110 protein-coding genes and 4 pseudogenes (1 of these 114 only partly in view) are annotated in these 112,645 nt (G+C 70.7%); 53 read left to right on the top strand and 61 right to left on the bottom strand.

Translation table 11 applies throughout. The features are described 5' to 3' along the window. From SSQG_RS37290 to SSQG_RS37230, 13 genes are all read left to right on the top strand, one after another. Positions 1-460 carry the 3' portion of a general stress protein gene (locus SSQG_RS37290; RefSeq protein ID WP_039934472.1) on the top strand. Its footprint begins 29 nt before the window's first position, so only the last 460 of its 489 coding nucleotides appear in the window; the start codon falls outside the window, past its left edge; the stop codon is at positions 458-460. A gap of 51 nt (positions 461-511) precedes the next feature. Beyond that, positions 512-2,422, top strand: coding sequence for a molecular chaperone DnaK (gene dnaK, locus SSQG_RS37285; protein WP_003995184.1), 1,911 nt, complete (start codon positions 512-514; stop codon positions 2,420-2,422). 9 nt (positions 2,423-2,431) lie between these two features. Next, a complete protein-coding gene (locus SSQG_RS37280) occupies positions 2,432-3,049 on the top strand; it encodes a nucleotide exchange factor GrpE (protein ID WP_003995183.1) in 618 nt (205 codons plus the stop codon). A gap of 6 nt (positions 3,050-3,055) precedes the next feature. After that, on the top strand, positions 3,056-4,009 hold the full coding sequence (locus SSQG_RS37275) for a DnaJ C-terminal domain-containing protein (RefSeq protein WP_003995182.1): 954 nt from the start codon (positions 3,056-3,058) through the stop codon (positions 4,007-4,009). Next, on the top strand, positions 4,009-4,416 hold the full coding sequence (locus tag SSQG_RS37270) for a chaperone modulator CbpM (protein WP_003995181.1): 408 nt from the start codon (positions 4,009-4,011) through the stop codon (positions 4,414-4,416). The genes SSQG_RS37275 and SSQG_RS37270 overlap by 1 nt, the downstream gene beginning before the upstream one ends. Continuing rightward, entirely contained in the window at positions 4,407-7,046 is a 2,640-nt protein-coding gene (gene clpB / locus SSQG_RS37265) for an ATP-dependent chaperone ClpB (protein ID WP_003995180.1), read from the top strand. The genes SSQG_RS37270 and clpB overlap by 10 nt, the downstream gene beginning before the upstream one ends. Further along, the gene (gene trxA, locus SSQG_RS37260) at positions 7,043-7,501 is read left to right on the top strand and encodes a thioredoxin (RefSeq protein WP_003995179.1); all 459 of its coding nucleotides are present in this window, start codon (positions 7,043-7,045) and stop codon (positions 7,499-7,501) included. Before clpB ends, trxA begins: the two co-directional genes overlap by 4 nt. Positions 7,502-7,507: 6 nt before the next feature. Beyond that, the gene (locus tag SSQG_RS37255) at positions 7,508-7,771 is read left to right on the top strand and encodes a UBP-type zinc finger domain-containing protein (RefSeq protein ID WP_003995178.1); all 264 of its coding nucleotides are present in this window, start codon (positions 7,508-7,510) and stop codon (positions 7,769-7,771) included. Then, positions 7,771-9,552, top strand: a complete 1,782-nt coding sequence (locus SSQG_RS37250; RefSeq protein ID WP_039934471.1) for an FAD-dependent oxidoreductase — start codon at positions 7,771-7,773, stop codon at positions 9,550-9,552. The genes SSQG_RS37255 and SSQG_RS37250 overlap by 1 nt, the downstream gene beginning before the upstream one ends. A 47-nt stretch (positions 9,553-9,599) precedes the next feature. Then, entirely contained in the window at positions 9,600-10,097 is a 498-nt protein-coding gene (locus tag SSQG_RS37245; protein WP_039934470.1) for an Hsp20/alpha crystallin family protein, read from the top strand. 474 nt (positions 10,098-10,571) lie between these two features. Then, a complete protein-coding gene (locus tag SSQG_RS37240) occupies positions 10,572-12,503 on the top strand; it encodes an MFS transporter (protein ID WP_003995175.1) in 1,932 nt (643 codons plus the stop codon). Positions 12,504-12,524: 21 nt separating this feature from the next. After that, positions 12,525-12,917, top strand: a complete 393-nt coding sequence (locus tag SSQG_RS37235; protein WP_003995174.1) for a DUF2267 domain-containing protein — start codon at positions 12,525-12,527, stop codon at positions 12,915-12,917. Between the two features lie 35 nt (positions 12,918-12,952). Then, positions 12,953-13,381 (top strand): DUF2267 domain-containing protein, encoded by a 429-nt coding sequence (locus SSQG_RS37230; protein ID WP_003995173.1) that lies wholly within the window; start codon positions 12,953-12,955, stop codon positions 13,379-13,381. A 17-nt stretch (positions 13,382-13,398) separates the two neighbouring features. Here the strand turns inward: SSQG_RS37230 and SSQG_RS37225 are convergent, their stop codons facing one another. Beyond that, entirely contained in the window at positions 13,399-14,592 is a 1,194-nt protein-coding gene (locus SSQG_RS37225; protein WP_003995172.1) for a PP2C family protein-serine/threonine phosphatase, read from the bottom strand. A gap of 50 nt (positions 14,593-14,642) precedes the next feature. After that, on the bottom strand, positions 14,643-15,092 hold the full coding sequence (locus SSQG_RS37220) for a DUF1931 family protein (RefSeq protein WP_003995171.1): 450 nt from the start codon (positions 15,090-15,092) through the stop codon (positions 14,643-14,645). 449 nt (positions 15,093-15,541) lie between these two features. Here SSQG_RS37220 and SSQG_RS37215 point away from each other — a divergent pair, with 449 nt between their 5' ends. From SSQG_RS37215 to SSQG_RS37190, 7 genes are all read left to right on the top strand, one after another. After that, the gene (locus SSQG_RS37215; RefSeq protein WP_208865699.1) at positions 15,542-16,663 is read left to right on the top strand and encodes a hypothetical protein; all 1,122 of its coding nucleotides are present in this window, start codon (positions 15,542-15,544) and stop codon (positions 16,661-16,663) included. Positions 16,664-16,978: 315 nt separating this feature from the next. Continuing rightward, complete coding sequence (locus SSQG_RS37210) at positions 16,979-18,154, top strand: glutathione-independent formaldehyde dehydrogenase (protein WP_003995168.1); 1,176 nt, start codon at positions 16,979-16,981, stop codon at positions 18,152-18,154. 334 nt (positions 18,155-18,488) lie between these two features. Then, positions 18,489-20,663: an FUSC family protein gene (locus SSQG_RS37205; RefSeq protein WP_003995167.1), complete on the top strand. Its 2,175-nt coding sequence runs from the start codon at positions 18,489-18,491 to the stop codon at positions 20,661-20,663. 271 nt (positions 20,664-20,934) lie between these two features. Next, a complete protein-coding gene (locus SSQG_RS37200; protein ID WP_244299410.1) occupies positions 20,935-21,987 on the top strand; it encodes an acetate/propionate family kinase in 1,053 nt (350 codons plus the stop codon). Positions 21,988-22,043: 56 nt separating this feature from the next. Continuing rightward, positions 22,044-22,343, top strand: a complete 300-nt coding sequence (locus SSQG_RS41605) for a hypothetical protein (RefSeq protein WP_158681173.1) — start codon at positions 22,044-22,046, stop codon at positions 22,341-22,343. A 430-nt stretch (positions 22,344-22,773) separates the two neighbouring features. After that, a complete protein-coding gene (locus tag SSQG_RS37195) occupies positions 22,774-24,162 on the top strand; it encodes a CoA transferase (RefSeq protein WP_003995164.1) in 1,389 nt (462 codons plus the stop codon). 176 nt (positions 24,163-24,338) lie between these two features. Next, positions 24,339-24,794 carry a hypothetical protein gene (locus tag SSQG_RS37190; protein WP_158681171.1) on the top strand — a complete coding sequence of 152 codons (456 nt, stop codon included), beginning with the start codon at positions 24,339-24,341 and terminating at the stop codon, positions 24,792-24,794. A 21-nt stretch (positions 24,795-24,815) separates the two neighbouring features. On the opposite strand, the gene SSQG_RS37185 is transcribed toward SSQG_RS37190, so the two are convergent. From SSQG_RS37185 to SSQG_RS44180, 3 genes are all read right to left on the bottom strand, one after another. Then, positions 24,816-25,880: an LLM class flavin-dependent oxidoreductase gene (locus tag SSQG_RS37185; protein ID WP_003995162.1), complete on the bottom strand. Its 1,065-nt coding sequence runs from the start codon at positions 25,878-25,880 to the stop codon at positions 24,816-24,818. Continuing rightward, the gene (locus SSQG_RS37180; protein ID WP_003995161.1) at positions 25,877-27,283 is read right to left on the bottom strand and encodes an MFS transporter; all 1,407 of its coding nucleotides are present in this window, start codon (positions 27,281-27,283) and stop codon (positions 25,877-25,879) included. The genes SSQG_RS37185 and SSQG_RS37180 overlap by 4 nt, the downstream gene beginning before the upstream one ends. Positions 27,284-27,523: 240 nt before the next feature. Continuing rightward, complete coding sequence (locus tag SSQG_RS44180; RefSeq protein WP_359890358.1) at positions 27,524-27,604, bottom strand: putative leader peptide; 81 nt, start codon at positions 27,602-27,604, stop codon at positions 27,524-27,526. A gap of 477 nt (positions 27,605-28,081) precedes the next feature. Between SSQG_RS44180 and SSQG_RS37175 the strand changes: the two genes are divergently transcribed. The 6 genes from SSQG_RS37175 to SSQG_RS38435 all read left to right on the top strand — a co-directional run bounded on the left by SSQG_RS37175 (position 28,082) and on the right by SSQG_RS38435 (position 33,917). Beyond that, complete coding sequence (locus SSQG_RS37175) at positions 28,082-28,858, top strand: ABC transporter permease (RefSeq protein WP_039935785.1); 777 nt, start codon at positions 28,082-28,084, stop codon at positions 28,856-28,858. Positions 28,859-28,899: 41 nt separating this feature from the next. Further along, positions 28,900-29,952, top strand: a complete 1,053-nt coding sequence (locus tag SSQG_RS37170; RefSeq protein WP_003995158.1) for an ABC transporter substrate-binding protein — start codon at positions 28,900-28,902, stop codon at positions 29,950-29,952. Further along, positions 29,939-30,757, top strand: coding sequence for an ABC transporter ATP-binding protein (locus tag SSQG_RS37165; RefSeq protein ID WP_003995157.1), 819 nt, complete (start codon positions 29,939-29,941; stop codon positions 30,755-30,757). Before SSQG_RS37170 ends, SSQG_RS37165 begins: the two co-directional genes overlap by 14 nt. Positions 30,758-30,784: 27 nt before the next feature. Further along, a complete protein-coding gene (locus SSQG_RS43590) occupies positions 30,785-31,315 on the top strand; it encodes a TauD/TfdA dioxygenase family protein (protein ID WP_276327114.1) in 531 nt (176 codons plus the stop codon). A 22-nt stretch (positions 31,316-31,337) separates the two neighbouring features. Next, the gene (locus SSQG_RS43585; protein ID WP_276327113.1) at positions 31,338-31,667 is read left to right on the top strand and encodes a TauD/TfdA dioxygenase family protein; all 330 of its coding nucleotides are present in this window, start codon (positions 31,338-31,340) and stop codon (positions 31,665-31,667) included. Positions 31,668-31,916: 249 nt separating this feature from the next. Then, positions 31,917-33,917, top strand: a complete 2,001-nt coding sequence (locus SSQG_RS38435; protein WP_052310403.1) for an eCIS core domain-containing protein — start codon at positions 31,917-31,919, stop codon at positions 33,915-33,917. Position 33,918: 1 nt separating this feature from the next. Here SSQG_RS38435 and SSQG_RS37145 read toward each other — a convergent pair whose 3' ends face one another. Then, a complete protein-coding gene (locus SSQG_RS37145; RefSeq protein WP_039934467.1) occupies positions 33,919-34,758 on the bottom strand; it encodes an endonuclease/exonuclease/phosphatase family protein in 840 nt (279 codons plus the stop codon). 448 nt (positions 34,759-35,206) lie between these two features. Here SSQG_RS37145 and SSQG_RS37140 point away from each other — a divergent pair, with 448 nt between their 5' ends. After that, positions 35,207-35,572, top strand: coding sequence for a hypothetical protein (locus tag SSQG_RS37140; protein WP_003995153.1), 366 nt, complete (start codon positions 35,207-35,209; stop codon positions 35,570-35,572). On the opposite strand, the gene SSQG_RS43305 is transcribed toward SSQG_RS37140, so the two are convergent. Both SSQG_RS43305 and SSQG_RS43580 read right to left on the bottom strand, forming a co-directional pair. Beyond that, positions 35,559-36,188, bottom strand: a complete 630-nt coding sequence (locus SSQG_RS43305; protein ID WP_244299404.1) for an aldehyde dehydrogenase family protein — start codon at positions 36,186-36,188, stop codon at positions 35,559-35,561. The two genes, SSQG_RS37140 and SSQG_RS43305, sit on opposite strands and share 14 nt — an antisense overlap. Then, positions 36,128-36,490, bottom strand: coding sequence for an aldehyde dehydrogenase family protein (locus tag SSQG_RS43580; RefSeq protein WP_276327112.1), 363 nt, complete (start codon positions 36,488-36,490; stop codon positions 36,128-36,130). Before SSQG_RS43580 ends, SSQG_RS43305 begins: the two co-directional genes overlap by 61 nt. A gap of 299 nt (positions 36,491-36,789) precedes the next feature. On the opposite strand from SSQG_RS43580, the gene SSQG_RS37130 reads away from it, so the two are divergent. From SSQG_RS37130 to SSQG_RS37120, 3 genes are all read left to right on the top strand, one after another. Beyond that, a complete protein-coding gene (locus SSQG_RS37130) occupies positions 36,790-37,992 on the top strand; it encodes an acyl-CoA dehydrogenase family protein (protein WP_003995151.1) in 1,203 nt (400 codons plus the stop codon). After that, positions 37,989-39,074: a phosphotransferase family protein gene (locus SSQG_RS37125; RefSeq protein ID WP_078506989.1), complete on the top strand. Its 1,086-nt coding sequence runs from the start codon at positions 37,989-37,991 to the stop codon at positions 39,072-39,074. The genes SSQG_RS37130 and SSQG_RS37125 overlap by 4 nt, the downstream gene beginning before the upstream one ends. Positions 39,075-39,137: 63 nt before the next feature. After that, complete coding sequence (locus SSQG_RS37120; protein WP_003995149.1) at positions 39,138-39,896, top strand: SDR family NAD(P)-dependent oxidoreductase; 759 nt, start codon at positions 39,138-39,140, stop codon at positions 39,894-39,896. Positions 39,897-39,950: 54 nt separating this feature from the next. On the opposite strand, the gene SSQG_RS37115 is transcribed toward SSQG_RS37120, so the two are convergent. The 16 genes from SSQG_RS37115 to SSQG_RS37040 form a co-directional block, all read right to left on the bottom strand. Further along, positions 39,951-40,991, bottom strand: a complete 1,041-nt coding sequence (locus tag SSQG_RS37115; protein WP_003995148.1) for an MBL fold metallo-hydrolase — start codon at positions 40,989-40,991, stop codon at positions 39,951-39,953. 79 nt (positions 40,992-41,070) lie between these two features. Then, a complete protein-coding gene (locus tag SSQG_RS37110; protein ID WP_003995147.1) occupies positions 41,071-42,582 on the bottom strand; it encodes a class I adenylate-forming enzyme family protein in 1,512 nt (503 codons plus the stop codon). A 28-nt stretch (positions 42,583-42,610) separates the two neighbouring features. Further along, entirely contained in the window at positions 42,611-42,931 is a 321-nt protein-coding gene (locus tag SSQG_RS37105) for an EthD family reductase (RefSeq protein WP_003995146.1), read from the bottom strand. A 31-nt stretch (positions 42,932-42,962) separates the two neighbouring features. Then, positions 42,963-43,340, bottom strand: a complete 378-nt coding sequence (locus tag SSQG_RS37100; protein WP_039934466.1) for a nuclear transport factor 2 family protein — start codon at positions 43,338-43,340, stop codon at positions 42,963-42,965. Next, complete coding sequence (locus SSQG_RS37095; protein WP_003995144.1) at positions 43,337-43,717, bottom strand: nuclear transport factor 2 family protein; 381 nt, start codon at positions 43,715-43,717, stop codon at positions 43,337-43,339. The genes SSQG_RS37100 and SSQG_RS37095 overlap by 4 nt, the downstream gene beginning before the upstream one ends. A gap of 157 nt (positions 43,718-43,874) precedes the next feature. Further along, positions 43,875-44,498, bottom strand: coding sequence for a TetR/AcrR family transcriptional regulator (locus SSQG_RS37090; protein ID WP_003995143.1), 624 nt, complete (start codon positions 44,496-44,498; stop codon positions 43,875-43,877). 85 nt (positions 44,499-44,583) lie between these two features. After that, the gene (locus SSQG_RS37085; RefSeq protein ID WP_003995142.1) at positions 44,584-45,732 is read right to left on the bottom strand and encodes an acetyl-CoA C-acetyltransferase; all 1,149 of its coding nucleotides are present in this window, start codon (positions 45,730-45,732) and stop codon (positions 44,584-44,586) included. Between the two features lie 26 nt (positions 45,733-45,758). Next, positions 45,759-46,568: an enoyl-CoA hydratase/isomerase family protein gene (locus SSQG_RS37080; RefSeq protein WP_003995141.1), complete on the bottom strand. Its 810-nt coding sequence runs from the start codon at positions 46,566-46,568 to the stop codon at positions 45,759-45,761. Continuing rightward, positions 46,565-47,338, bottom strand: a complete 774-nt coding sequence (locus SSQG_RS37075) for an SDR family NAD(P)-dependent oxidoreductase (protein WP_003995140.1) — start codon at positions 47,336-47,338, stop codon at positions 46,565-46,567. Before SSQG_RS37075 ends, SSQG_RS37080 begins: the two co-directional genes overlap by 4 nt. Further along, positions 47,335-48,111 carry an SDR family oxidoreductase gene (locus tag SSQG_RS37070; protein WP_003995139.1) on the bottom strand — a complete coding sequence of 259 codons (777 nt, stop codon included), beginning with the start codon at positions 48,109-48,111 and terminating at the stop codon, positions 47,335-47,337. Before SSQG_RS37070 ends, SSQG_RS37075 begins: the two co-directional genes overlap by 4 nt. Further along, complete coding sequence (locus SSQG_RS37065) at positions 48,108-49,400, bottom strand: acyl-CoA dehydrogenase family protein (protein WP_244299401.1); 1,293 nt, start codon at positions 49,398-49,400, stop codon at positions 48,108-48,110. The genes SSQG_RS37070 and SSQG_RS37065 overlap by 4 nt, the downstream gene beginning before the upstream one ends. A 37-nt stretch (positions 49,401-49,437) precedes the next feature. After that, on the bottom strand, positions 49,438-50,412 hold the full coding sequence (locus SSQG_RS37060) for a phosphotransferase family protein (RefSeq protein ID WP_039934464.1): 975 nt from the start codon (positions 50,410-50,412) through the stop codon (positions 49,438-49,440). After that, entirely contained in the window at positions 50,409-51,629 is a 1,221-nt protein-coding gene (locus SSQG_RS37055; RefSeq protein ID WP_003995136.1) for an acyl-CoA dehydrogenase family protein, read from the bottom strand. The genes SSQG_RS37060 and SSQG_RS37055 overlap by 4 nt, the downstream gene beginning before the upstream one ends. Positions 51,630-51,668: 39 nt before the next feature. Then, positions 51,669-52,814, bottom strand: a complete 1,146-nt coding sequence (locus SSQG_RS37050) for a thiolase family protein (RefSeq protein WP_003995135.1) — start codon at positions 52,812-52,814, stop codon at positions 51,669-51,671. After that, entirely contained in the window at positions 52,811-53,197 is a 387-nt protein-coding gene (locus SSQG_RS37045; protein WP_003995134.1) for a Zn-ribbon domain-containing OB-fold protein, read from the bottom strand. Before SSQG_RS37045 ends, SSQG_RS37050 begins: the two co-directional genes overlap by 4 nt. A gap of 5 nt (positions 53,198-53,202) precedes the next feature. Continuing rightward, positions 53,203-53,991: an enoyl-CoA hydratase/isomerase family protein gene (locus SSQG_RS37040; protein ID WP_003995133.1), complete on the bottom strand. Its 789-nt coding sequence runs from the start codon at positions 53,989-53,991 to the stop codon at positions 53,203-53,205. A 167-nt stretch (positions 53,992-54,158) separates the two neighbouring features. Here SSQG_RS37040 and SSQG_RS37035 point away from each other — a divergent pair, with 167 nt between their 5' ends. Then, positions 54,159-55,022, top strand: coding sequence for a 3-hydroxybutyryl-CoA dehydrogenase (locus SSQG_RS37035; protein WP_003995132.1), 864 nt, complete (start codon positions 54,159-54,161; stop codon positions 55,020-55,022). Positions 55,023-55,417: 395 nt separating this feature from the next. Here SSQG_RS37035 and SSQG_RS37030 read toward each other — a convergent pair whose 3' ends face one another. Next, positions 55,418-56,572 carry an acyl-CoA dehydrogenase family protein gene (locus SSQG_RS37030; RefSeq protein WP_039935778.1) on the bottom strand — a complete coding sequence of 385 codons (1,155 nt, stop codon included), beginning with the start codon at positions 56,570-56,572 and terminating at the stop codon, positions 55,418-55,420. Between the two features lie 109 nt (positions 56,573-56,681). Beyond that, positions 56,682-57,485 carry an SDR family NAD(P)-dependent oxidoreductase gene (locus SSQG_RS37025; RefSeq protein WP_003995130.1) on the bottom strand — a complete coding sequence of 268 codons (804 nt, stop codon included), beginning with the start codon at positions 57,483-57,485 and terminating at the stop codon, positions 56,682-56,684. 93 nt (positions 57,486-57,578) lie between these two features. Here SSQG_RS37025 and SSQG_RS37020 point away from each other — a divergent pair, with 93 nt between their 5' ends. Then, positions 57,579-58,619 (top strand): NAD(P)-dependent alcohol dehydrogenase, encoded by a 1,041-nt coding sequence (locus tag SSQG_RS37020; protein ID WP_003995129.1) that lies wholly within the window; start codon positions 57,579-57,581, stop codon positions 58,617-58,619. Positions 58,620-58,760: 141 nt separating this feature from the next. Then, positions 58,761-59,501 (top strand): SDR family oxidoreductase, encoded by a 741-nt coding sequence (locus SSQG_RS37015; protein ID WP_003995128.1) that lies wholly within the window; start codon positions 58,761-58,763, stop codon positions 59,499-59,501. Between the two features lie 259 nt (positions 59,502-59,760). Here SSQG_RS37015 and SSQG_RS37010 read toward each other — a convergent pair whose 3' ends face one another. The 6 genes from SSQG_RS37010 to SSQG_RS36990 all read right to left on the bottom strand — a co-directional run bounded on the left by SSQG_RS37010 (position 59,761) and on the right by SSQG_RS36990 (position 64,348). Next, complete coding sequence (locus tag SSQG_RS37010) at positions 59,761-61,077, bottom strand: MFS transporter (protein ID WP_003995127.1); 1,317 nt, start codon at positions 61,075-61,077, stop codon at positions 59,761-59,763. A gap of 297 nt (positions 61,078-61,374) precedes the next feature. Next, positions 61,375-62,010, bottom strand: coding sequence for a TetR/AcrR family transcriptional regulator (locus SSQG_RS37005; protein WP_003995126.1), 636 nt, complete (start codon positions 62,008-62,010; stop codon positions 61,375-61,377). 391 nt (positions 62,011-62,401) lie between these two features. After that, the gene (locus SSQG_RS43300; protein ID WP_338117316.1) at positions 62,402-62,563 is read right to left on the bottom strand and encodes an FCD domain-containing protein; all 162 of its coding nucleotides are present in this window, start codon (positions 62,561-62,563) and stop codon (positions 62,402-62,404) included. 19 nt (positions 62,564-62,582) lie between these two features. Beyond that, positions 62,583-62,807: a hypothetical protein gene (locus tag SSQG_RS43295; RefSeq protein WP_244299395.1), complete on the bottom strand. Its 225-nt coding sequence runs from the start codon at positions 62,805-62,807 to the stop codon at positions 62,583-62,585. 110 nt (positions 62,808-62,917) lie between these two features. Further along, entirely contained in the window at positions 62,918-63,409 is a 492-nt protein-coding gene (locus tag SSQG_RS36995) for a hemerythrin domain-containing protein (RefSeq protein ID WP_003995124.1), read from the bottom strand. Positions 63,410-63,502: 93 nt separating this feature from the next. Next, positions 63,503-64,348: an RNA polymerase sigma factor SigF gene (locus tag SSQG_RS36990; RefSeq protein ID WP_003995123.1), complete on the bottom strand. Its 846-nt coding sequence runs from the start codon at positions 64,346-64,348 to the stop codon at positions 63,503-63,505. A gap of 209 nt (positions 64,349-64,557) precedes the next feature. Here SSQG_RS36990 and SSQG_RS36985 point away from each other — a divergent pair, with 209 nt between their 5' ends. Beyond that, positions 64,558-65,271: a restriction endonuclease gene (locus SSQG_RS36985; RefSeq protein WP_003995122.1), complete on the top strand. Its 714-nt coding sequence runs from the start codon at positions 64,558-64,560 to the stop codon at positions 65,269-65,271. Between the two features lie 107 nt (positions 65,272-65,378). Next, positions 65,379-65,501, top strand: a pseudogene (locus SSQG_RS43290) (oxidoreductase); the annotation flags it as partial. Here SSQG_RS43290 and SSQG_RS36975 read toward each other — a convergent pair. From SSQG_RS36975 to SSQG_RS41185, 3 genes are all read right to left on the bottom strand, one after another. Further along, a complete protein-coding gene (locus tag SSQG_RS36975) occupies positions 65,498-65,968 on the bottom strand; it encodes a DUF3592 domain-containing protein (protein WP_003995120.1) in 471 nt (156 codons plus the stop codon). The pseudogene SSQG_RS43290 and the gene SSQG_RS36975 sit on opposite strands and share 4 nt — an antisense overlap. 135 nt (positions 65,969-66,103) lie before the next feature. Then, entirely contained in the window at positions 66,104-68,089 is a 1,986-nt protein-coding gene (locus SSQG_RS36970) for a glycosyltransferase family 2 protein (RefSeq protein ID WP_003995119.1), read from the bottom strand. Positions 68,090-68,345: 256 nt separating this feature from the next. Further along, positions 68,346-68,513 carry a hypothetical protein gene (locus SSQG_RS41185; RefSeq protein WP_003995118.1) on the bottom strand — a complete coding sequence of 56 codons (168 nt, stop codon included), beginning with the start codon at positions 68,511-68,513 and terminating at the stop codon, positions 68,346-68,348. 319 nt (positions 68,514-68,832) lie between these two features. Here SSQG_RS41185 and SSQG_RS36965 point away from each other — a divergent pair, with 319 nt between their 5' ends. After that, complete coding sequence (locus tag SSQG_RS36965; protein ID WP_003995117.1) at positions 68,833-69,660, top strand: DUF1684 domain-containing protein; 828 nt, start codon at positions 68,833-68,835, stop codon at positions 69,658-69,660. An 11-nt stretch (positions 69,661-69,671) separates the two neighbouring features. Then, positions 69,672-70,232 carry an AAA family ATPase gene (locus SSQG_RS36960; RefSeq protein ID WP_003995116.1) on the top strand — a complete coding sequence of 187 codons (561 nt, stop codon included), beginning with the start codon at positions 69,672-69,674 and terminating at the stop codon, positions 70,230-70,232. Here the strand turns inward: SSQG_RS36960 and SSQG_RS44175 are convergent. The 5 genes from SSQG_RS44175 to SSQG_RS36945 form a co-directional block, all read right to left on the bottom strand. Beyond that, positions 70,147-70,335 (bottom strand): hypothetical protein, encoded by a 189-nt coding sequence (locus SSQG_RS44175; protein ID WP_425315027.1) that lies wholly within the window; start codon positions 70,333-70,335, stop codon positions 70,147-70,149. The two genes, SSQG_RS36960 and SSQG_RS44175, sit on opposite strands and share 86 nt — an antisense overlap. An 81-nt stretch (positions 70,336-70,416) precedes the next feature. Further along, the gene (locus tag SSQG_RS36955) at positions 70,417-71,793 is read right to left on the bottom strand and encodes an NtaA/DmoA family FMN-dependent monooxygenase (RefSeq protein WP_003995115.1); all 1,377 of its coding nucleotides are present in this window, start codon (positions 71,791-71,793) and stop codon (positions 70,417-70,419) included. Between the two features lie 22 nt (positions 71,794-71,815). Beyond that, positions 71,816-73,018, bottom strand: a complete 1,203-nt coding sequence (locus SSQG_RS36950; protein WP_003995114.1) for an LLM class flavin-dependent oxidoreductase — start codon at positions 73,016-73,018, stop codon at positions 71,816-71,818. Between the two features lie 77 nt (positions 73,019-73,095). After that, on the bottom strand, positions 73,096-73,173 hold the full coding sequence (locus tag SSQG_RS43810; RefSeq protein WP_338117315.1) for a putative leader peptide: 78 nt from the start codon (positions 73,171-73,173) through the stop codon (positions 73,096-73,098). A 68-nt stretch (positions 73,174-73,241) separates the two neighbouring features. Then, positions 73,242-73,988, bottom strand: a complete 747-nt coding sequence (locus tag SSQG_RS36945) for a GNAT family N-acetyltransferase (RefSeq protein ID WP_003995112.1) — start codon at positions 73,986-73,988, stop codon at positions 73,242-73,244. 505 nt (positions 73,989-74,493) lie between these two features. Between SSQG_RS36945 and SSQG_RS36940 the strand changes: the two genes are divergently transcribed. After that, positions 74,494-75,723, top strand: coding sequence for an acyl-CoA dehydrogenase family protein (locus tag SSQG_RS36940; protein ID WP_003995111.1), 1,230 nt, complete (start codon positions 74,494-74,496; stop codon positions 75,721-75,723). Between the two features lie 62 nt (positions 75,724-75,785). Here the strand turns inward: SSQG_RS36940 and SSQG_RS36935 are convergent. The 4 genes and pseudogenes from SSQG_RS36935 to SSQG_RS36920 form a co-directional block, all read right to left on the bottom strand. Then, positions 75,786-76,714 (bottom strand): annotated as a pseudogene (locus tag SSQG_RS36935) (ABC transporter substrate-binding protein). Between the two features lie 10 nt (positions 76,715-76,724). Then, a complete protein-coding gene (locus tag SSQG_RS36930) occupies positions 76,725-77,387 on the bottom strand; it encodes an ABC transporter permease (protein WP_003995108.1) in 663 nt (220 codons plus the stop codon). Position 77,388: 1 nt separating this feature from the next. After that, entirely contained in the window at positions 77,389-78,030 is a 642-nt protein-coding gene (locus SSQG_RS36925) for an ABC transporter permease (RefSeq protein WP_003995107.1), read from the bottom strand. Next, positions 78,027-79,064 (bottom strand): ABC transporter ATP-binding protein, encoded by a 1,038-nt coding sequence (locus SSQG_RS36920; protein ID WP_039934460.1) that lies wholly within the window; start codon positions 79,062-79,064, stop codon positions 78,027-78,029. The genes SSQG_RS36925 and SSQG_RS36920 overlap by 4 nt, the downstream gene beginning before the upstream one ends. 141 nt (positions 79,065-79,205) lie before the next feature. Between SSQG_RS36920 and SSQG_RS36915 the strand changes: the two genes are divergently transcribed. Both SSQG_RS36915 and SSQG_RS36910 read left to right on the top strand, forming a co-directional pair. Beyond that, positions 79,206-80,720 (top strand): aromatic amino acid ammonia-lyase, encoded by a 1,515-nt coding sequence (locus SSQG_RS36915; protein ID WP_052310402.1) that lies wholly within the window; start codon positions 79,206-79,208, stop codon positions 80,718-80,720. 113 nt (positions 80,721-80,833) lie between these two features. Continuing rightward, positions 80,834-81,259 carry a DUF6003 family protein gene (locus SSQG_RS36910; RefSeq protein WP_003995104.1) on the top strand — a complete coding sequence of 142 codons (426 nt, stop codon included), beginning with the start codon at positions 80,834-80,836 and terminating at the stop codon, positions 81,257-81,259. 35 nt (positions 81,260-81,294) lie between these two features. On the opposite strand, the gene SSQG_RS36905 is transcribed toward SSQG_RS36910, so the two are convergent. Further along, a complete protein-coding gene (locus SSQG_RS36905) occupies positions 81,295-82,260 on the bottom strand; it encodes a YihY/virulence factor BrkB family protein (protein WP_003995103.1) in 966 nt (321 codons plus the stop codon). Positions 82,261-82,426: 166 nt separating this feature from the next. Between SSQG_RS36905 and SSQG_RS41600 the strand changes: the two genes are divergently transcribed. Continuing rightward, a complete protein-coding gene (locus tag SSQG_RS41600; RefSeq protein WP_158681169.1) occupies positions 82,427-82,579 on the top strand; it encodes a hypothetical protein in 153 nt (50 codons plus the stop codon). 28 nt (positions 82,580-82,607) lie between these two features. On the opposite strand, the gene SSQG_RS36900 is transcribed toward SSQG_RS41600, so the two are convergent. Beyond that, positions 82,608-83,279 (bottom strand): DUF4097 family beta strand repeat-containing protein, encoded by a 672-nt coding sequence (locus SSQG_RS36900; RefSeq protein WP_003995102.1) that lies wholly within the window; start codon positions 83,277-83,279, stop codon positions 82,608-82,610. A gap of 222 nt (positions 83,280-83,501) precedes the next feature. Here SSQG_RS36900 and SSQG_RS36895 point away from each other — a divergent pair, with 222 nt between their 5' ends. Together SSQG_RS36895 and SSQG_RS36890 are read left to right on the top strand one after the other, a co-directional pair. Then, positions 83,502-84,257: a helix-turn-helix domain-containing protein gene (locus SSQG_RS36895; protein ID WP_003995101.1), complete on the top strand. Its 756-nt coding sequence runs from the start codon at positions 83,502-83,504 to the stop codon at positions 84,255-84,257. A gap of 33 nt (positions 84,258-84,290) precedes the next feature. Beyond that, positions 84,291-84,993: pseudogene (locus tag SSQG_RS36890) on the top strand (GNAT family N-acetyltransferase). A gap of 57 nt (positions 84,994-85,050) precedes the next feature. Here SSQG_RS36890 and SSQG_RS38430 read toward each other — a convergent pair. From SSQG_RS38430 to SSQG_RS36870, 4 genes are all read right to left on the bottom strand, one after another. Continuing rightward, positions 85,051-87,396, bottom strand: coding sequence for a bifunctional serine/threonine-protein kinase/ABC transporter substrate-binding protein (locus SSQG_RS38430; protein ID WP_158681167.1), 2,346 nt, complete (start codon positions 87,394-87,396; stop codon positions 85,051-85,053). A gap of 100 nt (positions 87,397-87,496) precedes the next feature. Then, a complete protein-coding gene (gene tpg, locus SSQG_RS36880) occupies positions 87,497-88,051 on the bottom strand; it encodes a telomere-protecting terminal protein Tpg (RefSeq protein WP_003995098.1) in 555 nt (184 codons plus the stop codon). 19 nt (positions 88,052-88,070) lie between these two features. Further along, complete coding sequence (gene tap / locus SSQG_RS36875) at positions 88,071-90,305, bottom strand: telomere-associated protein Tap (RefSeq protein WP_003995097.1); 2,235 nt, start codon at positions 90,303-90,305, stop codon at positions 88,071-88,073. 75 nt (positions 90,306-90,380) lie between these two features. Continuing rightward, a complete protein-coding gene (locus SSQG_RS36870) occupies positions 90,381-90,980 on the bottom strand; it encodes a DUF998 domain-containing protein (protein WP_003995096.1) in 600 nt (199 codons plus the stop codon). A gap of 152 nt (positions 90,981-91,132) precedes the next feature. Here SSQG_RS36870 and SSQG_RS36865 point away from each other — a divergent pair, with 152 nt between their 5' ends. From SSQG_RS36865 to SSQG_RS36845, 5 genes are all read left to right on the top strand, one after another. Then, the gene (locus tag SSQG_RS36865; protein WP_003995095.1) at positions 91,133-92,131 is read left to right on the top strand and encodes an inorganic phosphate transporter; all 999 of its coding nucleotides are present in this window, start codon (positions 91,133-91,135) and stop codon (positions 92,129-92,131) included. A gap of 58 nt (positions 92,132-92,189) precedes the next feature. After that, positions 92,190-92,993, top strand: coding sequence for a DUF817 domain-containing protein (locus tag SSQG_RS36860; protein ID WP_003995094.1), 804 nt, complete (start codon positions 92,190-92,192; stop codon positions 92,991-92,993). A gap of 124 nt (positions 92,994-93,117) precedes the next feature. After that, positions 93,118-93,948: a PP2C family protein-serine/threonine phosphatase gene (locus SSQG_RS36855; protein ID WP_003995093.1), complete on the top strand. Its 831-nt coding sequence runs from the start codon at positions 93,118-93,120 to the stop codon at positions 93,946-93,948. Positions 93,949-94,008: 60 nt separating this feature from the next. After that, on the top strand, positions 94,009-95,010 hold the full coding sequence (locus tag SSQG_RS36850; protein WP_003995092.1) for an MASE1 domain-containing protein: 1,002 nt from the start codon (positions 94,009-94,011) through the stop codon (positions 95,008-95,010). 10 nt (positions 95,011-95,020) lie between these two features. Beyond that, positions 95,021-95,530 carry a hypothetical protein gene (locus SSQG_RS36845; protein WP_003995091.1) on the top strand — a complete coding sequence of 170 codons (510 nt, stop codon included), beginning with the start codon at positions 95,021-95,023 and terminating at the stop codon, positions 95,528-95,530. 24 nt (positions 95,531-95,554) lie between these two features. Here SSQG_RS36845 and SSQG_RS36840 read toward each other — a convergent pair whose 3' ends face one another. From SSQG_RS36840 to SSQG_RS36830, 3 genes are all read right to left on the bottom strand, one after another. Further along, the gene (locus SSQG_RS36840) at positions 95,555-96,217 is read right to left on the bottom strand and encodes a YceI family protein (RefSeq protein ID WP_003995090.1); all 663 of its coding nucleotides are present in this window, start codon (positions 96,215-96,217) and stop codon (positions 95,555-95,557) included. Positions 96,218-96,397: 180 nt separating this feature from the next. Next, on the bottom strand, positions 96,398-97,216 hold the full coding sequence (locus SSQG_RS36835; protein WP_003995089.1) for a hypothetical protein: 819 nt from the start codon (positions 97,214-97,216) through the stop codon (positions 96,398-96,400). Next, complete coding sequence (locus tag SSQG_RS36830; protein WP_003995088.1) at positions 97,213-98,481, bottom strand: glycosyltransferase family 4 protein; 1,269 nt, start codon at positions 98,479-98,481, stop codon at positions 97,213-97,215. The genes SSQG_RS36835 and SSQG_RS36830 overlap by 4 nt, the downstream gene beginning before the upstream one ends. 229 nt (positions 98,482-98,710) lie before the next feature. On the opposite strand from SSQG_RS36830, the gene SSQG_RS36825 reads away from it, so the two are divergent. Both SSQG_RS36825 and SSQG_RS36820 read left to right on the top strand, forming a co-directional pair. Beyond that, on the top strand, positions 98,711-100,432 hold the full coding sequence (locus SSQG_RS36825; RefSeq protein WP_039934457.1) for a VanW family protein: 1,722 nt from the start codon (positions 98,711-98,713) through the stop codon (positions 100,430-100,432). A gap of 76 nt (positions 100,433-100,508) precedes the next feature. Then, positions 100,509-100,697: pseudogene (locus SSQG_RS36820) on the top strand (Tat pathway signal sequence domain protein); the annotation flags it as partial. Between the two features lie 56 nt (positions 100,698-100,753). Here the strand turns inward: SSQG_RS36820 and SSQG_RS36815 are convergent. From SSQG_RS36815 to SSQG_RS36790, 6 genes are all read right to left on the bottom strand, one after another. After that, positions 100,754-101,536, bottom strand: a complete 783-nt coding sequence (locus tag SSQG_RS36815; protein WP_003995085.1) for a carbonic anhydrase — start codon at positions 101,534-101,536, stop codon at positions 100,754-100,756. A 164-nt stretch (positions 101,537-101,700) separates the two neighbouring features. Further along, positions 101,701-103,917, bottom strand: a complete 2,217-nt coding sequence (katG, locus tag SSQG_RS36810; protein ID WP_003995084.1) for a catalase/peroxidase HPI — start codon at positions 103,915-103,917, stop codon at positions 101,701-101,703. Between the two features lie 52 nt (positions 103,918-103,969). Continuing rightward, positions 103,970-104,407: a Fur family transcriptional regulator gene (locus SSQG_RS36805; protein ID WP_003995083.1), complete on the bottom strand. Its 438-nt coding sequence runs from the start codon at positions 104,405-104,407 to the stop codon at positions 103,970-103,972. Positions 104,408-104,579: 172 nt separating this feature from the next. Then, on the bottom strand, positions 104,580-105,497 hold the full coding sequence (locus SSQG_RS36800; RefSeq protein ID WP_003995082.1) for an HpcH/HpaI aldolase/citrate lyase family protein: 918 nt from the start codon (positions 105,495-105,497) through the stop codon (positions 104,580-104,582). After that, the gene (locus SSQG_RS36795) at positions 105,487-106,704 is read right to left on the bottom strand and encodes a CaiB/BaiF CoA transferase family protein (RefSeq protein ID WP_003995081.1); all 1,218 of its coding nucleotides are present in this window, start codon (positions 106,702-106,704) and stop codon (positions 105,487-105,489) included. Before SSQG_RS36795 ends, SSQG_RS36800 begins: the two co-directional genes overlap by 11 nt. Positions 106,705-106,815: 111 nt before the next feature. Beyond that, positions 106,816-107,739, bottom strand: coding sequence for a LysR family transcriptional regulator (locus tag SSQG_RS36790; protein ID WP_039934456.1), 924 nt, complete (start codon positions 107,737-107,739; stop codon positions 106,816-106,818). A 130-nt stretch (positions 107,740-107,869) separates the two neighbouring features. Here SSQG_RS36790 and SSQG_RS36785 point away from each other — a divergent pair, with 130 nt between their 5' ends. Further along, positions 107,870-109,207 carry a CitMHS family transporter gene (locus SSQG_RS36785; protein WP_003995079.1) on the top strand — a complete coding sequence of 446 codons (1,338 nt, stop codon included), beginning with the start codon at positions 107,870-107,872 and terminating at the stop codon, positions 109,205-109,207. Positions 109,208-109,237: 30 nt separating this feature from the next. On the opposite strand, the gene SSQG_RS43285 is transcribed toward SSQG_RS36785, so the two are convergent. Further along, positions 109,238-109,618 (bottom strand): hypothetical protein, encoded by a 381-nt coding sequence (locus SSQG_RS43285; protein WP_244299393.1) that lies wholly within the window; start codon positions 109,616-109,618, stop codon positions 109,238-109,240. 142 nt (positions 109,619-109,760) lie between these two features. Here SSQG_RS43285 and SSQG_RS43280 point away from each other — a divergent pair, with 142 nt between their 5' ends. Beyond that, positions 109,761-110,267 (top strand): hypothetical protein, encoded by a 507-nt coding sequence (locus SSQG_RS43280; protein WP_244299391.1) that lies wholly within the window; start codon positions 109,761-109,763, stop codon positions 110,265-110,267. A gap of 54 nt (positions 110,268-110,321) precedes the next feature. Further along, complete coding sequence (locus SSQG_RS36775; RefSeq protein WP_003995077.1) at positions 110,322-111,767, top strand: glyceraldehyde-3-phosphate dehydrogenase; 1,446 nt, start codon at positions 110,322-110,324, stop codon at positions 111,765-111,767. Between the two features lie 54 nt (positions 111,768-111,821). Here SSQG_RS36775 and SSQG_RS36770 read toward each other — a convergent pair. Beyond that, on the bottom strand, positions 111,822-112,645 hold an 824-nt coding region (locus tag SSQG_RS36770), incomplete at its 5' end, for a discoidin domain-containing protein (RefSeq protein WP_244299388.1).

Below are 112,645 nucleotides of genomic sequence, written 5' to 3'. Positions count from 1 at the left end.
CACGTACGAGACGTACCAGGAAGCCGAACGCGCCGTCGACCATCTCTCGGACCAGGGGTTTCCCGTGGAGAGGGTGGCCATCATCGGCCAGGACGTCCGCCTCGTCGAGCAGGTCGTCGGACGTATGGACTACGGCCGGGCCGCCCTGCACGGTGCGGCGAGCGGGGCCCTTCCCGGTGCGCTGATCGGCTGGCTCTTCGGCCTGCTCGACTGGGTGGACCCGATCGTCTCAGCCCTGCTCGTCGCCCTCTACGGCCTGATTTTCGGGGCGATCGTGGGCGCGCTGTTCGGTCTGCTGCTGTACGCCCTGCAGGGCGGCCGCCGGGACTTCGCCTCGGTCCGCTCGATGCAGCCCAGCCGGTACGACGTCGTCGTGGACGACGCGGTCGCCGACGAGGCCGTACGGCTGCTCGGCGGGCTGCAGACCGCCGGCGTCGGCGGACGTCCCGCCCATACCTGAACCATCGGACCGCAGTTGCGGCGCCTGCCGCCGCACCGGGAGGAGTTCCTCATGGCCAAAGCAGTGGGCATCGACCTGGGCACCACGAACTCGGTGATCGCCGTGTGGGAGGGCGGCGAGCCTTCCGTCGTGCCCAACACCGAGGGCAACCGTACGACACCGTCCGTGGTGGCCTTCACCGACACCGGGGAACGGCTGGTGGGCCAGCTGGCCCGGCGCCAGGCGATCCTCAATCCCAAGGGCACCATCTACTCAGCGAAGCGGTTCATCGGCCGGCACTTCGACGAGATCTCGGACGAGGCCAGGGCGGTGGCGTACGACGTCGTCGAGGGTGAAGGCGGCGTCGCCCGCTTCAAGGTGCGCGACAAGCTCTACGCGCCCGAGGAGATCAGCGCCCAGGTACTGCGCAAGCTCGCCGACGACGCCTCCAAGCAGCTCGGGGAGCGGGTCACGGAAGCGGTCATCACGGTGCCCGCCTACTTCAATGACGCCCAGCGCACCGCCACCAAGGACGCCGGGCGGATCGCGGGACTGGAGGTGCTGCGGATCATCAACGAGCCGACCGCGGCCGCCCTCGCGTACGGCATGGACAAGAAGCAGCACGAGACGGTGCTGGTCTTCGACCTCGGCGGCGGCACCTTCGATGTGAGCATCCTCGACGTCGGCGACGGCGTGGTGGAGGTGCGTTCCACGGCGGGCGACAGTCACCTGGGCGGTGACGACTTCGACCGGCGTCTGGTGGATTACCTCGCGGACGACTTCCAGAAGGAGAACGGCATCGACCTGCGCAAGGACCCGCAGGCCCTGCAGCGCCTGTTCGAGGCGGCGGAGAAGGCCAAGACCGAGCTGAGCTCGGTGACGCAGACGCAGGTCAGCCTGCCGTTCATCACGGCCGATGCCTCGGGGCCCAAGCATCTGACCGACTCGGTCATGCGGTCCACGTTCGAGCAGATCACCAGCGATCTGGTGGAGCGGTGCCTCGGGCCGGTCCAGCAGGCCATGACCGATGCCAAGGTCGGCGAGAGCGACATCGACGAGGTGATCCTGGTCGGGGGTTCCACCCGCATTCCCGCCGTACAGGCGCTGGTGCGCCGGCTGACCGGCGGCAAGGAACCCAACATGAGCGTCAACCCCGACGAGGTCGTGGCCCTGGGCGCCGCGATCCAGGCCGGGGTACTCAAGGGCGAGGTCAAGGATGTCCTGCTGCTCGACGTCACGCCCCTGTCGCTGGGTGTCGAGACACGGGGCGGCGTGATGACGAAGATCATCGAGCGGAACACCACCATCCCCGTGCGCCGCACCGAGACCTTCTCCACCGCCGAGGACAACCAGCCCGCCGTCGACATCGTCGTCCTCCAGGGCGAGCGCGAACGTGCCGCCGACAACCGGGTGCTCGGCCGCTTCCAGCTCACCGACATCCGCCCGGCGCCGCGCGGCGAACCGCAGATCGAGGTCACTTTCGACGTCGACGCCAACGGCATTCTCAACGTCAAGGCCCGAGACCAGGACACCGGCAAGGAACAGGGCATCACCATCACCGAGAGCTCCAACCTCGACCGCGGCGAAGTCGAACGCATGGTCCAGGAGGCCGAGCGCAACCAGGGCGAGGACCAGGCCCTGCGCGAGGCCGTCGACGCCCGCAACGAGCTCGACGCCGTCGCCTATCAGGTCGACAAGCGCCTCGCCGAGCTGGGCGACGCCGCACCCGCGCACGAGAAGGCACGCGCCGAGATGCTGGTGTCGGACGCCCGGGCGGCGGTCAAGGAGGAGGCAGGCGTGGAGCGGGTGCGGCCCCTGACCTCCGAACTCCAGCAGGTGCTGTCCGGGCTGTCGGCACATCAGGGCGGCGCCACCACGGGCGGTCCCGACCAGGACACCACCGGAGACGGTGCGACCGGCGGCGGCCCGGGCGGCGGTGGCGGTGACGACGACGTCATCGATGCCGAGTTCGACAAGGACTGAGGAACCGCCATGCCGATCCACCCCAGGGAATCCGACCCGGCTGTGCCGGACCCGGCCGACCCTGCTCCGGAGGGCGCCGTACGCCCTCCCCGAGGGGATCTTCCGCGCTCGGGCCCGTCGGCCGGGACGGGGCCTGACACGAATGAGGAACCCGGCCCCGACGCGGCCGGCGGCCCCGCCCCGTCCGAGGACGAGCACACGGCCGAGCTCAAGGAACTCGAAGACCGCTGGCGGCGCGCGCTCGCCGACCTCGACAACCTCCGCAAGCGCCACGCCAGGGAACTGGAGCGGGAGCGGACGACCGAGCGGTCCCGCACGGCCGCCGCCTTCCTGCCCATCCTGGACAACCTCGAACTCGCCCTGACCCATGCGGGATCCGACCCCGGCGCGATCGTGGAGGGCGTCCGGGCGGTCCGCGACCAGGCGGTGAACGTCCTCGAACTGCTCGGCTACCCGCGGCACGCGGAGACCGGCGTCGCCTTCGACCCGGCCCGGCACGAGGTGGTCGGCGTCGTCCAGGACCCCGACGCCCCACCGGGCACGGTCGTCGAGGTGCTGCGTCCGGGCTACGGCGACGGCGAACGGCAGCTCAGGCCCGCCGCGGTGACTGTCGCGAAGCGGGAGTGACCGGTCATGGCACAGGACTTCTACGAGGTGCTGGGCGTGTCACGGACCGCGAGCCAGGACGAGATCCAGCAGGCATACCGCAAACTCGCCCGCAAGTACCACCCCGACGTCAACAAGGACCCGGGGGCGGAGGAACGCTTCAAGGACCTCAACGAGGCGTACAGCGTCCTGTCCGACCCCAAGACCCGGGCCCGCTACGACCGCTTCGGCGAGGACTACCGGAAGGTCCCCGAGGACTGGGAGGAGCGGGTCGGAGCCGGCGCGGGACCCGGCGGCGGCTTCCGCGCTCGCAGGACCGCGGGCGCGGGCGGCCCCCGTGTCCGGTACACCGGCTTCGGCGACGACTTCGCAGCGGGGGGCGTCGACATCGAGGACCTGCTCGGCTCGCTCTTCGGAGCAGGCGCCGCCCCCGGCAGTGTGCCGGGGGCCGACCAGGAGGCCGAGCTGCCGCTCACCGTCGAGGAGGCGTACCGGGGCGGCCGCCGCACCGTCACGCTCGCCGGCCCCACCGGGCAGCCGCGACGGTACGAGGTCGACGTACCGCCCGGCGTCACCGATGGGCAGCGCATCCGCCTGGCGGGCGAGGGCGGACGGGGCAGTGGTGACGCCGCCGCGGGGGACCTGTATCTGCGGGTGCGTATCCAACCGCACCCTCGGTTCCGGCTGGACGGCCGGGACGTGTACGTGCAGCTTCCGGTCACCCCCTGGGAGGCCGCGCTGGGCGCGACGGTTCCGGTGCCCACCCCGGGCGGCGGCACGGCCAAGGTCACGGTGCCCGCGGGCTCCTCCAGCGGCCGGCGACTGCGACTGCGCGGCGAGGGCATGCCGAACCCGCGCGGTGCCGACGGCAACCTCTACGCCGAACTCCGCGTCATGGTGCCGCCCAAGCTCAGCGACCGGGAGCGCGAGCTGTTCGAGGAGCTCGCCGCCACCTCTTCGTACGACCCCAGGAGGACGTGATGAGCGACCGACCCTCATGGGCAGCCACCGGCGGCCGGACCGCCCGGTCCGACGCGGGCGGGGCTCCCGTACGGACGAGCGCCGGCTCCACGGCCGTGCGATACGCGCTCGTCCCCGTGCCCAGGCTTTCCCTGGACACCGTGGCCCGCCGCGCCGGCGTCCATCCCGACCTGGTCCGCCGGTTCGTCGCCCTGGGCCTGGTCGAAGCCGAGCGCGACGCCGCGGGGCGCCTGGTGTTCGACCCCGCGGCCCCGGCGGTTCTCGCCCGCGTTCAGCGGCTGCGCTCCGGACTCTGCCTCAACTACGCATCCATCGGTCTGGTGCTCGATCTGCTGGACCGCATCAGTCTGCTCGAAGCCGCACTGCGCCGCGCCGGTACGAGGAGTGACATACCGCCATGGACATGAACCGTCTCACCCAGAAGTCCCAGGAAGCCCTCCAGGAGGCGCAGACCGCCGCCGTCCGCATGGGCCAGACCGAGGTCGACGGTGAGCATCTGCTGCTCGCGCTCCTCGACCAGGAGGACGGCCTGATCCCGCGGCTGCTGCAAGGGGCGGGCAGGGAGCCCGAGGAACTCCGTGCGGCGGTGCGTGAGGAGCTCTCCCGCCGGCCCAAGGTGACCGGTCCGGGTGCGGCGCCGGGTCAAGTGTTCGTCACCCAGCGCCTGTCCCGGCTGCTGGACGCGGCCGAGCGGGAGGCCAAACGCCTCAAGGACGAGTACGTGTCCGTGGAGCACCTCCTGCTCGCCCTGGCCGAGGAGGGCTCGGCGACCGCCGCCGGACGCCTGCTCAAGGAGCACGGCATCACCCGGGACTCGTTCCTGAGCGCGCTGACCCAGATCCGCGGCAACCAGCGGGTCACCTCCGCCAACCCCGAAGTGGCCTATGAGGCTCTGGAGAAGTACGGCCGCGACCTGGTCGCCGAGGCCAGGGACGGCAAGCTGGACCCGGTCATCGGCCGGGACGCCGAGATCCGCCGCGTCACCCAGATCCTCAGCCGCAAGACCAAGAACAACCCCGTCCTCATCGGCGACCCCGGCGTCGGCAAGACCGCCATCGTCGAGGGTCTGGCCCAGCGCATCGTCCGCGGCGACGTCCCCGAAGGACTGCGCGACAAGACCGTGTTCGCGCTCGACATGGGCTCGCTGGTCGCCGGAGCCAAGTACCGCGGCGAGTTCGAGGAACGCCTCAAGGCCGTGCTGTCCGAGGTGAAGGCCGCCCAAGGGCGCATCCTGCTCTTCGTCGACGAACTCCACACCGTCGTAGGCGCGGGCGCCGCCGAAGGAGCCATGGACGCGGGGCAAATGCTCAAGCCGATGCTCGCCCGCGGCGAACTCCACATGATCGGTGCCACCACCCTCGACGAGTACCGCAAGCACATCGAGAAGGACGCCGCCCTCGAACGCCGCTTCCAGCAGGTCCTGGTCGACGAGCCGAGCGTGGAGGACACCATCTCCATCCTGCGCGGACTGCGCGAACGCCTGGAAATCTTCCACGGTGTGAAGATCCAGGACACCGCGCTGGTCTCCGCGGCCACCCTCAGCCACCGCTACATCACCGACCGGTTCCTGCCCGACAAGGCCATCGACCTCGTCGACGAGGCCTGCGCCCGGCTGCGTACCGAGATCGACTCGATGCCCGCCGAACTCGACGAGATCACCCGCCGCGTCACCCGCCTGGAGATCGAGGAGGCCGCCCTCTCCAAGGAGACCGACCCCGCGAGCAAAACCCGCCTCGAGGAACTGCGCAAGGAACTCGCCGACCTGCGCAGCGAGGCCGACGCCAAACACGCCCAGTGGGAGGCCGAACGGCAGGCGATCCGCCGCGTGCAGGAGCTGCGCCAGGAACTGGAGCAGGTCCGCCACGAGGCGGAGGAGGCTGAACGCGCCTACGACCTCAACCGCGCCGCCGAACTCCGCTACGGCCGCCTCCAGGACCTGGAACGCCGGCTCGCCGCGGAGGAGGAGCAACTGGCCGCGAAGCAAGGGGAGAACCGGCTGCTGCGCGAGGTCGTCACCGAGGAGGAGATCGCCGAGATCGTCGCCGCCTGGACCGGCGTTCCCGTCGCCCGTCTCCAGGAGGGCGAACGCGAGAAGCTGCTGCGCCTCGACGAGATCCTGCGCGAGCGCGTCATCGGCCAGGACGAGGCTGTCAAGCTCGTCGCCGACGCCATCATCCGCGCCCGTTCCGGCATCCGGGATCCGCGCCGCCCCATCGGCTCGTTCATCTTCCTCGGCCCGACCGGCGTCGGGAAGACCGAGCTGGCCAAGACCCTCGCCCGGGCTCTGTTCGACTCCGAGGACAACATGGTCCGCCTCGACATGAGTGAGTACCAGGAGCGGCACACCGTCAGCCGGCTGATGGGGGCCCCGCCCGGGTACGTCGGCTACGAGGAAGGCGGACAGCTCACAGAGGCCGTACGCCGCAAGCCGTACTCGGTCGTGCTGTTCGACGAGATCGAGAAGGCGCACACCGATGTCTTCAACACCCTGTTGCAGATCCTCGACGACGGCCGCATCACCGACGCCCAGGGCCGCACCGTCGACTTCCGCAACACCGTGATCATCATGACCTCCAACATCGGCTCCGAGCACCTCCTCGACGGCGTCACCGCCGAGGGTGAGATCAAGCCGGACGCCCGCGCCCTGGTGATGGGCGAGCTGCGCGGGCACTTCCGCCCGGAGTTCCTCAACCGCGTCGACGACATCGTGCTGTTCAAGCCGCTCGGTGAGCAGCAGATCGAGCGGATCGTGGAGCTGCAGTTCGACGAACTGCGCCGCCGCCTCGCCGAGCGCCGCATCACCGTTGAACTCACCGAGGAGGCCCGCGAGTTGATCGCCCACCAGGGCTACGACCCGGTCTACGGGGCACGGCCGCTGCGGCGTTACATCTCCCACGAGGTCGAGACGCTGGTCGGGCGCGCCCTGCTGCGCGGCGACGTACAGGACGGCGCCACGGTCCGTGTCGACGTCCAGGCCGGAGAGCTGGTGGTCACCTATGACCAGGCCGAGGACGTGAAGGGAGCGCAGGCGGCATGAGCACTGTTCAGGCCACGAACGTCACCTGCCCGCACTGCGGGCGCAAGAACCGGGTGCCCGTGTCCGCCGAGGGCCGCCCCAGGTGTGGCAACTGCAAGCAGCCTCTGCCGTGGATGGTGGACGCGGGCGACGACGACTTCGCCGAGGTCGTCGAGCGGGCCGACGTGCCCGTCGTGGTCGACCTGTGGGCCACATGGTGCGGCCCCTGCCGCATGGTGAGCCCCGCGCTGGAGAAGGTCGCCGGCGATCTCGCCGGCCGAATCAAACTCGTCAAGGTCGACATCGACAAGAACCCGCGGCTGGCGCAGCGGTTCGAGGTCCAGGCGGTACCGACACTGTTGGTCCTCGACAAAGGACAGACCATCGCCCGGCAGGCGGGTGCCGCGCCCGCCCCAGCCCTGCGGCGGTGGGTGGAGCAGTCGATCGCGGGCCGCGAACCGGCCGGGAAAGGGTGATCAGCCATGACCGTACGAACCGACCCCCACCTTGCGCTCGTCCGGCCGGTCCAGCCACTGACCCCCGAAGGGTGCCAAGAGTGTCTGCTGCTCGGCTCCCCGTGGGTCCACCTGCGGCTCTGCCTGACCTGCGGCCACGTCGGCTGCTGCGATTCCTCGCCGAACCGGCACGCGCGCCGTCACGCCGCCGCCGACGGCCATCCGATCGTGGCGTCGCTGGAGCCCGGCGAGGACTGGCGGTGGTGCTTCGTCCACGAGGCGTTCGTGTGATGCCCGGCGACGAGACGCGGCCAGGCGCAGCGCAGGTGCCGGACGAGACGGAGGAGAGCGTCCCCTTCGAGACCGCCGACATCTACGGCGCCTATCCCCGCCTGCCGGAGGACCAGATCGACCGCCTGGCGCAGCGTGGCCGGCGGCGCGCAGTCGACGCCGGCGACGTGCTGATCCAGGAGGGGGAGCGGTGCGAGACGTTCTACGTCGTCCTCAGCGGCTCGGTCGCCATCGTCGAGGGCTACGGAACACCCGACGAACGTCTGCTGCGTGTGCACGGCCCCGGCCGCTTCATCGGCGAACTCGGCCTCCTGAACGGGCAGGTGGCCTTCTACACCGCCGTGATCAGGGACCCCGGTGAGGTCCTCGCCGTGTCCATGGATCAGCTGCGTGACCTGGTGGCCCGGGACTCCGTCCTCGGCGATCTGGTGCTGCGCGCCTGCCTCGGCCGCCGTGCTTTGCTCGTCGGGCAGGGCGCCGGTTTCCGCATCGTCGGCTCGCGCTATTCGCCCGACACCCGGCGGCTGCGTGAGTTCGCCGCCCGCAACCGGCTGCCGTACCGCTGGATCGATCTGGAGACGGACGAGGAGGCCGAGGAGCTGCTGCGCCGCTTCGGCGTAGGCCCGGAAGAGACACCGATCGTCATCTGGCGGGACACCACTCTGTTGCGCAACCCCAGCAACGCGGAACTGGCCCGGCTCATAGGCCTGCCCTCGCTGCCTGCGGGAAACCATCACGGCGATCTCCTGATCGTCGGCTCCGGACCCGCCGGTCTCGCCGCCGCGGTGAACGCCGCCTCGGAGGGTCTCGGTACGACCCTGGTCGAGGCGATGGCCACCGGCGGTCAGGCCGGGACGTCGTCCCGCATCGAGAATCTGCTCGGCTTCCCCTCCGGCATCTCCGGCGCCGAACTCACCGACCGCGCCGTGCTCCAGGCCGACAAGTTCGGCGCCCGGATCAGCGTCCCGGCGGAGGCGGCCCGCCTCGAACCGCGGGACGGCCACTACGCCGTCGGGTTCGCCGACGGCAGCGAGATCACCGCCCGCAGCGTCGTCCTGGCCACCGGCGCCCGCTACCGCCGCCTCCATGTGCCCGGCATCGAACGCCTGGAGGGAACGAGCGTCCACTACTCGGCGACCGTCTACGAAGCCCAGCAGTGCCGCACCGACCCGGTGGCCGTCGTCGGCGGCGGCAACTCCGCGGGTCAGGCCGTACTCTTCCTGGCCGGGTACGCGCCGCAGGTGTATCTGCTCGTCCGTGGGCCGAGCCTCGAGGCACACATGTCCCGCTACCTGATCGATCAGGTCGAGCGCCACCCTCGGGTGCGCGTGCTGCTGCACACCGAGATGACCGAGGCACTCGGCGACAAGGTGCTGGAGGCGGTCACCGTGGTCGACCACCGGACGGGCGAGCATCGGCAGCTCGCGGTGCGGGCCCTGTTCGTCTTCACCGGCGCCGACCCCCACACCGGGTGGCTGTCCGGCGCCCTCGCCCTCGACGCGCGCGGCTTCGTGCTCACCGGCGCGGAGGCGCAGGCCTGCTCCGTTCCCGGACTGTGGCAGAGCCAGGGCCGCGACTGCCTGACGCTGGAAACCAGCCTGCCTGGCGTCTTCGCCGCCGGCGACGTCCGCAGCGGCTCCGTGAAACGCGTGGCCTCCGCGGTCGGCGAAGGCGCGATGAGCATCCACTTCGTGCACCGCTCCCTGAACCACTCGGCCGCGCCCGGCGGCAGTGACAGCGCCCCGCACACCCGACCGAAGGAGTCCGCTTGGCTCGCATGACACCCAGCGGGCGACGAGATCACGAGAAGGAGAAGGAGGCGATGGGAATGACCACGCCCGTCCGGCACCACCGAGGTGCCGCAATGCAGGCCAGGCCGGTCGGCTGGGCACGCAATCCGCTGACGGAGTTCGACCAGCTGCTCAGCGAGATGAGCGGGCTGATCGAATCCACGGTGGGAGGCCCGGCGACCGCAGTGGCGTGGACACCTCTGGCGGATGTCACGGAGTCCGACGACGCCTTCCACGTCGAGATCGAGCTCCCCGGCGTAAAAAGCAAGGACATCGACGTCGAAGCGAACGGCCAGGAGCTGGTGGTCACCGGAGAGATCAAGGAGAGGGAACGCAAAGGCGTCCTGCGCCGGAGCACCCGCCGCACCGGAGCCTTCGAGTACCGGCTGCGGCTGCCCGGAGAGGTCGACACCGAAAAGATCAGTGCGCAGATGTCGGACGGGGTGCTCACCATCACCGTCCCCAAGGCCGAGGTGGCGAAGCCCCGGCACGTCGAGATCAGCGAGACGAGTGAAAGCACCGGGAGCAGCGGCTGAGACGCGGACGCCGCGGTTCCGGACACCCGTCCGGCACCGCGGCCGGGCCGGCGAGGGTCGACATCCGGGGTGACTCATGAATGCGTCCCGTAGGACGAGCGCTCACCGCGGCGGAGACTCGGCATGTGGGTCGCCACCGGCTTCCCTTCGGCGCCGCAGGCGCCAGGCGCGCAGCAGCCGAAGCGGGAGCAGACCCAGCGGTGCTCGCCGGCCCATGTCCGCCTGGTCCTCGCGGTCGAATGCCCGTGCGTAACGCTCCGCGTCCTGGGCCGTGGGATATCGCTTGCTTCCCTCCGCTCCGCACCCACGCGCGCAGTGCCAAAGCATGGTGTCGCCCTCATGAAGAAAGCGAAAACGGTGTCCCAGTAGGTGGCAGCGCAGCACAGAAGACACCCTATGCGGACCGCCTCATTCCGGCCTGTTCTGTCGCCCCGGGCATGCAACAGCCCATGGCCCTGAACGAGGAGGCATGGCATGACCACCACCACCGAGCTCGGTGTCGTCACCACCAAGGTCCCCGCCCGGCTTGACCGGCTGCCGTGGTCCCGATTCCACTGGCGGATCGTCATCGGTCTGGGAACCGTCTGGATCCTGGACGGACTCGAGGTGACGATCGTCGGGGCGGTTGCCGCCCGTATGACCGAGCCGGGCAGTGGCATCAACCTGACCAGCGCCGACATAGGCACTGCCGCCGCCATCTACGTGGCAGGCGCATGCGCGGGCGCTCTCCTGTTCGGGAGGCTCACCGACCGCTACGGGCGCAAGAAGCTGTTCATGGTCACGCTCGGCATCTACATCCTCGCCACCGTCGCGACCGCGTTCGCCCACGACGCCTGGTACCTCTACCTCGCCCGATTCATCACCGGTATGGGCATCGGCGGAGAGTACGCCGCGATCAACTCGGCCATCGACGAGCTGATTCCCGCCCGCAACCGCGGGCAGGTGGATCTGGCCATCAACGGCAGCTACTGGGTCGGTGCGGCGCTCGGCAGCCTGGTCGCCGTGCTGCTTCTCAACGAGAGTCTGCTGGCAGCCGACCTCGGCTGGCGGCTGGCCTTCGGCCTGGGCGGCATCCTGGGCCTCGGCATCATGCTGGTACGCCGCCATGTGCCGGAGAGTCCGCGCTGGCTGTTCATTCACGGGCATGAAGACGAGGCTGAACGCATCGTCGACCGGATCGAGGCCGAGGTGAGCCGGGAGACCGGCCGGGAGCTGCCGGAACCGGGCGAGGCGGTCACCGTACGGCAGCGCGACGTCATCCCGTTCAGGGAGATCGCCGGCACGGCTCTGCGGCGGTACCCGCGTCGCGCCCTTCTCGGTCTGGCGCTCTTCGTCGGACAGGCGTTCCTGTACAACGCGATCGTCTTCGACCTGGGCACGATTCTGAACGGCTTCTTCGACATCGGCTCCGGTTCGATCCCCTACTTCCTGGCCCTCTTCGCCATCGCCAACTTCCTCGGACCGCTCCTTCTCGGCCGGCTGTTCGACACCGTAGGCAGAAAGCCGATGATCGCGGGCACCTACTTCGGCTCGGCAGCCGTGGCAGTCGTCCTCGCCGTCCTGCTGGCCAACGGCGCCCTGACGACGTGGGGGTTCTTCCTGCTGGTCTCTCTGACCTTCTTCGTGGCATCGGCGGGAGCGAGCTCGGCCTACCTGACGGTGAGTGAGGTCTTCCCCATGGAGACCCGAGCCCTGTCCATCTCGCTGTTCTTCGCGATCGGCACGGCCGTGGGCGGAATCACCGGCCCGCTGTTGTTCGGCCACTTGATTCACAGTGGCGATGCGGACCTGGTGGCCATCGGCTTCCTGGTCGGAGCGGCAGCCATGGCGCTGGGCGGGCTGGCCGAGGTCTTCTTCGGTGTCCGGGCCGAACAACAGTCCCTGGAGAACATCGCCCGGCCGCTCACCGCTGAGGAAGCCGAGGCGGCCTGGCGCAACGAGCCCGCGCCGCAGGACGCACGAGACCGCCTCCGTCCCGCACACGTCCGGCGGGCCGCGGACGAGCGGGAACAGCGGATCGCCGAGCGCACCGCCCGCCGCCGGGAGCGGGAGCGCACCGGAGCCCGCCGCTACCGCCCGGGCACCGGACCGGGCAGCAGGATGTACTCGCCGGGGATGGCCGGCACCGCGGGCACGGCAAGCCGTACGTCCGCCATGGCCGAACAACGCCTCGACGACGAGATCGAACAGATCACCCACGCGCTCCGAGAAACCGGCCCGACGAGCCTTGACCGACTCGAAGAGGCCGTGGACGGCCGTTCCTGGGGCCCCGGACGCTTCGGCCGTGCCCTGCGTGAGTCCGAGCGGGAGTCCAGGGCCAGGAGCCTTGCCAACGGCAGCTACGCGCCGCCGGACGGACGAGGCCGGCCCGGCAGCGCACCGGACGGCCCCCATGACCGGCGGTGACCGAGGCAGAAGGAGGCAGCGATGAAATACGACGGATTCCTCGCCCAAGTACGCGAGCGAGGCGAATACAAGGACCAGGCCGAAGCCGCGGACGTCACCAACGCCGTGCTGGAAGTGGTGGCCCAACGGATCAGCCCGGGAGAGGTCAAGGACCTCGCATCCCAGCTGCCCGGCCCGCTGGGACAGGTTCTGGACCATGCCACGCCGCAGCAGGCACAGAGCTTCGGGATCGAAGAGTTCTACCGCCGGGTCGCCGAGCGCACCCATGCCCGGCCGCGGACGGCGCAGTGGGACGCCAGCGCGGTCCTGACCACCGTTGCCGACGCTGTCACCGGTGGGGAACTGAATCAGATCATCAGTCAACTCCCCTCCAGTTACGCGGTCCTGTTCGGCAAGGCCGACCTCGCGGACTGAGCCCTTGAGACGCCCGGAACGAAAGGACCACGCACATGGTTGATACAGGTTTCTCCTCGTTCGACACCATGGTGGACAAGGCCAATCGGCTCCTCAAAGACGTCGAGGAGGCTTTCGGGTGGCCCAAGGAACGGCGTAAGCAGTCGTACGCGGCACTGCGGGCCGTGCTGCACCCGCTTCGGGATCGTCTCCCCGTCGAGACGGCCGTACAGTTCGGCGCCCAACTGCCGACCATCGTCAGAGGCGTCTACTACGACGGCTGGAAACCGGCCGAAACGCCCGTAAAGATGAGCAACGAGGAGTTCCTCGCACGGGTCCGGAGCGAATTCCCCTATGCGGTCGAGGGCGGCAGCGAGAAGCTGGTGCGCACCGTACTGAAAACTCTGGAGCGCCATGTGAGCGCCGGCGAATGGCAGCACCTCAAATCCCGGGTGCCGAACTCGTTCGCCGCGCTCCTGCCGTGACCCCGGTGGAGGAGGGGTCACGGATCAGAGGGCTGCCACTCGAACAGCAAGATCGTGGCGTCGTCGCTGAGTTCGTCGTGCTGATGCTCGAGGATGGCATGGATGAGCAGGCGCAACACTTCCGGGGCGCTCTGCCCTGCCGCGGTCGACCGGATGATGTAGTCGGTGAAGCGCTCCAGGCCGAACTCTTCGCCTGCCTCGTCGCGTGATTCCACGACGCCGTCCGAGTAAAGCAGTATTCGGTCACCGGGTTCGAGGCTGACGTCGTGCACCTGACGGGCGGTCCCGGTGAGACTGGCGGGCAGACCCAAAGGAGGCTCAGGCGGCCGCTCCAAGGCCTTGTGGAGCAGGCGGTGGCGACGGATGAGCAACGGAGGCGGGTGGCCGCAGTTGCACCAGCGCAGCACACCGGTGGGCATGTGCACCTGGGTGAAGACACCCGTGCAGAATTGATCCGGAAGCCACTTCGCCAACGCATCGTCCATGGTGCCCACGAGTTCGTTCAGGTCTGCCCCGCTGCGCCGAGCGTTACGGCAGCCTGCCATGGCGACAGAGGTGGCAAGTCCGGACGCCAGATCGTGCCCCATGCCGTCAAGGACTGCGGCGTGCAGAACGTCCTCGGTGAACGCATGGTCGAAAGCATCGCCACCCAGTTCGTACGCAGGCTCCAGAACTGCCGTCGACACGACCCGCCCGGTGCCGATCGACCGGGGAGGGAGAAAAGCTCTCACCATCTCCGTGGGCAGGCGCATCGGCCTGGTACGCATGCGCTGCGCGATGGTGTCGCTGGAGGTGCGCTTGGATGTGACGATCAGTGCGAGGAGTAGCGCCGCCGTTCGACAGCGCCGTAGCTTGAGCCCGTCCAGGGTGCTCATGTTCAGTTCGACGACGCCCAGCCGCTCCGCTCCGTCGGCCAGGGGCAGCCATAGGTTGAGCCCCCCGGAGGGGACTTCTTCCACTCGGAGAGAGCCGGTGCGGTAGGCCCATCCGGCAAGCGAAGTGTCGAGATCCAGTTCCGGCTCGTCCTCGACAAGCGGCACCAGCAGTCTTTGCTGGATGTCGACCAGATAGATGACGGCCCTGCCCAGGCCCACGGCCTCGGTATACCGGTTCAGGACCATGGGCAGTTCCGCAGGTGATGCCAGCTGGGCGGCCCTCACCATTTCATCCAGCAGCCGCTCCCCGGACCCGACGGACACGTTCCTGTCCATGCCTTCGAGGATCCCTTCGAGGACGAGCCGTCACAATCTGCGGTGGCCACTCACAGCAGGAGGTCGAAGACGGCTCGAGCCTCGTCCCAGTGCTGGGTCTGGGGGTTCTTCAGATCGGGGTGGAGGATCTTGAAGCTCTGGGCGAGGGCCAGGCTGAGTCCGCCGACGATGTCCGGATAGGCCGCCTCGGTCTCCTCATCGGGCGTGCGGTCCAGAGCGGGATGGGTGGCAAGCTGTTCCAGGATCGGCTTGAGCTCTACTTCCTGGTCGATCTTCCGGAAGCGGTGAATGCTCTCCTGCAGGCCTTTCGTGATCGGTAGGTCACAGGTCCGGATGATGTCGCGCCCGTTGGCCTTGGCAGTGGCCTGGGCGACGGTCAGCAGATCGTAGAGCTTGGCGTCGACGAAGTCGCTGTAGCGCTTGAGATCGTTCTTGTCGACGTTCAGTCCTGCGGCCGCGCGAAAGAACCTCTCGAATCTGGCGATGGACATCACGGTCATGACGGCAACCTCCGGCTACGGGAGCCGGCTGACTCCCGGCCCCTGGGCTTCCCAGTCAGCCTGGCCGACGGGGGCGCGCGAACGCATGCGTATGCCGGGTCCAATTAGCCTCCCGGTTTTGCCCTCCCAGGCCCATGCGTCCGACTGCCCGGGTCGTCGGACGGGCGTACGGACCGACAGCAGGCCAGAGAGCGCTCGGGAGAGGCCGGTGAGCAGCAGCCATGGCCGGTTGGCGCGGCGCTTTGCCGGACCCCGGCTCCCGGGCGGATACCGAAGCGGGGTGGTCGGTGGCGCGGCGTGCGGTGCGCGCCAGGGTGATGCCCGCGAGATCCGGCCGTACCTCCCGCACCTGCGGGCGGAGGGCGGCGTGTCACGCGGGGTGGACGTTACCTCGGCGGCGTCTGTGGGCACTTGGGATCGGCGGGGCAGCCGACGAGGAGGGGCCGGTCATGCAGGAGTCGTCTCAGGGCGTTACGGTCGTGGCTCTCCTGGCGGATCCGGACACGCCGACGGAGATCGCGCAGCGCATGGCCCGGACACTTCCTGATCGGCTCACCGACAAGTCGGGCCAGGGGCGACGGTTCGACGTCAAGGTGGTCAGTGAGCCCTTCACCTCGGGGACGGAGGACCCGCCCACCTTGATGCGCCGGATCCTGGACCGCGGGAGTGCGGAGAACTGGGACATCGTCGTGGCCCTCACCGACCTTCCGCTGCACTCACACGGGCGCAGGCTCGCTGTGGATCTGAATCACGAACACGGCTTGGCGCTGCTCTCTCTTCCTTCACTGGGAGGCCTGCGGCTGCAGACGAGGGCCCGGCGGGCCGTCGAAGAAGCCGTGCTTGGCATGGCGGGTCCGCACACCACCGGGGCTGAAGGACCTCCGCGAAGTCAGCCGCTTACGGGGCCCTCCGTCGATCGTCTCGCGCCTGTTCATCCGGGCCGAACCGGTGAGAAGGAGACCGACGATCTTCGGTACGTCGTCAGCGGGCCGCGCGGTTACCTGCGGGTGCTCGCCGGTATGGTCCGCGCCAACCGGCCGTGGCGGTTGGTGCCGGGCTTGCAGAAAGCCCTGGCTGCCGCGCTCGCCACGGGGGCAGTCGCCACCGTGAACTCCACCGTCTGGAACCTGGCCACGTCCCTCAGCACGCCACGCCTCGTGATCGCCACGGTCGGATCGGTCGCGATCATGATCGGCTGGCTGATCATAGACGCGGAGCTGTGGCATCGACCAGCAGAGAGTTCGCCGGAGGCGAGGCAGAGGGCGCGGCTGTACAACGCCTCGACGGTCGCGACCGTCGGTATCGGGGTGCTCGTCTGCTACGTGGGTTTGATGGTCATCAACTGGGTGTGGGCGCTGTTCATCCTCAACGACCAAGTGTTCGCTTCCATGACGCGAACCCCGCTGCACGCCGAGGAGTACTTGACGCTGGCCTGGTTCGTCGCCTCGGTCGCCACCGTGGGCGGCGCGCTGGGATCAGGCTTGGAGAGCGACGAGGCGATCCGGGCAGCCGCCTACTCCAAGCGCGAACAGGAACGTCGCCACAGGCTCCTGGACGACCACAATGACTAGCCGGGGCCCGAGTCGGAGATACGGCGGTGGTCGGTGGTCGTCCGGATGGGAAGATCTAGCCGATCGGTGCGCGCGTGCTCGTTTCGCGTCGAGGCCGACGGGGACCCGGACGGCACGCCGCCGGGGCGCCGGTGCTCCGCGAGCAAGCCGCCGGTGGCGCCGTTGCACCTGATCCGGGTGAACGCCCCGCAGAGGCATGCCGGAGCCACGGACCACGTCCCACCCCCCTCGTCGAACGCCCGGGAGTAAGGCCTTTCGCGCCGTCTCCATCACCACCGTGGTGCGGTCATGCCGCGACATCAAGGGATTGCCATCATGAAAGCAGCGGTATACGAAGGCCCGCGAACAGTCGCGGTGAAGGACGTACCGGACCCGAAGATCGAGCACCCCTGCGACATCATCGTCAAGATCACCACCACCAACATCTGCGGTTCGGACCTGCACATGTACGAGGGCCGCACCTCGTTCGAGTCCGGCCGCACGCTGGGGCACGAGAACATGGGCCAGGTCGTGGAGGTCGGCTCGGCCGTGCGCAAGGTCCAGGTCGGCGAGTATGTGGTTCTGCCCTTCAACATCGCCTGCGGCTTCTGCAAGCAGTGCGAGCGGGGGATGACCAACTACTGCCTGACCATGCAGCCGGAACCGGCCCTCGCGGGAGCCGCCTACGGATTCGCCGAGATGGGCCCCTACCAGGGCGGCCAGGCGGAACTGCTGCGCGTGCCCTACGGCGACTTCAACGCGCTGCGCCTGGGCGAGGACGCCGTCGAGCGGCAGACCGACTACGTGATGCTCGCCGACATCTTCCCCACCGGCTATCACGCCACGGAGATGGCCAACGTCAAACCGGGCGACCAGACGATCGTCTTCGGGGCCGGTCCCGTCGGGCTGATGGCGGCCTACTCCGCCCTGCTCAAGGGCGCCGGCCGCGTCTGGGTGGCCGACCACCAGCCCGACCGGCTGCGCAAGGCGGAGGAGATCGGGGCCATCCCGATCAACATCGCCGAGCAGGATCCGGCGGAGGTCGTCAAGGAAGCCACCCTCGGTCTGGGCGCCGACAACGGCTGTGAATGCGTCGGCTACCAGGCACACGACCACCAGGGACGCGAGGACGCCCGCCTCACGCTCGACGGACTCATCGACTCGGTCAGGTTCACGGGCCACATCGGCGTGGTGGGCGTGTTCCTGCCCGAGGATCCCGGCGGCGCAGAGGCACAGGGGGAGCTGGAGGCGCAGGGAAGGGTTCCGATCGACTTCGGCATGATGTGGTTCAAGGGCCAGCACATGGGCACGGGGCAGGCGCCGGTGAAGAGGTACAACCGGGCGCTGCGGGATCTGATCGCCGCCGGGAAGGCGAAGCCGAGCTTCGTCGTCTCGCACGAACTCAGCCTGGACGATGCCCCCACCGCCTATGAGCACTTCGATGCCCGCGACGAGGGCTGGACCAAGGTGGTCCTGCATCCCGACGGACACGGGAACGGCAGGAAGCGATAGGAACCCAGGGGCCACCGCCCGTCTGTCTCCCCGGACCAGCCCGGGTGACGGGTGGCAGTCACCCTGATTCCGACTGGGGCTGAACCAGCGGCGATCACCGGAGTTCGGCCCGGTAGGACGGACCGCGGCCCCCCGCATGCCGGCCAGCCCGGAGGAGAAGACCCGCCGGACACGCGGTGCGAGGCAAATCCTGGGACTGGTGAGGCCGCATGCTGATGTGTCGCATATTCACCGATGCTCAGTCCTTGGGCCCTGCGGGAGGCTTCCTCGCCCGGCGGCCGCACCTCGACCAGCCCGTCGCGACCCGGCAGGGCGTTTTGACCGGGCTCTCACCGTGAAGTGGCTGCGGACCTTCGGGGAGGTCGTGCGATCCGGGCTCACGATCGAGGAGGCGCGGCTGGAGCCCCTGCTCGCGCTGCGTACGGCTGCCGGGGTGGCGATCGTCATCGGGACGGCGCTGTGGTTGGTCTCCCCCGCGTTCGCCGCGTCCGCCGCCCTCGGTGCCTACTCCGCGGGTGCTGCCACCTTCCAGCGCACCTGGCGTCCGCGCAAGGTGATCGCGCTCGGCGCGGGCGCGGGTCTGGCGCTCAGCACCTTCGTGGGCTACCTGGCGGCGGGGCGACTCGTGACGTTCCTCCCCCTGCTGGCCGTATGGGCCTTTGCCGCGGGGATGGCGTGGTCCCTCGGATCGACCGCCGGGATCGTCGCAGCGACGACGGTCGGCAGCATGCTGGTGACCGTCACCCTGCCCACGAGCGTCGGGCGGGCCCTGGAACACGCCGGTGTCATCGCGCTCGGAGGCGTGGCGCAGGCCGTACTGATCTTGCTGTTCCCGGTCCGCCGATGGGGGGCGCATCGTGACGCGCTCGCGGACGCGCTGGCCGCCGTGGCGGACTACGCCCGCCGGCTGCGGCACGACCCGGTCGCCCCGTTCGATCCGGAGCCGTTGATGACGGCCCGGGACGCGGCCGCCGTGACGCCATCACAGGCCCGCACCCGTCCCCCCGTCCTCCACGGCCCCCGGGGCCTCGCCGAGCGCATTCTGCCGGTCGTCGCCGCGCTCGCAGACCCGGACGTCGGCGCCCCGGCGGAGGGCCCCGGGCGGGACCGAGCACGGGAGTTGCTCGGCGCGGCCGCCGACATCCTGGACGCGGCCGCCCGTTCGATCCGCCGCGGCACTCCGGCCGAGATACCGCCCCGGAGCGCGGACGTCCTGCGCGTCGACGAGGAGCGCGAGGTGCTGGAGGGGCCCGCCCGGCAAGCCGCCGAACGGCTCGTGGAACTGCTCGCCGAGGCGTTGGAAATCGCCGCGAGCGGCGGCGCGCGCGACAGGGCGCCTACGCCGCTCGGCCCCGCGAGCGCCCAGTTCTTGGTGCGCCCGACCATGTTCAGGCTGCTCCCGGTCGTCCGCCGGGCGGTCCGCCGTGAACTCCGCCGGGACTCGCCCGTGTTCCGGCACGCCGTCCGCTTGGCGGCGGTGGCCACGCTCGGTTATCTGATCGCTTCCCGGCTACCTGTGGAACACGGCTACTGGGCACCCATCGCCTCGGTGATGGTGATGCGGCCGGACTTCCACCGGACGTACGCGCGTGCGGTGGGCCGTCTCGCCGGGACCCTGGCGGGGGTCGCGCTCGCCACCGGGATGGTGCGGGCCCTGGGCCCGGACGCCCATGTGTTCGGCGCGCTGGCGGTGGTCTCGGCGGCCCTGGCGTACACGCTGCTCCGTACCGGCTACGCCTACTCCCAGTGCTTCACCGCCGCGTACGTCGTCTTCCTGCTGGGCGTGGGCGGCCAGGCATGGGAGCAGACGGTCCCGGAGCGGGTGGTGCTCACCCTGCTGGGCGGGGCCGTGGCCATGCTGGCGTATGTGGTGTTCCCCGCATGGGAGACCCCCCGGCTGCCGGGCCGGCTGGCGGACTGGCTCGCCGCCGACGGTCGCTACGCGGCCGCAGTGCTCCGCAGCTACGCCGAACCGACCCGGGAGCATCGCGCCGACATGCGCAGGGCCCTGCTGGCGAGCAGGGAGGCACGGGCCGCCTGGCAGGAGGCCTACGAACAGGCAAGGCGGGAACCGGTCCGTCCCAGAGGTCTGACCACGCGCGAGGCGGAGGAGGCGCAGGAGGCGCTCAAGGGACTCGACCGGGCGGCGATGCTCATGGAGAGCTACGTCCCGCGGGCCGACAGCGGTTTCGCCCCCGAGGCGGAGCGGTTCGCCGAGGCCCTGGAGGCGGACACCGCGCAGGCGGCAAACGACGTGCGCGAGCACAGGAATCCGGACTGGGGACGCGTGGAGGAGGCGCTCCACGCGGGGGTAGGCGCCACCGGGGACCGGAGCCCGGTGCTGCGGCGCGGTGTGGAACTGCAGAAGAGGGCCTTGGACGACCTCGCGACAGCCGTGAGCCGCACACCCCTGGAACGGGACGTGGGCTCTGCTCGCGAGGACCAACGGGTGCGGGCGGCTGTGGCTGCGGAAGGTGACGGATCAGCGCCCACTCACGGGGGTGGGTGATGGCTCCGACGACGGGGAGCGCGGCGTCTCCTGGGGCGGGACGTCGTCTCCCGGCGGCATCGGGCGCCGCCACACGTACACCGCTGTCGCCATCACGAGGATCAGCCCCGCCAGGACGGGCAGGTCGATCCCGTCGACGTTTCCACAGGTGCACTGGAGGTGTGTGATGAGTGCTGACCGCTCCCAGGAGAGCCGTGATGGGCACGTACTGGTCCTGGCTGCCGGCTCTTCGAGCCTTCACATCGCTCTGTTCGCGGCGGACGGTGAACGGGTGGCGGTTCGAGACGCCTCGGAGCCTCCGGGGCCTGCCGCGGCGGCGGAACTGCGGAACTTCCTCAGCGAGGTGCCCGCTCCTGCGGCGGTTGGTCACCGCATCGTCCACAGCGGTCCGCACCTGACGGAACATACGCTGATCGACGCACGCGTACGGGCTCTGCTGTCGGACGTCGCCGATCTCGCGCCGTTGCACGTGACTCCTGCCCTGCGTGTGGTCGATGCCGCACGAGAACTCCTGCCCGACGCTCCTCATGTCGCCTGCTTCGACACTGTCTTTCACAAGGATCTGCCGGCACAGGCGCGCACGTACGCCGTGCCGGAGCGATGGCGAGCCGAATACGGGCTGCGCCGTTACGGCTTCCACGGGCTTTCCTACTCGTGGGCACTGCAGAGGACGGCGCAGGCCCTGGGCCGGCCCGTCGACAACCTCCAGGTCGTGCTCGTGCACTTGGGCGGCGGCTGCTCGGCCTGCGCCGTCCGCAACGGTCGCAGCGTGGACACCACCATGGGCCTCACTCCGCTGGAAGGGCTGGTGATGAGCCGGCGCAGTGGCAGCCTCGACCCCGGCGCGCTGCTGTGGCTGCAGCGGCGGCACGGTCTGAGCACGGACGAATTGGATGACACACTCCACCGGCATTCCGGTCTGCTCGGCCTCTCCGGTACCTCGGGAGACACCCGGGACCTGGTGCGCGCCCGCGCGGAGGGCGATGCCGCGGCCGCGTTGGCGCTGGCGACGTTCACACTCAGCTGCCGCAGGGGCATCGCCTCGATGGCCGCCTCGCTGGACCGGCTGGACGCCCTGGTCTTCACCGGGGAGATCGGCGAGGACCAACCCGAGGTACGCGAGGAGATCTGCTCGGCCCTGACTGTTCTCGGTGTACGAGGCGGGCTGCTCGTCCCTGAGCTGGAAGACTTGATGCGGGAAGGCCACCGACGCATCGATCAGGCGGTGAGAGGGGTCCCGGTCCTCGTGGTCGCCACCGGCGAGACGCAGCAGATCGCCGCCGAGACCCGACGGGTGCTCGGCATTGCTGACGGGACGCGGTAGCTGTCACCAGTTGCTTGTTGTCACGTCCGGTGCGTGGCCCGTCGGGTTGTCACCAGATGACGGACGTCGCCTTCGACCACCTGGAGAGGCCCGGAGCCGGGGCTGAAGCGTGCTCGTGGTCCCGTCGGCGTCGGTTGCCGTTGAGGGAGGTTGAGGTGGTACCCCCCATGGACGCGACCTTCCTCGGACGCGGCGAGGCCGGTTTCGTGGAGGCCTCAGCCACCGCCGGCCCGACGCCGACACCGCGGTTCTTCGTCGGCGAGACGTCTCACGGAACGACATGGACGACGCCGACCGGCAGGTCCGTGACTGACTCGCCGGTATCAGCTGAGAAGGCCCGGTCCGGGAGGCGGTGACCGTCCAAGGCAACTATCGGCCGCCCCTTGGGGGGTTGAGGTTATACCCCCCATAAACACGACCTTCCCGCCTGGTTCGGCTACTCCGACGACGACGCCTTCGCTGCATCGACCCAAGCCCGACCTCCCGGCATGATCACCGCGGGGTGACGTGCACACCCTGCCGCGCCACCTTGCCAAAGCCGGGGTGACCGGCGCAGGCCGAGCCACCTACGGCTCTCAGCCCTGCAGGGCGAACGTCACCGTGTCCTTCAGACCTCGTTCGACGGAGTCGGCGGGGACCGAGCGTCTCCAGGCCACGTGGGTGGACCTGGTGCGACTGGTGACCCGACCGGACGGTCCCACGGTCGGCGTCGCGCACCTGTGAACCGAGGCGGTCGGGGCACAGTGACACTCTTGGCTATGTGGCACTCAGTGCCATAATGGGAGTATGGGTTCGCCGATCTCCGCAGGTACGGTCCAAGCTTGGGCGGCACTGGGTGCCGATTCTTCACTGCTCGACCGGGTGTCGTACGGCGGCCCGTCCGGAGGGCTTCCAGCGCGGCTGCCCGTCCTGGAGCTGGCGCGGGCCACCGTCGCCGTGTGCTCGCTCGCGGCCTCCGAGCTCGTTTCCGTACGCACGGGGCGGCCCGCGCCCCGGGTCCGCGTCGACGACGAGGCGGTCGCGACGGCGTTCCTCAGCGACCGGCTGGTGCGGGTCGACGGGCAAGCGTGGTCGACCTTCGCCCCGCTGTCCCGGTTCTGGCGGGCGTCCGACGGGTGGGTCCGTACGCACGCCAATTACCCGCACCATCGGGCCCGATTGCTCGCCGCTCTCGGGGTACCGGGGGACTGCGGCGATGCGGTGGTGGACGCGGTGGCCGGGGCGATCGCGGAGCGTACCGCGCTGGAGGTGGAGGAAACCGTGTACGCGGCGGGCGGTCTGGCCGTCGCGGCGCGCGGCCCCGAGGAGTGGGCCAGGAGTGAGCAGGGGGCCCTGGCCGCGGGACAGCCACTGCTGACGACGGCGCGCGTCGATGACGCCCCGGTCCGGGTGCTCGGTGACGCCGCGCTGCCGTGTGCGGGGCTGCGCGTCCTGGATCTGACCCGCGTGCTCGCCGGGCCGGTCGCCACCCGAACTCTGGCGTTGCTCGGCGCTGACGTACTACGGATCGATGCCCCACACCTGCCGGAGAGTCAGGAAGCCCACAACGACACGGGGATGGGGAAACGGTCGACCACCCTGGACCTGGGAGACGCCACCGGCCGCCGGGTCTTCGAGGAGCTGCTCGACGACGCGGACGTGGTGGTCACCGGTTACCGGCCGGGCGCGCTGGAGCGGTTCGGGCTGACGCCCGAGGCACTGGCCGGGCGACGTCCAGGTCTCGTGATCGCCCAGCTGTCCGCGTGGGGCCGCTACGGGCCATGGCACGAACGGCGCGGCTTCGACAGCCTGGTCCAAGTGGCCACCGGCATCGCCGAGCTGGAGGGTTCGCCGGACTCGCCCGGTGCACTGCCCGCCCAGGCACTGGACCACGGCACCGGTTATCTGCTGGCGGCCGGGGTGCTGCGCGCGCTCACCGAGCAGCACCGCACGGGCGGCACCCGGCTGGTCCGTCTGGCCCTGGCACAGACCGCGCACTGGCTGGTCCACGGCCTGGCCCCTGCTCCGGGCGATGACGACGGCTTCCACGCCGAGCGCAGGATGAGCGAGACCGACAGCCCCATGGGCCTGCTGCGGTACGCGCTGCCGCCGGTGTCGTACGAGGGAGGCCCGGCGGACTGGGCACGCCCACCGGGCCTGTGGGGCACGGACGCCCCGGTCTGGAGCGGCAGTTGACAAGGCTGTGCGCCCGAAAGAGCGCAGCCCCCGGCGGAAGGCGTGAGTTCCGGACCCGCCGACCGCCGGTGCAACCTCCGCCCTGCCCCGGACGTCATACGGTCATGCCCTCGTCGTCGAAAAACGTCACACCTGACGCGCCTGCCCGTGTGCCGCTCCCCTCCCCCGGCGTTGCCTTGGCCTGGCTCCTGTTCATCGCGTACCTCGCCACCGTCACCACGGTCGCCGTGCTGGGCGAGCCCATGCGGTGGATGGCGCCCGCTCTCGGTGTCCTGCCCCTCACAGTGGGCGTCCTATTGGTTGTGGGCATGATCCGCGAAGTGTGGAAGTGGGTGAGTCTGCGCCGTCACGGCGTCACCGTCACCGCTGTCTGGTCCGGCTACGAGTCGAAGAAGCGGCGGTTCGTGTTCGCCGACGCGGAAGGAACCCCGCACGAGTTCCTCAGCCGTCACCACTTGGCGGCGGAGATCCAGGTCACGTATGACCCCCGTGATCCCCGGCGCACGTACTCACCGATGCCTCTGTTGCCCCGCGTGATCGAGACCGTGGGCGGCCTGATCGTCACCGGGGTCTTCCTCGCTCTGGGGATCGCCCTGGTACCCGTCCAGTTGTTCCTCGTCCTGTTCGGCTGACGCGACTCAACTCCCTCGCCATCAACGCAGTCTGGGCAGGAGTTGGTCGCCGATGCGGATGGTCTCCTGTTTGTAGGGGGTGTCGGAGAGCACGAAATGGGTGATGCCGAGCTTGCGGTAGCTCTCCAGAGCCGTGGCGACGTCGGCGGGCGAGCCGACCAGCCAGGTGGTCCCCGCTCCCCCACCGCCGAACCTGCCGGGCGTCGTGTAGAGGCACGTGTCGAGCACCTCCCCGCGCGCGGTGAGGTCGAGGAGCCGCTGTTGTCCGACGGCGGTCCTGCGGTTGCCCGTCCACGTCAGCTCGCGCGCCCCGGCCTCCGCCATCGTCGCGGTCTTCTCCTCGGCCGCCCGCCAGGCCTCCTCGGTGGTGTCGCGTACGAGCGTGGTGATCCGCAGCCCGAACTCCAGGGGCTTGTGCCTGCGGTCCACCTGCTCGCTCAACGCCTTCAGCCGGTCGATGCGTTCGGCGACCCCGTCGAGGGGCTCGCCCCAGAAGAGCTGTACGTCCGCCTCCGCCGCAGACACCCGTTCGGCGGCTTCCGAGGCACCACCGAAGTACAGCGTCGGGTGTTCCCTCCCTTCAGTCGCGTACGGTCGTGGTGTCACCGTGGACCGCTCGACCTGGAAGTGCTCGCCGGTGAACGTCACGTCCTCCTCGGTCCACAGTCGTCGTACGAGATGCAGGAACTCCCGGGTGCGCGCGTACCGTTGCGCGGGATCGGTGCGGGTGTCGCCGTAGGCGGCCGGGTTGTCGAGGCCGCTGACGATGTTGATCAGGACCCGGCCACGGCTGAGTTGGTCGAGTGTCGCGGCGGCGGTGGCGAAGTGCGCGGGCTGCCAGTAGCCGGGCCGGATGGCTATCAGGGGTTTGAAGGTGGTGGTCCGGGCGGCCAGCGCGGTGGCGACGGTGAAGGTGTCCGGCCGGCCCCAGCCCGTTCCGATCAGCGCGCCGCCCCAGCCGTGTCGCTCCGCCGTGCGGGCGAGGTCGGTGGAGAAGTCGAGGGAGCCCCAGCCGGTCGTCGTGTCGTCGCCGCGGTGGCCCGGTTCGACGGTGTTGGGGATGTACCAGAGGAATTCGGGTCTCATGTGTGTCCGATCGTGTCGTGGGCCGCGTTCACGCCGGCCTCCGTCAGGTGGGTCCGCCCCGTCGGCACGTGCAGATCCCCGTCCCGCAGCCGGGCGGTCGCCCACGCACTGACCAGTCCGGTCAGCGCCAGGTAGCCACAGGCCCACCAGGGGCTGCCCGAACCGAGAGCCAGCAGAGCGGTCATGATCAGCGGGGTGATGCCGGACGCGAAGATGCCGGACACCTGGTAGACGAACGACATGCCCGTGTACCGGACCGGGGTGGCGAAGAGGGCGGCGAACAGGGTGCCCTGGGCGCCGTAGAACCAGGCGTGCACCACCCCCAGCGTCACGACCAGTGCGGCCGTGAAGGCCCAGGTCCCGCCGGTGCCGAAGAGCCAGAACGCCGGAAAGACCGAGACGGAGAACGCGGCCATGCCGATGATGTACACCCGGCGGGCACCGCGGCGGTCGACCACCGCCCCGGACACCGGTATCAGCACGCCCATCACCAGTGCCGCCGCGGTGACCGCGAGCAGCACCGGCGTACGGTCCAGCTCCAGCGTTCCGGTCGCGTAGGTGATGGCGAAGACGGCCCAGGTGTTGAAGGCCGCCCCCTCACCCCACCGGGCGAGCATCCCCAGCAGGACGTGCCGGCGTGCTTGCGGCGCACGTACCAGCTCGACCAGCGGCGCGGAGCGCGGCAGTTCCTGGAGGCGGCGTACGGCGCGGAAGGCCGGTGTCTCGTCGATCTTCAGCCGTACGGTCAGTCCGACCACCACGAGCACCAGGCTGACCAGGAAGGCGATCCGCCACCCGTAGGCGAGGAACGCCTCGTCGCTGAGCGCCTCACTGAGCAGCGCGAACACGCCTGTTCCCAGGGCCAGTCCGAGGGCCAGCCCCACCTGCGGGTAGCTGCCGAAGCGGCCCTTGCGGCCGGCGGGCCCGTACTCCACGGCCAGCAGCACGGCCCCGGCCCACTCCCCGCCCAGTGCCACGCCCTGCGCGACACGCAGGACCAGCAGCAGCGCGGGGGCGAGGACGCCGACCTGCTGATAGGTGGGCAACAGCCCGATCAGGGCGGTGGAGACGCCCATCAGCCCCATGGTGAAGGCCAGGGTGTGCTTGCGGCCGATCCGGTCTCCGATGTGCCCGAAGAGCAGACCGCCCACGGGGCGGGCGACGAAGCCCACGGCGAACGTCGCGAAGGACAGCATCGTGCCGATCGTGCCGTTGGACGTGGGGAAGAACAGCTTGTCGAAGACGAGCCCGGCGGCCGTGCTGTAGAGGAAGAAGTCGTACCACTCCACGGTGGTGCCGAGCAGGCTGGCGAGCACGACGGTCCTCAGCCGGTGCGGAGCAGGGTGATCCTGTTCCGGCGTGTGGGCCGGGGACGTCTGCGACGGTACGGGTGCGGTGCTCATCGCGAACCACCGCCAAGGGCATGGGTGGACATGTGACTCCGAGTGGGGTGCGGAGGACGGCGTGCGGGCATGCCGACGCGGTGAGGTACGTCGATGGACGCGTCGGGGCACGCGAGGGCGCGTGAAAGGGGGTCGGCGCAGCCTTGACCGGTGCGCGTGCTGCCGTGGGGGGATGCGGACGCGCGAAGGCTGACGACCCTGCGGCCTTACGCCGTCAGGGGGCTCATGGGCTGGTGGTCGTCAGCCGCGACAGGTGGCGCTGGACTGGCGGCACAGATCGACGTGCAGTCGTCCCACGAGGATGTCGGCGGCAGCGGTCATGCCAGGCATTGTGCGTGAGCCACCCCGTCGAGCTCAAGTGCGACTCCGCTCACGACGTGTGCGCAGAGACGTGTTCCAGAAAGTGGACGCCGGTTGGTGGCGAGCCGCGGCTGCTGTAGAAATATGCCTCATGAATTCCGAGTCCCTGGTGCGACGCCTGGTCATCGACCTGTGCCGGCGTCCGGGCTCGTGTTGTTGCTGACCCGTCTTCTCTGACGCGCCCTGCCTGCGGTGACACCACCCGCATCGGGGCGGTTCCCGCGCGCTGTCACAGCTCGCGGAGAGCGCGCTCTCTCCCCTCGTTCGGCATGACTCTCGCTCGGGGCCGGCCGCCCGTCCCCCGGGCGGCGGCTGCTCATGTCCCGGCGCGCCCCCTGGAGGACGCCCGTGTCCACAACTCCCACTCTTCACAAGCCTGTTGATCCGGCCGACGTACCGCCGGAGCCTCGTGCACCGACGCGGGGCGTGTGGGCGCGCCTGCGCCCTGCCGTGCTGCCGTTCGGCTCTCTCCTGCTCTTCCTCGTCCTGTGGCAGCTGCTGGCGGCGAGCGGGACGTGGAGCGAGACACTGGTTCCGCCGCCGGCCAAGGTGTGGGCGGCGTTCATCGACGTCTCCACCACGCACGGCGGGGTACGGGGCTACAACGGCACCATGCTCGTCGAGCACCTGGGCATCAGCCTGCGGCGCATCGCGATCGGGGCCGGTCTCGGCATCGCCGCCGGGGTGATCTTCGGACTGCTCATGGGCACCGTCGGCTGGGTGCGCTCGCTCTTCGAGCCCTGGATCACGTTCCTGCGGACCCTGCCGCCGCTGGCGTACTTCTCGCTGCTCATCATCTGGCTGGGCATCAACGAGGAGCCGAAGGTCACGCTGCTGGCCGTGGCCGCCTTCCCGCCCGTGGCGGTGTCCACCACCACGGCCGTCGCGGCCGTACCGAAGAGTCTGATCGAGGCCGCCCGGGCGCTCGGCGCGTCCCGCTGGGACGTCGTCAGGGACGTCCTCGTCCCGTCCGCGCTGCCGGAGACGCTCACCGGAGTCCGGCTCGCCGTGGGGGTGGCCTACTCGTCCCTGGTCGCCGCCGAGTTGGTCAACGGACTGCCCGGGATCGGCGGCATGGTCAAGGACGCCGCCAACTACAACAACACCCCTGTCGTGCTCGTCGGCATCATCGCCATCGGTGTCTCCGGCCTGATCATCGACGGCCTGCTGCTGCGGCTCGAACGCGCGGTGGTGCCGTGGCGCGGTCGCGTCTAGTCCCCTTCCTTTCCTTCCCTCCGCACAGAAACGGCTCCGCCATGTCCCCTGCCTCCCGAGGCCCGTCCCGCCGTCTCCTCCTCGGCGGCGCCCTGGCCGCCGCGTCCGCGGCCGTCACCGGCTGCTCCTCCGGCAGTGGGGCGTCGACGTCCGGCGGCTCCAAGCGGCTGCGCATCGGCTACTTCGCCTTCCCCAGCGGCGACCTGCTCGTGAAGAACAGAAAGCTGCTGGAGAAGGCGCTGCCGGACTACGAGATCAACTGGATCAAGTTCGACTCCGGGGCCAGCGTCAACCAGGCGTTCATCGGCAAGTCCCTCGACATCGCCGCGCTGGGTTCCAGCCCGTTCGCCCGTGGGGTGTCCGGCAGTTCACCCATCCCGTACAAGGTGGCGTGGATCCTCGACGTCGCGGGCGACAACGAGGCCCTGGTGGCGCGCAAGGCCACCGGCATCTCCGACGTCGCAGGGCTCAAGGGCAAGAAGATAGCCACTCCCTTCGCCTCCACCTCGCACTACAGCCTGCTCTCGGCGCTCAAGGGGGCCGGTCTGAAGCAGTCGGACGTCGAGCTCATCGACCTTCAGCCGCAGCCTCTCCTCGCCGCCTGGCAGCGGGGCGACATCGACGCCGCCTACGTCTGGCTGCCGACCCTGGACGAGCTGCGCAAGACCGGAACCCAGCTCACCAGCAGCAAGGAGATCGGCGCGGCGGGCAAGCCGACCCTCGACCTGGCCGTCGTGTCGGACGACCTGATCGCCAGGGACCCCAAGGCGATCGATGCCTGGCGCAAGGCGGAGGCCGAGGCGCTGCGCCTGATCAAGTCCGACCCGGACGGCACGGTCAAGGCGGTCGCGGCCGAGCTCGGCATCAGCGCGGCAGATGCCAAGGCGCAACTCTCGCAGGGGGTGTTCCTCACCCCGGAGCAGGTGGTCTCCGCCGACTGGCTGGGCACCGACGGCAGCCCGGGCAAGCTGCTCACGTACGTCACCGACACGGGTCGGTTCCTGGCCGACCAGAAGCAGATCGGCGCCGCGCCGTCCAAGGACGTCGTCCGCGAAGCGTTCTATCTCAAGGGGCTGCCCGATGTCCTCAAGTGAGACCACCGAGAGCACGGCAGGGGCGGACACCGCAGGTGCCGGGTCCGTCCGCCTCGACCACGTCACCCACCGGTACGGCCGGGGAAGCGAGACCTTCACCGCTGTAGGGCCGGTCGACCTGACCGTCCCGGCCGGGGAGTTCCTGGTCCTGGTGGGCGCCTCCGGCTGCGGCAAGAGCACACTGCTGCGACTCATCGCCGGCTTCGAGCGGCCCACCCAGGGATCGGTGCGGGTCTCGGGCGCCGAGCCGCGGCCCGGTGAGGCGGCCGGTGTGGTGTTCCAGACGCCGCGGCTGTTCCCGTGGCGGACCGTGCGGGGCAACGTCGATCTGGCGCTGCGGTACGCCGGTGTCGAGCGCGCCCGATGGCCGCAGCGGCGCGCGGAGTTGCTGGCCCGGGTCGGTCTCGAGGGCACCGGGAAGCGGCGCACCTGGGAGATCTCCGGCGGTCAGCAGCAACGCGTCGCCATCGCCCGGGCACTCGCCGCCGAGAACCCGCTCCTCCTGCTCGACGAGCCGTTCGCGGCGCTGGACGCGCTGACCCGGGAACGGCTCCAGGAGGACGTCCGCCGCGTGACCGACCGGACCGGGCGGACCGCGGTGTTCGTGACGCACTCGGCGGACGAGGCGGTGTTCCTCGGCTCGCGCATCGTGGTGCTGACCAAGAGCCCCGGGACCGTGGCTCTGGACCTGCCGATCACCCTGCCGCGCGGCGACGTCGACGCCGAGGAGCTGCGCGAGTCGACCGAGTTCGCCGAGCTGCGCGCGCAGGTCGCCCACGCCGTCAAAGCCGCCGCGGCGGCCTGATCCCCGTACCCAGGAAAGGACACACAGGTGAGCATTCTCAGCGAACGGCCCGCCGTGACCCGGCTGCCCGTCACCGAACTCGGCCCCCGCTTCGGCGCCGAGATCAACGGCATCGACCTCGGACGCCTCGACGACGGCCAGGTCCTGGCGGTGCGGGAAGCGCTCGTGGCGTACAAGGTGCTCTTCGTGCGTGGCCAGCACACCCTCGACGACGCCGCGCAGATCGAGTTCGGCAGACGCCTGGGCGAGGTCACCGTCGGGCACCCGGTCCACGATTCCGGAGACGTCGCCCAAGAGGTGTACGCGCTGGACAGCCAGGACAACGGATTCGCCGACGTGTGGCACACGGACGTGACGTTCGTACGGCGGCCGCCGGCGATCTCCGTCCTGCGGGCCGTGGTGCTGCCGCCCAGTGGCGGCGACACCAACTGGGCGGACAGCCAGCTCGCCTACGAGTCGCTGTCGCCGGGCCTGCGGGCCTACGTCGACACGCTGACCGCCGTCCCACGACGGCAGCCGCGAGTTCGGTTACTACCTCGCCCAGCACCGTCAGGGTGAGGGCAACCTGTGGGACGGCGAGGTGTTCACCGAACTGAAGCCGGTGGAGCACCCCGTGGTGCGGGTGCATCCGGAGAGCGGCCGCAAGGGCCTGTTCGTGAACCCCGGTTTCACCTCGCACATCGTGGGCGTCTCGGAACACGAGAGCCGGGGCATCCTCGACATCCTGTACGCCCATCTCACCAAGCCCGAGCACGTCGTACGGCATCGCTGGCAGCCGGGTGACGTCGCGCTGTGGGACAACCGCGGCACGGCCCACTACGCCAACCGCGACTACGGCGGCCAGCATCGCGTCATGCATCGCATCACGCTGCGCGGAGACACTCCGGTCGGTCCCACAGCCCCTTCCTGACCGAGCCGGGCGCCTCGCGGTCCCGTCACCCGGCAGGACTGCCCCCGGTTCTGCCCCTGCGGACCTCCCCGCCGCCGGCACCCGTCGGGTAAGAGGGAAGGGCCCGAGTCGAACGAAGGGGAACCGCGTATGCGTACCCACGCAGAAGACCGCTCGAACGCTGACCGCGTCGGCGGACGCCCCACGTCCCGGGCGACCTCCGCCCCGCCACCGCTCATGGCCCTCCAACAGGCCGCGGGAAACGCAGCGGTGACGCGCGCCGTCCAGCGGGCCCGGGACGAGCACCACCGCGAAGGGGAGCAGAGCGAGCCCGTGGGACGCGACGCGGACGGGGCCGTGCCGGTCCAGCGGGCGCCATCGGTTCGCGACGCCATCGGCTCCTCCCCCGGCAGTCCGCTGGAGCCGCGCATCCTCCAGCGGGCCGAGCGGGCCTACGGCATGAGCTTCGGCCATGTGCGTGTGCACAGCGACCCCGTCGCCCAGCGCTCGGCCGAGGGACTCGAGGCCCTGGCCTACACCACCGGCCCCCACATCGTGCTCGGCGAGGACCGCGTCAGCGACGAGGTGATGTACGAAGAGGTCGACCACGTACGCCAGCAGGCGCTGGGAACGGTGTCCGGCACCGCCAACAGCAGGGGCGAGAGGGTCTCACACCCCAAGGATCCTTTCGAGAGGAGCGCCGGTTCCAACGGCCGGAAGATGGCCCGGGGCGCGGCCCCCGACCTGTCGCTGCCCGGGGCCGCCGCACCCGGCGGGGCGGTGCAGCGCAGCGTGGACGGGGACGTGCCCGTCCAGCGGGCGGACCGGCCCGGTCCCGCCTCCACGACCGGGCCCGCCTCCACGACCGGGCCTGCGGGCACGACCGGGCCCGCAGGCACGACCGAGTCCCCGGCCACGGCCTCGCCCCCGGCCATGGTCCGTCTGGCGCGACTGCTCGTCGGCGGCGACCGCGAGATCAGGAACAAGGACGTACGGGCAGTCATCCACAAACGGGTGCGTAGTGGCCCGATGTTCACCGGCGCGGAGCTTCAGGCGATCAGGGCGGTGGAGTCCGAGGACCCCAAGTGGCTGAAGACCGTGGGCATCTGCACCCACGCCGAAGCCGAGGCTTACATCAAGGCCGGCAATTTCCGCAGTTTTCTCCAGCAGCCCGAGGGCATGCGCCTGCTCGTGACCACCCTGCGGTGGCAGCAGAACGTCGAGGATCGCGGCCAGGGGAAGCCACCGGCCAAGCCCACCCGGTCGGACTACCGGCTCGGCCACCACATGGCCATGCACGCCGAGGAGACCCCGGAGTCCGAGAAGGAGCAGCTCAAGGCGGAGCGGAACGAGCAGATCTTCCAGACCTTCATCAAGACGCTCCTGCCTCCCGGCATCAGCGACGACGTACCGGACGCCGACAAGCACAGGCAGCGCGTCGAGCGCGGCACCGAGTTGCTGACCAAGATCTTCCTGATCCTGAAGGAGGGGCTGAAGGTCTTCAACCCGGAGGCGGGCATGCACGAGGACTTCAAGGACGACGTCGCCCACGCCCTGGCCTACGGCGGTCGCGTCAACATCCGCATCCCGCAGCTGTCCGACGGCCAGCACGGCTACGAGCTGCCCCAGTGGCTCCACATCACCAAGGAGGACCGCAAGCCCTGGGAGCCCAGGTCCACGCCGGAGGCGCCGGTGTATCGGCGAAAGTTCGGCACACACCACATGGAGATCGACGACAACAAGCCGGACGGGACGCGGGGCGACTTCGTGGAGAAGGGCGAGATCGGGGCCACGGTTCAGAACTGGCTCGATCCCCACAGCCACCTCTACGGACTGCCCGCGGCCGTCGGCGGCATGGGGAACAACGACTACCACGGCGACACCATCCTGCCGGACGAGTCGTACGGGCACGTGTTCATGGGGTACAAACCGCCGACCCGCAAGCGTGACGGAGGGTTCCAGGTGGGCATCGAGACCGCCGGGCCGGGCGGCAGGACCCCCGACGGTTACGAACACGGCGTGACCAGCAGCGAGAAGAACAACAACCCCGTGAGCCACTTCGGCGGCCACAAGGACGACAAGCCCGCCGCCAAGGCCCCCCTCAGCGCCAACCAGCGCCTCGTCGACCTGCAGGAGTTCGGCGACTGGGTGCAGCGGCTCAAAGACCTGGAGAAGGCCTGGAAAGCGGAGTTCGCCCAGGCGAAGACCCATGAGGAACGCGCGGCCCTGTACCGGGACCTCATCGGCAAACGAAACAACGCCAGCTCCTGAGTCAGGTCGCGTCGACATCGGTGTGCAGCAGGTGGTGGTCCGAGTAGGGGCTCGGATGCACACGGTGCCGGAGCGGGACGATGCCCCGCAGGAAGACGTAGTCGAACTTGCTCTGCCAGTCGGTGGTCGGCTGGCAGGTGCCGGTGGGCGAGGGGTGGCACTGGGGGTCCGTGTCGGTGGCCAGTGCCCATATCGGCCTGAGCTCCGGGGCGTCCGGCACGGCGTTGAAGTCGCCGAGAACGATCGCGCGGTCGTGCCGGGCGACTTCCCCGGCGAGGACGCCCGCCTGGTCCGCCCGGACCGCCTCTTGACGTCGTTGGGCGAGATGCGTGTTGAAGACCCGGACGGGCCGGCCACCCACGGTGGTGGTGACGGCCATGTACCCACGGTCCTCGGATCCGCCGTCGGGGTACTCCACGTTGACGGGTTCGGTCATCGGCGCCGCCGAGAGGACCGCCTGGCCGAAGCCACCCGGGTTCCACGGAAGTCCGCCGCAGCGGCCCCAGTTCCTGAGCACCGTCCCGTACTCGACGTGGTAGACCAGCCCGTGCAGGTTGCGCAGATAGTCCCGGATCCTCTCGACGTCGCGGACGCACGCTTCCTGGAAGCCGATGACCTGGGGAGCGTACGTCGCGATCTCCGCTGCCCGGTCGACGTCGCTCACCGCGCAGGGGTTGCAGAGGTTCCACGTCATGACCCGGTTCGGTACGACATCCCTGGCGGCTCGGAGCGGCGGTGACCCGGCGAAGAGGGAACCGGCCGGTGCGCTGGGGCCGACGAGCACCATGCAGACCACGGCCATGGCGCCCGCGAGCAACCGCGTCCCCCTACCGAGCACCATTGCCTCCCCCTCACGGGCCCACGTGGCACCGGACGTCTCCAGGGACGAGGTTATTCCACCGTGCCGGCACCGTCGGAGGCTGTTTCTTGCGCTCGATGGATGGATTCGGTAGGTGGCTCAGGCTTCAGGGCGTGTCCGGACTCCAGGGGTTTCGCCGAGGCCCTGGACTCGATCCACCCGGAGGTCATGGCCACCCTTGAGCCCTGTTCGCGCCGGTGGAGAAGAACCTGGACTGACAGGTCGCCCGCTTCGGGGTGCCTGAAATATGCCGCGTGGGTGGAATTTTGGGTATGTGACTCGACAGGGGGCCATATTCTGGTTTCCCCGAATAGCGGGTGTAACACGGCGACGATTCCCAGGCGCTGTAGTGGACAGAAATGGCCAACCTCGGCCGAATCCAATACGTCGAGGGCAGGCCGGCGAATGAACACAGCAGATGGGATTCCTCGTGAGTAACACCGGCCCTGCTTCTGGATACCAGTCGTACGACCCGCCGCCGCCCCCGCCCCCGGGACCCGACCACTCCGCGCGCAACCATGCCGCTGGGCGGCGCGCGGCTCTGACCATCTGCACGATTGCCGACGTCGCGGCCGGTCTGCTGGGCCTGTGGATCGTGCTGTATCTGCTCGACGCCAACCAGTCGAACCCCTTCGTCGAGTTCGTGCACGGAATGGCGGACTGGCTGTCCGGGTGGGCTCAGGACATTTTCACGATGGACACAGAAGGTCTACGCGTCGTCCTCAATTATGGTCTTCCGGCGGTCATCTATTTGCTGGTCGGTCACGGTATCGCCGCACGGATCAACCGGGCCTGAATTCACGACGGCACTCCCCCGCACCCGGCGTCGACGGCGGGTGCGTATCGCCCTGCGGGACAGCGGTCCGGCAGGGCGATGGGGTGTGTGCTACTCCTCGCCCGGGGAGTCGGCCACCCAGTAGGTGCGGGTGTCGGTGGACTCGCGGATGCCGGCGGCGGCCAGCGTTGACGAACGCCGCGCCGCTGGTGATGCGGCGGGCGAGGCCGACTCCACGCGCCGTGTCGGGGGTCCACACGCTCAGGCCCGGTCCGTAGGCGGTGGCGTCGGCGAGCCGGACGGCGTCCTCGTCGTCGCGGGCGACGGTCAGGGCGGCCAGGGGGCCGAAGGTCTCCTCGTCGAAGGCGGCCATGCCCGGGCCGGTGTCGGCCAGTTCGGTCGGCCGGTGGAACCAGCCCTCGCCCGGCACCGGCTTGCCCCCGGTCAGCAGGGGCCCCTGCCGCCACCGACTCCTCGACCTGCCGCCGGATCGTCGCGCGCAGGTCGTCCCGGGCCAGCGGCCGACCTGCGTGCCCGGATCGCGCGGGTCGCCGAGGCGCAGGGCTTCCACGCCGTTCACGAACGCGGTGGTGAACGCGTCCGCGACGGCCAGTGGACGATGAACCGCTTGGCGCACACGCAGCTCCGGCCGGAGTTGGTGAACCGGGTTCTGACGGCGGCCTTCGCGGCCCGTTCGACATGGGAGTCGGCGAGGACGACGAAGGCGTCCGAGCCGCCCAGTCCCAGCACCGACTTCTTCGCCGCACGTCCGGCGGCGGCACCGCGCGGTTGCCGGCGACGATCTCCGGGGCGGCGGTCGCGCCGGCGGCGATGCGGGCGAGGTACCACGGCAGACGCAGCACTCCGTGCGAGGGGTGCCCCCACAGTTCGGCGGTCACCAACGTGTCCGCAGACGGGCGTGCCCGGGCGGCACCCCATGGGCTTCGGTGACGGCGGCGGCGAACTCCCCGAGGTCCGCCGCCGCGACGGTGCGCGGCATCAGAAGAGTCCTCACCTTCGGAGGCAGGGCTGATCACGGACCTGCGGGCGCTCAGCCCTGAGAGCCACGACGCCTGACCGGCCAGGCGCGGCAGGAGCTCTTCGACCACGCCTACGAGTGAGCAGACTGGCGCTCGATGCAGGCACATGGCTATTGGCTGTTAGCTGCGTGCCTCTTGACATTCATACCTACTGCCCTTGTGATGGCTAATACCCAGTAGCCGACGTCAGGGGTCAATGTGTCGATCGGGTTCGAGACCGACGAGAGGGTCGCCGACATCGCGCGGCGCACCACTGAGTTCGTCCGGGACGTCGTGCTGCCGCAGGAGCAGGCATGCGACGGGAACGTCCATGACGGGCCGGAGCCGCTGCGGCGTCGGTTGCAGGAGGCGGCCCGGGCCGCAGGGGTGTTCGCTCCTCACGTGGGGGTGGGGTGGGGCGGGCTCGGACTCGATCTCTGCGGCCAGGCAGTGGTGTTCGAGGCGGCCGGATACTCGTTGCTCGGCCCTCTCGCACTCAACTGCGCGGCGCCCGACGAGGGCAACACGCACCTGCTCGAAGTGGTCGCCACCGAGGAACAGAAGGAGCGGTATCTGCGCCCGCTGGCGGCCGGTGAGGTGCGCTCCTGTTTCGCGATGACCGAGCCGGCACCGGGCGCGGGGGCCGACCCTCGTGCGCTGGCCACCACGGCGACGAGGAGCGGCGGCGGCTGGCGGATCGACGGCCGCAAGTGGTTCATCAGCGGCGCCGACGGCGCCGGCTTCGCCATCTGCATGGCTCGCACCAGCGGCGTCCCGGGTGACGCGGGCGGCGCGACGATGTTCCTCGTCGACGCCGACAACCCGGGCATGAAGGTCGTCCGGAACATCGACACACTGGACCAGGGCCTGTTCGGCGGGCACAGCGAGGTCGTCCTCGACGGCTGCGAGGTCGGCGAGGGCGCCGTGCTGGGCGAGGTGGACCAGGGCTTCACGTACGCCCAGGTGCGTCTCGGGCCCGCGCGTATGACGCACTGCATGCGCTGGCTCGGGGTGGCGCGCCGGGCACAGGACATCGCCCTGGAGCGCGCGGCCGATCGCACGGCCTTCGGCAAACCGCTGGCCGAACTGGGCATGGTGCAGCAGTTGCTGGCCGACTCCGAGATCGACATCGAGACCAGTCGCGCGGTGCTGCTGCGGGCCTGCTGGGAACTGGACCAGGGTCGCCCGGCCGCCCAGCACACCTCGATCGCGAAGACGTACGTCTCGGAGGCGGTGAACCGCGTGGTCGACCGGGCCGTGCAGGTGTGCGGCGCGCTCGGCATCTCCGGGGACGCCCCGCTGTCCCGGTTGTACCGGGAGGTGCGTCCGTTCCGGATCTACGACGGCCCGTCCGAGACCCACCGCTGGGCCATCGCCAAGCGCGCGGTGCGGGCGGCGCGGGAGCGGAGGGCGGCGCGATGACCCCGTCGGACGGCTCACCGAAGGCCACGGTGACGGCACCCCGGCGAGGGACAGCGGCCGCGGCGGACACGGCCGTGGTCGGCATCGACGGTCCCGCCCTGCGGCGCTACTTCGAACAGCATGTGCCCGAGTGCTCGGGCCCGTTGCGGGTGGAGCTGCTGCACGGTGGGCGCTCCAACCTCACCTACGAGGTGACCGATGGGGCACACCGGTGGGTGCTGCGCCGGCCACCGCTGGGTGTGCTCACACCGACCGCGCACGACATGGACCGTGAGTACCGCGTCGTCGCCGCGCTCGGCGGCACCGGAGTACCGGTGGCCCGGGCTGTGCTGTCGTGCACGGACCCCACCGTGATCGGAGCGCCGTTCTGCGTCGTCGACTTCGTGGAGGGCGCCGTACTGCGCGACGGTGACGAGGTCGCCGCGCTGCCCCGGGCCGACGCACGGCGCAGCGCCGATGCGCTGGTCGACGCCCTGGTGGCACTGCACTCGGTCGACGTCTTCGCCGTCGGGCTCGGCGACTTCGGCCGTCCGGGCGGCTATCTGGAGCGCCAGGTGCGGCGGTGGCGCAGCCAGTGGGACAAGGTCGCCACCCGCGCTCTGCCCGACGTCGAAGCGCTGCACGGGCGGCTCGCCGGAGCCCTGCCCGAGAGCGGCGCGGCGACGATCGTGCACGGCGACTACCGCCTCGACAACACCATCCTGCAACCCGGTGACGTCGGGCGGATCGCCGCGATCGTCGACTGGGAGATGGCCACGCTCGGTGATCCTCTCGCCGACCTCGGAATGCTGCTCATGTACTGGGACCCGGTCTGCGAACCGGTGCTCGGGGCGCGCCACGTTCCCACGGCCAACCCAGGCTTCCCCGCGGGCCAGGAACTGGCCGAACGGTACGCCGCGCGCTCCGGCCGGGACATCAGCGCCCTGCCCTTCTACCAGGCGCTGGGCTGCTTCAAGCTCGCGGTCATCGCCGAGGGCATCCACGCCCGCTACCGCGCGGGGCAGACCGTCGGCACCGGCTTCGAGCAGGTCGGCTCCGCGGTCCCGGCGCTGCTGCGCTCCGGGTTGGAACTGCTGTCCTGACCAGGCCACTCACCCCACTCGGCCACCGACACCGACGCATTCGACGAAATCCGAGGAGGAACCGTGCGAGACCGGCTGTCCGCAATGATCGCCCTGGTGACCGGAGCGACCGGTGGCATAGGAGAGGCCGTCGTACGCCGGCTGGCCGCGGAGGGCGCCGCGGTGGCGGTGACCGACGTGGACGCCGGCAGGTGTGAGGCCCTCGCGAAGGAACTGGCCGACGACGGGGCGCGCGCGATCGGCCTGGCCCTCGACGTCGGTGACGAGGAGGCGTGGCGCCGCACGGTCGAGCGGGTGACCGCCGAGCTGGGTGGGCTGTCCGTGCTCGTCAACAACGCGGGCATCGCCGAGACGCGGACCGTGGAGACGGAGACCCGGGAATCCTGGGACAAGGTCATCGGCGTCACGCAGACCGGTGTCTGGCTCGGCATGAAGCACGGCGGGCCCGCGATCGAGCGCTCCGGTGGGGGCTCCATCGTCAACATCGCCTCGATCTTCGGTACGGTCGGCGGCTTCGGAAGCCAGTTCTCGTACCACGCGGCCAAGGGAGCGGTCCGGCTGATGACGAAGAACGCCGCGCTGCACTGGGCCACGCGCGGGGTACGCGTCAACTCGATCCACCCCGGCTTCATCGAAACGCCCCGCTCCCGCGAACTGTGGCGGGGCACGGCCCGGCACACGGCGATGGTCGAGGGCACCCCGTTGGGGCGGCTGGGCCGACCCGACGAGGTCGCGGGAGCGGTGGCGTTCCTCGCCTCCGAGGACGCGAGCTTCGTCACCGGCTCCGAGCTGTACGTGGACGGTGGTTGGACGGCACGCTGACCCGGGAGCCCGAGGAGGGGCGGCCGGCCCGGAGCCCCTCCTTCGCCGGCGAGGTCACCGCACCCGTGTGTACTGATGCACGCCGCCCACGAACGCCGCGCTCACCCGCCCCTGGAGCACGAGGACATCCAGGTGCGCCGCCGTCTCGTTGACCGCGAGCATCTGGTTGAAGGCGCTCAGCTCGCCGAACGCCACCGCCCGGCGCGTCCATCCGAGCTTGCGCGCCACCGCGTGGGCGTCGAGCGTGTCCTCGCCCAACGTCGTCAGGCTCCTGGCCAGCCGGTCGTCGTGGTGGGCGAGCAACTCGGCGACCCGGGTGTGCGTGCTGTCGGAGACCGGGCCGTGCGCGGGCAGCAGGCGGGCGTCGGCGTACCGGTTCATCAGCCGCAGCGAGTCCAGGTAGTCCGCGAGCGGCCGGCCGCCCGGCTCGGACAGTTCGAAGCCGATGGACGGAGTGATGTGCGGCAGGACGTGGTCCCCGGAGAACAGCAGGCCCCGCTGCTCGTCCAGGAAGACCACATGCCCCTTGGTGTGTCCCGGAGTCGGTACGACACGCAGCTCGCGGTCGCCGAAGCGGAGGGTCTCGGCGGCGAGCCACCGGTCAGGGGCCTCCCACACGCTCGGGTCGAAACCGCCGTGGTCCATCGCCCGGATACGGCCCGCCAGTTCGCCGGCCCCTGCCCTGGTCAGGGTCTCCAACGAGCTCACGGGTTCGTCGCTGCGCAGCCGGTCGAGCATCTCCAGACCGGGACGTTCCCCGGCGCCGAGGTAGACGCGCGAGCCCAGCAGGCGGCGCAGTTCCACCGCCTGCGTGTAGTGGTCGCGGTGGATGTGGGTGACCAGGATGTGACTGAGGTCGCCGAGGTCGCGGCCGATGGCGGACAGGGCTTCCTCGAGCGCCTTGCGCGCCTCGGGGATCGCCCAGCCGCCGTCGATCATGACGATCCCCCCGTCGTCGGCGAGGTCCTCCAGCAGGTAGACGTTGACCGCGTGCAGGCCGTCGTTGGGAAGGGGCAGGGGAACGCGGTGCACCCCGGGCTGCACGGTCTGCACTCCGGCTGCGGCCCACGGGCCCTGGTCGAACCGCGTTGTCATGATCCTCCTTGGTGGTCGCCGCCCCGGGATCATGCCCGTGAGCATGGGTGACGGCACGGTCGTGCGGATGGTCGCCTCGTCAGGCGTGGTCGTCGGTGGTCCGGGCATGCAGTCTGACGGCCAGGTCCCGGGCCCCGCTCCGGTCGAGTTTGCCGACCTTGGTCTGGGGCAACTCCTGGATCCCGTAGACGAATTCGGGCCATTTGGTCTTGGAGAGGCCGACGCTCTCCAGATGCCCGGTCACCTCGGCCAGGCCGATGCCGCCGCCGTCCTCGGTGACGACGAGCAGTGCCACGCGCTCACCGAGCACGTCGTCGGGAACCGCCGCGACACAGACCCTGGCCACGCGGGGGTAACTGGCGACCGCGCGTTCTATCTCGGTGATGTCGATGTTGCGGCCGCCGCGGATGATGATGTCCTTCTCGCGGCCCATGATGCTGATGGTGCCGTCCTCGTGGGTCATCAGCAGGTCGCCGGTCGGCAGGTAGCCGTCCTGAGTCAGTGCGGCCGGTGCCACCTCGCCGTCGCGGGCGTAGCCGAGGAAGAGGGAAGGTCCGCGCACCTGGGCCCGGCCGGTCACGCCTGGTCCGGCCCTCTCGCCGTCGGGGGTGAGCGCGCGTACGTCCGTGCCCGGGAAGGGGCGGCCGTCTCTGCCGAGGCGGATCTCCTCGGGGTCGTCGGGGCTGGGCGAGGTGTGGCCGAGGCACTCGGACATGCCGAAGACGCGGAGGATCTTCGTGCCCAGGGACTCCTCCGCCCGGGCCAGCGCTCCACGGTCCATCGGCCCACCGCCGACGGTGATCGACCGGACGCCCCGCAGGACACCGGATCCGGCCGCCTCGGCGCCCATCTGCAGCGCCATGGTCGGAACGCACATGGTCCAGCGGACATCGGCGTCCGCCATCCGCCGCAGGGCGACGGCCCTGTCCCACCTGCCCGTCATGACGAGCGGCCCGCGCAGCAGGAGGGAGAGGTAGACACCGAAGCAGTAGGCCGCCGTCGACGACAGCGGCACGATCGCGGCGACGGCGTCGCCGGGCGACAGGCCGTTGACGGTGATGGTGCTCGTGGCGGCATAGCGCAGGGCCGACTCGGACTGTACGACGCCTTTGGGCCGCCCGGTCGATCCGGAGGTGAGGCCGATCAGCGCGCCACCCGACCAGCGTGAAATGTCACGCCGGTCGGGCGCGGTCAGGCACGTCCAGCCGTCGAGCACCTTCCGCGGCCCGCCCGGCAACCGGTCGGCCACCGCCCATTCGTCCATCGCGGAGGGCTCGGCGACCACGGCGTCCGGGCGGATGTCCTCCCAGGCCGCGGTGAACTCGGCGTGTGTGGTGTGCCGGTTGACGACCGCGATGACACCACCGCTCAGTCCGACGGCGAGGGTGGCGGCGACCGTACGCCATGAGTTGTCGGCCTGGACCATGACGGTGCCGCCCGCTCCGTCGGCCCTTTTGGTGGACAGCGCTGCCGCCAGCACCGTGGCCTCGTCGAGCAGCTGCCGTGCCGTGTGGCTGCCCGCGTCGTCGATGACGGCGACGAAGTCCGTCTCGTGCGCCTTCTGCTGGAACTCCCGCACTACCTGTCGCATCTTGTCCCTCGCTGCGATGTCCCGAACGTCAGGCGGCGAACATCTCCGCCTCGTGCCCCATGACCGCGATGCGGCGTCCCTTCATGTCGCCGACCTGTGCGACGGCCTCGGCCCACTCGGGGCTCGCGAGGGCCTTGTGCAGGTCCTCCGGGGAGCCGAAGCTGAGCACGGAGATCCCGTCCCAGCCTTCGGAGCGCGGCTCCAGAGCGGCGTCGATCTCGGTGTGCCGCCAGGCACGCAGTCCTGGCAGGCGGCAGGTCAGCTCCGCATGGTCGCCGCGCCACCACGCGATGAACCGTTCGTGCGTCCACTCCGGGGGGCGCGCTGCCAGCAGGACGAGGTTGTACATGACGGTCCTCTTTACGTGGTCGGTCGTGGGCTCAGGTGAAGCGGATCTCCGACGAGCGGCCGATCAGCAGGCGCTGCAGCCGGCCCTCGTCGTTCACCCGCCCGGCGGCGACGAAGCTCGCCTCGGGGACACCCGCGCGTCGGACCTCGCCCAGGAAGAGCTCGTCCTGGCCGAGCGTGGTCGCCGACAGCCGGTGGTGGGTGCGGGTGCCCCTCTCGCGCTGTTCGAGGTAGCCCACGAGGGCGGCGCGGCCGCCGGCGAAGTCGGTGGCGTTGCCGCCGCCGGTGGAGAACAGGATGGACAGCGAGAAGTCGTCGCTGATCAGGTCGAGGATCCGGGACGGATCGTCCCCGTCGAGGATCTCGAACCACGCGGTGAGGAAGGGGGCCGCGGTCGAGGTGTCTGTCATGTCCGGCTCCTCTCGCTCGTGGCCTGCCCGGCCCAGTCGACGAGTTCGAAGGACGTGGTGAAGAAGGACTGGTAGCGCGCCAGGAGCCCACCGGGCGAGATCACCGCGGCCGAGAGGAAGGAGCCGGTGTACCTCCCGCCCTGCGTCACCACTCCGTAGACGGTCTCCAGGTCGCCGTCCTGGCCGTACCGCAGGATCTCGTGCGCCCGGTCCACGGCATCGCGGCCGGCGATGTACGCCGCGAAGTCCTCTTTGGACGTGCCGGTGACCTCCTTGCCCGGCAGGGCGATGAGGAAGCGGAAGTCGGGTTCGAGCAGTTCCAGCGTCCGCTCCGGATGCCGGCTGTCCATGCTGGCCATGTATGCGCGCAACGCCATGAGTGAGCCCCTTCGGTCGGCGACCGCTTCCCAACTGATCAACCTGAGCCAAGTTCAATTCAGTTAGGATGGTAATCCGCTGGAAACACGGCTGGCAATAGCACAAAGCCCCCGACGGAAATCCGCCGGGGGCCTCAAGACCGGGACGCTCAGGACGTCACGTGGCGACCATCCGCACGCAGGCGCCCTCGATCAGTTCGCTGATCTCCGACAGCGGCGTCGGTCCGGACGGCCGGTACCACCGCCAGACGCTGACGATCAGGCCCAGCACGCTCGCCCCCAGCAGTTGCGCGTCGCGCAGCGGGAACGCGCCCTGGGACATGCCCCGGACCAGCAGGTTCGTCCAGTCCCGTTCGACGACCTGGACCAGCTGGCGGGCCGCGACGCGCTCGGCCTCCTCACGCTTGGACTTGCGCGGGCCGGAGAGCAGGTCCATGTGGTTCTGCAGGATGCGCATCTGCAGAACCTCCTGGTCGGAGACGTCGTACGCCGCGCGAACAGCCGCCCGCAGCGCTTCCACCGGGTCCGTGACGTCCGCCGTCGCCTCCGTGAACTTGTCGTGGGAGCGCTGCAGCTCCAGCCGCATGATGGTGAGCAGGCAGTGGGTCTTGGACTCGAAGTAGTGGTACAGCGCGGTCTGCCCGATGCCGACCCGCTCCGCCACGGTGGACCACTTGGTGGCCTCGAAGCCCGCCTCGCCGAAATGATCGACGGCGGCCGCGAGAATGGCGGCGCGCTTGGACCTCGGCCCCGCTTCCGGTTCAACGATCTTTGTCGCCATGCCTGACCTGTCTCCTGGCTGCCGCCCGCCTCGTGCGTACCCGAGAGTAGCCCCAAGCTGAACTCAGTTGCCAATCGACTTCCGGTCAAAGGCGCTCCAGCACGATCGCATTGGCCATGCCGCCGCCCTCGCACATCGTCTGCAGACCAAAGCGCCCGCCGGTCCTGCGCAGTTGGTGCACGAGCGTGGTCATGAGCCGGGCCCCGGTGGCACCGAGCGGATGCCCGAGCGCGATGGCGCCGCCGAAGGCGTTGACCCGCTCCGGGGCGGCACCGATCTCCTTCTGCCAGGCGAGGACGACCGAGGCGAACGCCTCGTTGATCTCGACCAGGTCGATCTCCCCGATCGACAGACCGGCCTTCTTCAGGACCTTCTCGGTCGCCGGGATCGGGCCGGTCAGCATCTGGATCGGGTCGGAGCCGACCACGGCCATGGTGTGCACACGGGCCAGCGGGGTCAGACCGTGGCGGCGCACCGCCTCCGGGGAGGCGATCAGCAGGGCGGCGGCGCCGTCGGAGATCTGGCTGGCGACGGCCGCGGTGAGCCGGCCGCCCTCGGTGAGGGTCTTCAGACCGGCCATCTTCTCGAGGCCGGTGTCGGCGCGCGGCCCCTCGTCGGCGGCGAGCCCGAAGGCCGGGGTGATCTCGTCGTCGAAGGCACCGTCGGCCTGGGCGGCGAGGGCCCGCTGGTGGCTGGAGAGCGCGAACCGTTCCATGTCGGTGCGGGAGACACCCCAGTTCTCGGCGATCAGCTCGGCCCCGCGGAACTGCGAGACCTCCTGGTCCCCGAAGCGCTCGCGCCACCCGTCCCCCGCGTACGGGCTGCCCATGCCGGCCTGCTCACCGACGACCATCGGGCTGGCGATGGGCACCAGACTCATCACCTCCACCCCACCGGCGACCACCAGGTCGGCGGCGCCGGAGCCGACCGCCTGCGCGGCGAAGTGCACGGCCTGCTGGGAGGAACCGCACTGGCGGTCGATGGTGGTGCCGGGCACGTGCTGCGGCAGCCCCGCCGACAGCCAGGCGGTGCGTGCGATGTTCCCGGTCTGTGCGCCGAGCTGGCTGACGCACCCGAAGTACACGTCGTCGACGGCGCCCGGGTCGGCTCCGGTGCGTTCCAGCAGGGCACTCAGCACATGGGCGCCGAGATCGGCGGGGTGGACGCCGCTGAGCGCGCCCTTGCGGCGGCCGACGGGGGTGCGGACGGCTCCGACGATGAATGCTTCCGACACGGTGGCTCCAGGGTGGGATACGGGGGTCAGGGGCGGGGCGGGATGCGCGTGAAGTCGGGCGCCCGCTTGCCCAGGAACGCGGCGACGCCCTCACGGCCCGTGTCCGAGGCGGCCGCGGCCGCGAGCGCACGGGCCTCGCGGTCCAGATGCGGCCCGAGGTCCGTGGTCAGTCCGGCGGTGACGAGGCGACGGGTGGCCCCGAAGGCGGTGGTGGGTCCCCCGCGCAGGGCCTCGGCGGTGCGTTCGGCCTCGGCGGTCAACCGGTCGGGGGCCACGGCACGGCTCACCAGTCCGATGGCGGCGGCTTCCGCCGCGGGGACGCGGCGGTTGGTCAGCAGGAGGTCCAGGGCCCGCTTGGGGCCGACGAGGCGGGGCAGGAACCAGCTGACTCCGGCGTCCGGTGAGTATCCGATGCCGGTGTACGCGGCGGTGAACGAGGCGTCGTCGGCGGCGAGGGTCACATCGGCGGCCGCGGCCAGACCGATGCCGGCGCCCGCCACCGACCCCTGCACGGCGGCCACCACGGGCGCGTCGCTCGCGGCGAACGTGCGCAGGGCGTCGTGCAACGCGTCGGTCACCGCGGTCAGGTGCTTCTCCAGCGCCTCACCGGAGAGCCGTGAGAACTCCCTGAGGTCGCCGCCGACACAGAAGGACTTCCCCTCACCGGTGAGCAGCACGGCCCGTACGGCCTCGCGCGCGCAGGCCCGCGCCGCCTGAAGCAGTCCGCGCGCCAGGTCCAGGTCGATGGCGTTGCCCGCCTCGCCCCGGCGCAGGGTGACGCGGGCCAGGCCCGCGTCGTCGATCTCGAGACCGACCGTCGTCGTCCCGGCCGTCATCGCGCCGTCCATCCGCCGTCGACGGTCAGCACCTGTCCGGTGCAGTACGAGGAGGCGTCCGAGGCGAGGTACAGCAGCGCGCCGTCGAGTTCATGGCCGTCGCCGCCGCGCCGCAGCAGGGTGTTGCGCTCGACCCAGCGGCTGGAGCGCTCGTCGCCGAAGAGGCCCTCGGTCATCTCGGTGCGGAACCACCCCGGGGCGAGCGCGTTGACGCGGGTTCCGCTCGTCCCCCACTGTCCGGCCAGTTCACGCGTCAGTCCGATCAGTCCGGCCTTGGACGCCGAGTAACTCGCGCCGCCCAGGGGTGCGGCGGTCACCAGGCCGAGGATGGAGGAGACGTTGATGATGCTCCTGCCTCCCGTGTCCCCGGGTGCCTCGGCGGTGAGGCGGGCCAGGTGGTAGGGCGCGGTGAGGTTGACGCCGAGGACGTCGGCGAAGGCGTCCGGTGATTCGTCCTCGGCGCGCGTCTCGCCGGAACTGGCCGCGTTGTTGACCAGGATGTCGAGCCGGCCGGTGGCGGCCAGGGCGGTCTCGGTCAGCCGCGTACGGTCGTCGGCACGTGAGACGTCGCAGGCCACGGGGTGGATGCGGGTGTCGGAGTCCGCGAGTTCCTTCAGCCGGTCGATGCGGCGGGCCGCGGCGAAGACGGTGGCGCCGGCCTGGGCGAGGACCGCGGCGAAGCGTGCGCCGAGCCCGGCGGAGGCGCCGGTGACGACGGCTGTCCTGCCCTGGAGCGAGAACAGTTCGGCGGCGGATCGTGGCGTGCTCACTCGTCCACTCCGATCGGCAGGGCGGTCGCTCCGCCGTCGAGCACCAGGGTCTGGCCGGTCATCCAGGAGGAGGCGTCGCAGGCCAGGAACAGTGCCGCGTTCGCCACGTCCTCCACCGTGCCGAGGCGTCGCAGCGGCAGTTTGGCGGTGAGGACCGGCTCCCGCACCTCCCACACGGCCCGCGCCAGCTCCGTCTTGATCAGTCCGGGGGCGATGGCGTTCACCCGTGCCCGGGGCCCGAGTTCGTAGGCGAGCTGCCGGGTCATGTGCAGCATGGCGGCCTTGGTGGCGTTGTAGTAGCCGATGTGCGGGTCGACGATCAGCCCGCCGACGGAGGCGATGTTGACCACCGCTCCCCCGTGCTCGGCCATCCACGCCCGCCAGGCGTACCGGGTCCAGGCGATCATGCCGTACTGGTTGACGCGTACGGTCTTCTCCGCGCGCGGCAGGTCCAGGTCGAGCAGATCGCCGTGGTACGGGTTGGTCGCCGCGTTGTTGACGAGGATGTCGATCCGGCCGAAGCGGGCCATGGTCTCCTCGACGCAGGCTTCGGCCTGCTCGGGTTCGCCTGCGTTGGCCACGACCGTGTGCAGGTCGCCGTCGCCCTTGACGCGCAGCAACTCCTCGCGGGCCGCGGCGAGTCCGGCCGCCTTGCGGGCCGCGATCACCACGTGTGCGCCTGCTGCCCGGTAGGCGGTGGCGATGCCGAGTCCGATGCCGCGGGATCCGCCGGTGATGACGGCGACCCGGCCGTCGAGAGTGCCGCCGCTCACGCCGCCCCTGCTTTCATGTCGGTCTTCTCCTGCTCGGTCTTCTGGTGCTCGGCCTTTTCCTGCTCGGACTTGTCCTGCTCGGCCGTCTTGCGGTACTTGGCGAGTTCCTGACGGGCCACCGTCCGCAGATGCACTTCGTCGGGGCCGTCCGCGATGCGCAGTGCTCGTGTGATGGCGTACAGCCGGGCCAGTACGGTGTCGTCGCTGACCCCCGCCGCGCCGTGCGCCTGCACCGCGCGGTCGACCACCTTGTGGGCGACCTCCAGCGCCGCGACCTTGATCGCCGCGACCTCCATGCGGGCGGCGGCGTTGCCGACGGTGTCCATCAGCCAGGCGGACTTGAGGACGAGGAGACGCAGCTGCTCGATCTCGATGCGGCTGCGGGCGATCCACTCGCGCACCACCCCCTGGTCGGCGAGCGGTCCGCCGAAGGCGCTGCGTTCCGTGACGCGTTCGCACATCAGCTGCAGGGCGCGTTCGGCGAAGCCCACGGCGCGCATCGCGTAGTGCATCCGCCCCGGACCGAGCCGTCCCTGGGCGAGCGCGAACCCCTCCCCCTCGCCCCTCAGGATGTTCTCCACCGGCACGCGGACGTCCTCGAAGAGCACGTCACCGTGTCCGAGCCGGTCGGTGTAGCCGAACATCGGCAGGTCGCGCAGGACCGTGACGCCCGGGGTGTCCCGGGGGATGAGGAGCATGCTCTGCTGCCGGTACGTGGGCGCGTCCGGGTCGGTCTTGCCCATCAGGATGATCAGTCTGCAGTCGGGGTCGAGGATCCCGGAGGTGTACCACTTGCGGCCGTTGACGACGTAGGCGTCGCCGTCGCGGGTGATGCGGGTTCGGATGTTGCGGGCGTCGGAGCTCGCGACCTCCGGCTCGGTCATGGCGAAGCACGAGCGGATCTCCGCGTCCAGCAGGGGGCGCAGCCACCGCTCCTGCTGTTCGGGCGTGCCGTACAGCGCGAGCAGCTCCATGTTGCCGGTGTCGGGCGCCGAGCAGTTGAACACCTCGGGGCCGATGATGGAGCGGCCCGCCAGCTCGGCGAGCGGCGCGTACTCGAGGTTGCTGAGCCCCGCGCCCCAGTCGCCGTGCGCCATGAAGAGGTTCCACAGGCCCTCGGCGCGCGCCTTCTCCTTCAGTTCCGCCATCACGGGCGGCAGGGCGTGCGGGTCGTCCGCCTCGGCGAGCTGCCGGTCGTAGACCGCTTCCGCGGGGAGGACGTGCTGCTCCATGAACGACCGCATGCGGCCTTGGAGTTCACTCGCTCGGGGCGAGAATCCGAAATCCACGATGGCTCCTGTCCGGGATTCGTGTGGTGGGTCCGGATCAGCCGAGGATGTCGCGTGCCGTGCTGATCATCGCGGCGATGGTGGGCGGCAGTCGCTCCTGGTCCGGGTCGTGGTGCTTGCCCTCGCGGTGCCGGCGCAGGTTGTGGCCCATGATCGCGGCCATCTTCATGCGGCCGAGTGCCCGGAACCAGTCCATCGCGGGCAGTGCGGGCCGGCCGTCGAGGTAGGCGTCCAGCAGTTCGGCCTCGCTGGGCAGACCGGGCACGGCACGCCCCAGCCGGGGGAAGTTGCGGTGGTCGGCGAAGAGCAGGAACCACCCGAGGTCGATGCGCGGGTCGCCGATGCTCCAGATCTCCCAGTCGACGACGGCTGCCGCGCGCTCGTCGACGCACAGCACGTTGCCGAGCCGGAAGTCCCCGTGCAGCAGCACCGGCGGGAGGCCGCCGGGCACATCACGGGCGAGGCGGGCGAGCAACTCCTCTCCGCCAGGGCGCAGTTCGGCGGGGACGGCGTGCAGGGTACGGCTCCACCGTTCCAGCTCCCCCGCCGCGTCGAGCGGTTCGGGCGGGTCGAGCCCGGGCGTACGGGTGTCGGTGGCGTGCAGGCGCCGCAGCACGGCAGCGACCTCCAGCATCCGGGCGCGGGCCGTCGCGGCGGGCACCCCGGGCTCGTCGAGTACCGGCTCGACGGCCTCGCCGGACGCGAACTCCATGGCGAACCACGCCGGTTGCGTCTCGTCGACGGCGGCGACGCCGGGCACCGGAACCGCGGACCCGGCCAGCGCGCCCAGCACCCGTGCCTGACGTAGCACGTCGTTGCGCCCGACGGGTTTCTGCCCGGGAGGCACCGCCTTGACGACGTACCGGGCGTCCCCTGCGGTGATCGAGTACGTCAGCCCCGAGTGGCCGCCCGGCAGCACCGTCAACTCGCCGACCGGGGCGCCCGGATGGCGGCGGGCGAGCCGGTCGCGGACGCGGGCGGACAGCTCCGGCAGCTGCGTGGCCGTGCTCATCGGACGGGCTCCTTCGGCAGGCCGAGCACCCGTTCGGCGAGGATGTTGTGCTGGATCTCGTCGGTGCCGCCCGCGATGCTGTATCCGGGGGCGCCGAGCAGGTGCTCCGTCCAGGCGTAGGTGCCCCACTGGCCCGTGTCCGCGACGAGGCTCGGTCCCAGCAGCTCGGAGACCAGGTCACTGGTGCGCCGCATGGTCTCGGTGGCGTAGAGCTTGCCGACGGAGGCCTCCGCGCCGGGTTCGCGTCCGGCGACGAGGGCGGCCGTCACGCGCAGTCCGACGAGCCGCTGGACGAGCGTGCGGATGTGGAGGTCGGCGGCCCGCTGCTGTTCGCTGCCGGTGAGCGGGCGGTGCAGGTTCCCGGCGAGTTCCAGCGCCCGGTCGGCGTTGTCCAGGCCGAGGTTGCCTGAGTCGAGGCGTTCGGCGGCCAGCACACTGAGCGTGACCCGCCAGCCCTCTCCGACCGGCCCGAGCCGGTCGGTGTCGGGCACCACCACGCCGTCGAGGTAGACCTCGTTGAAGCTGGTGCCGCCGGTCATCTGCTGGATGGGCCGTACGGTCACGCCCGGCGCGTCCATGCGCACCAGGAAGACGGTGATGCCGGCGTGCTTGCGTACGTCCGGGTCGGTGCGGCACACCGCGACGCCCCAGGTCGCGACGCGGGCCCCGGAGGTCCACACCTTGTGTCCCTGGAGCACCCATCGGTCGCCGTCGCGCACCGCCCGCGTGCGCACCGCGGCGAGGTCGGAGCCGGCCTCGGTCTCCGAGAAGAGCTGGCAGGCGAGTTCGTCGGTGCGCAGCATGGGGCGCAGCCAGCGCTGCTTCTGCTCCTCGGTGCCCCAGATGCCGATCGCGGGGGCGACGAGCTGCTGCGTCACGGGGAAGACCTCGGTGCGGTGGGGCACGTCGAAGGCCGTCTCTTCGGTGCGGTAGAGCTGTTCGTAGTACGCGGGCAGGCCCCGCCCCCCGTACGTCTTGGGCCAGTTGAGCGCTCCCCATCCCTGGTCGTAGCGGGTGCGTTCCCACTCCTGGGTGCGGGCGGTGTGCTCGCGTTCCTGTTCCTCGGTCCAGTTCTCGAACACGGCGACGGAGTCGGAGCCGCTGCCCCACTCCCCGTCGGCGGCGCGCGGCCGGGCGACCGTGGCGAGCCACTGCCGGGTCTGGGCGCGGAACGCCTCGGGGTCGGGGACAACGCCGGGTTCCGGGGTGCCTTTCATCGCTTCTTCCACCTCCGATCGGTACGTTCAAGGGACGGGTCAGCGGGACAGCACCGTGCAGGCGCTCACGCCGGGGGCGCCGTACACATGGGTGAAGCCGGTCCTGGGTTCGCCGGGGACCTGGCGCTCGCCGGCCCGTCCGCGCAGTTGCTGGACGATCTCGTAGACCTGGCGCAGTCCCGAGGCACCGATGGGTTCGCCGTTGGCGATGCAGCCGCCGTCGGTGTTGACCGGCAGGGTGCCGCCGATGCCGGTGGCACCGGCGGCGACCAGCCGCTCCTGCTCGCCGTCCTCGCAGAACCCGCACTCGGCCATGTGCATGACCTCGGCGCCGCTCTCGGTGTCCTGCAGCTGGCAGACGTCGACGTCGCCGGGTCCCATGCCGGCTTCCTCGAAGGCGGCGGCGGAGGCGTCACGGCTGACGCTGGTGAGCGGGCCCGGGGGGATCGAGGGGCTGAACACCTCGAACGAGCCGAAGCGCCGCGTGCGGACCGCCGCCGCGCGCAGGGTGACCGGCGTGCCCTCCAGGGTGCGTGCGGCCTCGGGTGAGCACAGCACCAGCGCGGCCGCGCCCGCTCCCGGGGAGCAGAACATGTACCGGGTCAGCGGATCGCTGACCATGCCGGAGTCGAGGATCTCCTCGGCGGACACGGGCTTGCGGCGCCACGCCTGCGGCGTCAGGCCTCCGTTGTGGTACGCCTTCTCGGCGACCAGGGCCAGGGTGCGCGGGGTGATTCCGTGGTCGTGCATGTAGCGCTGGATCTTCATGCCGAAGAACTGGGTCGTCACCATCAGCCCGTCGCTGCCGTACTCCGCTCCCAGTCCCCAGTCCTCGGGCCTCGGGTCGAAGGCGCCGCGCGGGTGTTTGTCGAAACCGACGGCGAGGACGACGTCGGCCATGCCGGAGCGGATCGCGTTCACGGCGGACACCAGTGCGCTGCCGCCGGTGGCGCAGCCGTTCTTGACGTTGACGAACGGCAGTCCGGTGAGGCCGAGTTGGGTCACCAGCGTGTCGGCGAGGCCGGCGTTGTCGCTGCCGCCGAACGCGGCCCCGACTCGCGACCACTCGATACCGGCGTCCGCCAGCGCGGCGTTCACCGCGCCGAGGGCCAGGTGCCGGCCGCTGGCCTCCGACCGGCCGAACGGGGTGCGCCCGGCGCCGCAGATCAGGACGTCGGTACTCATGAGCCCTCCTCGCCGGGGGTCGTGGGCCTGGCCCGTGGGACGCCGTCGCCCGCTGTCACGGTGAGGGGCATGCCGATGCGGATGCCGTCGAGGTCGTCGACGTCGAGCACGGCGGCCACCCGCAGGCCCTCCGCCAGCTCGACGTAGCCGAGCGCGAACGGCTCGAAGCCGTCGGGCGGCATCCGATAGGGCGGTGACTTGGGGGCGTACCGCTGCACGGTCCAGGTCCACAGCGTGCCGGTGCCCTGGAGGACCGCGCTGTCGGCCGGTCCCCCACAGCGTGGGCACGCGTCGTCCGCGGGGTAGGCCGTCACCGCGCAGCCGGAGCAGCGTGAGCCCTGGAGCCCGACGGCGACGGCCGGACTCCGCGGATCCGTGGCCATCGGGATCAGCGCCCCTGCCACTTGGGTTCGCGCTTCTCCAGGAATGCCGACACGCCTTCATTGGCGTCCTCGGAGTTGAGGGCCACGCCCACGGCGAGGTGTTCCATCACCATCAGCGACTGGGTGTCGGCGTCCAGGCTGCGGTCGATCGTCATCTTCGTGAGCCACATGGTGAAGGGGCTCTTGTCGACGAGGTCACCGATGAAGTCCTCGACCGTCGCGTCCAGCTTGTCCGCCGGCGCGGACTTGTTGATCAGTCCGAACTCGGCGGCCTCGACACCGGAGAGGAGCTTGCCGGTGAGCATCAGCTCCTTGGTCTTGCGGATGCCGATCATGCGCGGCACCCGGTAGATCGGCCCGGCTCCGCCGAACAGCGCGCGGCGGATGTGGAAGTCGCCGATCTTGGCGTCGTCCGCGGAGATGGCGAAGTCGCAGGAGATCATGATCTCGAAGCCGCCGGCGGTGACATGGCCCTCCAGGACCGCGACCGAGGGGGTCTTCATCGAGTAGAGGCGGTCGCACACCTTCGCGGACTTCACCGCCACGTCGATCGCGTTCGACTTGCCGACGTACTCCGCTTTCAGGCTGTCGAGGTCGAAGCCGGAGCAGAAGGTGCCGCCGCGGCCGCGCACCACCAGAACCCGCAGCTCGGGGTCCTCGTCGACCTCCGTGATGATCTCGTCGAGCCGGTCCAGGATCGGCACGGTGACACAGTTCTTCTTCCACGGGCGGTTGAGCCACACACGGGCGACGTGGCCGTCACGCTCGAACTGGATCTCGTCTTCCACTGCCATCTTCCAACCCCTCCAAACTGAACTGAATTCACTATGAGTCTGGGAGGCTCGTGGACAGCTGTCAACCCTTGCGATCAAACCAAACCGAATCCGATTCAGCTCTTGATGTGCGGACCCGCTTCGGTTCCAATGACTGAAGCTCACGACCGCTCTCAGGAAGGACCTCCATGTCCGGCATCTCCCGTCTCGGCGTCGTCGGCTGCGGGCTCATGGGCTCCGGCATCGCCGAGGTGGCCGCACTGCGCGGTCTCGATGTGACCGTCGCCGAATCGAGCCCCGACCTGGCCGTCGCCGGCCGCGACCGCGTCGCCGCGTCCCTCGACCGCGGCGTACGTCGCGGCAAACTCACCGAGAGCGACCGGGACCAGGCCCTGGCCCGGCTCTCCTTCACGCACGACCTCGGGGGGCTGGCCGACCGGCAGTTCGTCGTCGAGGCCGTCGCCGAGAACCGGCAGGTGAAGCTGGAGGTCTTCCGTCAGCTGGACAAGGTGGTCTCGGACCCGGAGGCCGTCCTCGCCACCAACACGTCCTCGATCCCGGTCGTCGACCTCGCCGTGGCCACCGGCCGGGCCTCCCATGTCGTGGGCCTGCACTTCTTCAACCCCGTGCCGGTGCAGAGGCTGGTCGAGGTGATCCCCGCTCTCACCACCGGCGCCGACACCCTGGCCCGCGCCCGTGCCTTCGCGGCCGAGCAGTTGGGCAGGACGGTCGTCCAGGCCCCCGACCGCTCCGGCTTCGTGGTCAACGCGCTGCTGGTGCCGTATCTGCTCGCCGCGATCCGCATGGTCGAGTCCGGGGCGGCGCGCGTGGAGGACATCGACAGCGGCATGGAGCTCGGCTGCGCCCACCCCATGGGTCCGCTGCGGCTACTCGACCTGATCGGCCTGGACACGGCCCAGGCCGTCGCCGAGTCGATGTACGAGGAGTTCAAGGAGCCGCTGTACGACGCTCCCCCACTGCTGCGGCGCATGGTGGCTGCGGGCCGCCTCGGCCGCAAGAGTGGCCGCGGTTTCTATGTGTACGACGGCTGACCAGGCCGATCACCGCCCACGCACGAGCGTCACAGCGGCCTCACGGCCCGTACGGCCAAGGCCTTCGGCGTCCTTGGCGGCAGCGCGTCGAGGCGACGAGCTGCGCGTTTGAGGCGGACGCCGTCGGCGGGCGTCGGGATCACGGCACCGTACCGCGCCCCTGACCTCGGGGCGCCACGCTCAGGCAGCTCCGTGGCGGCCTCGGCTCGGAGGGCCACCATGCCGGCGTTGCCCTGGGCCGGCCGCCGCTGGTAGGCCCCGTCGGTCTCGTGGGGAGCGGCGACGGTGGCGACGAGGTGGTTGCGAAGAGTGAGACCGGAGAGCAGTGTGCGCGGCGGCGGCCATGCGGCTGCGGCCTTCGTCGTCCGTCCCTCGTCGGCTGCCCTCCGGCCTCGTCAGGCGGCGGAGCCGGTGGTGAAGCCGACGAGTTCGGCGAGCCGGACCCGGTGCCGGTCCGTCGTGCCGAAGAGGACCTCGGCCCCGCGCGCGCGGCGCACGTACAGATGGGCCGGATGCTCCCAGGTGAAGCCGATGCCGCCGTGCAGTTGGACGTACTCGGCCGTCGCCAGACGGAAGGTCTCGGAGCAGACCACGGCGGCGGCACAGGCGGCCACCGGCAGGTGCGGTGAGAGGGCGGCGGCGCAGGCCGTCGCGTAGGAGGACGCGGAGCGTGCCGCTTCCAGCGTGACCAGCACGTCGGCCAAGCGGTGCTTGACGGCCTGGAAGGAACCGATGGGCCGCCCGAACTGCTGGCGCTGTCCGACAAATTCGACGGTGGCGTCCAGTGCGTGGCCGCTGCCGCCGACCTGCTCGGCCGCCAGCGCGGCCCGCCCGGTGTCGAGCGTCGCCGCGACGGTGTCCTCGGCACCGCCCGTGGTGCCCACCGTGATGGCCGGTGCCCCTCGGAACTCCAGCAGCGCTTGGCGGCGCGTCTCGTCCAGCACGCGGCGCGGAGTCCGCCGGGTGGTGTCCGGCGAGGGCTCACAGGCGAACAGCTCTGGTCCGGCCGGGGTCCGCGCCCGTACCAGAACAAGATCGGCGCCGGCCCCGTCGAGCACGAAGTCCGCCCGGCCGCGCAGCACCCAGCCGGAACCAGCCCGCTCCGCCGTGACCTCGGGCTCGTCGGCTCCCCCGGCGTCGAACCCGGCCACGGTCGCGGTGAGCGTGCCGTCGGCGATCCGCGGCAGATAGCGCTCGCACGCCGTGCGGTCGCCGCTGTACAGCAGGGCATGAGCGGCGAGGACCACGGTGGGCAGCAGCGGCGCGCAGTACAGGGCGCGCCCGGCTTCCTGCAGAGCTACCGCCAGTTCGGCGAAGGTGAAGCCCGCCCCGCCGTACTCCTCGGGAACGGCCAGCCCGTGGACCCCGATCTCCCCCGCGAGCCGCGCCCAGAGCTGTTCGTCGTGTCCACGCGGGGTGGCCATATGTTTGCGGACGTCCTCGGGACCACTTGTCTCGGTGTAGAAGTCCCGCAATACAGCCCGCAGTTGCCGCTGTTCGTCTGTTTCGGACAGCGACTGGGGGTCGATCTCGGGGTGCCGACGGTGCATGGAGGTCTCCATCGTACTCGTACGTCGCACATACAAGAACTGAACTCAATTCACTCACCGTAGGTGCAGGGCTCCGGACGGGCAAGACCTGCGCGCGAGCCGGTTTCGCTCAGACGGTGAACCGGCCGCCGTTGGCGAGCAGCACCGCGCCGACCAGATTCGCCGCGGCCTCGCTCGCCAGGAAGAGCGCGATGTCGGCGATCTCCTCGGCGGTGGCGTACGGACGCACCCTCGGGTCGGCGAAACCGGCACGCAGCACCTCGGGCGTGCGTGCGGCCATCCCCGTCTCGGTCGGCCCCGGGGCCACCACGTTCACCCGGATCCCGGACGCGATGACCTCTTTGGCCACGGCCTGGCTCAGCGCGTGCACGGCGGCTTTGGAGGCGGCGTAGTGGGGATAGCCGACGGGCGTGTCGAAGGCCGACGACGAGCCGATCACCACGATCGCCCCGGCCTCGAAGGGTCGCATGGCCCGCACCGCGGCACGCAGCACATGGAACGTGCCGTCCAGGTTCGCCCGCATGACGCGCCGCCAGGCCGTGTCGTCGAGAGAACCGGTCACCTCGACCGGCCGCCCCTCGACCAGGGCGTCCGCGATACGCGCCTTCGCCTCGGGGTCGTCGACCCCGGCCGCGTGCACCAGGATGTCGAGCCGCCCGTGCCGCCGCAGTACGTCCTGGACCGCGCCGTCGACCTGAGCCGCATCCGCCACGTCGAGCGCGACCGCGCGAGCGGCGGGCAGCTCCTTCGCGACGGCCTCGGCCCCGTCGCCGTTCAGGTCCACCAGGACGACGGCCCGCGCCCCTTCCGCCGCCAGCTTCCGGGCGGCTGCCGCACCCATCCCGGAGCCGGCGCCCGTCACCATCGCGACCTTGCCCGCGAACCTGTCCGTCCGCGCGTCCGTCCCGGTCAAGACGATCTCCCTTCACCGCACTGGCCATATTGAACTGACTTCATCTCTGTTACCGTGACGGCTGCGGGACTGACAAGACCTGGGACGGTGAAGATGAGGGCATTGCGACTCACGGCGTGGGGCGAGCCCCCGGCACCGGCCGAGGTCGAGCGGCCCGTCCCCCGGGGCGCCGAGGTCCTCGTGCGGGTCGAAGCCACCGGCCTGTGCCACTCCGACCTGCACGTCATGGCAGCGGCCGCGGGGGCTCTCCCCTACCGGCTCCCGTTCACGCTCGGCCACGAGGTCGCCGGGCGGATCGCCGCCCTGGGGCCCGGCACCGACGGGGTGCGGGCCGGTGACCGCGTGGTGCTCTACGGGCCGTGGGGCTGTGGTACCTGTGACCGGTGCGACGCGGGCCGGGACAACTACTGCGACCGGCGCGACACCCTCGCCTGGCACGGGGCGGGACTGGGCCGGGACGGCGGAATGGCCGAGTACGTGCTCGTCCCGTCCGCCCGCCATCTGGTGCCGATCGACGACCTGCCCGCCGATCAGGCGGCTCCGCTCTCGGACGCGGGTCTGACGTCCTACCACGCTGTGGCCGGACTGCGGCACGCACTCGGGAAGGGCAGCACCACCGCCGTCATCGGCGTCGGAGGACTGGGGCACCTGGCCGTGCAGATCCTTCGCGCGACCACCGGGAGCCGTGTGCTGGCGGTCGACGTCCGGGAGGACGCTCTGGCTCTCGCGGACCGCTCCGGCGCAGACTTCGGCACCCTGGTGCGGGCGGACACCGCCCGTGTCCTGAAGGCGCGGACCGGTGGCGCGGGCGTGGACGCCGTGCTCGACTTCGTCGGCACCACGCAGACGCTGGAACTCGCGGTCGGTGTCCTGCGGCCGGGTGGCGAACTCGCCGTGGTGGGCAGTGGAGGGGGGCGTCTGGCCGTCTCCAAGCCGGGTGTTCTCCCGCCGGGCTTCAGGCTCTCCCTGCCCTTCTGGGGTACGCGCCCCGAACTCGCCGAGGTCGTCGCGCTGGCCCGCTCGGGCGCGATCCACGTCGAGACGGAGCACTTCCCGCTGTCCGCCGCGCCGGAGGCGATCGCCCGGCTTCGCCGGGGCCGGGTGCGCGGGCGGGCCGTACTCGTCCCCGACTGACCAGGCGCAGCCCCGATCGGCCAGGCGCAGCCCCGATCGGCCAGGCGCAGCCCTGACCGGCCAGGCGCAGCCCTGACCGGCCAGAGGCAGATCCGGCCGACCGGGCTCGGACATCACGCGTACGCGGAAGGGAAGTTCAGGATGCGCTTCGACGGAAAAGTCGCCCTCGTCACCGGCGGGGCCCGGGGCATGGGCGCCTCACACGCACGTGGGCTGGCCGCGGAGGGCGCCCGGGTCGCCGTCTGCGACCTGCTGGACGACGAGGGAAAGGCCCTGGCGGAAAGTCTCGCCGGCGCGCGGTACCACCACCTCGACGTGACCGACGAAGAGGCGTGGCAGTCCGTCGTCGGCGCCGTCGAGGACACCCTCGGTCCGGTGGACGTCCTGGTCAACAACGCGGGGATCGTTCACTTCGGCGGCGTGGAAGAGCAGTCGCCCGAGCACTTCCGCCGGATCCTCGACGTCAACGTGGTCGGCACCTTCCTGGGCATGCACACCGTTCTGCCCGGCATGCGCCGCCGCGGCCGCGGGGCGGTCGTCAACATCTCCTCGGCCGCCGGCCTCATGGGCTTCGCCGACGGCATCGGCTACGTGACGAGCAAGTGGGGGATCCGGGGAATGACCAAGGCCGCGGCACTGGACATGGCGGGCACCGGGGTGCGCGTCAACTCCGTACACCCGGGTGTCATCCGCACCCCCATGGGGGAGAGCGCCGCCCCCGCGCTCTTCGCCGACCAGCCGGTGCCACGCATCGGGGAGCCGGAGGAGGTCACGCGCATGGTGCTCTTCCTCGCCGGCGACGACTCCTCGTACACCACGGGCGGGGAGTTCCTGGTGGACGGCGGCCAGACCATCGGCCACGTCGGTCACGCCCGCGGCTAGTGCCGCGGCAGGCAACGTTTGCCCGTCAAGGAGCGGCGTCCGGTGCGTCCTCTGGGGGTACCCCCTGCTCGAAGAGCTTGGGGGAGTGCCGGCCGGAAGCCGTCGTACTGGATGTACTTGGGCTTTCGGCCGGTGCGGCGAGAGGGCGTGCCGGGCGTCGCGACGGGGCGAACGTTGCCTGCCGCGGCACTAGACAACGGGACAGCGCGTCGCGATGACCGCCGGGCTCCTGGCGCCGGCGGTCACCGCGTCGGACGTCTCAGACCATCTTCGCGCCCACGTCCTTGCGGACCGTGAGCAGGGCCCCGATCCCGATCACGCAGACCGTCATGACGAAGAACGCCGGGGAGAGCTGGTTCCCGGTGCGCTGGACCAGGAAGGTCGCGATGTACGGGGCGGTACCGCCCGCCAGGACGGTGCCGATGTTGTAGCCGATCGCCATGCCCGTGAACCGGACCCGGCGATCGAACAGGTGCGGCCACAGACTGGCCGCCGGGACCTGCACGAACGCGCTGCTCAGCATGAACAGCAGGTAAGCGGCGCCGGCCAGGGCCAGGTTGTGCCGGTCCATCAGCATCATCGCGGGATAGGCGGTCAGCAGGAATCCCAGCAACCCCGCCATCAGGATGCGGCGGGAGCCGAACCGGGCGGCGAGCCAGCCGGCCGGCACCATGAGCAGCACGGTGACGAGCACGACGCCCGCGCTCAGCCAGAGCACCTGCGTGGGGTCGTACCCCAGGTCGGTGGTGAGGTGGATGCCGATGTACGTCAGGCCGAGGAAGATGGCGCCGCCCTGCGCCATGGACAGGCCGATGGACTGCAGCAGCGCCGCGCGGTGCGTGGCCAGGACCTCCCGGATCGGAGCGGTGGGGATGTCGGCGCGCCGTGCGGCCTCCTCGAATTCGGGGGTGTCCTCGATCCGCAGCCGGGCCCACAGGCAGAACAGGGTGAGCGGCACGGCCATGAGGAACGGCAGCCGCCAGCCCCAGTCGGCCATCTGGTCCTTCGTGGCGAGGGCGGAGATCACCCCGGCCGTGGCGGCCGCGAACATGAACCCGAGGTTGGACCCGATGGGCGTGACGGCACCGAGGAAGGCCCTGCGCCGCGGCGGGGCCGACTCGTAGATGTAGGTGTAGGCGCCGACCGACTCGCCCCCCGTGGAGATGCCCTGCATCAATCGGCACAGAAGGAGCAGCACCGCCGCGGTCACGCCGATCTGGCTGTAGGTCGGCAGCAGCCCGGTGGCGCTGCTGGCGACTCCCATGCACAGCACCGAGGAGACCAGCGCCTTGCGGCGCCCCCATCGGTCTCCGAGCCATCCGAAGAACACGCCGCCGATCGGCCGCACCACCAGTCCGGTGGCGAACACCGCGAGCGTCGCCAGGAGCGCGGCCGCCGGCTCCGCGCTCGGGAAGAACTGCGGCGCGATCACCACGGCGAGATAGCCGTAGACGCTGAAGTCGTAGTACTCGATCAGGGTGCCGAGGCTGCCGGCGAGCATCGCGCGGCGCACCGTACGAGGTTCGTAGGTCGCCGACTGGGCCCCTGATGTGGCGGAACTCTGAGTGGCACTCATGCTCCGGCTCTCCTTCCCGGCACGGTCCCGTACCTGCCGACGCCGGGGACGCTACAGAACTGAACTCAGTACAGCTAGACCGGTGCGTGGATTTTCTCGGCGCGGGGCGGAGGGCCGGACCGGCGCCTGGGCGTGCGAGGCACTTGACCTGCGGCGACGATGAGAAGCCTCACCACTCGGGTCACCGAAGCACTGCGGGGCACGGTCACCGCGGCGGCGCAGCATGACCGTCCACGACTTTGAACCGGATTCGGTTCACACCGGGTGTGCTTCGCTTGAACGGAACTCTCCGTCGAGTCAGCGCGCGCCGGCCAGCCGCAGGGCGAAGTCGCCGTACTGGTACACGACCTGATCCTCCGTCAGGTCACCGTCCTCGCGGTACCAGACCGGTACGCCCATCCCGAGATCCAGGATCGCGTAGGAGGTCAGCTTCACCGTGGTGACACTGAAGCGCCCGGCCTGCACGCCTTCGCTGAGCAACGTCCGGAAGGCCTGCTCGTAGGCGGCACGCCGCTGAAGGACCTCCGTACGGTGGGGCTCCTCCAGGCTGCGGATCTCCCGGGTCCCCACGAACGCTTCGAGGCGGTGCCGGACGTGGTAGCGGACATGAGCCTCGGCCGCCCGGCGCAGCCGCTCCACCACGTCCTCACATCCCGTGACGGCAGCGCGGTGGTTCCGCAGCAGGTCGTCCATCGTGCCCGTCATGATCTGGGTGAGCAGTTCCTGCTTGGACCCCACGTGCTTGTACAGACTCGGCCCACGCATCCCCACCGCTTCGCCGATGTCGGCCATCGTGGTGGCGGCGTACCCTCGCTCGGCGAACAGGACGAGGGCAGCGTTGCGGATCTCCACCGCACGCGGCCCCGGAGCCCGGCCGGCCGCCGTACGCCCCCGGGCGGCTACCGCCGACTGATTGCCGCGCTGTGTCGTCACGCTTCCCCTGCCTTGTCCACCGGCCGGCGACGCGTAGCCGCTCGCCGCCATCCACTCCGCCCAGCTCACCGTAAGCCATCCGAGGTCGCCCCCCTCCCGCCCGGGAGTGCCGCGTGCCGACGGCCGGGGAAAGCCACCACCGGCCCGGTCTGTGTTCCTCAGCCGTGCTCGCTTCCTGCCGCGGGAGCCGTGCGCGTGGACTGGGCTGCGTCGACGCCGTGCTGAGCACGTCGCAGGTGTCCTGGAACTCGTCCATCAGCCGGCCGGCCTCGTGTCAGCTCACGAAGTCCAGCCGCACCTCCGCCCCGAGGGAGAAGTCCTGGCCGGTCAGGCTGTCGATGAGGGCTTGGAGGGTCTGTGCGAGGTGGTGGCGGCAGGCGGCCGACGCCGCCTACGCTTCGCCTTGGGTGATCGCCTTGAGCATGGCTCGGTGTTCCTCCAGCGACGTCAGCATGCGCCCGAGGCCGCTGTGCGACAGGTCCCGCAGGCGCACCGTCTGGCTGCGCACGTCACGGAGCGTGCGGGCCAGACAGGGGTGCCGGCACGTCGCGATGACCGCCTGGTCGAAGCGTTCACTCAGGTTCGTAGAACCCCTGGTAGGCCCGCTCCTGCTCGGCCAGGGCCAAGGCCCGGAAGCTACTGGCGAACTCGTTCAGCTGCTCCAGGAGCTCCCAGAACGGCGTCAGGAGTTCCTCGCGCGCCGCACGCGACGTCGCGACCGAGGCTGCCGCCTCCGGCTCCAGCAGCATCCGGAACTCGAACAGGGCGCGCACCCCGCCCGGCGAGATCGCCGCCACACGCGCGACCTCGCCGGGCACAAAGTCGACCAGCCCCTCGCGGGCCCGGGACCGAACGGCCGTGACGGCTGTGTGGAGGGGACGCGGCGGGGACGTGGCGACGAGACGCGTCAGGCGCCGACGATACGGCGCACGTTGTCCACGGAGCCGCAGCCCGACTTCAGCTGACGCTCCCGCTCTGCCAGAAACGCCTCGCCGAGCTCTTCCCTGCGGTCCATGGCGACGTTCTCGCGCGCACCGTTGAGGATGGTGCGCTCCTCCTCGTCGGCGTGGTGGGTGACGGCCTCCACGAGCTCTTCCAGCTTCGTGTCCCACTCGTCGGAGCCGACCTCGTCGACCTCCAGGAGTTCCAGAAGCGCCTTGTTGCCCTCTTCGTGCTCCTCCTCGCCGTGCTCGACCTCGTCGTCGTCGATCTTCTTGTAGCGCTTGAGGGCGGGATACACCTTCGCCTCCTCCGCCAGCGCGTGTGCGATCAGCAGATCGGCGAACTCCGAGAGAGCCGCTGCCCGGTCGGCTTCGACGCTGCGCATCAGACGGAAGAGATCCTCCATCCTTCTGTGATCCTGGAGAATGAGCTCGACGACGTCCCGTGTCTCGGCCATGGGCACCACTTCCGTGCGAAGGAACCTTGCCGGAACCGAATACCCCCGACCGTGATGTTCAGTGATCCCGTTTCGGCACGGTCGGGCGCCCGCTCAGTGATCGGCGAGCATGCCTTCCCGCAGCCGGGCGAGGGTGCGCGACAGCAGCCGGGAGACCTGCATCTGCGAGACGCCCAGACGTTCGCCGATCTGGGCCTGGGTGAGTTCCTCCACGAACCGCATGCGGATGATGTGCCGGTCCCGCTCGTCGAGTTCGGCGAGCAGCGGGGCCAGGGCGTGGAAGTCCTCCACCAGCTCCATAGCCTGGTCCTCGGCACCGATGAAGTCCTGCAGCGCCGCTTCGCCGTCGTCGCTGCCGCTGATGGTGGCGTCGAGCGAGGAGGAGTTGTAGCCGTTCGCGGCGATGCGGGCCTCGCGCACCTCCTGCTCGGGAAGGCTCATCAGCTCCGACAGTTCCTTCACCGTCGGCGTACGGCCCAGACGACTGCGCAGTTCCTCCGTGGCGCGGGCGAGCTGGACGCGGGCTTCCTGGAGCCGGCGGGGCACGTGCACGGCCCAGGTGGTGTCGCGGAAGAAGCGCTTGATCTCACCCACGATGTAGGGGACGGCGAAGGAGGTGAACTCCGCCTCCCGGGAGAGATCGAACCGGTCTATCGCCTTGATCAGGCCGATCATGCCGACCTGGACGATGTCCTCCATCTCCTCGGGCCCCCGGCTGCGGAACCGGCCGGCCGCGAACCGGACCAGGGACATGTTCATCTCGATCAGCGTGTTCCGCGCGTACTGGTACTCCGGCGTGCCTTCCTCCAGCACCGCGAGCCGGTCGAAGAACTGCCTGGACAGTTCGCGGGCGTCCTTCGGCGCGACGCGCGCGGGATCGGCGACCGCAGGCAACTCGCATGTCTGTGTTGCCGCCGCCGTTCCGTTCATGAGTGCCATGACAAACCCCTCCCACCGTCGAAGCCGACCGCCGCTGCCAGCAGGATGCAGCAGGCGCCGCCCGCGCGGATACCCCCTGGTCCTGCTTCCATGCCTGCACTTCGGATCAGGTCCGGGACGAGTCTTCGCTGAGCTCACGACGATGAAGATCCTGATCTTGGGCACACGGTGGACGATCTTGCTGTCGGTCCCACGAGGAGGGGCATGTCGTGACCGCACCTACGCTCCGTACGCCACCCGTGAACCGCCGGCGCCGGTTCGACCTTCGTTCGACGACCCTGTTCTTCGTCTTTCTGGCCGTGGTCGTGAGCGTCGTCGGATTCGCCGTGCGCATGGTGGCGGGCTCCGTCGAACGTCGTCCCGCCTGGGTGTTCGTCCTGGTCGTCGTGGGCGTGGCGAGCCTCCTGGGGCTGCGGCGCCGGTTGCACGTGATGAGGGCTGCACGCCGGGCCGCGGCTGCGCTCGACGAGGCGGCGAGGGAGGCGGCCGAGGAACTGGAGGCCCTCGCGATCCCGCGTCAGCGCGTGTCCGCTGACGTCGCCGGTGGTTACGACGCTCTGACGCCGGAGGAGTTCGAGGAGGCGATCGCCGCCCTCTGCGAACGCGACGGTTGCTCTGCCGTCGACATCGTGGGAGGGGCCGGGGACCTGGGCGCCGACGTCCTGGCCGTGACCCCGGACGGGCTCCGGGTCGTCCTCCAGTGCAAGCGCTACGACGAGGCCCACAGGGTCGGCTCGCAGGACCTCCAGCGCTTCGGTGGCACGTGCTTCACCGTCCACGAGGCCGATGTCGCCGTGCTGGTCACCACGAGCCATTTCACCGAACCGGCGATGGAGTACGCCGAGCAGTGCGGGATCGTGTGCGTGGACCGGGAAGGCCTCCAGGCATGGACGGACGGCACCGGTCCGGAGCCCTGGCGGTGACAGTGAGCGGCGGGTGACCAGGGGCCAGGTGGCCTAGGTCCTTGGTGCCGGTCCACCCAGGTCCCGGGTCCGATTCGCCGAGGCCCGGCGGCGGTTGGCGTCCCCTCATCGGCGACATCACCACCGCCCGTGGGCAGGAGCACTTCGCCCTGCTGTTCATGGGCATCGCGGGCGGTGTGGGGTCTCACACGTTCAACATCAGTGTGGTCACCCGTCCTGCCACCGCCTAGGAGTGCCTCCGCATCACCAGCGCGATGACCGTCCCGATGCCCGAGAACAACAGCCCGATGCCACCGAAGATCAGCGGCAGCAGCCACAGTGAGGCGAACCCGTTGATGCGCGCGTCCTCGGGAGAGTCCGCGCGGTAGAGGACCTCGACCTGTTCTCCCACCTCGTACGACGGGGGGTTGGTGCCCGCGGCGTCCCGGAACTTCCTCGGGGTCCCGTCATTCGACGTGAACTCGATCACCGGGTAGGCCGCGGGCTCGTCGTTCACCCTCTTCTTGCGGGACGAACTGGTGTGGTCGTTACGCCACTCCAGGGCCACCACCCGGCCCGGGGCACGCTCCGCTCCCGCCAGGTACGAGACGGAGACCCCCGCGAGGATCAGTCCGACGATCATGAACAGTGCCCCGAACGCGATCGCCCCGAAGACGACCCACTTACGGACACCCTCCCCACGCACCTGAACCTGCACGATGTCCCTTTCACTCGTCCGGAGCCAGAGGGACGTTATCCCGGATCGGCGGCGCGCGGCGGATCGGCGACGCCGGGCCGCTCCGGGGTGGGACGCCGGCTGCCGGGCCGCGCGGCCGAACGTCGAAGCCGACCGTCATCGACCGAGCCGGCGACGCAGGGCCACCGCCAGTCTGACCGGCGCGACGCGCAGCACCAAGGCGCCCTTCGAGCCACGTGGGAGCGGTTTGGCGTAATAGGGGCGGCCGAGTCGGGAGACGCGGAACCAGTGGGTGCCGGTCAGTCCCTTCGCGGGAGGGACGGGGATCCGGCGGCTCGGCTCGTCGGTGCGGAGGGTCAGCGTCCAGTGGCCTGGGGGCAGTTCCCTGACCGGCAGGCGGGCGGTGAAGCCGGTGTGGCTGCCGTCCTGTGCGTACCGCAGGGGCACTTCTCGCGCCGAGCCGGAGTCGGTTTCGGCGCGCAGGGCGGTGGGCTTGGGATGGCGTGACGGCTCGTCGGTCAGGCGTCCGGTGACGATGAGGGTGGCGGGTACGGAGGTGTCCCAGGCGATGCCGGTCACGTGGCAGGGCGGCTCGTCCTCGGTCAGCCGGATCTCCAGGGAGAAGTTTCCGTGGGGGGTGAAGAAGGGGCGGGCGGTGGTGGGCTCGTGCCCGGGGCGAGGTGCTGTGACCACCTCGCGCTTCGGCGGAGCCGTTCGTTTGCCGTTCGGGTCCGTCCGGGCCTGCCGGAGCCGGACGGTCCGGCTGACTCCCCTGACGCGCACGTCCAGGTAGAGGTCCCACACGCCGGGGCCGAGGGGTGCGCCGGAGTCCACGGTGCTCAGGTCCATGTCGGCGGTGAAACCGACTGTCTCGTCAGCGGCCACGGGCATGCGGATGTCAGGGTGCTCGAACCCGCGCGGGCGCAGGATCAGTCGGCTCCCGGATTCGAGGGCGCCGACGGACTCGATCCGGGCGTGGCCGGCGAGCCGGAGCACACCACTCTCGCCGGTCCACGCGGCTTCGGCCAGTTCGTGGTGGACCGGGAGCCGGTCGGTGACGTCGAAGCAGACGTCCGGGACCGCCTTCACCGGGTCCCTGAAGAAGGGGTGACACCAGTAGACGCGGCCTTTGTCGATGATGTTGCCGCACGCCGCGTCCTCCTTGGCGTTCCGTGCCACGGCCATGAGGTCCTCGTAGCGGTCCGCGCGCAGGAGGTGGACGATCAGCCGGTCGGGCGGGGTGAGCTGCTGGAAGACCCCGTCGGTCGCGTAGCTCTGTGCCCAGTGCCGGAACTGCGGGTAGAAGAACTCGCGGGCGCGCTGTTCGCTCTCCTTGGGCAGCAGGGCGCGCAGGGGGCCGCACAGCTCCCACTCCACATGGCGGCGCATGATCCGGTCCCGTCGCGGGCCGGGTTCCAGGTAGCGGGCGACCGTCTCGAAGCACAGCCGGGTGCCGTCCATGCGGTGGACGAGGTCGGCGGCGGTGAGGGTGAGGTTGTTGCCGTTCTCGCGGTTGCGTGAGTAGTAGCAGTCGTAGTCGGCGACCACGGAGATGCCGTCGGCGTTGAGGAAGGCGGCGGCGGTGAACGGCTTGTCCTCGCAGTTGCGGTACGGCGGGAACCTCAGCTCCAGCCGCTCGATCAGCGAGCGTCGGAACAGCTTCCAGCAGCCCAGGGTGCGGTAGGCGTGGGAGGAGAAGATGTCCGTCCGGGGCTGGTTGTGGGAGAAGACGGCCGTCGGTACGGCTCGCCCGCCCACGGACACCATCTTGCCGAGGACCACGTCCGTGAGGTTCGCGTCCGCCATCGCGACCATGCGGCGCAGGGCGTCCGGGCCCAGGTAGTCGTCGGAGTCGAGGAAGAAGACGTACTCGCCGTCGGCCATGTCCAGGCCGGTGTTGCGCGGGCCGCCGGCTCCTCCGCTGTTGGCCTGGTGGACGACGCGCAGGGCGGCGCAGGTGTGGGCGAGCCGGTCCAGCTCGTCCCCGGTTCCGTCGGTCGACCCGTCGTCGACCGCGATGATCTCGATCTTGTCCAGGCCGAGTGTCTGCTCCATGACGGAGGTGACGCACTTCGTCAGTTCCGGCATGGAGTTGTACGCGGGGATGATCACGCTGACGCGGGGGGGATTCGTACGGAGCATGAGGACTCCCGGGCCGTGGGACTGGACGCGGCTGAGGGAGACAGGCCGCTTCCCGACGGGAGCCGCCGTCGCGTGGTCGTCCGGGTCCCGGTGACGAAGGCTGTCGGCGGCTTGTCACGCTCATCTCCATGGAGCTTCGGCGTGGCCCCGTCCGACCGCCCCGCGTGAGGCGCCCTCATGCGCCGTCGGAGTGTTGGAACCACCCGTTCGGGGGTGTCGGCCGTCCTGCCGGGTACAGGGCGTTCGCGTAGCGGGGTCAGTGTGGAGCGAAGAGGTTCTTCTCGTTCCGCAGGACGTAGCGTGCCGTGTCCGTGCCGAGCGTGATCCCTGCCTCGTCGGCCGACCGCGTGTGGATGCCGGAACAGACCCGGGCGTCGACGTTCTCGTCCGAGAGCTGCTTCCAGGTCGTGTACGTCCGGGTCACCGGGCCGGCAACAATACTTTCGTGCGAACGCCATGTGCCCGTTACGTCCGGGCTTCGCGCACTCACATCGAGGCGATGAACCGATCTGGTGCGTTGCGGCCCGCGTGTGGTTACCTGGCCCCATGACCGTGCTCGTGACCCGCCGCCACGTTGACTACGGGCGTGTCACCACCACGTGTTGTTCCGCCGAGAGCTGACGCCTCGCTCCGGCTTCTGATCTGCGTTCTCTCCACCGCATCACATTGACCACTGCCGGTGTACGCGAAACCGCCGCGCGCGACGCCCCCCGACATCAGTGCCGAATTCCGCAGGAGCACACATGACTGTCCAGGACTCCCCCACCGGCATCGACGCCTTCGCCACCGAATGGGAGGCATGGCATCAGCGCAGGGATTCCACCCTCGCCCATGAACACGGATTCCTTGCCGTCACGGGCCTGCACTGGCTCGCCACCGGCCCCCAGCGCTTCCCCGACGCGCCCGGCACCTGGTCGACGGGCGACGAGGGCGTCATCGTCGTGCTCGGCGAGGGGGAGGAACTCGTCGTCGACGGCACCGCGGTGCACGGGCGGCACGCATTCGGTGCCATCCCGGAACGCGGTGGCGTCACCGCCGTCTGGGGCGCTGCCGTGATCGAGATCGCCAAGCGCGGCGGCCACGACGTGATCCGGCCACGGCACCCGGACCATCCGCTGCGTACCGCGTTCACCGGGACGCCCGCCTACGCGCCCGACCCGCGCTGGGTGGTCACCGGCACGTACACGCCCTTCCCGGAACCGCGGCCGACCACCGTGGGTGCCGTCGCCGAGGGACTTCAGCACGTCTACGACGCACCCGGCAGGATCCGATTCCGGATCGACGGCCGGACGCTGGGCCTGACCGCGTTCAACGGAAACACCCCTGGCGGCCTCATGGTGCTGTTCACCGACGCGACCTCCGGCGTGACCACGTACGCGGCCAATCGCGCCCTGCAGATCGACGCGCCCGGACCCGACGGCACCGTGGTGCTGGACTTCAACCGTGCCACCAACCTTCCGTGCGCGTACACCGACTTCGCGACCTGCCCGCTGCCGCCCACCGAGAACCGGCTGCCGGTCGCGATCGAGGCCGGTGAGCAGATCCCCCACGAGCGGCGGACCGCACAGTGAGCTCCCCGCGTGTGGACAACGCGTCGTCGCCCGATCGCGAACGGCGAGCCGGCCCCGTGCTTGTCGTGGTCGGTGGTCTGCCCGCCACCGGAAAGACCACGCTCGCCCGTCTGCTGGCGGCGGAGGTCGGCGCGGTTCACCTGCGCGTGGACACCATCGAGCAGGCACTCGTCCGGTCCGGCCTGGCCCGGCACCCGGTCGGCCCGGCGGGCTACGTCGTCGGGTACGCCCTGGCCGAGGAGCATCTGCGGCAGGGCCTGACCGTGATCGCGGAGTCGGTGAACCCGCTGGCGGTGACGCGGGAGGCCTGGCGGGGCGCGGCCGCACGGGCGGGCGTGCCCTGCGTCGAGGTGGAGGTCGTCTGCTCCGACCCGGTCGAGCACCGGCTGCGCGCGACGTCGCGGTCGGTCGACATCCCGGGTCTGCCGCTGCCCTGCTGGCAGCAGATCCTCGACCGGGAGTACGAGCCGTGGGACCGGGACCGGGTCATCGTGGACACCGCGGGACAGGCTCCGGAGGCGTCGTCGGCCCTGCTGCTGGGGGCTGTGTTGTCGGCGGCCGCCGGTGAATGAAGAGGCGGATGCGCCGGGTCAGTGCCGCGAGGTGGCTGAGCACGACGGTCGGTTGGGGAGGAGATGAACGGCCGCTCGGACCGCCCCCCTCACTCCCCACCACCACGCCGAACCCGTCGAAGCCCAGTTCCTCGGCGAGCAGGACGTTGTCAAGGACCTCGCGATCAGGGTGATCGCAAGGGCTTCACGACGCCGCCCGCTGCTCACCCTGTAGGTCGTCGGGGTGGGCGAGGCCGAGCTGGTGGCGGAGGGTCGGTCCCTCGTATTCGGTGCGGAAGACGCCCCGTTCCTGGAGCAGCGGGACGACCTTGTCGGCGAACTCGTCGAGGCCGGTCGGGGTGATGTGCGGGACGAGGATGAAGCCGTCACTGGCGTCTGCCTGCACCAGGTCGTCGATGGTGCGGGCGATCGTCTCGGCCGAGCCGATGAAGTTCTGCCGGTTTCCGGTCTCGATGACCAGGTCGCGGATCGACCAGTTGTTGGCCGCGGCGAGCTCGCGCCACTCGCGGGCGGTGGTCAGCGGGTCGCGGTACATGCGGACCTGGGCGCGACCCTTGGAGATGTGGTTGTCGCTGACGTCGGGGTCGATGTCGGGGAGCGGCCCGTCCGGGTCGTAGGATGACAGGTCCCGGTTCCAGACGAACTCAAGGTGCTTGATGGCGGTGGCGCCGCTGACCTGCTGGCGGCGCACCACCTTGGCCAGCTCCTCCGCCTCGGCGTCGGTGTCGGCCAGCGTGAAGGTGGCGGCGGGCAGGATCAGCAGCTGGTCGGGGCGGCGGCCGTACTTGGCGAGGCGGCTCTTGACGTCCGTGTAGAAGGCCTGGCCGGCCTCCAGGGTGGCGTGCCGGCTGAAGATCGCGTCGGCCTCCGAGGCGGCGAACTCGCGGCCCTCCTCGGAGTCGCCCGCCTGGAAGACGACCGGGCGGCCCTGCGGGGAGCGAGGGACGTTGAACTGGCCGTGGATGTCGAAGTGCTGCCCGGTGTGGACGAAGGAGCCCGCCTTCGCGTCGCGCAGGAACGTGCCGGTCTCCTGGTCGGCGAGGATCTCGTCGCCGTGCCAGGAGTCGAAGAGCTCGTTCGCCGTGGCCAGGAACTCCTTGGCGCGGGAGTAGCGCTCCTCCTGTGGTAGGAAGCCGCCGCGGCGGAAGTTCTCGCCGGTGAAGGCGTCCCACGAGGTCACGACGTTCCAGGCGGAGCGGCCACCGGAGAGGTGGTCGAGGCTGGCGAACTGGCGGGCGACCTCGTAGGGCTCGTTGAAGGTGGAGTTGATGGTGCCGGTGAGGCCGAGGTGCTCGGTGACGGCGGCGAGTGCGGCGAGGATCGTGAAGGTGTCGGGGCGGCCGACGACGTCCAGGTCGTAGATCTTCCCGCCCTGTTCGCGGAGCCTGAGCCCCTCGGCGAGGAACAGGAAGTCGAACTTGGCGCGTTCGGCTGTCTGCGCGAAGTGCGCGAAGGAGCTGAACTCGATGTGGCTGCCGGCGCGCGGGTCGCTCCACACCGTGGTGTTGTTGACGCCGGGGAAGTGGGCGGCCAGGTGGATCTGCTTCAGCGGCTTGCTCATGGTGGTCGTCTCTCCGTCCGGCTCAGTCTGCGACGTGGCGGTTGGCGGGGCGGGCCAGGCCCAGCAGCCCGCGCAGGGTGTCGGCCTCGTACGTGTGGCGGAAGGCGTCGCGGCGCTGGAGTTCGGGCACCAGGCCCCGTGTGATCGCCGGAAGGTCATGGCCGGCGACTGCCGGTCGCAGTCGGAAGCCGGTCAGGCCCGCCGTCTGCAACTCCTGGAGTTGGTCCGCGAGTTGGGAGGGCGTACCGGTGAAGATCGGGGCGTCACTCGTGTACGTCTGTCCCGCGAGGGTGTCGAGGCGCTCGCGGCGGGCCGCGGCCTCAGCGGGGTCGTCGTCCAGGAAGACCACGAGGTCGCCGAAGAGGTGCAGCGGTTCGTCGACGCGACCGGCGGCCGCCTGTTCGGCGCGGATCTCCGCGACGATGGCGCGGGCCTGGCCGGTGTCGTGCGGGGTGACGTAGCCGACGTCGGCGGCGCGGGCCACGAGACGGTAGGGAACGGTGTCGTGGGCGAGAGCACTGACGATCGGCTGGCCCTGAGGCGGCCGGGGCGTGATGGACGGGCCCTTGACACTGAAGTGGCGGCCCTCGAAGCCGATGTAGTGCAGCTTGTCCCGGTCGATGAAGCGGCCGGTGGCGGCGTCCCGGATCTCGGCGTCGTCCTCCCAGCTGTCCCAGAGGCGACGCACCACCTCGACATGGTCGGCGGCCTCGTCGAAGAGGTCGGTCACCACCTCCCGGGCGGCGGGGCTGTCGTAGGCCTGGATGCGCGGGATGGTGCGGCGGCCGAAGTGCGCGGCCTCGTTCGGCCGGGCGGTGACCTGCACGCGCAGGCCGGCGCGGCCGGTACTGACGTAGTCGAGCGTGGCGATCGCCTTGGAGATGTGGAACGGCTCCGTGTGGGTGGAGACCACCGTCGGCACCAGGCCTATGTGGCGGGTCAACGGTGCCACGCGGGAGGCGATGAGTACGGCGTCGAGACGGCCGCGCACCTGGTCGGTGCGCTCGTCCGGGTCCAGCCAGTGGGAGGACTGCGGGCCGAGGCCGTCCTCGATGGTCACGAAGTCGAGCAGACCGCGCTCGGCCTCGGCGACGAGGTCGGCCCAGTACCGGGCGGTGAACAGGTGCCGGGGGCGGGCCACCGGCTCGCGCCACGAGGCGGGATGCCAGCCCGTGCCGTCCAGGGCGACGGCAAGGTGCAGGGAAGAAGAGGGAGTTGAGGACACGAGTCAGCGCCTTCCTGGAAGTCCGCAAGGAGAACGCCGGCTCCTCCGGCAAGAGGGCGGCGAGGTGAAGGAGCGGGTCAGGAGCAACAGAGCGCGCCGGCCACGCGCTGGAGATCTATGTGGGGCCGGGAGTGGAGATGGACGGCGTGGAACATGCGCGTCATGTCCGCCACCTCCGTCCGTCGGGTCGGGCGCTTCGGCGCCTCGCGCATCTCGTCGTCGGTCACAACGGCCGCGCCTCGTGCTGTGTTCCCGGGCTGCGGACCAGCAGGACGGGCGAACGGCGGCGCAGGGTGAAGCCGATGGACTCGTACAGGCGGATCGCCTGGGTGTTGCCCGCGGCGGCGTGCAGGAACGGGATGTCGCCGCGGGCACGGATGCCGGCGGCGACGGCACGTACGAGACGCGTGCCCAGACCGCGGCCACGATGCTCCGGAGCGGTGCAGACGGCACTGATCTCCGTCCAGCCGGGCGGCCGGATCCGCTCGCCGGCCAGGGCGATCAGCCGGCCCTGGTGCCGGATGCCGAGGTAGGTGCCCAGTTCGACGGTGCGTTTCAGGAAGGGGCCCGGTCTGGTGCGGGCGACCAGGTCGAGGATCTCGGGTACGTCGTCGGGTCCGAGCCCGACGGCTTCCGGGGCGGGCTCGGCCCGCAGGGCGGTGTCGACGAGCTGCACTCCCAGACCGCCGCCGATGACGTCCCAACCAGAAGGGACCTCTTCGACCGGCTTGATCCGTACGACGGTTCCGGGACCGACGAGCCTACGCAGGTCGGCCCACGCGGCCGGGTCGGCCGGATCGGCGAGGGCGGCGAAGTCGTAGACGTCGGCCGGGTAGCGGGCGGCGCGGCCGAGGCGTTCGGCGAAGCGGGCGTGCGGGCCGGTCAGTGCGGCCCAGACCGCGTTGTCCAGAGGGTGCGTGCTCGGGTTGGCCAGGGTTTCGCCACCACGAACGTCGATCGATTGTGCCACGGAGGCATGTCTAGCAGGCAGTTGCGGGGTAGATCATTGCAGGTGCATGAATTCCGGGTCCGTCCGGTGTGGCTTTCCCTACATTTCCCATCGATTTACTAGGGAAGCGTTGACGTCTCACCCGGCAGGTGCGCAGGATGATGTACATGTCCCACACACAGCAACGACTCGTTCGTCGTCGGCATGTCGACTTTGGTCACGTCGTCAGCGCCGCCTGCTGTCTCGGGTGAGGCACGCGACTCACACATCGCGCGTGCCGCTCCGCTCCCTCGCTCTCCGCCCAGGTGCTCAGGCGCACCCACCCGCTGCACCCGTGAGCCCGTCGCACTCCTGAAGGACGACCGCCAAGTGCATGCGCGCGAGCAGTTGATGTCCGGCATCTTCCCATTCGTGTCCGGCATCTTCCAGTTCGTCACCGTACGGCGCGCGGGCTGCACGTACGTGCCCGACCAGCAAGAGGACCCCACCACCGCAGCTTGCCGCCGACCCTGAGGAGACCACCACCATGGGCGTTGCCATCGCGCCGGCCGACCCCGCCTCGGCATCCGACCGGACCGGGCCCGACCGTACGCACTGGCTGCGCGTGGCCCGCGAGACGGCGGAGGACCTGGCCACGGACGCGGTGGCCAGGGAGCAGGCGGGCAAGGCCCCCTTCGACGAGGTGTCCCGGCTGCGCGAGTCGGGACTGCTGCCCCTCCTCATATCGCCCGAGCTCGGGGGCGGCGGCGCGGACTGGCCCACGGCCTACGCCGTCGTCCGGGACATCGCCACAGCCGACAGTGCGATCGCTCAACTCCTCGGCTCTCACTACTTCCTGTCGTGGAGCGCCGGGTTCCTCACCGAGCCCGCTCTCGCCGCTCAGATCGAGCGGCAGTCCGCTTTGAAACAGTGGTGTTGGGGCGGTGGTGTCGCCCGCCAGGACCTGCCGCTGACGCTGGCCACGACGGCCGCCGGCCATGTCCTCGACGGTCGGCAGAGCTACACCACCGGGGTCCTGGTCGCCGACCGCCTCGTCGTGCGGGCCGTACGGGCCGACACCGGCGAACCAGTCGCCGTCGTGGTCGACCCCGGCCGTCGGGGTGTACGGATCGACGCCGACGCCGACCCGTTCGGACAGCGGCTCGCGGCAGGCGGGAGCGTCGAGTTCGACGGTGCACCGATCGCCGCCGACGACGTACTCGGCTCCCTGTCCGCGGACGAGGACGTCCTGGCGCCCCTGACGGCACTGGCCTCACCGGTCGGCCGGCTCCTGTCCGTCCAGCTCCGTCTCGGCATGGCCGAGGGAGTGCTCGCCGAAGCCCGTGACTACAGCAGGGCGGGCCACTCCCCCTGGCACCCGGACTGGCCCGTCGGCTCACCCCAGGACCCGCAGGTGCTCACCGCCTACGGAGAACTCACCGTCCTCACCCGCTCCGCGTCGGCTCTCACCGACCAGGCACAGCAAGCCGTGCACGGCGGGCTCGTACGCGGCGAAGACATCACCTACGAGGAGTACGCCGAGATCTCCGTTCTCGTGGCCATGGCGGAAGCCGCCGCCTCCAAGGCCGCGCAGGAGTGCACCGCCCGTGCCCTCGACATCATCGGCGCCCGCTCCGCGTCCGCGCGGCTGGGCTTCGACCGCTTCTGGCGCAACGCCCGGACCCACACGCTGTACGAGCCCGTCACCCACCGGCTCCGCGACGTCGGGGACTACTTCCTCAACGGCGCGCACCCTCCCTTCAGCCTGCCGGTCTGACCGTGTGAAGCCCCAGGGGTTGGAGCTCCACCCAGGCCGACAGGCATGTTCCTCACCGCCTCCTACTGAGTCAGTCCGTGCTGTTCGGCGTATGCGTCGGCCACGTCGCTCGGGTCCTTCTTGTCCTTGTCCACCTGCCGATTGAGTTCGGTGAGCTGGGCGGTCGTCAGGACGTTGCCGAGACGGGCGAGGGCCTTGCGGACCCTGGAGTCGGCCTTGCGGTCGGCGATGAGAGGAACGACGTGCTGCCCGGGGATGAGGTTCTTCGGGTCCGACAGCACCACCCAGTGGTTGTCCTGGATGTCGGTGTCGGTGGTGAAGAGATTCGCCACGTCCACGTCGCCCTTCTTGAGGGCGCCTTTGACCAGCGGCCCTGAGGAGTCCAGGGACTTGAATTCCTTGAACTCCACCCCGTACACGTCCTTCAGGCCCACACGCGACCTGACGCTTCGTACTCGAGCGACGCACCGATGACCAGTCTGCCGTTCTGCTTCTTCAGGTCGGCGAGGGAGGCCAGGCCGTACTTCCTGGCTGTCTCCCGGGTGACCACGAAGGCGTCCGAGTCCTCGGCCATCCCGTACGGCAGGATCTGGAGGCCGGACGGGAGGGCGGCGGCGAGGGCGTTCTGCATCTCGCCCTCCTCCGTGGCCGTCGCCTTGGGGTCCAGGTAGTGGAGGAGGGCGCCCTGGTACTCGGGCAGGAGGTCGATGTCGCCGCCCTTGAGGGCGGGGATCAGGATCTCGCGGGTGCCGAGGTTGGGGCGGACCGTCGTCTTCACGCCGGCTGCCTCCAGGACGGCGGCGTACAGGTAGCCGAGCACCTGGTTCTCGGTGAAGTTGGCGGTGCCGATGGTGACTCCGCCTCTGCTCGAGCCACCGCCGGTCGTCGAGCCGCCCTGGCCGTCGAGGGAAGTGATGCCGCTTGCGCACGCGGAGAGAGCGGGGACGGAGGCGGCGGCGAACAGGCCGCCGATGAGAGTGCGACGATTCATTGCGGATTCCCTAGGCAGTGCGGTGACGGAAGAGGAAGCGCTGAAGGCCGGCGAGGCCGACGTCGAGGACCACGGCGACCAAGGCGACCAGCACCGCGCCGCCGAGCACCTGCACGAGGTCGCGCTGGGCCAGGCCGTCGAAGACGTAGCGGCCCAGCCCGCCGAAGGAGACGTACGCGGCGATCGTGGCCGTGGCCACCACCTGGATCAGTGCCAGCCGCAGCCCCGTCATGATCAGCGGAAGGGCGAGGGGCAGTTCCACGTGAGCGAGGACCTGATGGCCGCGCATCCCCTGTCCGCGCGCGGCGTCCTTCACATCCGGGTCGACGGCCGTCATGCCCGCGTAGGTGTTGGTGACGATCGCCGGTACCGCCAGGGCGACCAGCGCGACGTACACCGGCAGCATCGACAGACCGCCGGCCAGGAAGACCAGCACGACCAGCCCGACGGTCGGGAGGGCGCGGCCGAAGGACGCGAGGTTGATCGCGACGAACGCGCCCTTACCGGTGTGTCCGATCAGCAGGCCGAGCGGGAGGCCGATGGCGGCCGCGATGAGCGTGGCCAGGAGCGAGTACTGGAGGTGTTCGGCGAGACGGTGGCCGATGCCGTCCGGGCCGGACCACTGAGCGTCGCTGACCAGCCACGTGCCGAGGTTCTCGAAGAGTTCGTACATGTCAGGCTCGCCGCCTCTTCCAGGGGGTCAGGACGTACTGGAGCGCGACCAGCAGGGCGTCCGCGGCCACCGCGAGGAGGATCGTGAGGGCCACGCCCGCGATCACTGGGGTGGGGAAGTTGCGCTGGAAGCCGTCGGTGAAGAGCTGGCCGAGTCCGCCGTCGCCGATGTACGTCGCGACGGAGACCAGCGAGATCGACATGACCGTCGCGATCCGGACCCCCGCCATGATCACGGGGAGGGCGAGGGGGAGCTCGACGGTGAGGAGCGTCCGCAAGGGGCGCGTGCCCATGGCCTTGGCCGCCTCCTTCGTCTTCAGGGGGACGGAGTCGAGGCCCTCGACCGTGTTCCGGAGCAGGACGACCAGGGTGTAGATCGTCAGGCCGATGACGGTGGTGGTGCGGGTCAGGCCGCTCACCGGAAGAAGGAGCACGAAGATCGCGATCGACGGGATCGTGAACAGGACGTTCGAGATGCCGAGGAGGAAGCCGCGCAGGGGGCGGACGCGGTGTGCGACGACCGCGAGAGGAAGGGAGATCAGCAGGCCGAGCAGGACCGCGGTCAGGGCGGCCTGGAGGTGGGAGAGGGTGAGGGTGGTCAAATCGTCGGTGTGGCCGGATATCCACGACCAGTCGAGGGTCATGCGGCCACCCGCGCTTCGCTGTGGGCCTGACCGGCGTGGCTGTGGATGTCGTCGCGGGACGAGACGCCGGTGAGGGTCCCGGCGGCGTCGACGCGAGCGATCAGGCCGGTCGGGGAGGCCACGGACTCGTTGAGTGCTGACAGCAGGGAGTCGGTGTCCTTGAGGGGCCGCACCGGCACCTCGCCGTCCTCCGAAGCCCAGTGCAGCGGCTTGCGCGCCTCGTCGAGGACGAGCGTCCAGGTGCCGCCGCCCCCGGGAGCCGGGCCCTGCGGGACGGCGGCGAGGGTCCTCAGGGAGAGCAGCTTGAGGCCGCGCTCGGCGCCGAGGAAGCCGGCCACGAAGTCGTCTGCCGGGCGGGCCAGGAGTTCGGTGGGCGAGGAGCACTGGACGAGGTGGCCGCCGGTGCGGAAGACCGCGATCCGGTCGCCCAGTCGTACGGCCTCGTCGATGTCGTGTGTGACGAAGACGATCGTCTTGTTCAACTCCTCCTGCAGTCGCAGCAGCTCGTCCTGGAGCTGGCTGCGTACGACGGGGTCGACCGCGCCGAAGGGCTCGTCCATGAGCAGGACGGGCGGGTCGGCGGCCAGGGCGCGGGCGACACCGACGCGCTGCTGCTGGCCGCCCGAGAGCTGGTGCGGGTAGCGCTTGCCGACGTCAGCGGCGAGGCCGACGGTTTCGAGGAGCCCGGCCGCGCGGGCTCTCGCCTGCTTGCGGCCATGGCCCAGCAGCAGCGGCACGGTGGCGACGTTGTCGAGCACCGTGCGGTGCGGGAAGAGGCCGGCCTGCTGGATGACGTACCCGATGGAGCGCCGCAGTTCGGCCGCGTCCTGCTGCTGGACGTCCTTGCCGCCGACACGGATGGTGCCGGAGGTCGGTTCGACCATCCGGTTGATCATCCGCAGAGTGGTCGTCTTGCCGCAACCGGAGGATCCGACGAGCACGGTCACGCCCCCTTCCGGCAGGTCGAGGGATAGGTCGTGGACTGCCTCGGCGCCATTGGGGAAGCGCTTGTGCACTGCGTCGAACTGAATCATGAGATGCCCCTTGCCCGGCTGTATAACCTCATGCAGAGTTCTCGGTACGTGAATAACTTGTCAACGGGTCGGCGTTAATCCGAGGTAACGGATTTCCGCAAGGCGAGATGGAGTGTCTGGATTGAGGGGTGTTTGGGCTTGATGTCGTCTCGGATTGTGGACGAACCCAGGGATGTGCGCCACAAAGGCTCGGGTCTTGTCGTCCTCGACGGCGCAGGCCTCGGCGTGGCGGACGTCGTACGGCTCGCTCGTGGAACGGCTCGGCCGGTCCCCGGGAGCGAGGCGATGCGGCGCGTCGAGGAGTCCTGGAACGCCGCCCGCCAGATCGCCGCGACCGGCCGCGTGTACGGCCGCTCCACCGGCGTCGGCGCCAAACGGAACGAGGATGTGCCCAGCGGTGCGGACGCCGCGCACGGTCTGCGACTGCTGCGCAGCCACGCCGGTGCCATCGGGGAAGAGCTCCCCGCCCGTCAGGTGCGTGCGATGCTCGCCGTTCGGGCCAACCAGCTGCTGGCCGGCGGCGCGGGGCTGCGGCCCAGCGTCGTGACGGCGTTGTGCGAGTCGCTGGAGAGCGGGGCGTACCCGGTCGTCAACGAGTTCGGCTCCGTCGGCACCGGTGACATCGCGGCCCTGGCGCAGGCGGGGCTGGCCTTGGCGGGAGAGCATCCGTGGCACGGCGCCACCGCGCCGGAGCCCCTGCCGCTCGACAACAACGACGCGCTGGCCTTCATCAGCAGCAACGCCCTCACCCTCGGGCAGTCGGCCCTCGCCCTGCACGAACTGCGGGGGCTGCTGGAGGCCACCCAGGTCGTCGCCGCGTTGTCGCTGCTGGCCGTCGACGGTTCGCACGAGGCGTACGCCGCCCCCGTGCACGCGGCCCGCCCGCACCGCGGCTGCGCGGAAGTCGCCCGCCGTATGCGGGGGCTGATCGGGGCGGCCGATCGTCCGACCCCGCCGCTCGACCGTCTCCAGGACCCGTACGGCTTCCGGTGCCTGCCCCAGATCCACGGCCCGGCGCACGACGCCGCGGACACCCTGGAAGAGGTCGTCGCCATCGAGATCAACGCGGCCGCCGAGAACCCGCTCATCTTCCCCGAGGAGATGGCGGCCTACCACCACGGCGGCTTCTACCAGGCTCAACTCGCCCTGGCCCTGGACCACTTCAGGCTGTCACTGACGCAGGTGGCGCGCCTGTCGACCTCCCGCCTCGCGACCCTGAACGAGCCCACCTACACCCGGCTGCGCCCCTTCCTCTCCGACCCGGAGCCCGCCTCGTCCGGCGTGATGATCCTGGAGTACGCCGCCGGTGCCGCCCTCGGCGACCTGCGGGCGTTCTCGGCACCCGCGTCGCTCGGCCACGCCGTCCTCTCCCGGGGCGTCGAGGAACAGGCCAGCTTCGCCTCGCTGGCCGCGCGTCAGACGTTGCGGCTGTGCGACGCGTTCCGTCTCGTGGTCGGCTGTGAACTCGTCGCCGCCGTACGGGCGTTGCGCCAGCGGGGTCTCAGGGTCGAGCCGGGGCTTCCGGTCGGCCGTGCACTGGAGCTCGCCGGTTCGGTGCTCGACGACGATCCGGCCGACCGGCCGCTCACGGACGACGTGACGGCGGCGGCCGCGCTGCTCGACCGGTTCACGGACATCTGGAGGAGCAGCGAGTGAGGGTGTGACCCCAGTGGCCGTTTCAGTGGTGACCCGGCAGGGTGAGACGGCGGTAATCCGGGCGCGGCGGGGTAAAGGGAGGTCGACCACCCCCCGTGGAGAAGGAGCCGACGATGACCGACGACGCCTACCTCTTCCTGCTCGACGACGCGTCCGTGCCGCTCGGCGTGGTGCCCGCCGCCGTCGGCGATCTGGCGTGCATGGAGACTCCCGCGGTACGTGCGTGGCTGGACGCCCAGGGCAGTACGCCGGGCTCTCCGCACCTGCGGTTGCTGCCGCCGGAGGAGACGGCGGCCGTCCCGGATGGAGCGGAACGGCTGCCCGTGCCGTTGAGCGATGAGGAGTTGAGCCGGGTCCGTCATCTGATGGCGCCGGAGTCGCTGGCCGGCATCGAGGAGGAGCTGCTCACCTACCGTGACATCTCGGACGGCCGGGACGGCCTGATCGGACGCGCGCTGGCCGCCGGTGTGCCGCCGCACCGCATCGTCGAACTGACCGGGGAGGACCCCGCGACGGTGACCGCCGCGGCGCGTGGCTGAGCAGGCGGCAGCGTGCCTCGACCGTCCGTGCGGCCTCAGCGGCCGGGGCCCGGGTCGGGTCGGGCGGCTTGCTCGATGCCGGCGCGGGCCGCCTCCAGCTGGGCGGCGAAGGCGATGCCGAGGAAGAGCGCGACAGCGGTGAGGTTGGCCCACAGCAGCAGGGCGACGAAGGCGGTGAGCGGCCCGTACACGGCGCCGAAGGCGCCGCTCCGCTCGACGTACAGGGCGAGCAGCCACGTGGCCGACACCCACAGCAGCAGGTGCACGGCCGAGCCGAAGGCCAGCCAGGTGTAGCCGGGCTGGACGCGGCGGGGCGACCAGCGGAAGATCACGGCCGAGGCCACCCAGGCCAGCACCAGCCCCACCGGGAAGTCGAGCACGCCCCACCACTGCGGCCCGCCGCCCTCCCAGCCGGCCGTCTCCGCCACCGCCTCGCCCACGGCTTCGCCGGCGACGAGGACGACGAACCCCGACACCAGGGGCAGACCGGCGGCGAGCGCGAGAACGATCGCCCGCGCGTACTTGCGCGGGAAGGGACGGTCACGCTCGATGCCGTAGATACGGTTGGCGCCCCGCTCGATCTGGCCCATGGCCGAAGCCAGGTTCAGCAACGCGAAGCCCAGGCCGAGCCACAGGGCGAGCGTGCTCCACACATCTCCGTGAGCGGTGCGCCGCGTCCCCTCGAAGGCGTCCTCGACGATGTCGGCGCTGGCGCCGGGCACGATCCGGCCGAGCGTGAGCTCGATGACCCGGCCCACCCCCTCCGTGTGCACCGACGTGGCCAGCCCGACGAGCGCCACGGTGCACGGAACCAGCCCGAGCACCACCTGGAAGGCGAGTGCGCGTGCGTTGGTGAAACCGTCCGCGTAGCGGAACCGTACGAAGGAGTCGGCCAGCAGCCGCAGCCCTCCGTAGCGGCGCAAGGCGGTGAACGCCTCGTCCCCGGAGAGCTCCTCCCCGATCATGTCCCGGGTCTGTGGGACGTGGACGGCGGTACCCATGGCGTGGACACTCCTTGGCGCGGGGGCTGTGGTCTGAACCGTGCTGTCCGATCCGGTTACCCCCATTCATCTCCTGTCCTGCCACGGCATCGCTCCCGAGACGTACCGGCCTTCGAGGGATTCTCGGGGCGGCTCGGCGGTCCGCAGACCGGTGGGCGGTACGGGCATGAGATGGCCACGCCTCTCCAGCCACCGCCCCACCCTCATCAGTGCGGCGCCCAGCGGCGCGAGCCGGCTGCTCGAGGTGCTGACCGTTCTCGCGCTGGCGGCGGACGCCGACGCGGTGTCGGTGTGCGCCGCCCTCGGACAACGGACGTGAGCGGTGCTCCCACTGAGGCCGTGGGCGGCTACATGCTGCGGGCGGTGATGTCGCCGTAGTCGGTGGTGGCGTGGATGGCCAGGGCGGCGTCGGCGCCGTCGGCGTTCTTGAGCGTGTTGTGGATGCGGCCGTGGCCGGTGCCGGCGTCCAGGGAGGCGAAGACTCCACGGGCGGCGCCGACCGAGATGTCGCCGTGCTCGGTCCGCAGCGTGAGCGTGCCGCGCACGGCCTCGGTGATGCGGAGGTCGCCCTTGCGGGTGCTGAGCTCGCCGGGGCCGTTCAGGCGGCCGACCGTGATGTCGCCGGCCTGGAGGGTGAGGCGGGCGCTCTCGGTCTCGTCGAGCTTGACTGTGGCCTGCGCGCCCTCGAAGGTGACGTCGCCGAGCCGTCCGACGCCACGGAGTTCGGCGTCCGCCGCCTTCGCCTCGACGTGGGAGCCGGTGGGCAGCTGGACCGTCACCTCGACGGAGCCGGGGTGTCCGAGGATCCGGTTCTTCGCCGGCGGGGCCTCGATCCGCAGGACCCCGTCGCCACAGGCGACCTCGATCTGCTCGGCCGCCTTCACGTCGCGGCTCCTGGAGGCGTCCGCGGGCAGGATCTCCACCGTGGTGTCGGCCCGGTCGGCGGCGATGAACCTGATGCGTCCCGCCGGGATGTCGAGGACGGCGGAGACCTGGGTGGGGGTGTCGAACTTCTGCATCGTGCGCTCCTTCGGTCCGTTGTTTCTGACGAAGGAAACGCTACGTTGCGTTCATGAACTCGGCAACGTATTCATTGCATAGAAACGCCATAAGTGCAGGTCATCGCAGCGAAATCGTTGCAATGGCCTTGAATCTAACGCAACATCACCTGACCGCAGCGTTGCAATGGTTTCAGGGTGAACGCTATGGTGCAGAGACCACGGACCACGAAGGAGGCCGCGATGCCGGGAGGCAGACTCACCCAGCAGGAGCGCCAGCAGATCTCGTTGGGACTGGCCGACGGCCTCGCCTACGCGGAGATCGCCAGGCGTCTGGACCGCCCGACCTCGACGGTCACGCGCGAGGTGATGCGCAACGGCGGTCCCGCCACCTACCGCGCCGACCTCGCCCACCGCGCCACCGAACGCCGCACCCACCGGCGCAGGCAGACCGCGCCCCGCGGACCGGAGGCGCCCCCGCAGCCCCATGGACGCGACGCCGAGGCGGTCCGCGAGTACGAGGAGGCGTTCACCACCCTCCTCATGCAACAGGGTCTGCCCAAGATGATGTCCCGGGTGCTGACCTGCCTCTACACCAACGACGCCGGAAGCCTCACCGCGTCAGAACTCGCCCGTCACCTCCAGGTCAGCCCGGCGTCCATCTCGAAGGCGGTCACGCTTCTCGAAAGCCAGGGCCTCATCCGCCGGGAACGCGACGAAGGCCGCCGTGAGCGCTACGTCGTCGACAGTGACGTCTTCTACCAGGGCATGATCGCCAGCGCCCGAGGCCATGCCCAGCTCGCCGACACCGCACGGCGGGGCGTCGGCCTCCTCGGCCCGGACACCCCGGCCGCCGTCCGGCTCGAGAACATCGCCCGCTTCGTCGACTTCGTCGGCGAGAGCATCACCCGCGCCGCGGAACAGGCCCGCGACATCCTCCACACGAAAGCCGAGACGTCCCCGAACGGCGCCACCACACCGCGGTCGGGCGACGCATAGCCCGTCAGCCGTCCTCAGAGAGGTATCAGCACCATGGAACAGCGCGTCGCCCCACTCGATGATCCGGTGGGCGCGTCACTGGGCGGTCACCACGTCCACCTCGCCCGCCGAGTCGGCCGAGCCGTCACCTATCTGCCCGATGTGGCGACTTTCAGCGCGGTGCCCACCGACCCCGATCCGGAGGCCTGGGCAGACCTGGCGCGCCTCCTGGGCCCAGGCGAGTTCGCCGACATGTTCAGCAGCTCCGCGACTCCTCCCCCGAGCTGGGACCCGGTCTTCACCCTCGAAGGCCGCCAGATGATCTGGCCCGGCGACAACCGCCCCGCCCCTCCCCACGCCCGGACCACCACCGGTGTCGTCGAACTGGGCGCCGCCGACGTGCCCGAGATGCTCGACCTGGTCGCACGGACCCGGCCCAGGGCCCTTCTGGCCCCGCACTCACGAACTCGGCACGTACCTCGGCATACGCCACAACGGCACACTCGTGGCCATGGCCGGCGAACGACTCCGCCCACCGGGATGGACCGAGGTCAGCGCTGTCTGCACCGCCCCCGAAGCACGCGGACAAGGCCACGCCGCACACCTCATCACGGCAGTCGCGACACGCGTCCTGGCCCGGAACGAACGACCCTTCCTGCACGTGGCCGAAGCCAACACCGGCGGGATCGCCCTCTACGAACGGCTCGGCTTCAAGACCCGCAAACACGTCACCTTCCGCGGCTACCGCGTCCCCTGACATCCGCCGGCGTCCCCACCCGCGCGCGGCGGTGAACCGGCGGCTGTACCGCGTGGTTCAGGACGGCCCGTCCTGGGGTGAGCCGTCGGCCGAGGTGACCGTGACGGCGGTGGTGCGTCCGTCCGGGGTGATGCGCAGGACGGGGATCGCCTTGTCCCTGGGGGCGCCGTCGTTCCCCAGGGCAATCCAGCCGCTCACGCCCGGCAGGGCGCCCTTCTTCCGCAGCCGGGACAGCGTGCGGAAGACGTCGGAAACGGTCGGTGTCCCTGCCGGTGGTGTCTCGCGGACCGCTCGGGCCGCGGTGAGGAGGGCGTCGTGCATCATGATGGCCCGGCCGTCCTCGAGGTCGCCGTACGGGAACGTGCGGGCGAAGGTGCCGTCGCGGAAGGGTGCGAGGAAGTCCCGGTCGAACGCGTCGGGTCGCGCGTCCCATGCTTCCGGGTGAGCGAGGCCGGTGTAGAGCAGGTCGATGCGTCCCTTGCTGAGTACGTCGGCCAGTTCGCGCGTGTCGAAGCCGTTCGTGTGCCTGACCATCATGGTGTCGTCGCCGGACATCACGGTCACCCGGTGGTCGAGGCACCGGCGTGCGGCCAGGCCGGTCAGGAGCTGCGGAAGCGTGGTGCCGCGTCCCGCGAAGTAGACCACGTCCGGCTTCACCTCGCAGAAGTCGGCGAGTTGGGCCCGGAAGTCGGACGGGCCGCGTCGTGAGGAGTCGAACAGGGTGGGCTCGGGCCGGACCAGCCGGCCGGGCGGGATGCGCGCCCGGAACTGCTGGGCGAGGGTGCTGGTGTACTGGTCACCGGGGGCGATGTCCTGCACGAAGAGGATCCGGGCGCGGGCGAGTGCGCCGGTCGACAGATGGCGTACGGCGGCCGCCGCCTGGTCGGCGTTGGTCGGCGCGACCCGCGCCAGGCCCGGCACGGCGGCCCAGGAGTCGGCGGTGAGCACCGAACCGAACGCGGGCAGGCCGCCGGCCGTCAGCTCCTCCACCATGTCCTGGCTGGAGGCGGTGCTGCCGCCGAGCCCGAGCGCCGCCACGATGCGCTCGGCGCGGCGGGCCCTCAACACCTGGCCGACGGCATGGTTCCGCTGCTCGGCGGAGCCTCCGGTCTGTCCGAACAACAGCCGGACCGGAGGGCCTTCGCTCGGGCCGGACAGCCTTCCGTTGCTTCTGAGCTGGGCGAAGTGAGCCCCCTCCAGATCGCGCCCGACGGCCTGCATCGCGGCGTCGCCGTCGAACTCCTCGGTGAGGGGCGTCAAATACACCATCGAGACGTACGGCCGACCGCCCGGCTTCGCGGCAGCCGCCATGACCCGCCGGTTCTCCGCCGCGATCAGTTCCAGCACCGGGGCGACGGTCCGGGCCGACGAGCGGCGCAGTCGCGTGAGCGAGGCGTCCGTGTCGAGCAGGCCGACGCATCTGCGCATCCGGCCCTCGCCGATGGCGCTCAGCCCGTCGGCGCACGGCAGGTGCGTCGACGGCGCGGGTGAGGGGACGTCGCCCGGGACGACCAGGGTGGCGAGCAGGGCCAGCGCGGCGAGCGATGTCCGGCCGGGCCGACGGCGCCGCACGGGTCGCACACTGTCGGTCCGGTCGATGCCCTGACCGGCTCGGGTCGCCAGGCGCAGTACCTCCTCCAGGCCGGGCCGGCGGGCGGGGTTCTTGTCGAGACAGCGGGCCACCAGTGCACGCAACGCTCCGGAGAGACAGGTCAGGTCCGGCTCCTGGTGCACCACCGCGAAGGCGACGGCGATCGGCTCCAGGCCCGCCGCGTCGGGGTCCTCGAAGGGGCTGCGGCCCGACGCGGCGAAAGCCAGGACGCATCCGAGCGCGAACACGTCCGTCGCCGGGGAGACGGACCGGGCGGCGGTCAACTGCTCCGGTGCCATGAAGGCGGGGGTGCCCACCATCGCGTCGCCGCGGGTCAGGGCCCGGCTCTGGGTGACGGACCGCGCGATGCCGAAGTCGATGACCCGTGTGCCGTCTTCGGCGAGCAGTACGTTGGCGGGCTTCAGATCGCGGTGCACGATGCCCTGTTGGTGGATGTCGCGCAGCGCCTCCGCCAACTGCCCGGCGAGTCTGACGATGTCGGCGGCGGGCAGCGGGCCGCCGGAGCGCACCCGGGCGTCCAGCGAGTCACCGACGACGTACTGCGTGGCCAGCCAGGGCGGGTCCCCGTCCGGGTCGGCCGCCACCACGGGCGCGGTGAAGGCCCCGCTCACCTTGCGGGCCGCCGCGACCTCGCGCCGGAACCGGGCCCGGAACTGTGGCTCGTCGGCGTACTCGGGGCGGATCACCTTCAGCGCCACCTGCCGCCCGGCGGCACTGCGCGCCAGGTACACCACCCCCATGCCGCCGGCTCCGAGGCGCCGTTCCACGGTGAACTCCCCGATGCGCCGCACCACGCCAACGTACCGCCGCCGAGAGCCCTTGTTTCCCGCTCTTTCGGAGTACGTCCGTCCGCATCACACCTTCAGGTGAAATGGCGCGGATCGTGGGGCGTTACAGGTCGAACTCGAGGTGTTCGACGTCGGTGAACTCCACCAGCAGCCCTTGCGCACGCCGCCCGTGGTCCTTGAAGTAGATCTCCTGCAGGCCCTCCGCCGCGATGTCGCGCAGCTGCTCCTCGGTGCGGCCGGCGTCCCGGGCTTCGAACAGGCGTGCCGCGTACTCGGGTGGCAGGGCCACCGTGAGGTGACGCAGGCGGGCGTCGTCGGTGCTGCCCGGGGCGGCGGTGTAGCCGAAGCGGGCGCGGGTGTCGATGACGATGCCGCCCGTGGTGGCCGCGGTCTGCCTGGCCCTGGCCCTGACGTGGGGCTGCCACCGCTTGAGGACCTCGCGTTCCAGACGCCGCGCCAGGTCCGGCCGGGGCCTCTTGAGCTGGTCCCTGACGTAGCGTTCGACGGTGCGCTGGCTGATGCCGAGCAGTTCCGCCACCGCTCTGGTGCCTTTCAGCTGCCGGACCAGGAACCGCATCCGCGCGCCCCCGCCGCGCGGGATCGGGCGGGTGAACGCCTTGCGCAGTGCGTCGTCGAGCCCGTCCGTGACCGTGTCCATCGGTTGCCTCCCCCTTCCGCTACTCGCCGTCGTCCGAGGCGGTGACCTCGCCGGACTTGATGTACCGCGCGAGGTTCAGGGACTGGCCGTGCCTCTCGCGGAGCTCCTCGGCCCACAACGTCGTCTGCGTGCCTTCGTGCTTGACCATGCCGGGTGACACACCGATCCGGAAGGAGCCCGGGACCGTCCTGCCGTCGGCGTCGTGGGGCAGGACGTCCAGTGGTGACGGCCCCTCAGCGGCGTACACGGCGCAGTCGGACAACACCGCCACGGGGTAACGGCCGGTGGCAGCGGCCAGGTTGAGCATCTTGCGGTGCATGTTGACGCGGGCGCGGGAGATGACGACGGCACGGATGTCGGGGCGCCAGGTCGGGCGGGAGAGGGCCGGCCAGGGTTGGCCGGGCTTCCAGCCGCCGCCGCGGGCACGCTCCCTGAGCTTGCCGATACCGCCCTTCACGGTGGACTTGATCGCGTCCAGGACCATCGCCGCCTGCGGGTCGCGCCGCCGGCAGTCCTCCATCGCCTTCAGATAGTCGTGCGGCGGCAGCTTCTCGGCGACTCCCAGGTCGTCCATCGTGCCGACGTAGGCGTCGCGCAGGCGCTTGTACCAGCCGTCCAGGTACCGGCCCTTCTCCTCGCGCACCCAGGCCTCCAGGGGTGCCACGTCGTAGCCGAGCTCCACCGCGTAGGCCACGGTCGGGGTCGCGTACCACGCCGGGCCCGTGGGGCGCTCGCCCGTCGGGGTGAACGGGCTGGGCAGCAGGTCGCCCCGCAGCTGCCGCCGCTGCTTGCCCACCAGGACACGGGAGAGGTCCACGTGGGAGAGGTCGACCAGCCAGGCGCCGGGCAGGCCCGCGTCGAAGGCCGGGTTGGTGACGTGCACCGGGGGTGCCGCCAGGCCGACGACCGCGCCGTTCGCGGCCGCCCCGAACGCGAGGTTGACGTCGATACCGACCAGGTGGCGGTGCATGCACTCGGCGTCGGTCAGCTCCCGCGTCCAGTCGTAGGCCTCCTCCAGCAGCATCTCCCCCGGTCCGCGCTGGTGGAAGCGGGGCAGGCCGGCCAGCAGCGGATGCCCGTCCGGGGCCTCGCAAGGCGCACAGTCCATCGGGTGTTCGCCCAGCGACCCGGGCCGGTGTTCCCGGTGCCGCCTGCCCGTCTCGTCCGGCTCACTCGCGCGGGTCGGCGGGTTCAGGGCGGTCATCAGCTCCAGGCCGGTGACCGCCGTCGAGCCGCACGGCGTCAGCACCCGCGCCGCGTAGGTGCCCAGTACCCGGGCCAGTTCCGCCGGCTCCAGCTCCGCGGCCCGCCCCCAGGAACGGGCGTCGAGCGCGCCCCAGGAGGGGACGCACAGCTGCACGCAGTGCCGCTGACCGCCCTGGGCGGGGCGGTAGATCCGTGCCCAGGGGCCGAGCCCGCGCCGGGTCAGTCGCCAGTTCGCCTTGTCCAGTTGCTTGCAGACCTTGTGGTCGTCCGGGAGCCGCCCGGACAGGCGTTCCGAGTCCGTCAGCCGGGCGGGGAGTCCGTAGCGCTCCAGTGCCGCGGCGCTGAGCACCAGCAACGGGTCCGCGTCCCTGCCGGAGCCGTGCAGCTTCGCCGAACCGAGCTGTGCTTCCTTCAGCGTCCACTCCACCAGGGCGGGCAGGGACCTGGCGGGCACGTCCATCACCAGACCGCCGATGCCGTAGCCGGTCACCCGGCGGTCGGCGTCCGCGTCGAGGACCAGCAGGGGGCCGTTCGCGAACCGGGGGGCGTCGTCCGTCCGCACCGGGCCCGCCTGGGCGTTCGGCTTCCGCGTGGCCGGGCGCGGCGGCGCCGGCGGTGGGCCGGAGTCGGCCGGACGAGCGACGGGAACCGTCCGCCTCGGGGGGTGCTGCGCCGTTTCGGCGCGGTCGGGGGGCGGCGGCGACACCTCTGGCGTCCGAGCGGCCGGGGCGGTGGACGCCTCCGGTGCGGGCGCCTCCGCAGCGGGCGCCTCCGGTGCGGGGGTGTTCGGGTCGGGGGTCTTCGGGTCGGCTGGATAGAGCTGGGCCAACTGCTTCAGCAGACGCGCGTACGCGTCACGCTCCGGCGGACGCGGTTCGGTCTTGCCGGCCTCCCAGCCGCCCACCGTCGCCCGCCGGACCCGCAGCGCGGCGGCCACTTCGTCCAGGGTCAAGCCGTGCGCCAGGCGCAGCCGTTTGCGCTCCGTCGGCGCTGGCAGTGGGGAACGGGACGCGACGAGGGCGTCGACCGCGTCGAACAGCTCGGACATGCAGGACCTCCCGTTCCGCAACCGTATCGTGAAGCGCACTTTTCGCGTACGGAACACGCACCGATCGAGTGGAGGTCAGGTGGGGAACTCCTCGCGCGCGGACCGGCGCAGGCAGGAGAGGACCACGACGAGGGGCCAGAGCGACTGAAGCGTCGTCACCGTGCGCTCGGCCACGCCGGCGACGCCTTGCAGGCGGAGCTCGATCAGGAACCAGGCCGCGCCCACCGCCATCACGGCGGTGGCCCCCAGGCACGAGAGGGGACGCAGCGCCCATGGCACGGCGCCGCCCCTCCGGGCGGCCAGGAGCGGCCAGGCGGCCAGGAGGGTGAACCCGGCGATGGCGACCGAACCGTGGCTCAGGGAGCCGCCGCTGCTCGGTGCCGGGAACACCGCCACCGCGAGCGCCGCGACGCCGCCGGCCGCCAGGGCCATGCGTCCGGGGAGCGCTGCCGGGCGCAGGCCCCAGGCGGTGAGGAGGTAGCAGGCGCCCACGGTGATGAACGCTCCCGTCATCACCCAGGAGCCCGTGGTTCCGGGGGCCGCCAGGACACTGATCGTCTGGGCGGCAGGGTCGTAGGCGGGGCCTTGCAGTGAGGCCGCCACCAACCAGCCCAGGATCAGGACGGCGGGAGCACAGCTCGACGGCAACAGGACCCATTTGGTAACAGAACGCACTAGGACACCGTAAAACGCTGCGTCCGTTCCACTCGTCCCACCCCTGCGGCACCGGGCGGGTCTCCCGGAGGGTTTCGCGGCACGATGGGTCCGTGCGGCTGCGGCGGCCGTGGACGTCCGGCGCACGGCCCACGCGGGAAAGGTGATCAGGCATGGAGCTCACTCTGGTGGTGCTGATCATCGTCGTGGGACTGACGTTCGACTTCACCAACGGTTTCCACGACGCGGCGAACGCCATCGCCACCTCGATCTCCACCAGGGCCCTGACGCCGCGTGTGGCGCTGGTGATGGCCGCGGTGATGAACTTCTGCGGCGCCTTCCTGGGGACCGGGGTCGCCGAGACCGTCGGCAGTGGCATCATCGGCGCGCCCGAGGACGAGTCGGGGCTGTTGCTGGTCCTGTGTGCGCTCCTCGGGGCCATCGGCTGGAACGTCTTCACCTGGTGGCGCGGGCTGCCCACCTCGTCCTCGCACGCGCTGATCGGCGGGCTGGTCGGCGCCGCGCTCGCCGCCTCCGCCACGGTCCACTGGTCCGGCATCGTGGACAAGGTCGTCCTGCCGATGCTGCTGTCCCCGTTGGTCGGTGTGTTTCTGGGATACGCGCTGCACACGGCCATCCTGTGGGCGTTCCGCCGTGCGAACCCCCGGCGCACCACGCGCCGGTTCCGGATGGCGCAGACCGTGTCCGCCGCCGCCATGGGGCTGGGGCACGGGCTTCAGGACGCGCAGAAGACCATGGGGGTCATCGTGCTGGCCCTGGTCACGGCGGGGTGGCAGGACGGCTTCTCCGTCCCCGTGTGGGTGATCGCCGCCGTGGCGGCCGCCATGGCGGCGGGTACCTACACGGGCGGGCGTCGCATCATCACCACCCTCGGCCGCCGCATCGTGCACCTCGACCCGCCACGCGGGTTCGCCGCCGAGACCGCGGCCGCCACCGTGCTGTACACCACCGCGTTCCTGGTGAAGGCGCCGATCTCCACCACACAGACCATCACCGCGGCCATTCTGGGCGCCGGCGCCACCCGGCGTGCGTCGGCGGTGCGCTGGCAGGTGGCGCGCTCGATCGTCACCGCCTGGGTCCTGACGTTCTTCGGCGCCGGAATCCCCGCCGCGGCGCTCTATCTCGCCCTGCACGCCCTCACCAGGGTGTGACGCCCCGAGGGCCGGCCGGCGCAACCGTCCACCTCGCCGGCTCGTCCTACCAGGCACCATGATCCCTTCAGGTCTCGCCGGCCCCTGGGCCGCTCCGGTTCGGCAGCTGCTCGACTTCGCCTGGACACAGACGCGGGCGTGCGCGTTCGCCATCGCGCTGCTGTCCGGCGTGGCCGTGTCCACCCTGCTGCCGGGACTTCCCCTGGCGCGTTACGACGTGCTGGTGGTCTACGGCGTGCTGCTCACACTGGTGTTCTGGCTGCGCGGCTGGGAGAGCGGGCGGGACGTCGCCGTCATCGCGGTGTGTCATGTCATCGGGCTGGCTTTCGAGCTGGTGAAGGTCGCTCTCGGCTCGTGGAGCTACCCGGAGCCTGCCGTGCTGAAGTTCGCCGGCGTGCCGTTGTACGGAGGATTCCTGTACGCGGCTGTGGGCAGTTACGTGTGCCGGGCCTGGCGCCTGTTCGATCTCGGAGTGGTGCGTTACCGGCCGCGCGCGACGGCGGTGGTGGCCGCGGCGGTGTACGTGAACTTCTTCAGTCATCATTGGCTGCCCGACGTGCGCTGGGTGCTGGCCGGGCTGCTGGTGGCCGTCACCCTCGGGACGTCGGTGTGCTTCACGGTGCGGGGCGTGCGCCGCAGGATGCCGTTGGCGTTGTCGTTCGTCCTGATCGGGTTCTTCCTGTGGGTGGCGGAGAATCTCGCCACCTTCGCGGGCGCATGGCGCTACCCCTATCAGCAGCATGGCTGGGAGCCGGTCGGGGTGGACAAGTTCGGCGCCTGGGCCTTGCTGATCAGCGTCACCTTCGTCCTGGCGGCGGTCGGGCGGCGTCCGGATCCCGGGGCTGACCGCACGGTGGAATGACGGAGATTCGGATGGCGCGACTCGTCGCCGGAAGCCTTACCCGCATATCATCCTATGGATGTGAATTAGGTGATTTGCCTTCGAGGGTGTTCACGGACGGTGGCCATCCTCGCCGGAGTGATCAATGTCCCGCACGGACACGACGGACGACGGTGACGAGCTGCTGACCAGGCTCGGGGCCCTGACGGCGCAGGCGCGCGCGCAGGCCGAGATGCAGCGGTCGCGGGTCGAGCTGGCCATCGCGCTGCAGCGCGGCATGCTCCCGCGGGACCTGCCCGTCGCCCACCGGCTGCATCTGGCCGTCCGGTACACGCCCGCCTGCCAGGGCCTCAACGTGGGCGGCGACTGGTACGACGCCTTCACACTGGGCGACGGCCGTATCGGCCTGTCCATCGGTGACGTCCAGGGACACAACATCGAGGCGGCCGCTTTCATGGGGCAGGTACGGGCCGGGCTGCGGGCCCTCGCCTCCGTCACCGGCGAGCCGGGCGAGGTCCTGGCCCGGACCAACGAGCTGCTGCTCTCCCTGGGCTCCGACCTGTTCGCCACCTGCACGTTCATGCGGCTGGACCCGCGCGCCGGAGTGCTGGAGAGTGCGCGGGCAGGGCATCTGCCCTGCGTGTGGGCCACGGCGGACGGGAAGTCCGGCCTCACCGAGGACGAAGGCGGGCCGCCGCTGGGGATCCAGGCGGGGATGCCGTATCCGGTGACCCGGTACGAGCTCACCACCGGTGGGATGTTCGTGCTGCTCACCGACGGGCTCGTGGAGGGGCCGTCGATGCGGCTCGAGGAGGGCCTGGACCAGGCGGCGCGGCTCGCCGGCATCGCGGCGGTGGCGGGAATGGACGTGGACGCGCTCGCGGCGGCCCTGATCAAGGGTGCCGAGCGGGTGGGACACGAGGACGACGCCGCCGTGCTGGTGGTCGGCCTCGACGGGCCGGACACTAGGCCATAGGGCCGCAAGGACCGCGCCGTCACCTCGCCGACGCCCTGGCCTCGGTGTCTGATGACAGCTGTGGTGGCTAGCCAGGATCTGCGCACGCCGGTCGTCCTCACTCTGCAGACGCTGGCCGTCGCCGCCTGCTACTACGTCTCGGGACAGCTGGGCCTGCTGCGGGAACTGGTCGTCGAGGGCTCGGTCGTCACCCCCATCTGGCCTCCCACCGGTGTATCGGTGGCCTTCCTGCTCCTCCTGGGGCTGCACTGCTGGCCGGGGATCGCCCTGGGTGCCTTCTTGGTCATCCTGTCCCTCACCTCCCCCACCCCTTCGGCGCTGGGCGTCCTTGCCGGAAACACGGCCGCACCGGTCGTCGGGTACCTACTGCTGCGCCGGGCCGGTTTCCGGACCGATCTCGCGCGTCTGCGGGACGGTCTGGCGCTGGTGTTCCTGGGCGCGTTCACCGCCATGCTGATCAGTTCGACCGTGGGGGCGGGCCTCCTGCTGGTCACGGGCAAGGCGGCAGGGGCGACCTTCTGGGCCGTGTGGCTGGCCTGGTGGGTGGGGGACGCGATGGGCGTGCTGATCGTCACCCCGGTGCTGCTTCTGCTGTCCCGCGTCCGCCTTCCACTGCGGTTGTCGCGCTGGAAGGAGGCCGCGGGCCTGGGGCTGATCGCCTGCTGTGTCGTGCCGCTGTCCGCGCACAGCTCGATCAGCGTGCTGTTCCTCATCTATCCCCTGCTGATCTGGGCGGCCCTGCGCTTCCAGCTGGCCGGCAGCATGCTGTGCGCGCTCTTCGCGTCGGTCCTGGCGACGGTGGCGGCGACGGACCGGGTGGGGCCGTTCGAGCGGCTGACCCGGGTGGAGGTGATGATCAAGCTCCAGGCCTTCAACGGGGCGATGGCCCTGACGGCGCTGATCCTGTCGGCGGTGATCACCGAGCAGATCAACACGCGGCGGTCGGTGCAGCGCGCCTGCCACGAACTCGTCGAGGTCCTGGAGCATCTCACCGCGGGCGAGTCGGCGGAGGGCCGGCCACCTGTGGAGGAGGGCGGGACCGGACGGAGGCAGGACGAATAGGCTGGTCGTCATGGTCGAGGTGGAGGTGCTGCAACTACTGGTGTCGCCCACGCACCGGCTGGCCGGACGCCCCTCGGACGGGCCCGCGGCGGGCCCGTCCGACGAGCGGGTCCCCCTGGTGGAGGTACGCCGTGGCCTGGGCATCGTGGGCGACCGCTACTACGCACGGCCCGCCCACCGGAACGCGGCGGTGACCCTCATGGCGGCGGAGAAGCTCCCCGTGGAGATCGACGGGTCCGCCGATCTCCGGCACACCCGCCGCAACGTCCTGCTCAGGGGCGTCGACATCGACGCGTGCGTCGGTGCGACGATCGCGCTCGACTGCGGCACCGGGCCGGTCGTGTTCGCCGTGAACCGTCCCGCCCGGCCCTGCGCCTGGATGGACGTGACCATCGGCCCCGGCGCACAGCGCGCCCTGCGTGGCGGGGGCGGTGTGCGGTGCACTCCGCTGAGCGACGGGGTGATCAGGCTCGGCCCGGCGACGTTCCGTGTCGTGGCCGGGCCCGGCGACACGGCATGACCCGTACCGCCGCGTCGGGAAGCGTCAGCCGCCCGACGGGGCCATACGGATCGCGGCGATGTCGAGCTGCAGGCGCACCTTCTCACTCACCATCGCGCCGCCCTCGGCCAGCCTGCTGTTGTAGGTCAGACCCCAGTCGGAACGGTTGATGGTGGTGGTGCCGTCGAAACCGACCCTTTCGTATCCGAAGGGGTCGGTGACATGTCCTATGTAGGTCATGTCGAGTACGACGGGACGCGATACGCCTTTGATGGTGAGCTCGCCCGACATGCGAAAGAGGTCGGCGCCCGCGTGTTCCACCGCGGTACTGGTGAAGCGCATACGCGGATAAGTCGCGGCATCGAGGAAGTCACGACCGACCAGGTGCGCGTCACGTTGTTCCACCCCGGTGTCGACGCTGGAGGTGAACAGCGTGATGTCGGCCCGTGACCGAGCGGGGTCGTGGGCGTCGAAGTAGAGCCTGCTCTCGTACTCCAGGAAACAACCGCGCACGGTGGTCACCATGGCGTGCCGGACGGAGAAGCCGATCCTGCTGTGCGCGGGGTCGACGACCCATTCACCGGTGAGGTTCGTCAGGCCGGGGTCGGGCAGCACGGCGGTGGGGGACGCCGCCGCGCCGCCGGGGCGCTGTGGGGGGACGGTCGGCGCCTGCCGACGGGACGGCACGACGCGGTTGAACAGGTTCATGATTCACCTAGGTACTTGAGTTTGCTTATCGCCGCAAGTCCCCTCCGCGTTCACCGGTGTTGAAGAAGAGTACATGCCCCTTCTTGCCGCCGCTTTACACAGAATCCACACACCGCTGTCGCGGCGCACCGACGAAATACCCATCCGGAACACCATGGTTTTTCATCTCGGGCATTTCGACTATTCGGCCGTCTTCACCTCGATCGCGAGGTCGTTGTCGACCGTGTAGTAAGGGCGCACGGCCGATGCGGCCGCCGTCATTGCCGGATACACGTACACGTGCTTGCGGTCCGCCACATCGTCGAGCAGCCGGGCGATCCTGATGGGTGACGCGTCGGCGGCGGGCCGGACGAAGGCGTCCCAGATCCCGCCGGGCCCCGCACCCGTGATCTTCAGATCCTCGTGGCCGGCGACGAAGGAGAAGCCCCTGCCGTCGTCGTCGATCCGGGGGCGCAGACTCCGCACCGTGTCACCGCCGCGCAGGCGCAGCCGCACGGTGGCGTCCTCCTGGAGGGCGGCACCGTGCAGGCGTGCCGTGACCGTGATGGCGCGATCCGTGACGTCGATGGTGCGGGCCTCCGCGTGGGCGGTGCGCCGCCACGCCCGGAGCGCGAGGAAGCCGTCCTTCGTGACGTACGGGATGGTGACGGTGACCGGCGAGGGCCGGTCGCGGAGGTGCCCGTCGACGAGGGCGCGCAGGTCTCTGAGGCCGGGGCGCAGTCGCTGTCGTTCGGCTCCGGGCTCCGGCAGCAGGTACAGGTCCCAGCGTCCTTCGTCGAGGGCAGGGCGCGGTTCCAGTACGGCGCGCGGGGAGCCGCCGGTGGGGTCGGGCTCCAGGTCGAGGAGGCGGCGGGTGGTCTCGGGGCGGCCCTTCTTGGGGCGCAGCCGCAGCAGCAACTGGGGGCGGGTGCCGGTGGCCGCGGGAAGGCGGAAGGTGATGCGGCCGTCGGTGTCGGTCGCGCAGTCGGTACGCAGGCGGGTGTCGTGGTGCGTGGTCATCGTCGTCCCTTCCGGATCGCGCGCAGGGCGCCGGTGGCCGCGGCGTGGGCGGCGTCGCGGGCGGCGTGGCCGCGGCCGGTCAGTGCGCTGTGTGGGCGGTGGTCCTGCTCGGCGCCGGTGCGGCGGCCCGTGCTTCTGGCCGTGACGGCCTGCTCCAGGATGCGTTCGGCCTGTGCGACGACGGGGCCGGGGGCGAAGCGGCGCGCGTTCTCCAGGGCGGTGCGGCCCATGCGGCGACGGCGTTCGTCGTCTCCGACGAGTTCCAGCAGGGCCGCGGCGAGGGCGTCACGGTCTCCGACCGGTACCAGCCGGCCGTCTGCTCCGTCCTGGATGATCTCGCCGGGACCGTAGGGGCAGTCGGTGCTGACGACGGGCAGTCCGCAGCGCATCGCCTCGACGATGGTCATGCCGAACGGCTCGAAGTTCGACGTGGCCGCGCCGATCGAGGCCTTGGCCCATTCGGCCTCCATGGGGGTGGCGGCCCCCATCAGGAACACGTTGTTCCACAGCTCGTGTCGTTCGATGAGCTGCCGCAGGGCGGGCTGCTCCTCGCCCTTGCCGTAGATACGCAGCTGCCAGTCCGGGAACGCGGCGGCGACCTGGGCGAACGCCTCGATGAGCAGGTCGTAGCGCTTCACCGGGACCAGCCGGCCGGCGGCGATCACGACCTTGGCGGAGCCGTCCGCGGGAGGCAGCGCGGGGTCCGGGACGCTGTTCGGAAGGGCCTCCACATGGACGCCGGGCAGCCACATCTTGCGCCGGTAGGCGGCGGCGTCCGCTTCCGTGACGGTGGTGATCACGTCGAGGTGGCGGTACGCGCGGCGCAGCGCGGTGCGCAGCCGGGGCGAGTGGTTGTCGAGGGTCAGGTGCTCCTGGCCGACGCGTATGACGTGCCGCGGGGCCTGGCGCGCTATGTGCACGTTGAGGCCCGGGCGGGTGCCGATGACGACCCCCGTGTCGAGCGCCTCCAGGCACTCGCCGATCCGCTGGTCGGTCAGCTCGCTGTACTGGTGGTGGCGGTACTCGGCAGCGGGGAAGATCTTCGCCGGTCTCTGGTGCAGCGGATGGTCCGCTTCCTTGCGCAGATCCACCAGCGCGCGCAGCCGCACCCGGGGGTCCAGGGCGAGGTTCGGGTGTTCCCGGTGGCGTAACGCGGAGACGATCTCCACGTCGTGCCGTTCGGCGAGTGCCCCGGCCAGGTTGAACGTGGTGGTGATCGTGCCTCCGATTCCGTAGGCGTTGTGGATGAGGAAAGAGATCTTCATGGTGGCCTAGACCGTGTCAACGACCCGAACGTTGTTCGTCGTTACCACTCTGTGGCCGTGGTCGGCCGTGGTCGGCCGGGTGGGTGGGTTCGGCCGATTTGGCGATGATCTAGGACATACGTGGTCTGGGCCATACCGGTTCGCCGCCCTTGTGTGGATAGCTTGAGGTGTTTGCCCGCAGCAGTGCCGCGTCATCGGGTGCACGCTCGTTTTGATCCTCAGGAGACCCATGCGCCCCCGAATAGCCTCAGTCCCTTCGCGCATCACCTCCCTCCCGCCCCTGGCCCTGGCCGGCGGCGCGCTGGCCGTGGGCGTCGGCGGTCTGTACCTCACCGGTCTGATGCTCACGGGTGGGGAGATCGACTCCGGTACGACGGTGCGCGGGGTGGAGATCGGCGGCCTGAGCCGTGCGGAGGCGGTGCGGAAGCTGGAGCGCGACCTGGGCCCGGCCGGTACACGGACCCTGCCCGTGAAGATCGGTGACCGCACGGGCACGGTCGATCCGCGACGCGCCGGGCTCTCCTACGACCTCCGGGAGACCGTCGACCGGGCGGCGCGCACCGGCGCCGATCCGATCGGCGTGTTCGGTGGGCTCTTCCGCTCGGGCGGCGAGATCGAACCGGTCGTACGCGTCGACGAGGGCGAGGCCCGGGCCGCACTCGGGCAGCTGGCGAAGAAGCTCGACCAGAAGGTCCGGGACGGTGCGGTCGCCTTCGAGGACGGGCGGGCCGAACAGGTGACACCACGCACGGGGTACGCCCTGGACGTGGAGCGCGCGGTCGGCCCCCTGCGCGCCTCCTTCCTGCGCGGTGACGCCGACGCGGTGACGGCCCTGCCCGCCCGGGAGACCCGGCCGAAGGTCACGGCCGACGAGGTACGGCGGGCGCTGCGCACCTTCGCGGAGCCGGCCATGTCGGCGCCCGTCACGCTCACCGCCGACGGCAAGCGGTTCACGGTCGGGCAGAAGGTGCTGGGCGAGCACCTGGCCATGCGGCCCGACGGCAGCGGCACACTGAGACCGGAGCTCGACACGAAGGGGCTGCGCGACGATCCCGCCGTGGCCGGGCCCCTGAACGACGTCACCACCACCGCCGAGAACGCCAGGCTGCGGCCGGACGGCGACAAGGTCGTGGTCGCCGAGGACGCCACGCCCGGCCGGGAGGTCACCGACAAGGCGCTGGGCAAGGCCGTGCTGCCGCTGCTCACCAGGTCGGGTGACGCCCGCGGCGGCGAGGTGGAGGTGCGCCGGATCCAGCCCGAGGTGACCCGGGAGAACGCCGCGGCACTGGGGCTGACGGAGACGATGTCCTCCTTCACCGTCCACTTCGAACCGGCCGAGTACCGCACCAAGAACATCGGCCGGGCCGTGGACCTCATCAACGGCTCCGTCGTCCGGCCGGACGAGACCTGGAGCTTCAACCGGACCGTCGGGGAGCGCACCGAGGCCAACGGTTTCGTCGAGGGCGTCATCATCCTCGACGACAAGTTCACCAAGGCATCCGGCGGTGGCGTCTCGTCCGTGGCGACGACCGTCTACAACGCCCTGTTCTTCGCCGGGGTCAAGCCCGTGGAACACGGCGCGCACTCCTTCTACATCGAGCGCTACCCGGAGGGCCGCGAGGCGACGGTCGCCTGGGGCAGCCTGGACCTGAGGTTCACCAACGACTCCGGCAAGGCGATCTACATCCAGGCCGAGTCCACGGACACGTCCGTGACCGTCTCCTTCCTCGGCACCAAGAGGTACGACGAGATCAAGTCGGTCAAGGGGCCGCGCACCGAGGTGAAGGAGCCGGAGAAGAAGGTGAGTCACGACAAGGAGTGCGTGCCGCAGACACCGCTCGAAGGGTTCGACGTCACCGTGGAACGGGTCTTCTACGACGACGGCCGGGAAGTGAGGCGGGAGCCGTACCGCACGCACTACACGCCCCGTGACGAGATCGTGTGCGAGTGACCCCCACACGCTGTTCGCCCACCCGGCCGGCACAACGAGCGCGCATCGTTGAGAGCGTTCTCGCGGCTCAAGTGGCGGCACCAACGACGGGGTGACCGTCGACAAGTCCCCGATTCCGGAGGACACCCCGACCTCGACCCATCTCGCGTTCGGCTCCCGCGCCGGTCGCCACGCCCGTTCGCCGGACTGGGCCGTGACCGAGCCGGCCGTCCTGGACCACTCGGACCGCACGAACAGCACGGTGCCCGCGGGACAGTCGTACGAGCGGGCCTGACAGGGCGGCCCGGTCCGCTGTCGCGTGCAGCGGACCGGGCGGGTTTCTCAGGCGACGCGGTGGACTGTCTGGGTCGTCAGCTCGTAACGGGCGCCGACGATCGCCAGGCGGCCGTCGGCGACCCGGGCGGCGAGCTCGGGTTCCGCGGCCAGCCGCGAGCGTACGAGGCGGACGTTGGCGCTCACCGTCGCGTCGATCCGCGCGTCCCCATCGACACCGTGGTCTATGGCCGGGCCTATCTGGTCGACGAGGTACTGCATGTGGGCGGGCAGGCGTTCCCCGGACTGCTCGGCCTGCACGGCCGCACGGACCGCGCCGCACGACTGGTGGCCGAGTACGACGACGAGCGGTATGGCGAGTTCCAGGACGCCGTAGGCGACACTGCCGAGGACGGCCTCGTCCAGGACCTCGCCGGCGGTGCGGACGGTCATCAGGTCCCCGAGCCCCTGGTCGAAGACCAGTTCCGGGGGCACGCGCGAGTCGATGCAGCCGAGCACGACGGCGAAGGGATGCTGGGCAGTGGCCAGCGTCCGCCGCAGGGCGGGGTCTTCGTGCGGGTGGCGCTCGCGGTAGGCGCGCCAGCGGCGGTTGCCCTCCGCCAGTTCCCTGAGGGCCTCGTCCGGAGTGCCGGGCCTCGGGGGTGTGCCCGGTGCGGAGGTCGTGGCGGTGGCCTGCGGGGCGGCCGCGAATCCGGCGCCGAGGGCGGCGGCCCCGGTCAGCGCGGTGCGCAGGAGGGTGCGGCGGACCGTGCCGCCAGGGGTCGGCCGTGAACCGGCGAAGGAGTGCGGTTCAGGGCCGCTGCCTCTGTGGGAGGTGGTGTGTGAGTTCACGACCAGAACGTATGCCCGAGTCCGGGAACGGCCGGGTTTCTTGCCGTTTCATGGTGAGAGTTGGGTGAGTGATGTTCTTACCTTGAACGGCCTTTGACGGTGCCTCAGCGAGAACGCAGGACGCCCCGGGCGGTGGCCCGGGGCGTCCTGTCAGGCGGGGTGGATCAGACCAGGTCGAACCGGTCCAGGTTCATGACCTTGACCCACGCGGCGACGAAGTCGTTCACGAACTTCTCCTTCGCGTCGTCGCTCGCGTAGACCTCGGCGAGCGCCCGCAGCTCGGAGTTCGAGCCGAAGACCAGGTCGGCGCGGGAGCCGGCCCACTTGACCTCGCCGGTGGCGGCGTCGCGGCCCTCGAACGTGGTCTGGTCCTCGGAGGTCGCCTTCCACGTCGTGCCCAGGTCGAGCAGGTTGACGAAGAAGTCGTTCGTCAGCGAACCGGGCGTCTTGGTGAAGGCGCCGAGCTGGGACTGCTGGTAGTTGGCGCCCAGCACACGCAGGCCACCGACCAGGACGGTCAGCTCGGGGGCGCTCAGGGTGAGCAGGTTCGCCCTGTCGAGCAGCAGGAACTCGGCCGGCAGGCGGTTGCCCTTGCCGAGGTAGTTGCGGAACCCGTCGGCGGTCGGCTCGAGCGCCTCGAAGGACTCGGCGTCGGTGTGCTCCTCCGTGGCGTCCACACGGCCCGCCGCGAAGGGGACCTGCACGGCGAAGCCGGCTTCCTTGGCGGCCTTCTCGACCGCGGCGGTGCCGCCGAGGACGATCAGGTCGGCCAGGGAGACCTTCTTGGCGCCGGTGTTGAACTCCCGCTGGATGCCCTCCAGGACGCGCAGGACCTGGGCCAGCTCGTCGGGCTCGTTGACCTCCCAGCCGCGCTGCGGCTCCAGGCGGATACGGGCGCCGTTGGCGCCGCCGCGCTTGTCGCTGCCGCGGAAGGTGGACGCCGAGGCCCAGGCGGTGGACACCAGCTGAGACACGGACAGACCGGACTCGAGGAGCTTGGTCTTGAGGGTCGCGATGTCCCCGTCGTCGATGGACTCGCCCTCGGCCTCGGGCAGCGGGTCCTGCCAGATCAGCGTCTCCTCCGGGACCTCCGGGCCGAGGTAGAGGGACTTCGGGCCCATGTCACGGTGGGTCAGCTTGTACCAGGCGCGGGCGAAGGCGTCCGCGAACTCCTCGGGGTTCTCGTAGAACCGGCGGGAGATGGGCTCGTAGATCGGGTCGAAGCGCAGCGACAGGTCCGTGGTGAGCATCTTCGGGCGGTGCTTCTTGGACGGGTCGTGCGCGTCGGGGACGATCTCGGGGGCGTCCTTGGCGACCCACTGGTGGGCGCCGGCCGGGCTCTGCTCGAGCTCGTACTCGAACTCGAAGAGGTTCTTGAAGAACCCGTTGCTCCACTGGGTCGGCGTGGTGGTCCAGGTGACCTCCAGGCCGGAGGTGATGGCGTCCCCCCCCTTGCCGGTGCCGTAGGTGCTCCGCCAGCCCAGGCCCTGCTCCTCCATGGAGGCGGCCTCGGGGTCGGCGCCGACGTTGTCGGCCGGGCCGGCACCGTGGGTCTTGCCGAAGGTGTGGCCACCCGCGATCAGGGCGACGGTCTCCTCGTCGTTCATCGCCATGCGGCGGAACGTCTCACGGATGTCGCGGGCCGCGGCGATCGGGTCCGGGTTGCCGTTGGGGCCCTCGGGGTTGACGTAGATGAGGCCCATCTGGACGGCGCCGAGCGGGTTCTCCAGCTCGCGGTCGCCGGTGTAGCGCTTGTCGTCGAGCCAGGTGGTCTCGGGGCCCCAGTAGACGTCCTCCTCGGCCTCCCAGACGTCCGCGCGGCCGCCGGCGAAGCCGAAGGTCTCGAAGCCCATCTGCTCCAGGGCGACGTTGCCGGTGAGGATCAGCAGGTCGGCCCAGGAGATGGACTGGCCGTACTTCTTCTTCACGGGCCACAGCAGACGGCGGGCCTTGTCGAGGTTGCCGTTGTCCGGCCAGCTGTTGAGCGGGGCGAAGCGCTGCTGGCCGGCGCCGGCGCCGCCGCGGCCGTCGCTGATGCGGTAGGTGCCCGCGCTGTGCCAGGCCATACGGATCATCAGGGGGCCGTAGTTGCCGAAGTCGGCCGGCCACCAGTCCTGCGAGGTGGTCAGCACCTCGGCGATGTCCTGCTTCACGGCCGCGAGGTCGAGGTCCTTGAACGCCTCGGCGTAGTCGAAGTCCTTGCCGAGCGGGTTGGCCACCTCGGGGTTCTTGGCGAGGATCTTCAGGTTGAGGCGCTCCGGCCACCACTGACGGTTGCCGCCACCCTGGGTCGGGTGCAGGGCACGGCCGTGCGCTACCGGGCAGCCGCCCGTCTCCTCCGGCTTCGCGTCAGTGACGATCGCGTCGTGGTTCTCGGTCATGGAAATCCTTCCGGACGGGGGTGGTTCACGGTGCTCGGGTGGATCACATTGCTCAGGAACTGCGGGCGGTGGAGCAGGCGGGGCACAAACCCCAGTAGATGACCTCGGCCTCGTCGACGGCGAAGCCGCGGTCGTCGGACGCGGTCAGGCACGGGGCGTGGCCGACCGCGCAGTCCACGTCGGCGACGGTCCCGCACGACCGGCACACGAGGTGGTGGTGGTTGTCGCCGACCCGTCCCTCGTAGAGGGCCGGGCTGCCGGGCGGGTCGAGGCGGCGTATGAGTCCCGCCGCGGTGAGTGCGTGGAGCCCCTCGTAGACGGCTTGGACGGAGATGTGGCCGACGCGGCCGCGCACCTCGGAGGCGATGGCCTCGGCACCGAGGTGGTCACCGTCCCGCACGGCCTCGAGCAGCGCGACGCGGGCGGCCGTCACTCGCAGGCCGGCACCGCGCAGCTCCTCGGCGGTGGTCGGGGTCGGGGATGCGGTCATGCCGGACAACCTATCCGCACAAACACGAGCCGTTCAAGAAAACGAACGGTTCAATTTTGGTGTCGCGGACGTGACCCCTTGTGCGGCCACACGTCCGGCAGTTGCGAGCTATACCACAGTGAGCCACATCACATTCAACATGATCGTGTTCCGGTGCGGTGCCGGGATGGTGTCAGCCACGGCCGTGTCGCGCCAGCACCGCACGTGCCGTTTCGGCCATGGCCTCGTCGACCATGCGGCCCTCGAAGACCAGGGCGCCGACACCGTCGCGCTGGGCCGACTCCACGGCGGCGACGAGGCGTGCACAGCGGTCGAGTTCTTCGGGGCCGGGAGCGAAGACCTCGTTGATCACGGGGATGTGGGCCGGATGGATGGCCATCATGCCGTCGTACCCGAGGGCGCGGTTCTGCTCGGCGAAGGCGCGAAGGCCCGTCAGGTCGGCTATGTGTGTCCACAGTCCGGTCACGGGGTACGGCGCTCCCGCGGCGCGGACGTCCAGCAGGACACGCGAGCGCAGAGCCTGGGTCTCCGTGCCCTCAGGACTCCAGCGGTAGCCGACGGCGCGCTCCACATCGCCGCCGGGTGCGGTCAGTGCGCCGACATGTGCCACCCGGGGTGCGGCCGCGGCGATGTCGTGGGCGTCGCGCAGGGCGCGGGCCGACTCCAGCAGCGGGACGAGGGCCGTCGCGCCGGCGGGCAGGCCGTGCTCGTGTTCGCACCAGCCGATCAGGCGGTCCGCGAGCCGCACGTCGGCGGCGGTGTGCACCTTGGGCAGGACGATTCCGGCCAGTCCCGGGCGTACGACGGCTCGCAGTTCCCCGGCGGCGGTCCAGTCGTCGAGCGGGTTGATCCGGACGAACAGGGCCATACCGCCCGCCTGTTGCTCGGCGGCCTCCGCCAGGGCCTCGGTGACCCGGGCGCGGGCGAGCGGTTTGTCGACGGCCGGTACCGCGTCCTCCAGGTCGAGGATCACGGCGTCGGCGCCGGCGGCGCGGGCCTTGGGGAGCCAGTCCGTGCGGTGGCCGGGGACGAAGAGCAGGGAGCGGAGCGGGGCGCGGAGTTCCGTGGGCGCGGAGGGTTCAGACGACATCGTTCTTCTCCAGGTCGGCCAGTTCCCGCTCGCTCAGTCCCAGCCAGTCGCGGTACACGAGGTCGTTGTCCTGGCCGAGTGCGGGCCCGGTCCGCCAGACCCGCCCGGGGCGGCGGCGGAAGTGCGGGATGACCGCCTGCATCCGCACCTCGCCCAGGTCGGGGTCGTCGACGGTGACGATGTCACCGCGTTCGGCGTAGACCGGGTCGGCCGCGATGTCGGCCGCGTCGAAGACACGGGAGGCGACGACCTCGGCGCGGGCGAACGCCTCCAGGCACTCGGCGGCGGAGCGGTCCGCCACCCAGGACCGCAGCCCTGCGTCCAACTCTTCGCGTCGTGCGTGCTGTTGCTCCGACGTGGCGAACTCCTCCCCGGGCAGGCCCAGCAGCCGGGCCACGTTCCGTACGGAGCGCAGAGTCGCGGAGGTCACCGTGATCCACTGCTCGTCGCGGGAGCGGTAGGTGTTGATCACGGCGGCGGGGGCGACGGCCAGCTGGTTCCCGGTGCGTTGGGGCACCACACCCAGCTGGTCGTGGACGATGACCTGCCACTCGACGAGCCGGAACAGGGGCTCGAACAGGGCGAGGTCGATCCACTCGCCGTCGAAACCGGGGTCGTTGTCGCGCCGGTGCAGGGCGGCCAGGACGGCGTAGGCGCCCATCAGGCCGGTGACGGCGTCGCCGTGCGAGAAGCCGGTGTGGACGGGCGGCCCGTCCGGGTGACCGGTCAGGTGCACGACGCCGCTGCGGGCCTCGCCCATCTTGCCGAAGCCGGGGGCGTCGGCCTGGCTGGAGGTGGCGCCGAAGCCGGAGATCTGCAGCAGGACCGCCTTCGGGTTGATCCGGTGCACGGCCTCCCAGTCCAGGCCCCAGCTGCGCAGCCGCCCGGCGCGCAGGGTGACGATGACGACATCCGCCCAGGCGACGAGGCGGTGGGCGACCTCCCGGCCTGCCGCGTGGTGCAGGTCGAGGGTGACGGAGCGTTTGTTGCGGGCGGCGACCTTGAACCACAGGGGAACTCCCTCGCGGCGAGGCCCCATCGCGCGGGCGGCGTCCCCGGCCCCGGGGGGTTCGACGTGGACGACGTCCGCGCCCTGGTCGGCGAGCATGGATCCCGCGAGCGGGCCGGCCACCACGTGTGCGAACTCGACGACCTTCAGTCCTCGCAACTGCCCTTGTCCCGTGGTGTTCCGCTGGTCGTCCGACACCGATGCGTCCCCTCTCGGCTGATCCGGTTCGCCTTCAGACTGCCGAGCCGCAGAAATGCCTGTCCAGCAAAAGAACGCCATCAATCAATGCGGGATGTGCATCAATCGGGGTCAGGCCCAGGACACCCCGGGCGGCAGCTCCCTGCCCTGGCCGCGGAAGTCCTCGAGCGTCTCCAGGAAGTGTTCGGTGACGCGCGGGAGGGTCCGCCGGGCGCGCAGGGCGATGTCGAGGCGCCGGTCCACCACGGGGTCCACGAGCGGCCGGAAGGCGAAGGGGCCGGTGCCGAGCAGGGGCAGCACCAGGGCGGGCAGGGCGCTCACGCCGAGGCCGGCGGCCACCAGTCCGCCCACCGTGGCGACACTGCCGGCCTCCGCGGCGGGCACGGCATGCGCGTCGACCTGACCGAAGGCGGCGTCCGTCAGCCGCCGCACGCTGGAGTCGCGCCCGACGGCGAGGAAGGGCTCGCGGGCCAGGTCCGCCCAGCCGACCTCGTCGTGGGCGGCGAGCGGATGGTCCTCGTGCAGGACCGCGACGAACCGGTCCCGGACCAGGGGGCGGTGCTCAAGACGGTCCGGCGGTACGCCGACCGTGGTGATCGCGAAGTCGGCGTCGCCGGACAGGACCCGGTTCAGCACGGCCCGTTCCAGACCGTCCAGCAGGCGTACCGCGACCCGCGGCCGTGCCGCGCGGAAACCGGAGATGACCTGCGGGAGCAGCACGGCGGCGACGGAGGGCAGGGTGGCGACGGCGACGGTGCCCGACTCGCCGAGCAGGAAGCGGTCCAGTTCGTTCATCCCGGCCCGGTGGGCGCCGAGGATCTGCTCGGCGATGCGCAGCGCCTCGGCTCCGGCGGCGGTCAACTGCACGTTGCGCGTGTCGCGTTCGAGCAGCTGGGCCCCGACCTGCCGTTCCAGGTCGGCGACGGCGCGGCTGAGGGACGACTGCGAGACGCCCAACCGGGCGGCGGCCGCGGTGAAACTCGTCGCCCTGGCGACGGCCGCGTACGCCGAGAGCTGACGCAAGGTGGCCTCCATGGCCGGGAAGCGTACGTCAGCCTGGACCGATTGATGCGCGGATCGCATGGACAGATTTCGGTTTGATGCTGGACACGGATCTTCCGGCGCTCGGACACTCTCGGCTATCCCCGAGAAAGCGAGCGTCACCATGCCGGCAGTCCTGGGCTTCGCCACGATCGCCCTGTTCCTGTTGCTCACCATGACCAGACGTGTCTCGGTGCTGGTCGCGCTGGTGGTGCTGCCGGTGCTGGCCGCGCTGGTGGGCGGGGACGCGGGCGACTTGGGCGAGATGGTGCTCGACGGGCTGGCGAAGGTGGCGCCCACCGGCATCATGATCGCGTTCGCCGTTCTGTACTTCAGCCTCATGGTGGACGCGGGCCTGTTCGATCCGCTGATCCGCGGTCTGCTTCGGCTGGCCAAGGGCGATCCGATGCGCATCACCGTCGCCACGGCCGTCCTCACGTTGTGCGTGGCCCTGGACGGCGACGGGGCCTCCACGTTCCTCATCACGGTCTCCGCGCTGCTGCCCGTCTACCGGAAGGTGGGCATGAGTCCGCTCGTGCTGTCCGGGGTGGTCTGCCTGGGTGCGGGCGTGATGAACATGGTTCCCTGGGGCGGACCGACCGTGCGTGCCATGGCGGCCCTGAAGCTGGAGAGTTCGGACGTCTTCACGCCGGTGCTGCCCGCGATGGGCCTCGGCATCGCGTGGGTCCTGGTGGCGTCCTGGCTGATCGGCCGCCGGGAACGGCGGCGCCTCGGTGTGCTCACCGAAGCCCGTGCGGAGCCGGCTTCCGACCAGCCTGTACCTGCGGCGGCCGCGGCTCCCGGTGACGGGCCGGGTGCCGTCCGGGTCGACGCGCCGGCGCCGCTCTGGCTCACCGTCTTCAATCTGCTGCTGACCGTCGTGCTCGTGGTCGCGCTGGTCCTGGAGGCCATGCCGCTGCCGGTGCTGTTCGTCCTCGGGTTCGCCGTGGCCCTCCTGGTCAACCATCCCAGGTGGGAACAGCAGCAGGCGCTGCTCGACAGGCACGCGAAGAACGTCGTCCTGGTGACCACGATGATCTTCGCGGCGGGTGTGCTCACCGGCGTTCTCACCGGGACCGGGATGATCGACGCGATGGCCGAGGCGCTGGTGTCCGTGATACCGGACTCCCTCGGCGGCCACCTGCCCGTCCTGGTGGCCGTCACGGGCATGCCGCTGAGCCTGGTCTTCACCCCGGACGCCTACTACTTCGGTGTCCTGCCCGTCCTCGCCGAGACGGCGAGCGGCTTCGGCACCGACCCTGCCGAGGTCGCCCGGGCCGCCATCCTCGGCCAGATGACGACGGGCTTCCCGCTCAGCCCCCTCACCGCCGCCACCTTCATCCTCCTCGGCATGAGCGGCGTCCAGCTCGGTGAGCACCAGCGCTTCATCTTCCGCTGGGCCTTCGCCACCACACTCGTGATGACCGTCGGCGCCGTCCTCACCGGCGCCCTCTCCCTCTGACGGAGGCTCAGCACTGAGCACACGGGCCGCTCAGGTGCCCGACGGGGTCAGGCGTTCGAGCTGGGCCGCGGTCTTCGCCGCCCGGCGGTCGGCTTCGCGGACGCGACGATCGGCCGTGCGGGCCCGTTCCCGGGCCGTCCGCTCGGCGAAGCGGGCCTGCTCGTGTTCGGCCCTGGCGCGTTCCAGCTCCTCGGTGAGCTCCCCCACGCGCCGCTGGAGGCGGTCCACCTCCTGTTTCGCCTCGTCCGCGTCCTGGCCGGCGGCTGCCGCCGCGTCCCTCAGCGTCCGCAGTTCCCGCTCGGCGGCCTCGGCGTCCCGGCGGGCCTGAGCGAGTCGCCGCTGCCGCTGCTCCTCGGCCTTGCGGTCCTGCCCGGAGGGGGCTTCCGCGGGCGCGGCGCCGCGTCCCGGCACCCTCCGCGACGGTGCTCCGAACCGCGGCACTCCGCGCGGCCGCGCTCTGCGCGACGGCCGGGAAGCCGACGGTGGCGCTCAGCGGCTTGGCCAGCCGGCCGCTCGCCCATGCCCCGGCGGCCTCGGGGTCGGCCAGGACGGCGTGCAGGGTGTTCTCGACCTCGCGCTGCACGGCCTCACCGACCGGATGACCGGCGTCCGCGGCGAGCCGGCGGGCCTCGGCGGACAGGGCACGGATGAGTGCGTGCTGCTGCCGGCTCAGTTCGCGCAGCTGCGTGCCGTCGAGGTCCTGGTGGGCCTGGCGCAGGCCCTCCCCCAGCCGGAGCAGGGGCTGGACCTCGCCGGGTCGGCTGCGGACCAGGAGGTTGCTGACCCAGGCGGCGAGGCTGGGCTTGCGCAGGGCGCCGATCCGCTGGGCGAGCTCCTGGTCGCCGGCGGTGCGGGCGGCTGCCACGGCCGAGGCGCGGGCGGCGGTGAAGTCCTCCGGGCGCAGGGCGTACAGCTCGTCCACCACGGCGTCGTAGTCCATGAGCGTCCCTTTCGCGTGGAGGCTCCGTTCCGATCGTCTCAGGCCGGGCGGCCGGGGGCTCGCGGAGCGGGGCCGGGTCCGGCGGTGGGGCCGAGTCCGGCAGTGGGGCCCCGTTCATGATCCGGAAATCGACGGTTTAACATATGAGCGCCGCCTAGCTCGAAAGATGGATTCGTGACTCTCAACGACGACTCGTTCACCAACTGGAAGAACCGCGAGGAGATCGCGGAGTCGATGATCCCGATCATCGGGAAGCTGCACCGGGAGCGGGACGTGACCGTCCTGCTGCACAGCCGCTCCCTGGTGAACAAGTCGGTGGTCAGCATCCTCAAGACGCACCGGTTCGCCCGGCAGATCGCCGGTGCGGAGCTCTCCGTCACCGAGACGCTGCCGTTCCTGCAGACCCTCGCCGCCCTCGACCTCGGGCCGTCGCAGATCGACATCGGCATGCTCGCCGCGACGTACCGCGAGGACGACCGCGGTCTGTCGATCGCCGAGTTCACCGCCGAGGCCGTCGCCGGTGCCACCGGGGCCAACAAGATCGAGCGCCGTGAGGGGCGCGACGTCGTCCTGTACGGGTTCGGCCGCATCGGCCGGCTCGTGGCCCGGCTGCTCATCGAGAAGGCCGGTTCGGGCAACGGTCTGCGGCTGCGGGCCATCGTCGTCCGCGGCGGAGGCGAGCAGGACATCGTCAAGCGCGCCTCGCTGCTGCGCCGCGACTCCATCCACGGCCAGTTCCAGGGCACGATCACCGTCGACGAGGCGACCAGCACGATCATCGCCAACGGCAACGAGATCAAGGTGATCTACGCGAACGACCCGTCCGAGGTCGACTACACGGCGTACGGCATCAAGGACGCCATCCTCATCGACAACACCGGCAAGTGGCGCGACCGCGAGGGCCTGTCGCAGCACCTGCGCCCGGGCATCGACAAGGTCGTGCTGACCGCGCCGGGCAAGGGCGACGTCCCGAACATCGTCCACGGCGTCAACCACGAGACCATCAAGCCGGACGAGCAGATCCTGTCCTGCGCCTCGTGCACCACGAACGCGCTGGTGCCGCCGCTGAAGGCGATGGACGACGAGTTCGGGGTCCAGCGCGGTCACGTGGAGACGGTCCACTCGTTCACCAACGACCAGAACCTGCTGGACAACTACCACAAGTCCGAGCGCCGGGGCCGCTCCGCGCCGCTCAACATGGTCATCACCGAGACCGGTGCCGCCTCCGCCGTCTCCAAGGCGCTGCCCGACCTGAAGGCGAAGATCACCGGCAGCTCCATCCGGGTCCCGGTGCCGGACGTCTCCATCGCGATCCTCAATCTGCAGCTCGCGCGCGAGACCACCCGCCAGGAGGTGCTCGACTACCTCCGTGACGTCTCCCTGACCTCGCCGCTGAAGCGCCAGATCGACTTCATCAGCGCGCCGGACGCGGTCTCCAGCGACTTCATCGGCTCGCGCCACGCCTCGATCGTCGACGCCGGCGCGACCAAGGTCGAGGGCGACAACGCGATCCTCTACCTGTGGTACGACAACGAGTTCGGCTACTCCTGCCAGGTCATCCGTGTCGTGCAGCACGTGTCGGGGGTGGAGTACCCGACGTACCCGGCTCCGGCGGTCTGATCCCGGAGGTCGACGCGGGGCGTGTCCGGCTGGCACGCCCCGCGTTCTCCTGTGTCAGGAGCGGACCGGCCGGATCCGGTACTGCCGGGTGTGCGCACCGTCCTCGCTGCGAACGGTGACGATCCGGGCCGCCCGTGACGTGTCCTCGCGGACCGTCACGGTCGCGTACGGGTCGCGCGGCGTGGCGGTGATCCGGGCCTTGCCCGGCCGGTCGACGGTCACCCGGTAGTCGGTCCGGTCCGGGTCGAAGCCCTCGATCGGCACGCCGTCCACCTCGATCGACGCGGCCGCGGCGTCCCCGGACGTGCCGGGTGCCTCGGCGCGCAGTTCGATCTCCCCGAGGGTGATGTAGCCGCCCGGTCGGGCCGTCATGACCACACGGGCCCCCGTCACCGGGCCGGAGGTGCGCACCGGGACGTCGGCGACGGGTGTGCCCTCGGTGCCGATGGGGACGGAATCGCTCGCGTCGGTCCAGGTTCCGTCGGCTCCGCGCACCTGGACCTTGAGCGACTCGGCGAAGCTGACGTTGCCGCCGTCGCGGTGGAAGTGGGTCACCACCCGGGTCAGGTCGCGCGGCTCCGGCAGGGTGAAGGTGACGGTGTCGGACGGGTTCTTCGTGCCCGGCTTCCAGTTGGACCAGGCCTTCTCGGCGGTGATTCCGTTGCGCAGGCCCTCGGCGGAGTAGCCGCTCTCGGTGAACGTCGCGCCGGCCCTCACGCCCTCGTCGAGCGCGGTGTTCGTCTCCCGGGGTGCCGTGACCTGGACGCGTACGGTCGCCGCCGCCGTGGTGCCGCCGGGGACGTGCGCGGTGCCGCGCAGGGTCACCACTCCGGGCGTCGTCGAAACGCGTCGTCGGGTGCGGGGTCCCAGGTGACCGG

Source organism: Streptomyces viridochromogenes DSM 40736, from assembly GCF_000158955.1.
Taxonomy (GTDB): domain Bacteria; phylum Actinomycetota; class Actinomycetes; order Streptomycetales; family Streptomycetaceae; genus Streptomyces; species Streptomyces venetus.
This window is presented reverse-complemented; position numbering and strand designations above follow the sequence as displayed.

Coding starts and splice junctions, on each gene's coding strand:
- SSQG_RS37245 (WP_039934470.1), top strand. CDS start 9,600: ATGACCACGCCCGTCCGGCACCACCGAGGTGCCGCAATGCAGGCCAGG.
- SSQG_RS37235 (WP_003995174.1), top strand. CDS start 12,525: ATGAAATACGACGGATTCCTCGCCCAAGTACGCGAGCGAGGCGAATAC.
- SSQG_RS36865 (WP_003995095.1), top strand. CDS start 91,133: ATGGAGCTCACTCTGGTGGTGCTGATCATCGTCGTGGGACTGACGTTC.
- SSQG_RS36830 (WP_003995088.1), bottom strand. CDS start 98,481: ATGAAGATCTCTTTCCTCATCCACAACGCCTACGGAATCGGAGGCACG.
- SSQG_RS36790 (WP_039934456.1), bottom strand. CDS start 107,739: ATGGAGGCCACCTTGCGTCAGCTCTCGGCGTACGCGGCCGTCGCCAGG.
- SSQG_RS36835 (WP_003995089.1), bottom strand. CDS start 97,216: ATGACCACGCACCACGACACCCGCCTGCGTACCGACTGCGCGACCGAC.
- SSQG_RS37210 (WP_003995168.1), top strand. CDS start 16,979: ATGAAAGCAGCGGTATACGAAGGCCCGCGAACAGTCGCGGTGAAGGAC.
- SSQG_RS41605 (WP_158681173.1), top strand. CDS start 22,044: ATGACGGACGTCGCCTTCGACCACCTGGAGAGGCCCGGAGCCGGGGCT.
- SSQG_RS37165 (WP_003995157.1), top strand. CDS start 29,939: ATGTCCTCAAGTGAGACCACCGAGAGCACGGCAGGGGCGGACACCGCA.
- SSQG_RS36860 (WP_003995094.1), top strand. CDS start 92,190: ATGATCCCTTCAGGTCTCGCCGGCCCCTGGGCCGCTCCGGTTCGGCAG.
- SSQG_RS37180 (WP_003995161.1), bottom strand. CDS start 27,283: ATGAGCACCGCACCCGTACCGTCGCAGACGTCCCCGGCCCACACGCCG.
- SSQG_RS37270 (WP_003995181.1), top strand. CDS start 4,009: ATGAGCGACCGACCCTCATGGGCAGCCACCGGCGGCCGGACCGCCCGG.
- SSQG_RS36845 (WP_003995091.1), top strand. CDS start 95,021: ATGGTCGAGGTGGAGGTGCTGCAACTACTGGTGTCGCCCACGCACCGG.
- SSQG_RS36800 (WP_003995082.1), bottom strand. CDS start 105,497: ATGTCGTCTGAACCCTCCGCGCCCACGGAACTCCGCGCCCCGCTCCGC.
- SSQG_RS36925 (WP_003995107.1), bottom strand. CDS start 78,030: ATGACCCTCGACTGGTCGTGGATATCCGGCCACACCGACGATTTGACC.
- SSQG_RS37220 (WP_003995171.1), bottom strand. CDS start 15,092: ATGACCGTGATGTCCATCGCCAGATTCGAGAGGTTCTTTCGCGCGGCC.
- SSQG_RS36905 (WP_003995103.1), bottom strand. CDS start 82,260: ATGGGTACCGCCGTCCACGTCCCACAGACCCGGGACATGATCGGGGAG.
- SSQG_RS37010 (WP_003995127.1), bottom strand. CDS start 61,077: ATGAGTGCCACTCAGAGTTCCGCCACATCAGGGGCCCAGTCGGCGACC.
- SSQG_RS37030 (WP_039935778.1), bottom strand. CDS start 56,572: ATGCACCGTCGGCACCCCGAGATCGACCCCCAGTCGCTGTCCGAAACA.
- SSQG_RS36785 (WP_003995079.1), top strand. CDS start 107,870: ATGCCGGCAGTCCTGGGCTTCGCCACGATCGCCCTGTTCCTGTTGCTC.
- SSQG_RS44180 (WP_359890358.1), bottom strand. CDS start 27,604: ATGACCGCTGCCGCCGACATCCTCGTGGGACGACTGCACGTCGATCTG.
- SSQG_RS37020 (WP_003995129.1), top strand. CDS start 57,579: ATGAGGGCATTGCGACTCACGGCGTGGGGCGAGCCCCCGGCACCGGCC.
- SSQG_RS37115 (WP_003995148.1), bottom strand. CDS start 40,991: ATGACAACGCGGTTCGACCAGGGCCCGTGGGCCGCAGCCGGAGTGCAG.
- SSQG_RS37045 (WP_003995134.1), bottom strand. CDS start 53,197: ATGGCCACGGATCCGCGGAGTCCGGCCGTCGCCGTCGGGCTCCAGGGC.
- SSQG_RS36970 (WP_003995119.1), bottom strand. CDS start 68,089: ATGCTCCGTACGAATCCCCCCCGCGTCAGCGTGATCATCCCCGCGTAC.
- SSQG_RS37050 (WP_003995135.1), bottom strand. CDS start 52,814: ATGAGTACCGACGTCCTGATCTGCGGCGCCGGGCGCACCCCGTTCGGC.
- SSQG_RS37280 (WP_003995183.1), top strand. CDS start 2,432: ATGCCGATCCACCCCAGGGAATCCGACCCGGCTGTGCCGGACCCGGCC.
- SSQG_RS37125 (WP_078506989.1), top strand. CDS start 37,989: ATGACCCCGTCGGACGGCTCACCGAAGGCCACGGTGACGGCACCCCGG.
- SSQG_RS37240 (WP_003995175.1), top strand. CDS start 10,572: ATGACCACCACCACCGAGCTCGGTGTCGTCACCACCAAGGTCCCCGCC.
- SSQG_RS37255 (WP_003995178.1), top strand. CDS start 7,508: ATGACCGTACGAACCGACCCCCACCTTGCGCTCGTCCGGCCGGTCCAG.
- SSQG_RS36895 (WP_003995101.1), top strand. CDS start 83,502: ATGCCGGGAGGCAGACTCACCCAGCAGGAGCGCCAGCAGATCTCGTTG.
- SSQG_RS37015 (WP_003995128.1), top strand. CDS start 58,761: ATGCGCTTCGACGGAAAAGTCGCCCTCGTCACCGGCGGGGCCCGGGGC.
- SSQG_RS37060 (WP_039934464.1), bottom strand. CDS start 50,412: ATGAGCACGGCCACGCAGCTGCCGGAGCTGTCCGCCCGCGTCCGCGAC.
- SSQG_RS36930 (WP_003995108.1), bottom strand. CDS start 77,387: ATGTACGAACTCTTCGAGAACCTCGGCACGTGGCTGGTCAGCGACGCT.
- SSQG_RS36855 (WP_003995093.1), top strand. CDS start 93,118: ATGTCCCGCACGGACACGACGGACGACGGTGACGAGCTGCTGACCAGG.
- SSQG_RS36940 (WP_003995111.1), top strand. CDS start 74,494: ATGGGCGTTGCCATCGCGCCGGCCGACCCCGCCTCGGCATCCGACCGG.
- SSQG_RS37105 (WP_003995146.1), bottom strand. CDS start 42,931: ATGTACAACCTCGTCCTGCTGGCAGCGCGCCCCCCGGAGTGGACGCAC.
- SSQG_RS36965 (WP_003995117.1), top strand. CDS start 68,833: ATGACTGTCCAGGACTCCCCCACCGGCATCGACGCCTTCGCCACCGAA.
- SSQG_RS36825 (WP_039934457.1), top strand. CDS start 98,711: ATGCGCCCCCGAATAGCCTCAGTCCCTTCGCGCATCACCTCCCTCCCG.
- SSQG_RS36920 (WP_039934460.1), bottom strand. CDS start 79,064: ATGATTCAGTTCGACGCAGTGCACAAGCGCTTCCCCAATGGCGCCGAG.
- SSQG_RS37170 (WP_003995158.1), top strand. CDS start 28,900: ATGTCCCCTGCCTCCCGAGGCCCGTCCCGCCGTCTCCTCCTCGGCGGC.
- SSQG_RS37250 (WP_039934471.1), top strand. CDS start 7,771: ATGCCCGGCGACGAGACGCGGCCAGGCGCAGCGCAGGTGCCGGACGAG.
- tpg (WP_003995098.1), bottom strand. CDS start 88,051: ATGGACACGGTCACGGACGGGCTCGACGACGCACTGCGCAAGGCGTTC.
- katG (WP_003995084.1), bottom strand. CDS start 103,917: ATGACCGAGAACCACGACGCGATCGTCACTGACGCGAAGCCGGAGGAG.
- trxA (WP_003995179.1), top strand. CDS start 7,043: ATGAGCACTGTTCAGGCCACGAACGTCACCTGCCCGCACTGCGGGCGC.
- SSQG_RS37080 (WP_003995141.1), bottom strand. CDS start 46,568: ATGACGGCCGGGACGACGACGGTCGGTCTCGAGATCGACGACGCGGGC.
- SSQG_RS37185 (WP_003995162.1), bottom strand. CDS start 25,880: ATGAGACCCGAATTCCTCTGGTACATCCCCAACACCGTCGAACCGGGC.
- SSQG_RS36900 (WP_003995102.1), bottom strand. CDS start 83,279: ATGCAGAAGTTCGACACCCCCACCCAGGTCTCCGCCGTCCTCGACATC.
- SSQG_RS37195 (WP_003995164.1), top strand. CDS start 22,774: ATGGGTTCGCCGATCTCCGCAGGTACGGTCCAAGCTTGGGCGGCACTG.
- SSQG_RS37110 (WP_003995147.1), bottom strand. CDS start 42,582: ATGCGACAGGTAGTGCGGGAGTTCCAGCAGAAGGCGCACGAGACGGAC.
- SSQG_RS43580 (WP_276327112.1), bottom strand. CDS start 36,490: ATGGGGTGCCGCCCGGGCACGCCCGTCTGCGGACACGTTGGTGACCGC.
- SSQG_RS37055 (WP_003995136.1), bottom strand. CDS start 51,629: ATGAAAGGCACCCCGGAACCCGGCGTTGTCCCCGACCCCGAGGCGTTC.
- SSQG_RS37230 (WP_003995173.1), top strand. CDS start 12,953: ATGGTTGATACAGGTTTCTCCTCGTTCGACACCATGGTGGACAAGGCC.
- SSQG_RS36805 (WP_003995083.1), bottom strand. CDS start 104,407: ATGACCGCATCCCCGACCCCGACCACCGCCGAGGAGCTGCGCGGTGCC.
- SSQG_RS36840 (WP_003995090.1), bottom strand. CDS start 96,217: ATGAACCTGTTCAACCGCGTCGTGCCGTCCCGTCGGCAGGCGCCGACC.
- dnaK (WP_003995184.1), top strand. CDS start 512: ATGGCCAAAGCAGTGGGCATCGACCTGGGCACCACGAACTCGGTGATC.
- SSQG_RS36990 (WP_003995123.1), bottom strand. CDS start 64,348: ATGGCACTCATGAACGGAACGGCGGCGGCAACACAGACATGCGAGTTG.
- SSQG_RS36915 (WP_052310402.1), top strand. CDS start 79,206: ATGTCGTCTCGGATTGTGGACGAACCCAGGGATGTGCGCCACAAAGGC.
- SSQG_RS37215 (WP_208865699.1), top strand. CDS start 15,542: ATGCAGGAGTCGTCTCAGGGCGTTACGGTCGTGGCTCTCCTGGCGGAT.
- SSQG_RS37100 (WP_039934466.1), bottom strand. CDS start 43,340: ATGACAGACACCTCGACCGCGGCCCCCTTCCTCACCGCGTGGTTCGAG.
- SSQG_RS43810 (WP_338117315.1), bottom strand. CDS start 73,173: ATGTTCCACGCCGTCCATCTCCACTCCCGGCCCCACATAGATCTCCAG.
- clpB (WP_003995180.1), top strand. CDS start 4,407: ATGGACATGAACCGTCTCACCCAGAAGTCCCAGGAAGCCCTCCAGGAG.
- SSQG_RS37095 (WP_003995144.1), bottom strand. CDS start 43,717: ATGGCGTTGCGCGCATACATGGCCAGCATGGACAGCCGGCATCCGGAG.
- SSQG_RS36955 (WP_003995115.1), bottom strand. CDS start 71,793: ATGAGCAAGCCGCTGAAGCAGATCCACCTGGCCGCCCACTTCCCCGGC.
- SSQG_RS41600 (WP_158681169.1), top strand. CDS start 82,427: ATGAGATGGCCACGCCTCTCCAGCCACCGCCCCACCCTCATCAGTGCG.
- SSQG_RS37275 (WP_003995182.1), top strand. CDS start 3,056: ATGGCACAGGACTTCTACGAGGTGCTGGGCGTGTCACGGACCGCGAGC.
- SSQG_RS36995 (WP_003995124.1), bottom strand. CDS start 63,409: ATGGCCGAGACACGGGACGTCGTCGAGCTCATTCTCCAGGATCACAGA.
- SSQG_RS37145 (WP_039934467.1), bottom strand. CDS start 34,758: ATGGTGCTCGGTAGGGGGACGCGGTTGCTCGCGGGCGCCATGGCCGTG.
- SSQG_RS37090 (WP_003995143.1), bottom strand. CDS start 44,498: ATGGCGACAAAGATCGTTGAACCGGAAGCGGGGCCGAGGTCCAAGCGC.
- SSQG_RS37040 (WP_003995133.1), bottom strand. CDS start 53,991: ATGGCAGTGGAAGACGAGATCCAGTTCGAGCGTGACGGCCACGTCGCC.
- SSQG_RS37225 (WP_003995172.1), bottom strand. CDS start 14,592: ATGGACAGGAACGTGTCCGTCGGGTCCGGGGAGCGGCTGCTGGATGAA.
- SSQG_RS36910 (WP_003995104.1), top strand. CDS start 80,834: ATGACCGACGACGCCTACCTCTTCCTGCTCGACGACGCGTCCGTGCCG.
- SSQG_RS37035 (WP_003995132.1), top strand. CDS start 54,159: ATGTCCGGCATCTCCCGTCTCGGCGTCGTCGGCTGCGGGCTCATGGGC.
- tap (WP_003995097.1), bottom strand. CDS start 90,305: ATGTCCGAGCTGTTCGACGCGGTCGACGCCCTCGTCGCGTCCCGTTCC.